This is a genomic window from Lysinibacillus sp. FSL R7-0073, assembly GCF_038009065.1.
GTDB lineage: Bacteria > Bacillota > Bacilli > Bacillales_A > Planococcaceae > Lysinibacillus > Lysinibacillus fusiformis.
On the sequence record NZ_JBBPAS010000002.1, the window covers coordinates 1 to 115,343 of the forward strand.

Annotated in this window: 101 protein-coding genes and 1 tRNA gene (1 of these 102 running past the window's edge); 32 read left to right on the top strand and 70 right to left on the bottom strand. The window is 35.4% G+C overall.

All coding sequences use genetic code 11. The features are described from left to right. The 11 genes from MKY88_RS23975 to MKY88_RS24025 all read right to left on the bottom strand — a co-directional run. A partial coding sequence (locus MKY88_RS23975; RefSeq protein WP_340814860.1) for a hypothetical protein occupies positions 1-768 on the bottom strand: 768 nt, incomplete at its 3' end. Beyond that, entirely contained in the window at positions 765-1,217 is a 453-nt protein-coding gene (locus MKY88_RS23980) for a hypothetical protein (protein ID WP_069483497.1), read from the bottom strand. The genes MKY88_RS23975 and MKY88_RS23980, both read right to left, overlap by 4 nt. Before the next feature lie 65 nt (positions 1,218-1,282). Then, entirely contained in the window at positions 1,283-1,813 is a 531-nt protein-coding gene (locus MKY88_RS23985) for a hypothetical protein (protein WP_193834011.1), read from the bottom strand. Beyond that, on the bottom strand, positions 1,814-2,569 hold the full coding sequence (locus MKY88_RS23990) for a hypothetical protein (RefSeq protein ID WP_340814861.1): 756 nt from the start codon (positions 2,567-2,569) through the stop codon (positions 1,814-1,816). 12 nt (positions 2,570-2,581) lie between these two features. Next, positions 2,582-2,971: a hypothetical protein gene (locus tag MKY88_RS23995; protein ID WP_193834009.1), complete on the bottom strand. Its 390-nt coding sequence runs from the start codon at positions 2,969-2,971 to the stop codon at positions 2,582-2,584. Between the two features lie 644 nt (positions 2,972-3,615). Then, the gene (locus MKY88_RS24000; RefSeq protein WP_340814862.1) at positions 3,616-5,352 is read right to left on the bottom strand and encodes a C40 family peptidase; all 1,737 of its coding nucleotides are present in this window, start codon (positions 5,350-5,352) and stop codon (positions 3,616-3,618) included. 462 nt (positions 5,353-5,814) lie between these two features. Next, positions 5,815-6,603, bottom strand: coding sequence for a hypothetical protein (locus tag MKY88_RS24005; protein ID WP_193834007.1), 789 nt, complete (start codon positions 6,601-6,603; stop codon positions 5,815-5,817). A 271-nt stretch (positions 6,604-6,874) separates the two neighbouring features. Then, complete coding sequence (locus tag MKY88_RS24010; protein ID WP_340814863.1) at positions 6,875-7,303, bottom strand: hypothetical protein; 429 nt, start codon at positions 7,301-7,303, stop codon at positions 6,875-6,877. 7 nt (positions 7,304-7,310) lie between these two features. Then, entirely contained in the window at positions 7,311-7,754 is a 444-nt protein-coding gene (locus MKY88_RS24015) for a hypothetical protein (RefSeq protein WP_069483504.1), read from the bottom strand. A gap of 15 nt (positions 7,755-7,769) precedes the next feature. Continuing rightward, the gene (locus MKY88_RS24020) at positions 7,770-8,117 is read right to left on the bottom strand and encodes a hypothetical protein (protein ID WP_069483505.1); all 348 of its coding nucleotides are present in this window, start codon (positions 8,115-8,117) and stop codon (positions 7,770-7,772) included. Positions 8,118-8,361: 244 nt separating this feature from the next. Next, entirely contained in the window at positions 8,362-8,628 is a 267-nt protein-coding gene (locus tag MKY88_RS24025; RefSeq protein ID WP_328204371.1) for a hypothetical protein, read from the bottom strand. Between the two features lie 2,067 nt (positions 8,629-10,695). Between MKY88_RS24025 and MKY88_RS24030 the strand changes: the two genes are divergently transcribed. After that, positions 10,696-10,908, top strand: coding sequence for a hypothetical protein (locus MKY88_RS24030; protein ID WP_328204370.1), 213 nt, complete (start codon positions 10,696-10,698; stop codon positions 10,906-10,908). 215 nt (positions 10,909-11,123) lie between these two features. Here MKY88_RS24030 and MKY88_RS24035 read toward each other — a convergent pair whose 3' ends face one another. Next, the gene (locus MKY88_RS24035) at positions 11,124-11,690 is read right to left on the bottom strand and encodes a hypothetical protein (protein WP_328204369.1); all 567 of its coding nucleotides are present in this window, start codon (positions 11,688-11,690) and stop codon (positions 11,124-11,126) included. Positions 11,691-11,789: 99 nt separating this feature from the next. Between MKY88_RS24035 and MKY88_RS24040 the strand changes: the two genes are divergently transcribed. The 3 genes from MKY88_RS24040 to MKY88_RS24050 all read left to right on the top strand — a co-directional run bounded on the left by MKY88_RS24040 (position 11,790) and on the right by MKY88_RS24050 (position 12,573). Continuing rightward, a complete protein-coding gene (locus MKY88_RS24040; RefSeq protein ID WP_328204367.1) occupies positions 11,790-12,182 on the top strand; it encodes a hypothetical protein in 393 nt (130 codons plus the stop codon). 110 nt (positions 12,183-12,292) lie between these two features. Beyond that, positions 12,293-12,445 (top strand): DUF5839 family protein, encoded by a 153-nt coding sequence (locus MKY88_RS24045; protein ID WP_328204366.1) that lies wholly within the window; start codon positions 12,293-12,295, stop codon positions 12,443-12,445. Beyond that, positions 12,436-12,573 (top strand): DUF5839 family protein, encoded by a 138-nt coding sequence (locus MKY88_RS24050; RefSeq protein WP_328204364.1) that lies wholly within the window; start codon positions 12,436-12,438, stop codon positions 12,571-12,573. The genes MKY88_RS24045 and MKY88_RS24050 overlap by 10 nt, the downstream gene beginning before the upstream one ends. Before the next feature lie 763 nt (positions 12,574-13,336). Here MKY88_RS24050 and MKY88_RS24055 read toward each other — a convergent pair. Beyond that, positions 13,337-13,531, bottom strand: coding sequence for a helix-turn-helix transcriptional regulator (locus tag MKY88_RS24055; RefSeq protein WP_328204363.1), 195 nt, complete (start codon positions 13,529-13,531; stop codon positions 13,337-13,339). Between the two features lie 2,540 nt (positions 13,532-16,071). Here MKY88_RS24055 and MKY88_RS24060 point away from each other — a divergent pair. The 19 genes from MKY88_RS24060 to MKY88_RS24150 all read left to right on the top strand — a co-directional run bounded on the left by MKY88_RS24060 (position 16,072) and on the right by MKY88_RS24150 (position 33,455). Beyond that, positions 16,072-16,593 carry a hypothetical protein gene (locus MKY88_RS24060; RefSeq protein WP_328204362.1) on the top strand — a complete coding sequence of 174 codons (522 nt, stop codon included), beginning with the start codon at positions 16,072-16,074 and terminating at the stop codon, positions 16,591-16,593. Between the two features lie 1,013 nt (positions 16,594-17,606). Then, positions 17,607-18,410 (top strand): hypothetical protein, encoded by an 804-nt coding sequence (locus MKY88_RS24065; protein WP_193833999.1) that lies wholly within the window; start codon positions 17,607-17,609, stop codon positions 18,408-18,410. 493 nt (positions 18,411-18,903) lie between these two features. After that, positions 18,904-19,110 carry a helix-turn-helix domain-containing protein gene (locus MKY88_RS24070; RefSeq protein WP_051582398.1) on the top strand — a complete coding sequence of 69 codons (207 nt, stop codon included), beginning with the start codon at positions 18,904-18,906 and terminating at the stop codon, positions 19,108-19,110. A 40-nt stretch (positions 19,111-19,150) separates the two neighbouring features. After that, positions 19,151-21,319, top strand: coding sequence for a hypothetical protein (locus tag MKY88_RS24075; RefSeq protein WP_340814864.1), 2,169 nt, complete (start codon positions 19,151-19,153; stop codon positions 21,317-21,319). Positions 21,320-21,513: 194 nt separating this feature from the next. After that, entirely contained in the window at positions 21,514-22,290 is a 777-nt protein-coding gene (locus MKY88_RS24080) for a glucosaminidase domain-containing protein (protein WP_069483513.1), read from the top strand. Then, on the top strand, positions 22,287-22,562 hold the full coding sequence (locus MKY88_RS24085) for a hypothetical protein (protein ID WP_340814865.1): 276 nt from the start codon (positions 22,287-22,289) through the stop codon (positions 22,560-22,562). Before MKY88_RS24080 ends, MKY88_RS24085 begins: the two co-directional genes overlap by 4 nt. A 322-nt stretch (positions 22,563-22,884) precedes the next feature. Further along, positions 22,885-22,958: transfer RNA gene (locus MKY88_RS24090), tRNA-Arg, on the top strand. 287 nt (positions 22,959-23,245) lie between these two features. Continuing rightward, a complete protein-coding gene (locus MKY88_RS24095; protein ID WP_328204354.1) occupies positions 23,246-23,389 on the top strand; it encodes a hypothetical protein in 144 nt (47 codons plus the stop codon). 158 nt (positions 23,390-23,547) lie between these two features. Further along, complete coding sequence (locus MKY88_RS24100) at positions 23,548-23,910, top strand: hypothetical protein (protein WP_340814866.1); 363 nt, start codon at positions 23,548-23,550, stop codon at positions 23,908-23,910. A 59-nt stretch (positions 23,911-23,969) separates the two neighbouring features. After that, complete coding sequence (locus MKY88_RS24105; protein WP_069483516.1) at positions 23,970-24,155, top strand: hypothetical protein; 186 nt, start codon at positions 23,970-23,972, stop codon at positions 24,153-24,155. A gap of 1,602 nt (positions 24,156-25,757) precedes the next feature. Next, positions 25,758-26,360, top strand: a complete 603-nt coding sequence (locus MKY88_RS24110) for a single-stranded DNA-binding protein (RefSeq protein ID WP_069483517.1) — start codon at positions 25,758-25,760, stop codon at positions 26,358-26,360. Between the two features lie 546 nt (positions 26,361-26,906). Beyond that, positions 26,907-27,239 carry a hypothetical protein gene (locus MKY88_RS24115; RefSeq protein WP_328204352.1) on the top strand — a complete coding sequence of 111 codons (333 nt, stop codon included), beginning with the start codon at positions 26,907-26,909 and terminating at the stop codon, positions 27,237-27,239. A 98-nt stretch (positions 27,240-27,337) separates the two neighbouring features. After that, a complete protein-coding gene (locus MKY88_RS24120; protein WP_069483519.1) occupies positions 27,338-27,526 on the top strand; it encodes a hypothetical protein in 189 nt (62 codons plus the stop codon). Between the two features lie 14 nt (positions 27,527-27,540). Continuing rightward, positions 27,541-28,239 carry a hypothetical protein gene (locus tag MKY88_RS24125; RefSeq protein WP_328204350.1) on the top strand — a complete coding sequence of 233 codons (699 nt, stop codon included), beginning with the start codon at positions 27,541-27,543 and terminating at the stop codon, positions 28,237-28,239. Between the two features lie 75 nt (positions 28,240-28,314). Then, positions 28,315-28,524, top strand: a complete 210-nt coding sequence (locus MKY88_RS24130) for a hypothetical protein (RefSeq protein WP_069483521.1) — start codon at positions 28,315-28,317, stop codon at positions 28,522-28,524. Between the two features lie 217 nt (positions 28,525-28,741). Further along, a complete protein-coding gene (locus MKY88_RS24135) occupies positions 28,742-29,089 on the top strand; it encodes a hypothetical protein (protein WP_193834072.1) in 348 nt (115 codons plus the stop codon). Between the two features lie 890 nt (positions 29,090-29,979). After that, positions 29,980-31,074 carry a hypothetical protein gene (locus MKY88_RS24140; RefSeq protein ID WP_069483524.1) on the top strand — a complete coding sequence of 365 codons (1,095 nt, stop codon included), beginning with the start codon at positions 29,980-29,982 and terminating at the stop codon, positions 31,072-31,074. Between the two features lie 280 nt (positions 31,075-31,354). Beyond that, positions 31,355-31,624: a hypothetical protein gene (locus MKY88_RS24145; protein ID WP_139133774.1), complete on the top strand. Its 270-nt coding sequence runs from the start codon at positions 31,355-31,357 to the stop codon at positions 31,622-31,624. Then, on the top strand, positions 31,614-33,455 hold the full coding sequence (locus MKY88_RS24150; protein WP_340814867.1) for a DEAD/DEAH box helicase: 1,842 nt from the start codon (positions 31,614-31,616) through the stop codon (positions 33,453-33,455). Before MKY88_RS24145 ends, MKY88_RS24150 begins: the two co-directional genes overlap by 11 nt. Positions 33,456-33,734: 279 nt before the next feature. Here MKY88_RS24150 and MKY88_RS24155 read toward each other — a convergent pair whose 3' ends face one another. From MKY88_RS24155 to MKY88_RS24165, 3 genes are read right to left on the bottom strand one after another with little or no spacing between them, the layout of a single operon-like run. Then, a complete protein-coding gene (locus MKY88_RS24155) occupies positions 33,735-34,718 on the bottom strand; it encodes a ParB/RepB/Spo0J family partition protein (protein WP_069483527.1) in 984 nt (327 codons plus the stop codon). A gap of 6 nt (positions 34,719-34,724) precedes the next feature. Beyond that, positions 34,725-35,552 (bottom strand): ParA family protein, encoded by an 828-nt coding sequence (locus tag MKY88_RS24160; protein ID WP_069483528.1) that lies wholly within the window; start codon positions 35,550-35,552, stop codon positions 34,725-34,727. Then, on the bottom strand, positions 35,549-35,791 hold the full coding sequence (locus MKY88_RS24165) for a ribbon-helix-helix domain-containing protein (protein ID WP_025115919.1): 243 nt from the start codon (positions 35,789-35,791) through the stop codon (positions 35,549-35,551). Before MKY88_RS24165 ends, MKY88_RS24160 begins: the two co-directional genes overlap by 4 nt. A 732-nt stretch (positions 35,792-36,523) precedes the next feature. On the opposite strand from MKY88_RS24165, the gene MKY88_RS24170 reads away from it, so the two are divergent. From MKY88_RS24170 to MKY88_RS24210, 9 genes are all read left to right on the top strand, one after another. Beyond that, a complete protein-coding gene (locus tag MKY88_RS24170) occupies positions 36,524-39,616 on the top strand; it encodes a peptidoglycan DD-metalloendopeptidase family protein (RefSeq protein WP_328204343.1) in 3,093 nt (1,030 codons plus the stop codon). A gap of 294 nt (positions 39,617-39,910) precedes the next feature. Further along, positions 39,911-41,335 carry a hypothetical protein gene (locus MKY88_RS24175; RefSeq protein ID WP_340814868.1) on the top strand — a complete coding sequence of 475 codons (1,425 nt, stop codon included), beginning with the start codon at positions 39,911-39,913 and terminating at the stop codon, positions 41,333-41,335. Position 41,336: 1 nt separating this feature from the next. Then, positions 41,337-42,518 carry a discoidin domain-containing protein gene (locus MKY88_RS24180; RefSeq protein ID WP_328204465.1) on the top strand — a complete coding sequence of 394 codons (1,182 nt, stop codon included), beginning with the start codon at positions 41,337-41,339 and terminating at the stop codon, positions 42,516-42,518. A 27-nt stretch (positions 42,519-42,545) separates the two neighbouring features. After that, the gene (locus MKY88_RS24185; RefSeq protein ID WP_328204464.1) at positions 42,546-43,265 is read left to right on the top strand and encodes a hypothetical protein; all 720 of its coding nucleotides are present in this window, start codon (positions 42,546-42,548) and stop codon (positions 43,263-43,265) included. A gap of 64 nt (positions 43,266-43,329) precedes the next feature. Then, positions 43,330-44,190 (top strand): LamG-like jellyroll fold domain-containing protein, encoded by an 861-nt coding sequence (locus MKY88_RS24190; protein ID WP_340814869.1) that lies wholly within the window; start codon positions 43,330-43,332, stop codon positions 44,188-44,190. A 329-nt stretch (positions 44,191-44,519) separates the two neighbouring features. After that, positions 44,520-45,305: a hypothetical protein gene (locus tag MKY88_RS24195; RefSeq protein ID WP_193834064.1), complete on the top strand. Its 786-nt coding sequence runs from the start codon at positions 44,520-44,522 to the stop codon at positions 45,303-45,305. A gap of 70 nt (positions 45,306-45,375) precedes the next feature. Next, positions 45,376-46,413 (top strand): hypothetical protein, encoded by a 1,038-nt coding sequence (locus tag MKY88_RS24200; RefSeq protein WP_328204460.1) that lies wholly within the window; start codon positions 45,376-45,378, stop codon positions 46,411-46,413. Positions 46,414-46,487: 74 nt separating this feature from the next. Continuing rightward, the gene (locus MKY88_RS24205; protein WP_328204458.1) at positions 46,488-47,399 is read left to right on the top strand and encodes a hypothetical protein; all 912 of its coding nucleotides are present in this window, start codon (positions 46,488-46,490) and stop codon (positions 47,397-47,399) included. 102 nt (positions 47,400-47,501) lie between these two features. Further along, positions 47,502-47,855, top strand: coding sequence for a helix-turn-helix transcriptional regulator (locus MKY88_RS24210; RefSeq protein ID WP_069483538.1), 354 nt, complete (start codon positions 47,502-47,504; stop codon positions 47,853-47,855). Positions 47,856-48,659: 804 nt separating this feature from the next. On the opposite strand, the gene MKY88_RS24215 is transcribed toward MKY88_RS24210, so the two are convergent. The 54 genes from MKY88_RS24215 to MKY88_RS24480 all read right to left on the bottom strand — a co-directional run. Next, positions 48,660-49,418 (bottom strand): hypothetical protein, encoded by a 759-nt coding sequence (locus MKY88_RS24215; RefSeq protein WP_328204455.1) that lies wholly within the window; start codon positions 49,416-49,418, stop codon positions 48,660-48,662. Continuing rightward, complete coding sequence (locus MKY88_RS24220) at positions 49,418-50,341, bottom strand: LamG-like jellyroll fold domain-containing protein (protein ID WP_340814870.1); 924 nt, start codon at positions 50,339-50,341, stop codon at positions 49,418-49,420. The genes MKY88_RS24215 and MKY88_RS24220 overlap by 1 nt, the downstream gene beginning before the upstream one ends. A 116-nt stretch (positions 50,342-50,457) precedes the next feature. Next, positions 50,458-51,768, bottom strand: a complete 1,311-nt coding sequence (locus MKY88_RS24225; protein ID WP_340814871.1) for a hypothetical protein — start codon at positions 51,766-51,768, stop codon at positions 50,458-50,460. A gap of 328 nt (positions 51,769-52,096) precedes the next feature. Then, positions 52,097-53,131 carry an N-acetylmuramoyl-L-alanine amidase gene (locus MKY88_RS24230; protein WP_340814872.1) on the bottom strand — a complete coding sequence of 345 codons (1,035 nt, stop codon included), beginning with the start codon at positions 53,129-53,131 and terminating at the stop codon, positions 52,097-52,099. Positions 53,132-53,205: 74 nt separating this feature from the next. Further along, positions 53,206-53,808 (bottom strand): hypothetical protein, encoded by a 603-nt coding sequence (locus MKY88_RS24235; RefSeq protein WP_340814873.1) that lies wholly within the window; start codon positions 53,806-53,808, stop codon positions 53,206-53,208. Positions 53,809-53,976: 168 nt separating this feature from the next. Then, positions 53,977-55,092, bottom strand: coding sequence for a hypothetical protein (locus tag MKY88_RS24240; RefSeq protein WP_340814874.1), 1,116 nt, complete (start codon positions 55,090-55,092; stop codon positions 53,977-53,979). A gap of 187 nt (positions 55,093-55,279) precedes the next feature. Then, a complete protein-coding gene (locus tag MKY88_RS24245) occupies positions 55,280-55,753 on the bottom strand; it encodes a hypothetical protein (protein WP_069483545.1) in 474 nt (157 codons plus the stop codon). Beyond that, positions 55,750-56,103 (bottom strand): hypothetical protein, encoded by a 354-nt coding sequence (locus tag MKY88_RS24250; RefSeq protein WP_193834054.1) that lies wholly within the window; start codon positions 56,101-56,103, stop codon positions 55,750-55,752. Before MKY88_RS24250 ends, MKY88_RS24245 begins: the two co-directional genes overlap by 4 nt. 131 nt (positions 56,104-56,234) lie before the next feature. Continuing rightward, positions 56,235-57,056, bottom strand: a complete 822-nt coding sequence (locus MKY88_RS24255; RefSeq protein WP_175423143.1) for a tyrosine-type recombinase/integrase — start codon at positions 57,054-57,056, stop codon at positions 56,235-56,237. 781 nt (positions 57,057-57,837) lie between these two features. Further along, positions 57,838-58,245, bottom strand: coding sequence for a hypothetical protein (locus MKY88_RS24260; RefSeq protein WP_328204444.1), 408 nt, complete (start codon positions 58,243-58,245; stop codon positions 57,838-57,840). Positions 58,246-58,553: 308 nt separating this feature from the next. Beyond that, positions 58,554-60,500: a DNRLRE domain-containing protein gene (locus MKY88_RS24265; RefSeq protein ID WP_328204443.1), complete on the bottom strand. Its 1,947-nt coding sequence runs from the start codon at positions 60,498-60,500 to the stop codon at positions 58,554-58,556. 30 nt (positions 60,501-60,530) lie between these two features. Continuing rightward, positions 60,531-62,096: a hypothetical protein gene (locus MKY88_RS24270; protein WP_340814875.1), complete on the bottom strand. Its 1,566-nt coding sequence runs from the start codon at positions 62,094-62,096 to the stop codon at positions 60,531-60,533. Positions 62,097-62,155: 59 nt separating this feature from the next. After that, the gene (locus tag MKY88_RS24275; RefSeq protein ID WP_069483550.1) at positions 62,156-62,764 is read right to left on the bottom strand and encodes a hypothetical protein; all 609 of its coding nucleotides are present in this window, start codon (positions 62,762-62,764) and stop codon (positions 62,156-62,158) included. Positions 62,765-62,842: 78 nt separating this feature from the next. Further along, positions 62,843-63,565, bottom strand: a complete 723-nt coding sequence (locus MKY88_RS24280; protein ID WP_328204439.1) for a discoidin domain-containing protein — start codon at positions 63,563-63,565, stop codon at positions 62,843-62,845. 20 nt (positions 63,566-63,585) lie between these two features. Beyond that, the gene (locus MKY88_RS24285; RefSeq protein ID WP_340814876.1) at positions 63,586-65,031 is read right to left on the bottom strand and encodes a discoidin domain-containing protein; all 1,446 of its coding nucleotides are present in this window, start codon (positions 65,029-65,031) and stop codon (positions 63,586-63,588) included. Position 65,032: 1 nt separating this feature from the next. Beyond that, positions 65,033-66,220, bottom strand: a complete 1,188-nt coding sequence (locus MKY88_RS24290) for a discoidin domain-containing protein (RefSeq protein WP_340814877.1) — start codon at positions 66,218-66,220, stop codon at positions 65,033-65,035. Beyond that, positions 66,220-66,765, bottom strand: coding sequence for a hypothetical protein (locus MKY88_RS24295; RefSeq protein WP_328204433.1), 546 nt, complete (start codon positions 66,763-66,765; stop codon positions 66,220-66,222). Before MKY88_RS24295 ends, MKY88_RS24290 begins: the two co-directional genes overlap by 1 nt. Positions 66,766-66,800: 35 nt before the next feature. Further along, a complete protein-coding gene (locus tag MKY88_RS24300) occupies positions 66,801-67,880 on the bottom strand; it encodes a hypothetical protein (RefSeq protein ID WP_328204431.1) in 1,080 nt (359 codons plus the stop codon). A gap of 1 nt (position 67,881) precedes the next feature. Then, positions 67,882-68,571, bottom strand: a complete 690-nt coding sequence (locus tag MKY88_RS24305; protein WP_258270047.1) for a hypothetical protein — start codon at positions 68,569-68,571, stop codon at positions 67,882-67,884. 25 nt (positions 68,572-68,596) lie between these two features. Continuing rightward, positions 68,597-69,184: a hypothetical protein gene (locus MKY88_RS24310; RefSeq protein WP_328204429.1), complete on the bottom strand. Its 588-nt coding sequence runs from the start codon at positions 69,182-69,184 to the stop codon at positions 68,597-68,599. A 34-nt stretch (positions 69,185-69,218) separates the two neighbouring features. Continuing rightward, positions 69,219-70,136 (bottom strand): LamG domain-containing protein, encoded by a 918-nt coding sequence (locus tag MKY88_RS24315; protein ID WP_328204427.1) that lies wholly within the window; start codon positions 70,134-70,136, stop codon positions 69,219-69,221. A gap of 99 nt (positions 70,137-70,235) precedes the next feature. Next, positions 70,236-70,817: a hypothetical protein gene (locus MKY88_RS24320; protein ID WP_139133777.1), complete on the bottom strand. Its 582-nt coding sequence runs from the start codon at positions 70,815-70,817 to the stop codon at positions 70,236-70,238. A 173-nt stretch (positions 70,818-70,990) separates the two neighbouring features. Continuing rightward, entirely contained in the window at positions 70,991-71,530 is a 540-nt protein-coding gene (locus tag MKY88_RS24325) for a hypothetical protein (protein ID WP_175423144.1), read from the bottom strand. A 14-nt stretch (positions 71,531-71,544) separates the two neighbouring features. Further along, positions 71,545-72,273 (bottom strand): hypothetical protein, encoded by a 729-nt coding sequence (locus MKY88_RS24330; RefSeq protein ID WP_340814878.1) that lies wholly within the window; start codon positions 72,271-72,273, stop codon positions 71,545-71,547. A gap of 362 nt (positions 72,274-72,635) precedes the next feature. Beyond that, the gene (locus MKY88_RS24335) at positions 72,636-73,547 is read right to left on the bottom strand and encodes a hypothetical protein (protein ID WP_258270051.1); all 912 of its coding nucleotides are present in this window, start codon (positions 73,545-73,547) and stop codon (positions 72,636-72,638) included. 406 nt (positions 73,548-73,953) lie between these two features. Next, positions 73,954-75,009: a hypothetical protein gene (locus MKY88_RS24340; protein ID WP_328204423.1), complete on the bottom strand. Its 1,056-nt coding sequence runs from the start codon at positions 75,007-75,009 to the stop codon at positions 73,954-73,956. A 10-nt stretch (positions 75,010-75,019) separates the two neighbouring features. Next, complete coding sequence (locus MKY88_RS24345) at positions 75,020-75,241, bottom strand: hypothetical protein (RefSeq protein ID WP_340814879.1); 222 nt, start codon at positions 75,239-75,241, stop codon at positions 75,020-75,022. Next, positions 75,228-76,448, bottom strand: a complete 1,221-nt coding sequence (locus tag MKY88_RS24350; protein WP_340814880.1) for a hypothetical protein — start codon at positions 76,446-76,448, stop codon at positions 75,228-75,230. The genes MKY88_RS24345 and MKY88_RS24350 overlap by 14 nt, the downstream gene beginning before the upstream one ends. Continuing rightward, a complete protein-coding gene (locus MKY88_RS24355) occupies positions 76,448-76,915 on the bottom strand; it encodes a hypothetical protein (RefSeq protein WP_193834038.1) in 468 nt (155 codons plus the stop codon). The genes MKY88_RS24350 and MKY88_RS24355 overlap by 1 nt, the downstream gene beginning before the upstream one ends. A gap of 11 nt (positions 76,916-76,926) precedes the next feature. After that, a complete protein-coding gene (locus MKY88_RS24360; RefSeq protein WP_328204419.1) occupies positions 76,927-77,886 on the bottom strand; it encodes a hypothetical protein in 960 nt (319 codons plus the stop codon). Next, a complete protein-coding gene (locus MKY88_RS24365; RefSeq protein ID WP_193834036.1) occupies positions 77,868-78,986 on the bottom strand; it encodes a hypothetical protein in 1,119 nt (372 codons plus the stop codon). The genes MKY88_RS24360 and MKY88_RS24365 overlap by 19 nt, the downstream gene beginning before the upstream one ends. A gap of 17 nt (positions 78,987-79,003) precedes the next feature. After that, positions 79,004-80,032: a hypothetical protein gene (locus MKY88_RS24370; protein WP_340814881.1), complete on the bottom strand. Its 1,029-nt coding sequence runs from the start codon at positions 80,030-80,032 to the stop codon at positions 79,004-79,006. 97 nt (positions 80,033-80,129) lie between these two features. Then, complete coding sequence (locus tag MKY88_RS24375) at positions 80,130-82,064, bottom strand: hypothetical protein (protein ID WP_340814882.1); 1,935 nt, start codon at positions 82,062-82,064, stop codon at positions 80,130-80,132. A gap of 4 nt (positions 82,065-82,068) precedes the next feature. Further along, positions 82,069-84,885 (bottom strand): hypothetical protein, encoded by a 2,817-nt coding sequence (locus MKY88_RS24380; RefSeq protein ID WP_328204415.1) that lies wholly within the window; start codon positions 84,883-84,885, stop codon positions 82,069-82,071. Between the two features lie 86 nt (positions 84,886-84,971). Then, positions 84,972-85,322, bottom strand: a complete 351-nt coding sequence (locus MKY88_RS24385) for a hypothetical protein (RefSeq protein ID WP_025115968.1) — start codon at positions 85,320-85,322, stop codon at positions 84,972-84,974. A gap of 13 nt (positions 85,323-85,335) precedes the next feature. Then, positions 85,336-86,463, bottom strand: coding sequence for a radical SAM protein (locus MKY88_RS24390; protein WP_328204412.1), 1,128 nt, complete (start codon positions 86,461-86,463; stop codon positions 85,336-85,338). A 1-nt stretch (position 86,464) separates the two neighbouring features. After that, positions 86,465-87,355, bottom strand: coding sequence for a radical SAM protein (locus tag MKY88_RS24395; RefSeq protein ID WP_328204410.1), 891 nt, complete (start codon positions 87,353-87,355; stop codon positions 86,465-86,467). A 589-nt stretch (positions 87,356-87,944) separates the two neighbouring features. Then, complete coding sequence (locus MKY88_RS24400) at positions 87,945-90,269, bottom strand: radical SAM protein (RefSeq protein ID WP_328204408.1); 2,325 nt, start codon at positions 90,267-90,269, stop codon at positions 87,945-87,947. A 24-nt stretch (positions 90,270-90,293) separates the two neighbouring features. Continuing rightward, entirely contained in the window at positions 90,294-90,947 is a 654-nt protein-coding gene (locus MKY88_RS24405) for a hypothetical protein (protein WP_025115862.1), read from the bottom strand. A 20-nt stretch (positions 90,948-90,967) separates the two neighbouring features. After that, a complete protein-coding gene (locus tag MKY88_RS24410) occupies positions 90,968-92,314 on the bottom strand; it encodes a hypothetical protein (protein WP_340814883.1) in 1,347 nt (448 codons plus the stop codon). 16 nt (positions 92,315-92,330) lie between these two features. Further along, positions 92,331-92,972: a hypothetical protein gene (locus tag MKY88_RS24415; RefSeq protein WP_069483474.1), complete on the bottom strand. Its 642-nt coding sequence runs from the start codon at positions 92,970-92,972 to the stop codon at positions 92,331-92,333. Between the two features lie 97 nt (positions 92,973-93,069). Beyond that, positions 93,070-93,363 carry a BhlA/UviB family holin-like peptide gene (locus MKY88_RS24420; protein WP_025115865.1) on the bottom strand — a complete coding sequence of 98 codons (294 nt, stop codon included), beginning with the start codon at positions 93,361-93,363 and terminating at the stop codon, positions 93,070-93,072. Positions 93,364-93,400: 37 nt separating this feature from the next. Beyond that, positions 93,401-94,519, bottom strand: a complete 1,119-nt coding sequence (locus tag MKY88_RS24425; RefSeq protein ID WP_340814884.1) for a PAS domain-containing protein — start codon at positions 94,517-94,519, stop codon at positions 93,401-93,403. A gap of 57 nt (positions 94,520-94,576) precedes the next feature. Continuing rightward, positions 94,577-96,118 carry a hypothetical protein gene (locus tag MKY88_RS24430; RefSeq protein ID WP_340814885.1) on the bottom strand — a complete coding sequence of 514 codons (1,542 nt, stop codon included), beginning with the start codon at positions 96,116-96,118 and terminating at the stop codon, positions 94,577-94,579. 92 nt (positions 96,119-96,210) lie between these two features. Then, positions 96,211-96,651 carry a hypothetical protein gene (locus MKY88_RS24435; RefSeq protein WP_340814886.1) on the bottom strand — a complete coding sequence of 147 codons (441 nt, stop codon included), beginning with the start codon at positions 96,649-96,651 and terminating at the stop codon, positions 96,211-96,213. A gap of 16 nt (positions 96,652-96,667) precedes the next feature. Next, entirely contained in the window at positions 96,668-98,593 is a 1,926-nt protein-coding gene (locus MKY88_RS24440; protein ID WP_193834025.1) for a hypothetical protein, read from the bottom strand. 2 nt (positions 98,594-98,595) lie between these two features. Continuing rightward, a complete protein-coding gene (locus MKY88_RS24445; protein WP_340814887.1) occupies positions 98,596-100,353 on the bottom strand; it encodes a hypothetical protein in 1,758 nt (585 codons plus the stop codon). After that, on the bottom strand, positions 100,353-102,158 hold the full coding sequence (locus MKY88_RS24450) for a hypothetical protein (protein ID WP_340814888.1): 1,806 nt from the start codon (positions 102,156-102,158) through the stop codon (positions 100,353-100,355). Before MKY88_RS24450 ends, MKY88_RS24445 begins: the two co-directional genes overlap by 1 nt. Then, positions 102,155-107,056 (bottom strand): hypothetical protein, encoded by a 4,902-nt coding sequence (locus MKY88_RS24455; RefSeq protein ID WP_340814889.1) that lies wholly within the window; start codon positions 107,054-107,056, stop codon positions 102,155-102,157. Before MKY88_RS24455 ends, MKY88_RS24450 begins: the two co-directional genes overlap by 4 nt. Before the next feature lie 21 nt (positions 107,057-107,077). Continuing rightward, positions 107,078-107,869, bottom strand: coding sequence for a hypothetical protein (locus MKY88_RS24460; RefSeq protein ID WP_069483482.1), 792 nt, complete (start codon positions 107,867-107,869; stop codon positions 107,078-107,080). A gap of 13 nt (positions 107,870-107,882) precedes the next feature. Next, positions 107,883-108,389: a hypothetical protein gene (locus MKY88_RS24465; protein ID WP_340814890.1), complete on the bottom strand. Its 507-nt coding sequence runs from the start codon at positions 108,387-108,389 to the stop codon at positions 107,883-107,885. 2 nt (positions 108,390-108,391) lie between these two features. Then, positions 108,392-108,997: a hypothetical protein gene (locus MKY88_RS24470; RefSeq protein ID WP_069483484.1), complete on the bottom strand. Its 606-nt coding sequence runs from the start codon at positions 108,995-108,997 to the stop codon at positions 108,392-108,394. Positions 108,998-109,008: 11 nt separating this feature from the next. Further along, entirely contained in the window at positions 109,009-109,383 is a 375-nt protein-coding gene (locus MKY88_RS24475) for a hypothetical protein (RefSeq protein ID WP_069483485.1), read from the bottom strand. 5 nt (positions 109,384-109,388) lie between these two features. After that, positions 109,389-115,343, bottom strand: the 3' portion of a protein-coding gene (locus MKY88_RS24480; protein ID WP_340814891.1) for a hypothetical protein. The gene runs 2,112 nt beyond the window's last position; the window shows 5,955 of its 8,067 coding nt (coding positions 2,113-8,067); its start codon lies off the right edge, out of view — the gene reads right to left on this strand; it ends in the stop codon at positions 109,389-109,391.

A 115,343-nucleotide genomic window follows, 5' to 3' on the forward strand; every position in this document is an offset into this window, starting at 1 on the left:
AAATATCGGATTAAATTTTTCGAAATTTATTAAGTTTTCTATTGTTGTCTTAGTCTGGAAGTTATTTTTAAAATAGACAATAGGGAACTCTCCAACATCAAAATCATCCATGTCGAATACTACATCTAACTCTTTAATAGATGGATATTCTCCTAAATCTGTTGTTGTGAGAATGCTTGCTAAAACAACATTGCTGTATGGATAATCTTTTAAATTGTTGGCTACATAGATTAAGTTATTACCTTTAGAGCCAGTATTCACTACGCCTGTAATAGGGCCGCATTGATTTTTCATTTCATCTAAATAAACATCAATATCCTCGTATAAGCTTGCATGCTTATCCGTTAGAATAAGAGTCGAATCATTAAAAACAGATGCTCTCTCTAAGTAATCTTGTGCATAATAAACACGCTTATTTCCTCTGTTTAAGTCATAGAAATAATCAGAGATATAGAGATTTACAGGAGTAATGTAAGCAAAATCATACTGCTTTAATATATCTATCAAATCAATATAATCTACTTTTTCTTTCAAATTCAGTAGAAAGACAAACTCTGCCTGAAACTCTTTTGCGGCGTCAAAGGCATCAATCAATTTGCCTCCCTTGTAGTCGCTTCGTGCTTTTTTCGTAGAGTCGTAATACTTAATCGTATTTAAAGCATAATCGCTATCGGCATCACCAATGATGAGAACGGATTTATTCTTATCTGCTATCTTGATAATAGTCTGCGCTTCCGTTTCCAAATAAATATCTAACATGGTTATCACCTCTTTACGACTTCATCAAAATTCTTTAGGAAAATTTGGACATCTGTTCTCTTGTTAATGCATATACACTTTTGATAAACGCATTCTCTCTGTGTCCCTTTCTTCCGCTCAATCCCTTGAACAATGCTAATTTTACCTTTGTCTACAATTAAGTCTCCTTCATTTAAACAATTATTAGATTTGAAGTAATAAATATTACCTAACCCTATATCATTATTTTCTTGGCTTATGAGAGAAGTATGTCCCTCATGTGAAGCCCCCTTGATCTTCATGATCTTTATTTTTTGTCCAGTACCAAGGCATAGTTTATGTCTTGGATCTCCTTGCTTAGTTGTGAAATCTTTACATGTACAGTCGATTTTGGTATCGACTCTGACTACATACATGTCATACTCAAACAACTCGATTATTTTCTTAATCTCTTTGTCTATCCACTGAAGTTTTTTCAATTGAATGCCCCCTCAAGAATCCAGATAAAACAATAGAGTAGTTACCTGATCAAACAGCTTTATGTTCATGTAGTAATTCCACTCAAGACTTTGCTTTCCCACTTGTCCGATTCACCTTTTAAGTAGTCAAGCAAATCTTTCAATGAATCAATACAATCGCTCATCTTGAATTCTAATTCTCCCATTTTACCGCTTCGACCAGCTTCAGATGCTTTTTCGATAAATAGCTTCAATATAGCATCATGAGTTGCTCTGAATTTTACAAATTGGTGTACATTAAATGGAACGTTTGCTTCATCAAAATTTTTCCCGCTAATATATTCTGTATATCGAGAAGCTTCTTTGATGTAATAAAGAATGCGCTCATCTTCGAGATCAATACTATCGATTAAAGAATTTACTGACTCTAAGGAACAATAGGATGGAGACATTTTTGTATAGACTTCAGTACAGACTTCTTCTAATCGTTTTTCTTTTAGCCTTGCCTTTACATCTGTGAAAGTAATGTCATAGATACTATTATCTTTGACTGGCTCTGAAGGGATGATTTCGATTGTATTGCCGTAAATTTTTACAGAGAATTCAACCTTACTCAATTAAATCAACCTCCTCTTCACAACAATTGAAGGCATTATATCTGTGTCGATTTCTTCATCAAACTGGAATACAAATGAGGGAGGAGTTTCTCCATTTACAGGAGCTGATATTATTCTTAACTGCTCTTCATAAGACGATGTTTTATCTTCCGCTTGCCTTACTAGAAATGAAATGACTTTACTCCATCGACCATACTTTCCATTCTTTTGCGCTCGAACCCTTAAGTAGTACTGGCCTTCATCAATATCTGTTATTCGGATCTCCTGCTTCTCAACTACTTCAGTTTCTCGAACAACATTGTAAAATGTATTCTCCTTTGCTATCTGTAGTAAATATGAAGAAACTAGATTTTCCTTTTTTCCATCAACACTTACCTCTTCCCACAGAAAATGCAGCTCATTTAGAACCTCATGGTTTGAAGGAGATAGCACATTTACTGTCGAGAGTACTTCGCTTTTAAAAACAATTTCTTTTAAAAGAGATTCTGATAGTACATCTTCTACTATTGAACGAATCCCCGATTGAATTCTTAAAAGATACTGCTTTCCTGCTTCTGGCCATTCTTGCAAATACATTGTGATTACTTTTTTACTAACTTTAATGTCCGCCAAGATAATCCTAGAAGTCTCTTTATCACAAAGGACAAGTGAGTCTAATGAAGCGCTGTCTGGATCTATGTCAAGTGTGAATTCTACTTTAATAGTACGCTCAACGAAGTTCGTGAAAATACCAACTATTCCAAACTCTCTGTACATTAAGACACCTACTTATTGTTTAATTGTTTTACGTTTTCGTCTAGTAATTTTAGTTTCATTTGCTGCGTCTATCTTCTTTGGTTCTACAGTCCTTCCTTCTTCTACATTTGCATTAGCAAGAGCTTCGTCAATCGTAACTACTTTTTCTTCCACTACAGTTTTCGCTGCCTTAGTTACTTCCTGCACATGGATATTTTTAACGACCTTATTTTGCTCCAATTCTAAAGAACCAGTAACTAGACGCAAAATGCCTGAGCGAATAGCACGTTTAAGATTGGCAGTATTCATACCTGCTAATACGGAAGCTTCTGGTTTAGAAATAGTTAAATGAATACGTGTTAGCTCATCAAAATAACCTACGCGGCCTTTTGATAAACCGACTTTTCCAATTACTTGTGTCATACTACATTAACCTCCGCTTTCTTGAATATTTTAAATGGGAAGTTTCATTTTCAAATAAAATTTACAGCCCCTCAATATTACTTTGTAATAGGTGTAACAGACGCGCTATAGTTTCTTTTGAGTTAACCCCTCTGTGAATGCTTAAGACGTTTTTCTTGAGAGTCCCAATGTTGGCCCATCAGATAGAACTGATTTAACAAATCATACAGATGTTCCTAGTAAAATTCTTATCTTATATAATCTGTTAATGGTTTTGCTATCTATTATTGTTAGGTCTGATAAGAGTGTAAGGTACTTCCAGCTTTTACCAGACTTTTAATCCTCTCTCAAAAACGTATAAAACGGCAAATTGACTATTTTGGACTCCATCATTGTCAACATTCCATGAGTTCACAGAGATTGGTACATAAGCATGTAAGTATCTCTTCTATTTTTAGTTTTTAAGATCGCTAATATTTCAGAAATAAAAATGCTTCAAGATACCACTATGATAACTTTCCCTCTAACCATTCATTACGCACCTTTGTCCACTTTTTATACAGCCTGATAAACTTTCTATCTCTTTTTGGAGGTGGATCTGCTTTTTTGCTGATCTGAATAATAGTTTTTATATTTTCACCAAGATTTGTATCTAATTATATTCCCTATAATCTGAATGCCCCTAAAAATCTTGGTTCCATGTAATTTGTTTTGTGCCAACCACTAGTGAAATTGAACTTTCTTAATCCATTTGCTCCATTTGTGCACTCAATCACTTCTTTGTCACCTAAGTAAATGAGTGTATGGCTGACATTGTACCTTCTTCCGTTAAGCGTGATGGCATGACCTTGATACGTATCCCCTTTTATAGGTTTAAAGTAAATTAGATCACCAGGCTGCAGTTCATTTATGTTGAATACCCATTGTCTGTTCTTGTTTTTGTTTACCTGGTCAGATGTATTACTACCGACATCTATACCAGTAGCTTCCAATACAACGCCTTTAACAAAAGCAGAACAATCAGAATGAGTCGTGTTACTATTAAAAATTTTATGGGATCGCAATTTCATGCTGTACTTAATTGGATTACCTGAATTAGGTCCACGTTTATTCCATGCTTGGAGGGCCATCTTTACAATTTTCTCAGGAATTCTTCCTGATACCAGCTCTACTTCGGATCCAGAGACTGAACTATTTACTGCAGTTCCATTGCTATTTACAACACCTGACTTATCTCCATAGCTTCCAGAATAAGAAGAGTCTCGGCCTGCGCTATTGAGCTCCTCGAGGAGTAATTTTTGTTTTTCCTCTTCTTTTTTCTGGGTTTCCTCAGTCTGCTTTTTAAGTTCTGCTTCAACTTGCTGTTGCTTTTCTTGCTCTTTTTTGTATCCTTTTTGCGTATCAATTCCATTCTTATTTAGCAAGGCCTTACCTCTTGCTTCAGATAGGAATGTCTTTAATATTTCATCTGTCAAAATGGTGGATCCCGTTAGGTATTTGTAATAGTTATACATGCACTGCTCATACTTCTTGTCGTACTCTAGCCTCATCTTTCTAAGCTCATCATTCTCCTGCGTCTCGATATAATCCTTAGCTTCAAGGTATTCCATGTCATAATATCGTTGTCTTTGCTCATAGGACACTTTATTAGATATTAAATGAACAACTGTCTGATCAATGTTGAAAATCTTATTTAATAATCTTGTTTTTTGTTCTCGATCAATCTGGTACTTCAAAATACGATCAGCTGCAGCTTTTAAATCTTTAGAAACTTCTACTGAAGGCGTATCAAATCGGACATATAAATCTAGATAAGAATTGAAATGACCGGACTTTGCAATATACAAAAGTTCTCTCATATATTGTTGGATCATAAGTTTAAGTTTTTGAACAAAATTCCCATACATATCATTCTTGTCTTTTAAAAAACTTTCACGAATAAATGTAATCAAGGAGCCTACTTTTGTTGTTTTAACCTTGATACCATTGTCGTCTGGGAATAGAAGAATAGTGTCGATATCATTATCTCCTATTTTTACCACTGTATCTCCGTTATAAGAAGGTCCTGGAACGGTATCAGTTTCCATTTCAGATTCTATTTCCATATCTGATGGTCCTCCATCCTTAATTATAGGAGGTGGATTCAACAAATCATTTTGGATTTTATTTAATGCATCACGATATGTCTGTGGTAGATTACCAGGAAGAATATTAATGATTTTTTTGATCTTATCAATTTCCTTAGCAATTCTTATAGCCTCATCTTTTATGTCATCCAGGGAATCCGGATTTTCAGGTTCTATATTATCTTCTCTTTCTCGATCTAGGATATCTTTGAACTCTTTTTCGGACAAATAATCAAAATCGGGCACTATCCTTGGTTTATAAAATAATTCGCTCATTGCCTTCTCCCTCCCCTAAAAAAACTCCTTCAGAAATAATGAAGGAGTACAGTATTATTATCAGACATTTCTTGTTGTTAAACTCCTTCTCGTCACTAAGTACAGAATATACATAAGAGTATGCTTGTCGATCTAATACCACTCTTTATCCCCTCTTCGTTAACTGAACCTGCATTATAAGTTTATGAAAGAGAAATGTAACTTCTATTTTGCACTTTAATAAATGTAAAAGTGCTTTTTCACCTTTATACATTTAATTACTTTGAATTTCTGGTTAATCACATTGCACCCTAAAATACGATAAAGTTCTATATAAATTCCCTACTGAGAAAAAGAGGTCTAATACTTTCTTTAAAATGGCATACTAGGAAACAATAAACTAGCTTCCGATTCAACATAAATGAAGTCCTTACTTCCTTTAATAAGCTATGAAAACTATTTGTGCTTTTGGATCCAGATTTACTAATAATACGGCTGTGCTTGGTTATATAATTCTGCGTTGGTTTGCTGACCTTTTGAATTAGACATCGAGCTAACTAGCCCAGCAGTAAGTAGAGCTCCACCTGCAATTTGAGGTACCTTATTTCCCCATAAATGATCCATCATAGTTGGATTCAACCCAGCATTATTGGAACTCTGCGTGAAAATATTGTCTCTAAATCCATTTTTATTGTTCACAAAGTTATGGTAATTATCTCCTGTGAGTCCAACTTTCTCATACTCTTCTAAAGCTCTTTTCCTTATATCTTGATTTGTAAGACTCGTTGTGTTTTGCCTGAAGAAATCATTTATTCGCTCATTCTCATTAAAAGCATGTTTTGCGCCATTAGACGCACTGTCAAAATTGAATATGCCTGAATTGGTACCATTTTTTGCTGCATTGATTTCTGAGTATATAGCTTGCCTTTCTCTTTCTAACTGCCTTTGGTAGGTGCTGCTCCCAGGATCAGCATTTACTCTTCCTTTAGCTTTTTTCTCAATAAAATAATCATTCATTATTTTTCTTTTATCAAAAGCAGATGCATTTGTGAAAGCTTCATCTTTCATATGTCGGCCATATGCTACGTGAAAATCTTTATCTGAAATATTCAATGCTTGTGAGTAGTGTGGTGTCAGTACTTTTCCTTTTACTTCTTCCATTCCGGTAAAGAATTTAGCTCTTCGTTGCTGATGATGCTGTTGTTTTAGTCTTTCTTCGGTTGTTTGTTTTTTTCTTCCTCTTTTAGAACCTTTTGATTTTCCTTTTGCCATTATTTTTCTCTCCTAATCAATGCAAGCATCATTGCCAATCATCACATTTTCTAATATCAAGATTGGCTATTTGCAAATAAAACTGCTTGTCACATAGTATTTGTATCCCCCGTGTAACTATAAAATTATTAGCAACAAACTGACCTAATTCCGAGCTACTATAATTCATAAAATTTCAACTCATAAAGAGACCCCAGCACTCTCCTTTTCGCTTGCTGTTTGACCGTCTTAGATGCTATAGACCTAGAATTTACAGGAAAAACAATCTTATCTACCTATGCAAGAACATAGCCTCATTACCCATCATAGCTTTCTTAGTATTAAACATATTTTGCTGGATTTGACTTAATCCAGCCTGCCGCATAGTATAGGTTTGTTTTGTATCTACATGCGTAGCAAAAGCAAAGGGACTTTCCGTTCCAAATCTACTATATTCCCTTGCTTTTTGATTTGAATACAAGAATGCTTGTTTCGCTAAGTTTGCACCTTGCCAAGCAAGGTGAGCGGGCTGACCAATTAAATTGGGGAGGAACTCAGCCGTGAGACCTTGTGCTGATGCGCCAACAACTCCTGCTCCATTATCTCTAGCTTCGTTATAAGCAGAAGCTACTCCATAGGTATGGCCAGCAATGGTCACCATTCCACCAACATTTTTTTTTGCAAATTTTCCAGTCGCCTTAAGGGCTGTTAAAAGTGTCATGTATTGATCATCCTTTCCTATTTTGATGCATAGCGAAAACTAAATCTCCAGTTGCTCCAGCATTATCTAAATAACTAGGAGTTGCTCTTGTTACTCCAGTTGATACACCAGCTCTTTCATCCTGGATGTCTTTAGCCATCACACCAAGACCAATAATACTTCCTGCAACAAGACCAGTTTTACTCAAACTGAACCTTCCTGGCTTCGTAACGAGCTCTCCCTTTCTTTTATTAAAATACATTTTTTCAGGTGTGTATTTTATAAATCCACCGTATAAATCAAGAGCGACATTACCGTAGCGTTGAATTGGACCGTGTGGCCCGACAGCAGATTTTGAAATTTTACCAATGGAATTACCTAACATCTTTGTCCCAGACCATAACCCATCTCTGGTTGCAGCAATGATAGGGGAACCACCGTTAATTGCATTCCATGCTCTTCCTAATCCCATTTGTATCACCTCTTTTTATATATTTGGAATACCGCCTTCATTACCTTGACCATTAGCGCCACGACGTGTTGCTACATGATACGCAGTGCCAAGAGAAATGAACGATCCTGCAATAGCTGCCTCATTCCATCCTATTGTTCGCCCGTTAATATCAAATTTTCTATGCGCATTCTCCAATTCTTTCAGGTAACCTTTACTGTTTTTTCCTCTCGCATTTGCAAGTGCTGCTGGAATATGTCCGAATATTGTTTCTGGCACAATCGGCATTCCGTTAGTCTCATCAATAATTTTGTTAATTGCACCATTAGACTTAATGGCTAATCCCCAATCGCCCAATATCGTCTTAATATAGCTATTTGTCATAACAGTTCCCTCCGATGTTTTTCAAAATTTCTCTTACCATATTTAGCTTGTATTGAATCGATCGTGGACTTTTCTTTTTATGCAGTTTAATGTTTTTCAAACAATTGTAACTGGATCGTTAGAATAGTCCCCAATCTAATGAATTTTCTTCTCTTTTTTACTTCACTGCTAATTTCTAATAATCACTTTTCCATTGTATTTTTAAGAAAAGGGGACCAACGACGTTTAGATTTATTTGTCCACCTTAACACTCAAGTCTCTCTAATTCTCTTGCAAAAAATTTATAACAAATCTCATTTGACTCGGATGAAAACTTCTCTTCGACAACAAAAACTTCATGTAGTGCGAAATATTTAGTTTCTATTGACTCAATTTCTTCAATATATATATCCGTTTTGTATACTCCTTCTGTTACAATGAACTGTTTTCCATTCTGATCTGTATCGATCCTATTGGTAACTACAACTTTTCCCTCTGTTGTAACGAACCCATTTACGATAACTGTGCTCACTTCAGACGCCCTCCCTTTAAAAACCCTATTACTATAAAAAATACCTATATTCTTCAATCTGACAAAATACGGGTGGGAATTTAATTCCCTTTGATAACTAATATTTCGGAATATTCAGAAATATTAACGTATAACTATTTGTTCTTTCTAATTTTGAATCATCTGTAAATAAACTATCTGGTTTTAATGACAGTATAAGAGGGGACTACTTATTTTTGTTAAAGTTAAAACAATGAATCTAGATTTTAATTAAAGTTACTTACAATATTAAAGCTTACTTGTTGTTGTATTAAACGTAGTTCAAATATTTACGACTCATTTATACAACTCCAAAATTAACATCTGCTAAATCGTTTAGTATCCTCCAGTAAAATTTATTTGTAATAAAGAAACATAGAACAAATAATTCGGTATTTGTCTGAAAACGTTTGTCTAAGATATAAAGAATGTAGCTTTCAATTGCAATGAAAAAAAAAAGCTGATAAACCAGCGGGCATTAGTAAGTAGCTTTTTTCAAAACTTCATGTGTAAAAACTAGTTCATAAATATAAATTGAGCAGAACCTTCACTTTAAAATATTAGCTATGCAGGGGAGATTGTAATAACGATATGTTTCACAAGAGGAGTAACAACTCTAGAAGTGGTAGAAGCATTAAATATGAACCGATCTCTAATTTATTGTAATGATATTAAGAGGTTACTTATCAATAACGTATTAATGCTCAAATGAGTGGATGTGATAAATAGCATCTTATTGGATTATTGCTAAATTTCACCATACAGCATGTCTAACTAGTATGTTATAAAAATGTACCAGAAAGTTTCCTAGTTTTTTTAAAAATAGAATTCAACCTAAATAATTTAACAAAATTTCAAACGATTATCCTTATAAATTTTTTAGTGATGCCTATAAAATTCATAATGAAAGAGTTATCTGAAATGGCAGCAATAGGGGAGAGCTTTTATAACTCGTTAGAATAAAATTGAAATTTAAAAATCTAAAGAATTACCAATTTTATTAGGAATCAATTTGGTATAAAAAAATTCTTAGTGACAGGAGGATACAAGGTAAGCACCATATTAAGTAATTGTTTATTCTATGAACAACATAGCTATTACAATTGAAATAGCATCCAGATTTATTTAGATAAGTTAATAAATCTAATCGATCAATATAGAATTGAAATATATAAGGGATATTCTTTCTTAGAGAGAAGTTAAGTGATATTGAAAAATGAATAGTTATAAGACTTCTAACAGCCTTATACTTTTTGAAGTATTAGATCATACTGAAGTATTATTTTTATTTTGAAATCATTGCAAATCTTAAGCACTCGATTGCCTGAAAATTACTGACTAAGAAAGAGGTGATCAAAGAAGTTTATAATGTTGATTATTGCTCATATTTATGAAATTGTTTGATTATAATATTGCTATTTATATCTACAAAAAAGAGGAGCATAGCTATTAATATGAAACATTATTGTTCAAGAAAAGGAATCACTTGATTGTTTCGTTTTGTTTAAAAGATTAGAGTTACGTATTTCAAAAAGGCGAAAAATTACTTTTTTTGAAAGAGAATTAGAAAATCTTATTATTTTCTAATTTATATAAGTCTAAACTTATTAATTTCGATTATTTCAGAACCACATGCAATTTTCATGAAGTTTCAAGGATCAAAATGCTTCAGGGTATTAATTGAAGAGGGGTAATGAATTTTTTTAATGGGAGTAGGGGGCTTTCACAGGTACCGTTGTTGCAAATATTAATTATGCAAATCAGTCTTCCTGCTTAAATTTTAAATATGGATAGAGGTAAAAAAATGTATTAAGAAAAAATATTTCATTAATTAATACTTAAGTCGAGTACCCAAAATTAAAGTATAAATACAAGGTTTACTCAGGTCAAAGAAATTCTCAATAAAAAACTTTAAAAATTAAGGACTAGAAATAAAATGAGTAATTCAAATTAGAAATATCGGCTTTTTGGTAGGATTCAAAAAATACACATTTTCATCTAAATGATCTTTTTAGTATCGGAATAAAATATAAAAAAATAAGTTCTATATTGGTGTATAATGCCATTATTCGCAACAAAATCAACGATTTAACGGTTTCGAATGCATCTACAGGGTCAGAAAAAGAGAAAACTAGAAAAGTAGAAGTAGTTCCAGCGTGGTTTGCGACGCGTCATGAGCCAGAAGAAGAAGTAACCGAAGAAAAGAAAGCCTATTTTGCACAAGAACGTGAGAGAATCTTGGCCAAGTTACGTGATCTTTAATCAAATGAGGAATGATGAAAAATCATACCTCTAGTTTGCTATGCTTATTTTTAAATCTTTATGCAAAGCACTTAATTATAAGTATAGCAAGCATAAAAAGCGTTCCTTCACTTTCTAAAAATAAATATCAAGCAGCTATATTTGTTATCATTTGTTCGATATTAAAAACAAAAAAGGCTAGCTTAAGCTAGCCAAGAGTTACTCCATTATATTTACTAATAAGTAACAGCAACATTAGTCATATATACTGTACCTGAAAAGAAGTTTTCAAATTTAAAACTATAATCGTATCCTCTTGCATAATGACTTAATCCATAATGGAATCCGCCCACCAAACCTTCAGGGACATCTAATCTGAATACTTCTGTTCCATGATCCTTATTATAGATAAAAAATGAAAAAGCTTTTGATCCTGCTGGAGTTATTGTGATATTAGTAGGATTATAAAATCCAAGTCCACCATTGAGCCAGATATTACTTTTGAAGCTGAATGCCTTAGAGTTATAAGTACTTGCAAATGGAATTATTAAATTCAAATCTTTTTTAGCAGTAGAATCATAAGGGATAAATGTGAACATTTGTTGTAATTCTTCGGTTGTATAAGAAATTTGCTCACCATTTGCATCAAATATTTTTATCTTAGAGAAAAATTTATCACTTGTGTCAATAATGTCTGCAGAAGTATCACTTGTGTCAAGAGTATTTGCAGAAGCCTCTTGTGATGTAAAATAAGTCAGTCCAATTAGGGTAATAAAAATTGCTAAAATATGTTTTATTTTCAAAAAATCTTTCTCCTTTTCTATTTATTACCATAATGATATACTAAAAAACAAGGGAAATAAATATATAATTTGTATTTTTTGGAATTAAGGAGGTAAATCGTGAAAAGATATAAAATCTTAGGTGCTATATTTCTTTTTGTAATCTTGATTTTAAGCGCTTGTCTAGATAATAGTAAAAAATATAATTTTTATGGAGAAAGTGACAATTGGAGTGTTAAGTACAAAACTGAAGTTACTAAAGAAAGAGAATTTGGAGAATATATATTTAAATATATTGGAAAAGAACCTGCACCTGAAGTATTTGTATATAAAATAGAGAGTACAGCGTTGAATATTGGTATTGCTGAAGACACTTTTAACCAAAAAGACAATGTACACATAGGTAATGTCGAATGTACTGGCTGTAAAGTTTACACAACTGAAAATGATAAAATCAAAGCAACATTAGAGTGGGACGGGAAAACGGAAACTATTAAATTGGATAGTAAATAATAGTAGAAAAAATATCTTGAAGGGTATATATAAAAGTTTTTACGTCTCTCACGAAGTTTTTTAAATTTTTAAAATGAATTTCGAGACTTTAATCAAAAGAGGAATTATGTATGACTAAAAATGTTAATACACTTTCAGGATTTCATATCAAAAGTAAAAAAGATAGTGACATATTGAAACTATATCCTAAACCCTATACTTGGCATATTCCTAAACATTTACGTGATGTCAATATCTTCAACCAGGTGATATTGTGGCTGTAGGGAAAACATTGGCGCCATTTTTGGTCACAAAAGTTTTTCGAGAAGAGTTTGAAGAGATAGGTAAGCGATACGAAAGAGTTATTCGGCTTTTAGAGAAAGCAACGAGGAAAGAGGATATGAGTGTATAGCTGCAATTTTAGATCAATCAGTACTAATAAGAAATAGCCACATTTGTCATATGAAATATACACGATTTTATGCAAAACGAAAAACAAAACAAACAAGTAAAAATACTGTTATACCAACGTTTACGCTGTTTGTATAAAAAGATGTATAAACAATGTTCATAAGAAAAGCCATAAAACGTTGATTTAACAATGTTCATGGCTTTATGATGTGTTTCCAAACTTACATTTGGGAACATTATTGGCTTTATGAATGTATATGCTATAAATTCTTATTTGAAGGTAAGCTAAGGGAATGAAACGATGAGGGAGCGCTTATTATCTATTATCTTTTTGAAAAAGAAACAAAGTAGATTACGAAATTATGTAGAGATTGTTTTGATATGTTTATTGCTTGGGGTTTTGACATTTATCTTTGATTGGCCAAAACATATATACATTGTGCTAGGTTTTTGTTTCTTGATTAATTTAGTAGCCGTGGAATTTCTGAGAAAAGACACCTGATAAAGGTGTCTATTTTTATTTTGCTTTGTAAAATTAGGATCTTTCTTATCTTGAATCTTAAAGAAAAAAGTGATGAGTAATATAAGGCGGAAGAAAAAAATTAAAAGGGAGTGAAAGAGCATAAGGGAAATCTGCTATCACTTGGGGTGATAGACTAGGCAGAGCCTAGTGTTTACGGTGCCCCCATAAAAAAGTGCATTTCTACATGTTTTCTATACAAACATTTATTCGTTTCTATATGTTTTCTACATAGAGTATCCAGTCATTTTAGTTCTTTCAACGGTCTCCTAATAGTTGCTTCAGAAACACCTAGTAATCGAGCAATTTCTCGATTACTTTTCCCAGCATCTTTTAAATGCAGCAATTTTAATTCATTGATGGTTAACTTAGGGCGACCATTTGGATTTCCACCTTGCCATTTCTCATCATTTTTATTTTTAAAAAATCTTTTCAGCAATACTCTCCCTCCGGCAATTGCGTCTAAAAAAATGGATGCAGAAACAAAAAAAGATCGTTTTGTTTTTGCTACTATTATGGCTGCTATTTGGTCTTTGAAGTTTGTACCAAGAAATGTTATTGGTATTACTTTTGTTGTGATTTTATACTTGTTGTTTCTTTTTTTAACGATTTGGGTAGTCTATAAATCATTTAGAAAAAATAGCTTTAATGCTATTTAGTAATATGTAACGTTATAAAGTTTACCTGATGCTGTATAGGTTTCCTTCTTTTCAACGAGCAATCAATATGTTAAAACCAACCGGTTAGCTTTACTTAATTGTAAGAAGGATAATGAAATAAAAAAATTTATACTAAGATCGCACAAGAATAATAGCTATGAGTATTCTTGAAATGGGAAATTAATTCCCTTTAATGACAGAATTTTCTGTTAATTAAGGGAATTAATTTCCCACTAGAATCATAAATATAAAATCGCGAAACGTCTAAAATACAGACGGTTATAGCGAGTCAGAAAAAATTTATGTAAAAAGCTGATTGAAACGAAATTACAATAAATCTTTATCCAATTTTAAGAGTAATGAAAACAAGATAAATCGTAACTTACGCCGAAATCATTAAATTTATTGAATATCTGACTAGTTAAGAGAAAAACAGATTAACAGCCTCACTTCTTACATATCTATAGCCAATGAAAAATTCTTATACTTGATTTTAAACTATGACTACATTATTTATATAGTATGGTACAAATAATGTACTTATACGCTCCTTTTGCATTATGAAATTTATTTGACCAAAAAGCCATTCTCAGATATATTGCTGCTTTAGTATATACCACTCTAATTACTCTTCTAATACCATTATCTCCAAAATATAAAATTATTAAACAAGAGAATAATGTTTTTTTATACTTATAGGAAGGGGAGGTAAGCTCGTTTTAAAATCATAAATTAATAGGAGGATTTTAATAGCACATAAAATGAAGACTAAATTTTATTAAGATTTTACAAAAAAGGAGATTACTTCTGAAACCAACTCTTGAGGCAGCAAATATGATTAAATAAGGTAGTATCTATTCGTAAAATTATCAACGTTCAATGCATTAAATAGTATTCTTGTTAATTTAAAAATATTGCAGTGGAAGTATAAATTTTCGATTGAATTGTAAAAATTTAATAAGAGAAATTTTAATTCTCTAATGCTTGCAAAATTATTTTTGTTACAACAAGTAAGCTTTAGTCTTATATTTAAAACTTATGATTTTTTAGGCATTGAATATGTTCTAGACACATAAAACAAATGAATCTCTTTGATTTATAAGGTTGAATTTACTATTATAGATAGTTTGAAAATTCCTCAGGTTCTTTAAACGATAAGGTTTTTAGTAAGAATTAATAAGAGTGACATTATGCTCAGCTCCTATGATATGGCAAATGAAAAAATAAAATTACATTCCACCCTGGACGTAAAATGAATGTCTTCTTTATTATTAGTTAGTTTTTAATCTTTTTAAGGAATTCTGGATTCTGTATTAGAAATATAGAATAATGATTGTAATTTAGTTTGAACAATATTTATGAAGTAATGTTTTGGCTATTCTTGTTATAAACTAATTGTTTCAAAAACAGCATTTTAAAAATTGTCTACTCCCAATTTAAGCCCTTCTTCTTAAGAACAAAATTTAGTAAACCAGAATACATATGCAAAATTCTAAACTTATAATTTGTCTGTTAACGTTGATAAACGAGATTTTTTAAAGATTCTATACAGGGTTACTTAAAGTGATATTGGTGTAGATCTTCGCAGTTCTCCCCTACTCTAAAAAACAACACCCTATGCACCACCCACTTATCTATATTAAGTTTACAACTAAATGATGATGCTTTTAACTAAGGTCTTGTTATTGGTGAAATACTTCATTAATGACGGATCAAAAAATACTAGTTCTTAAAAGTATCTATATCCTATAAAACTAGTACTGTTTTTCCAAATAATTTATCCATTTTTTTTTAGCATCCAACCTTAAAAAATGATTGTCATTTATACATACAAATACAACTCTAATTTCTTTGTTTTGTGAGAAGTTATCTATTTACTATTATAGTAACCATTTTGAATGATTTTATACATCTAGAAGTGAAAAATTTTTTGTAAATATTTAAATGGATAAAACAAACACAAATCTCTATACCTTTATATACGAAAAACATATATCTTCTTTTTTACTTAGGTTCATTGATAAAAGAATAACTGTATCTTACTTAAATTGACTTTGTCTTCCGAAAAATAGAAGACAGGGTTTCAAATAATATCTGATCTAGGTTATACTAGGAATTGTATTTTATGCAGGTGGTAATTTATGAAGTTTCAAGGATGTATAGTGCTTTAATATATAAATATTGATTTGTTTATGTGCTACTAATGAGTGCCTATTCTATACTTTTGGAGGTATTTCTTATGTCAACAAAGAAAAATATTTTTTAACAATGCAACTAATAAATACCTAGAAATTATAAAATATATACGGGAGGCACATTTATGAAAAAAGTATTATTAGGTCACGTTGGTGTAGATTCAGGTCAGTTAATTATTATGGATCCCTGTTATATTAATAGTCAGTGGAAAGGCTATAATGACAATATAATCGGAGTTAAGCTATGGGGCGAAGCTCACCATGAAATTTATAATCTTCTTTTATTAAAGTATCCGAAGTTGCATTTTACTTACCAAAATCATATTATTAAAGCTGCAGTAAAGAATGAAAATTTAGCTAATGAAATACTTAGTTATGCATATATGCAATCCCTTTCGCTTGGTAAAAAAATCGTCTTTGATAAAGAAACTGATTCAACTTATGAAAAGATTTGTAATGTTACTAGTGATAACAAAAAACAAGGTGGCCCTATTGCATATAGTAAAGGTCATGAAGGATTTGCAGTTGCATTCCGCAGTGGTGTTGGTGATGGTTTATATCCAGTCTTCGCTACTATGGAAGAAATACCTGGTTGGGGAGAAAGTATAACAAAGGTTGAGGTTCAATTTGTCAATAAAGCTAAATAAGTAAAAGAGAATATAAATCAATCCCCTATCTTATAGGAGTTCCTTATTGGTAATTATAAAAAAGATACTACTATCTCCTTCTGATAGAAACTATAATAACTCCCATATTTGAGTTAATAAATAATCTTTACATACTATCTCTAATTTTTATACCCCTTGTATGTTGAAACAAGGATACTACTCGTCATATTATTGATCATTTTTAAAGGCTTTTTAAATTAAAATATAAAATATTCTTTATAAAGATAGTTAAACAAACTTTTGAATTACAGTAGCAACGATTGCTCTTAATTTCAATAGTCAGGATGTTAATATTTTTACAATGAACTTAATCATAGAACTATGGCCTGGAAATTCTTTTTTAAAAGGTAGTTTTAATTTAAACTTATATAGGGAGATACTAAAATCTTATTAGAAGATAGATAAACCCTTTTGTAACATTTTTTATGGACACTTTCATTAGATACGAAAGCTTCGATTCTACTTCACATATATTAGGAAGTTTTTCATATTAAAAATATATATCCAATAGTGGGAATTAAATTCCCTTTATTATCTAACTATTCAGATAATTGATGTTATGGAACTTACTCAAATTATTTGAGCAAGATTCTACACTTCTTATAGTCTCCATAAAAAGTTATACATGTCGAATTTAGTCGATCTTTAGATTTTACTTTGTTTAATTTTAGTATACATTTAAATATCAAATTAGTTCATTGGTTCATAATTAAATCCGTTTTTACCTGCGAAAACACTACGTCTAGGCTGGATTGACGTCTCTTATCTTTTACTCTAGCATTAAGACAAGGTGTAGAACACCGTCATGTCTTATTAATGTTACTATGATAGCGGTACATAGAATATTCAATTTTCCGTTCGCTTTATTGGCTTTAGAGGGGGGAGGAATTCATCTGAATATCTGTTTAACTAACACATACTCATTCAAGCAATGATTAATAATGTAAGGTTGTCTAAGTAAGTGGATAGCCCTTTAATGGAGGAGAAAAGCAATGAAAATATACAACTCGTTTAAAATCACAGCTTCTATGGGAGAACTGCATGAACTATTAAATGAATTCCAGGAGTTAGTAAACGACGCGGCTGTAGAAATAACACATGAACGTTATTCGGATCTATTAGCTGCTCATGAATACAGTACTATCGCAAGAAAACTTAGCATAGAGCATTCTAGTCCTCTTCAAAATTATCTTAAGGGTGGTTTTAGTATATTAACAGGCCTTTATTATAAAATTTGGGATGCCGAACAAAAAAATAAGAAAACAGGTCTTTCTTTACCTCAATTTGATTTTACTTGTGACGTCGTTATCTATCCTTACCAAAATCAATTTCTTTTAAAGTTTTTTTCCTCACAAAGACGTTATTTAGATATTCTCCGTACTAATTCTAGGTTCCAAGAATACGACTATTGGGATGATACTAGTAAACCTCCTCATATATCACAGGAAGAATGGGAACATCGTTCGATCGTTTGGAATGAAGTAAATCAAAACATAACATGGGCCCAATCTGGCTATACAAGAGAGCTTTATACTGGTTTAAAACCACTAATGCCGAATAAGTTAAAAGAAATTGTTAATCAACGCTATTCTGTAAATCAGCGTGTCGAAATGTTCTCTAAAAACATCCTTGAGCATCGATTAGCTGAAGACACTAATTGGCAAGACAAAAAGCCATTTGAATTAATTCAGTATATCAAATCGCCTAATGCCCAAATCGCACTAGATCAAATTAAAGTAGAGATTAAAAAACATCTTGTAGAGAAATACACGATAGAAATGTTATCTGACAATTAAATTTAAGAGAATCTATTTAATCAGATTTGCTATTAAAGATTTTACATTAATCTAAATTTAAGTGACGCGCTTAAAAATGTTTTGTGTTGAAATGATTTCAATAGCTCTTTAAAATTACCAGAATGACGTTAAAAAGCTCTTACTACTTAGGATGAATAAAACTATTAAAAAGCTTATAGAACTCTTCTGGGAGCTTCTAAAGCCTATTCTACGACATTCTGAGTGTAAATCTAAATCTTAAAACATAACAATATACTCTTTTTTTATTCTGAAGCTTCAGAATATCACTTAAGTACCCTTAAAATATGGCTTTTTAAAAACTTCTCTACTTGTGGATAAATGACGAATCTAAGCTACGAAATCTTAAGGCAATTTATAATTTTTGTGGATAACATATTTAAGAAATCATCTTAAAGCCAAAGCCAGTAACCTTAAATGACTCCTTCTACAGAGTAATAAAGTTTCTGTGGGGGGCGTCTATGGAGGTGACGAGGTGGTACATATTAATTTAGAAAAGCTCAAGAATTTGCGTGAAGATGCAAAATTCAGCATAAGTTTCGTTTCAAATGAACTTGGCTATAAAACTCCAACTGGCTATTGGCTAGTTGAGCACGGAGAAAGAAAAGTATCTGTGGATATTTTATTTCGTTTGGCAAAGCTGTATAATGTAGCTATGGACGAGCTATTAATTGTCGAATAGTTGTCCACATTATAGGGCGAGGGAGGGGACATACCTAGACATGTCTAACACAACTGAATATAGCATCATGGTGGATCCGCAAAGCTTTTCTACTAAAGAACAGGCATTAAAATGTGCTGGTCTTGTAAAAGTTCGAATTATGAACCATCCTGTTACAGCTACACTTCCCGAAATAATGACATATATTATGCGAGGGCAAACAGTAATTTTGGGTGAACTTGGCTTAAGTGATAAACATCTAAAAGCCATTGCCAAGGGAGAAAAAATACGTCCTACTGCATCGAAAGGAACCTGGAAGTCCCAACAAATCTTTGCTATTGATATCGACAATGAATACAAAGTGAGGAACAAGGAAACAGGTAAGTTCGACAAGGTAAAATATGAAGGTGAACTCTATCTAGAAATACAAGATATTCTCGATATCTGTAGTTCCAGAGAAATTTATCCATCAGTAATCTATGAAACTCTATCCTCAGAAAAGAATCATAGAAAATACCGAGTCTTCTTTGTAGTAGATAATCTCGTAACCAATGAAAGTCTCCGAGAACGACTTACTATGTCTCTAGTGGAATCCTTTTTCTATAAAGGCTATAAACTATCAGATACAAGCTGTACAGATGCTGCAAGACTATTTTTTGGCGGTAAGCAAATAGTTTACGAGAATTACGATGTTGTTAATTCTATTAAACACTTATTAGATGTTCCAATCACGTACAAAGCAGCAGTAAGATCGAAAGGTCCAGCTGCAGAAAGAAAAGACCAAATTAGAAATGCTGCTAAGAAGTCTACTAATCAAATGGTTAAATTAATAGCTAATCATGATTGGGATGAAATCAAAAACATAGTAGCAGAACGAATCCAAACTGCCTTTAGCCCTACTGCCACAAGGCATGAAGGTAACTTGACCAAACTAGAAACATTTATATCCTTAGTACATAGATTAACTAATAATATATATATAACTAAGGATATAATGTTCCCATTTTGGTTGGATGAGCTAAAGCCAATGGTGATAAGGGGTCGCAGAGATTTTTATCATTCTGCTTCTGTTTTTCCGATGGAGATTCTATTTGGATGCGAAGCTTATGAAAGTATATCTTGTATTTTGCCAGATCATGAGGATAAAAATCCCTCTGCTAGATTTGAGTATACTTCTGAAGGTAAATCGAAATATAAATGTTATGCTTGCTGTGAAGATTATTCTTTAGACATATTTGATTTATTTGAAGCTTTATCTGGGTTATCCAGTACTTCGGTACGTCATCATATTGCATATATATTCAATCTTACTTTAGAGACTGAATGGCAAAAAGAAAAACGTCGAGAGCTTGATGATTTTGCAGAAATGTATAGATATGCAGATAAAAGAATTGCGGCATTTGCTCCTAGGCTTTATAAACGACTTAGAACTTCTCGGTTATTGTTATTACTTGAAATGATGATGCTAGATGCTAAAATATATCTACCAGATATTTCTATAACGAGTCAAGAAGAAGCAATTTACATTGCGGAAGTAAGGAATATTTCTAAATGGATGCAAGATAGAGCAGTTGCGGGAAGTAGTGTGAAGACTATTCACAAAAAAATGCACTTAGCAGCAACGCTTGGTCTTATTGAGTATTTACCAGAAAATTCTGATGTTCTGTTTGTGCATGAGGCTCGAGCACGAAAGAGGGATAAAATTCGATTTAAAGGATTACTCCATCAGTACAGAACAAATATTATTAGAATTCCAATTCTTACGAAAAGGGTCTTTTTGGATGCGGAAAAGAGATTGAAAGATTTGGAGGATAAAAATTTTTCATTTTCACATGCAGATAAACGTGAGACATATGTGTGGGGGACTTCTGAAGAGGAAGCATCAACTCATTATGTACAGGACACAAAAGAGAACAAAAAATCCACAGAAACGATGAAGGCTTTTGAGAGATTCAAAGCAGCAGCTGAAGATTTGTTAGAGAGGCAAGGGTATTTTACTCAGAAGGATTTACTCTCGCATAAACGAATCAGACAGTTGAAAAAGAAAAAGGAACTCCTAGCGATCGTAACGCCGGAGCTCCTCAAAACCTCAGAAATTGAATACACATATTATAGGTCTCATTATAAAGACTTATACAAGATAAAGCAAGGAAAATTACAAGAGTTAAAACCTGGGAGAACTAAGATATACCGTCGATTAGAGATCGGAGATAAAGACAAGAGCAAGTAACATTTTGCTCTTGTTTTTCTATTAACATTATGGCGAAATTCGTGTGTATCTAGGGAATAAAGTATATATTTTATGTAATATATATAAGCACCCACCATGTGTAAAGAAGCATATAAAAAAGCGTACAAAGCCAAGTAAACCCAAGCATTCGCCTTATCTTTAAGACAATGCGTAAGATGAAAGGATGAGGAAACTTGAAAAAAGCATTATTTGCAGCTGGAGTTGGATTATCACTAACAGTGTTACCTGCATCAGCTAATCCAAGGGTTTTAGAGGATTATGAAAATAAGCTTGCATTGATAGCTGAACTGGAAGCAAAAACGGAGCAATTAATTACTGTATCTGAAAGACAATTAGAATTAGCAGAGCATGCATATTTTGAAGCCTTCACATCAAAATTTAGACTACAAGAAAATCATGTAACATTTTCTTCCCGTCTTGTCTTAAATAGAGGTAAGCTTTTATATTCTAGTAAAGCAGTCGGATACCCAAGTAATAACGCTTATTCTTTAAATCTCTTGACACCCTCAGCAGTCACAACTTACGAGTTAAATCAGTTTTTAAAGGGGACAAATATGGCTGGATTAGGAGCTACATTTGTAAATGCGGAACTAGAGACTGGGGTAAATGCAATCTTCTTAACATCGCTAGCTATTCATGAATCCGGTTGGGGGAATTCAGCTATAGCTAGAAATAAAAGCAACTTATTTGGCTATGGAGCTTATGATAAATCCCCTTATGAGTCAGCCGTTCATTTTAGCTCAATTGAAGATGGGGTTGTCTTTGTAGCAAATAAATTAAAAGCCAATTATCTTTTGACTTCTGGACAGTACTATGCTGGTCCAACGCTTGCTGGTGTAAATAAGCGATATTCTAGTGATTCAAAATGGGGATTTAAGATAGCTACAACTATGAATCAGATTGACGCTTTTATCTTGGCTAATCAAAATACAGGATATGAGGTGAAATGATGAAAATCATAAAAATAACGATTTATGTTTTGTTACTTAGTACAATCCTAATTTTATTTTACAAGATCAATGAATACCAAGATATTATTTTTGTTAAACAAGAACGAATTGAAACGCTTAATAAAAATCTAGATGAAGCAAAGCTTTCTGATAAAGAGAAAGAAAAATACATTGGAGAACTTCATGAGTCAGTTAATTTATTGCAATTTAGACTCACCACATTAGAGGATAAATTAAAAGAGCTTAGTGTATTTCAAGATAAGCTCAAATAAAATAAGGAGGTAAATTGCCTCCTTATTTTATTTGAGCGCTAATTCAAAACAAATAGTACTGCATTAAATTATGCTAGTAATCGTCAACTTTCCGACTGTTTAGGCAGGGCAGAAATTTATGGAAATTTAAAAGCTTGCAATATGTAAACTAATGCCATTATAATAAAGACAACAAACGTGTCTTTATTATTTTATCTAGACAAAGGTCATATAGGATATCCTTATCAGCTGAGGGGGGTTTATATTATACAAACAATAGCTTTAGTAGTAGTTAATGATGCTATTAAATGCCTTGTGACTTTTAGTAAGTGTTTGTTTCCATGCCCCTATAGCTCAGTAGGATAGAGCAACGACCTTCTAAGTCGTGAGTCGGGAGTTCAAGTCTCTCTGGGGGCGTAGCGTTAAACTGTAAGATGATAAAGATCTATTAATTTTATAAATATAAAAGTCTTGAGTAAAGTTATCTAGAGTTGAAAAACGTATTATCAAGGAAATTGATTGTTTAGTTAATAAAATTAAAGATGCTTAGTAAGAAAGGTTTATGTAGTTTTTTGGCCAATTGACATGCCATAACGGTTTCACAATACCACATCATGTGAGGAGAAAAAATATACAAATAAAAGAAGTCGAGACGGAGCCTTAAATTCTTCTCGACTTTTATTTGTTTTTAGAGGTGTATAATCATGCAGCTAGATAGAGAATTCTTACTAAAAATTGCAACTAAAATCGCTATGACATCTGAAAAATGTAAAGATCCAGATACAAAAAATAGGCTTCAACAAATTGTTCATTCTATTTTGAAGGAAGCTGACACTAAGTTAAGCTGAAATGGAAAAAGCTTGTCTTGGGTATTGATATTAATATCATTTATTATTAATATAATCTTATATCCGTGGTAAAAGAATTTTAGTTATTGACTTAATCATAAGTACATATAAGATAAAGCTAAAAGACAGTAGATTCATTAAGATAGGAGAGAGATAACATGATAAATACTTATCATACAATTGTGACTGTTATTGGAACAGCAGAAGATATTCAACAATTTAAAGTGAAACATTTAGATGACCATAATAATATTAAATTGGAAGTTGCTGCACCACTTGAAGGCAAGGATCCTATAGAAGTTTGGGGAGCCCCAACCTGTACAACAGAACACTATGAAGATGAAGACGGTACCTGTGTAAATGTATGTATTGGATCTCGTGGGTTAATTGATCATTGGTTTAAGAAATTTTCTACTGATAATCCCCAGTTCGAAACTCATCTAAACTATACGTGTCTTTTATTAAATGAGAAGGGCACATTGATTTATAAAGATGGTGAAATGGTCTTAGAGATAGCGTAAGTCAGTTATGATAAAGAAATTATTTAAGATTATAGTATAGGGCTGGGGGAATGAGGAACTTGCAAGTATATTTAAAAGAAGTTGAACACTATTTTTTTAGTATGGGAGCCCTTTCAGTAGCTTATATTTCAGTTCCTTCTGTTATTGATACAATACAAAGTATTAATTGTATTGATATTATTGACGATGAGTTTATTCGAGAATTGGGGGAAGGGAAAATACTCTTACAGAAAAAGATGCAATAATTGTTCAACTATAAATCTACATTATGATAATACTTGCAATATGACCATTATCATAATCAGTATTGATTCAACTAGTCTTCTATTGTTAGAATAGAGACAAGATTATACAGGAGGGTCTTGTCTTATTTATGGAGAAATAAATGACGATATAATAAATATATATCTACAAAATGTGATTAGGAACATCAACCAAGTATCCGCTGCTGTTAAGAAGATTCTTGTAAAGCTTATGTAGTAGGGTTTGGTACATTAAAAGCTCAATCTATATATTCTTGTCTTAATAGCAAGCACAAAAAATGCGAATGTCATCTCTTAACAAAGGCTGTCACCAGCAGCAACCTTTTAGAAGTAGAAGAATTGGTGTGGCATAGTTTATTATACAAAGCTCATATGTTATTAGTTTCTGCTATAGGTTAGCTGGGCAGTAACTATAGAAAGAATATGCAATTCCATTGCCTTTCTTAGATTGTGGGTAAGAAGATAACAATAGAGAAAAGATAGAGATTTCTGATACCATTCAATAAAGACAAGAGGCTTTAATAGTATCTTAAGTGGTAATTCAATGACATTAATCCTGCTGGATGATTTGAAGTATAGTAATGTGCAAACTTTATTAAAAGTATTATCTATGATTCATGTCTCTGTCTACTAATATAGCTTGAAGTGACAAGATAATTGATTGAACATTAGTAGACGGGTAGACAACAATGTAGAAGAACAAGAATTACTTTTTTACATATTTAATAGGGACTTTAGATATTATAAAGTAAAAGAACATCTAGTCTCCGTACCTACTTAATTCCAGGTCTATTAATCTATACCTAGTTTGATACAATGGATGCTAATGGCAATCCAATAAATTCAAAGGACCACGTTTGCTTCTCTGTGATCTTAAATTTTTTGTGGAGCGATTGATAAAATACAATAATTTCAATGGGGTTAGCCCAAGATAGAATGTATTTTAATGAAAAGGTTGTAGTTATTTTTGCCTTTGACCTTAGGCCAAACGTTTCGAAGCTTAATAGAAAATCAACTATATGACTTATTGGAGCAAGACACGATTCAACTGAGGAAAAATATTCATAATATTTATGGCTAACCTCAAACCCCGCGTCGTTAGAAAAAGAAAAGATATGACATGAGGCAAAACAATGAAGTTTACTGGATTGCCTGGTAAGCTGGCACTTTGTCAAAGTAAACGAAGGAGAACTATATCTGAGAAAGGTGATTTAGCAAGGATTGTTAAGTAGTGCATGAGCGACTAGTACAAGACACAAGCTATATTGCCTATATTCGATAAAACTCTAAATGTGGAGAAAGCTAGACAGCCTTAAATTTGGTAAATCCTGAAGGTATTGAGTTGTGCATCTCGTATTCATTTGGTATTAAAAATGGTTGATATCATAAACTTTTCACCTTAGCTACATCCAGATCGACGATGACCTCATATCATTACCCTGTACATAACCTTCTTCTATTGCTAATTAAATAATAATAGAAGTGGTTACTTGTATATACCTTTATTCAAAGTAACAAAGGTATAGTATTGTTTATCTCTGTTTAAGAGATGAACTTGAAACATATTAGAGAGAGGTTATAAATATGAAAAATAAAACATTACTATCAGGAAAAGTACTAGAAATTAGAGAGTCACATAGTTTACAGGACAATAACTTTTATGAGTTTCTTGTAGAAGTGCCACGTAAAAGCGGTGCCTTTGACACTATACCCTTTGTCGTGTCTCACAAGTTACTACATAATAATCCTATAAAGATCGGTGATTATGTAAGTTCTATTGGAGAAATACGAACAATTAATAGAGAAATTGATGGTAAAAGTCGCTTAATCGTGTTTAATTATCTACAAGAAATCGAGGAGATCTCTAAAGAAAAATTAGCTAAAATCGGTGACAAAAATGTTATTGACTTGCAAGGGTTTGTAGTGAAAAAACCAGTTTATCGTGAAACTGGCCAGGGACGTCGGATTGCTGATCTATTAGTGGCTCATAATCGTTCCTTCGGAAAAGAATCGTATATTCCTACAATTGCTTGGGGTATTGACGCTACTTTAGCAAAAAATTTAAAAGTAGGGGAATGTGTTTCGATTCATGGACGATTTCAATCTCGTAATTATCGCTCAAAAACAGGTGATATTAAGACGGTCTACGAACTTTCAGTTAATTCTATGTCTATTGTTGAAGAATAAGTAAGGATAGAAAGGTTCTACTAGTAACTTGTTTTACTATCTTGTTATACAGAACTGAGCGGATTAGAGAAAATAATTATATGAATGCACAACGGGAGGCGTGGCATAATACTATACTTGAGGAACCTTGAAATTTTGAATTTTTTGACGGTTATCCAGTAGATATAATGAAATGTATGAAATCACGTTTGTTTAGGATGCACTAAAGATGATGTGGGAAGTTACGAATGCATGATAGACTTCAGTAGGCTTTCTTAATGCAACTAAAAGCTTTAGTAAACGTGTTTCCTTTGACATATTCGCTGTTTAGTTAGAGCGTTGCCAACTAGTTATAGTATTTCAATAATAAAAATGTCCAGACAGGGTCGTTTCAGTTTACATTGCAATAAATGATGATTCATTTATCACTACGTTACCCATTATTATAGTTACTTTCGGGCTAATTCTTTTCATCGGGGTAGTTTGCATGAAACTGATTAACCTGTCTGATACAGATAATGTGGAAGATTCAAACAAATAAAGAATTATCCAGGAAAGGTGATAGCCTTGTATTCAAATGATTTAACACAAATCCGTGCTGGATTAATTAATTATCTTGGCGCTTGCGTGGTTGCTTCCCCATTTGAAGGGAGAGCGGCCCGTCATGGCGTTGTATCAATTATGATGGAAGAATCTTTAAAGATGTCTCAGGGAAAAGAAGGAGACGCATTTGATCTTTATATTTTAAAGCCGATGCTACGTGCTACTTCCTTAGTAATGAAGCAACGTAAGGCAGAGTTAGAAAAAATACCTCGTAATCCAGAGGTCATTGCTAAAATGGCTGAATATGAACAGCTTGCGAAACAATTGGACGTTTTTATAAAACTTATCCAAACATAATGACGAAATTCATCATTTTTTAGCTTAAAACAGAAATACCTAAATTGAGTAAGGGTCTAAGCTATAATTCTAACTATAAAATAAGGAGATGTTGATAAATGGACGTTTCAGTCATTACGACTTCAGAATTTAATGTAAACCTTTCTATTTCACAGGGAGAATTGAACCAGTTTTTAGATGAACTGGAATCAGTCTTCTCTCACTATGTAAAAGAAGACATTGCTAGTATTACGAAAATCATTGAATTTAAGAATCTATTAACATTATCTATCAACAACATGAAGTAATTGGGGGTAAGAAAATGCCAATATATCAGGAATATTTAATGTCTGACCAAATAATGTGTATAAAAAAACTAGAGAAAATCCTATCTATTATTACTTCAGGATATCAATCTGGTAATACTGACCTTCGTCATGTTCATCCAACACCAGCTGAAATGAAGCGTAGTGATATGAGTTGGCATGATGCGAATTTAACAAAATTGACGATTAGCCATCATATACGTAACAAAGAGTTGTTTGATTTCAAACTACAAATAATCGAAGAGACAGGATGGCTTAAAAACCTACATGTTTATAGGAAGCGTGACATACTAGTTGCTGAATGGACTGACACAAGTAAGTTACGTATTTTTTATGATTGGCTTAATAAGGCACAAAACTTTACCTTAGAGTATGTACTAAATTACATGAACTCTCCGTTCTTTCTCACTATGTACATCTTAGAACAAGGCTTAAACTTGGTTGCTGACCATATTTGTATCTACACGGGATTCAGTAATAGTCGAGAGTCAGATCATTTAAATGAATGGATACATGCATGCCTAGGATATGAGACATACATTCTAAAACATGAAAAATTACAAGACGTTATCTTAATAAACGCTGAATACAAAGAAAACCTTTTAAAAGCGATGAAACAAATTATTCACTCTCTTCCTAATACATATCAAGTTTACTATAAATACCATAATACTAATTCCATTAGTATTGGATGAAGATATAGTCTAAGAAGAGATATTCAGTGGCATACAATTAAATATTTATCCTCTTTTAATGTAAGTAGGTGGAATATGAAAAAGATAATTAAAGATTTATTAAAGGATGAAAATAAAATTTTGGGGCTTACTTCTCATTCATTTATGGTTTTATCATTGATAATCCTCTTTTATTCATTCACGAAAAAGGAATTCTTTGAAGTGCTAAATAGTTCAGGTTTCATTTTTGTTTTACAATTGATCATATTTGTTACTGTGCAAGTAAGCATTACAAAAAGTAATTAAAACTTTTCCGTTGGGAAGTAATTTCCCATACTTTACTAAAAATTCTGAATAACTTTATTTAGTTCATTATAAAAATATATAAGATAGATAAAGTTTCTGGAAATTTTAGGAAAATACATTACATGTAAACGAAATGCTGAAAGCCCTTAATTGCATAAATGTAGCTATACAAGTAAATTATGGTAAATATACTAATGTGTTATAAGGAGGAAGTTCTATGACTATCCAATTTACGCCAGAAGAATTGTTAGATATAAAAGAAAATCAGTACTGGGGAGAAGAAAATTTAGAACGTTTTAAGGTGTTCCTTGAAATGTATTCTGAAGATATACCTAATGGTTGGCTGCTAGATGATTTGGCTTCCGCTATTGCAATATTTGACTCAGCTGATCAAGCATTCTGGTATATGCATGAGGGTAAAGATTATAGTGAAATTGCAGAAATGTTGGTATCATATGATCTTTCCCAAATATCTAAAGCACATAAAACACTTGCTGAGTATATAGTAAGCAAGCATAAGCAATACTTTGATATAAGAAGCGGTTACGTATTCTTTGCTGGCTAATAATAATAATATGTTAGCAGAGGAATGCAAAAATTATTTGTTTTTAATTTACCAAAAGACAAGAGAATCTTCTTCATATCATATGGCCAATTAAATCTTCACCTTGTCTCAATACTTGGAGATTTTAGAGGCTTATTTTTCTAATTAAAAAGAACCTAAGACACTATGTCTTAGGTTCTTTTTTTGCATAATTATTAGCATTAACAAGTATTCTAGCGTGTCGTTAATGTGCCTAAAGAAGAAAGTCCTGAAAAGTATTTTCAAACATTGTGATAGTTGCAAATGAATAAAAAAGTGCTAAAATGAGTTTAATTGGAGTATGAAAAGGGATAGTATTAAAGGAAAAGCAATAGAAGGCCTAGACAACTTCAATAAATAATGGCGCTATTTCAGCAAAAATCCGAGAAGGGTATTTCGTTTTAAGGGCTAATCGAAGATATAACCAGGTTAAGTTAATTGATTATGAAGGTTATCTTTCAGTAGAACAGGACGTTGAAGATTGTCTACAGAATTTACGGGATTTAAGAGAGTCGCAGAACGAAATGAGACATTCTATGACTTCAGCATGTCTTTGAATTTTGTAGAAAAAAATCAAGGGAAGCTTCTTATGGTACATGCTTCGAATGGTTTAGAATCCCTTGTCGTGATTATAATAGGTGCCAAAGAAGGAACTACGCCACATCACAGGGCGACTACTTCAAAGTAGGTAGACGAGGAGAGGCGACTATTCTACGTAGCCATTTCACGAGCAGAATAATATTGTTTATTACACGACCGAAAAATGTTTCTATATAATATGACAAACAATGAGAACAACTGCCTCGCGATTTATAGACGAGATAGACGAAGTCTACCTAATGCGATTATGGACATTAGGGAGGATTAAAAGTATGGCAATTAAAAAGGACCTCACGGATGAATTAAGTATTTTGGTTGACTATATTTTAGAGAACACGAAGGAGGGCAGCTGGGTTACTTTAACGTATCGTGATATTGCAAAACTTGTTGGTACAACACCAGGATCTTCCGTAACAAAGCGATTAATGGAAAATTTAAAGGTTCATGAAAACATACTTTTCAAACTGAATTTAGATCCATCGAAAAGTAAAAAACCATTACAATTTAGATTTGTAGATAAAGAGACAAAGTTTAAGGCAATTGATAATAAGAGGTATAGTAATTTAACCGAAGAAGAGGTTGAATTTATTAAACAAAAATTAGGATATAGAGATCATTCTGAGCTTTACAATATTCTGTCATATTTGAATTACTTAAAAACTATGTACGGAACTGAGCCATTTGATCTACCTTCGGCAGAAGAAATGTCTGACACTCTTTTACTTCTTGAAAATGACATAGAAGATATAACCAATTTTTTGCTAAATAACAAACTACTTATTGACGGTGGTAACAAATTTAGGATATTCTTAAAAGAGACTGAAACGAGAACTATTGTAGATTCTAAAGGGAATAATAGTACAGTAGACGAACAGCCAAAGGATTTATCCGTGACAATTAACTTGCAGCAATTGAACGACAAGTCGCCATCGGAAGCCATTTCAATTCTTTTAGGAAGATTAGAACAAGACCAATCTACTATGAGACTTTACATTGAGCAAAAGGTCCTGAACCAAATGGATGAGATTGAAAAGCTGAAAGAGCAACTAGATCAAGGTCATACTATGCTTCAAAAAGTACTGGTAGAGAGTCAAGAACTTCAAGACAAGAACCATGAATTAATATTATTAAATGGGAAACTAGAAGCTAATCTCGATCGATCAGTGCGATTTAAAGACGACTTAATTCATGCCACGCAAGAATTTTTGCAAATTTTCAATTGGCAGGTGCAACAAATAGCGTTGAAAGATAGCAATATGAGTGCCGAAGCGAAAAATTCTAAAGCTTATCGTGCAAATTTATTTCAACAATATATTGATGTTGGACAAGAGTTCTACCAAAGCATTATTGATTTCACGAAGAGTTAACAAGATTGTCTTCTCTTTTCAGTAACTTCGATAGGGGAGGGGCTATCATTTGTCTAGTATTCTTCGACAGCCAAATTTTATATCAACAACTCAGGATCAAAGGTTTACGATGTTTTATGACAACATTATAGAATTAAAAGGATTATTTTATCGTAAGGTAGGGTCTGTACATATTAACCAAATGGACTACAAAAGATATTGCTTTATGATGTTCGTGAGGGATTTGATACAGTCCCTAGACCGATCAAGTCAAATTATCTTTTATCATATGATGAAAAAAATGGACATACGCGCAACAGTTACAGTAACTTCATTGAATGAAGCAAAAATTGACCAAAGTTTGCGTTGTATAAACAATGCTGCACACGAACTACTTGAAACGTTTAATTATGAAGATATCCAAGAATGTTTCTGGAGATCTAAATCTCTCGTTGATGATCTTATCTATTCTTATGATAAATCTGATGCTGAAATCGTGGCCTATTATGGTGAGGAAGTTGCAGTAATTAAAATACTACGACTAATGAGTAAGTTTATATTTGAAAAATAAAATAGAGGTGAAACCGGCTTTGAGCTTAATCAACATTGAAAAAGTCGACGACCGATACAAGGTGACGTTTGCTGGTAAGCGTCACCAATTCAATGAGTATATTAATAAAGTGATGATGGTCGAAGAGAAAGACTACGATATTGAAAATAAAGCCTGGTTTTTTGATGAAGATGGTATTAAAGTTATCAAGAGTTTATTCAAGGTACCAGAAAAACCAACGGCAATTCCTGTCTCTATAAAAAAAGAAGTGTCCGGCTACGAGAGCATGGGCAAAAACTTGAAACTTCAACCTTATGAATATCAAAAAGAGGCGATTAAATATATAGTAGACACACATGAAACTCTCTTAATTCTTCCTTGTGGCGCAGGAAAAAGCTGTACAGGTATTGGCGCTTACTTAGAATTAAAAGAAAGAGGTAAAGTGAGTGGCCCTGGGATGATTATTGTGAAAGCATCTTTAAAATACCAGTGGCACAAAGAGGTAGAGAAATTCTCTGACTTAAAATCAAAAGTAGTCTTGTCTTCAAAAGAAGTAGCTGCGCCTATTTTAACAAAGATAAAGAGACGTGAGAATGCTCTAAAAAAACTACTGAAGAATAACCCGAAAGATTCGAAAGTTACAGAAATTCAAAAAGAGATCATCAATCTAAAAAAAGAATCTATAAAAGTGTTTAAAGATCAATTTAAAGATGCAGATTTGTTTGTTCTTAATTATGAGACATTAAGAGAAAAAGATGTCAGTCAGGAGCTTCGACAAGCAAATGTTGAGTACATTTTTGCTGATGAGGTTCAATACATTAAATCCAAAGATTCTAAACGTTCTAAGGCTGTCAGTGAATTTTCAGATGTGCCATATAAAGTAGGGGCTACAGCCACACCGGTAGGAAAAAACCCTGAAGACTTATATGGGATTTTTCGATTTGTTTCTCCAGAAACATTTCCTAAATGGGGTAACTTCTCTGCGCTTTATATTAAATATGCTGGTTATGGAAAAGTTGTAGGTTTTAAAAATTTAGATAAGTTACGTGAAAAAATTGCTCCTAGTCTTTTTATAAAATCAAAAGAAGAGGTCGCAAATTTTCTACCAAAACTCGTTGTAATGCAACGATACTGTGAGTTTGAACCTGCTCAACGTAAGATGTACATCAATATTACACAAAAGATAGATGAGCTTAAAGAGCAGGAGAAAGCCATTCGAGCCAATTTTAAGACTGAAGGAGATGCCCTTAATAATCCGGAATTGGCAAAAGTCGAGGCCTTAATATTGGCACATCAGACGTTTGCACAACAATTGGCTAATTCTGAGGAACTATTTACCCTTAGTGAATCAGAGATGGCTTCTCAATTTATTACAGGTGCAAAGTCAAACAAGATGCAAATCCTTGTAGAATTGGTCGAGGAAATTATTTCGTCGGGAGAAAAAGTCGCAATCTATTCTCGTTTCAAGAAGATGCAGGATATTATTATTAAAAGATTTGCGAAAGAGTTCCCTGACGTAAAAATAGCACAAATTCATGGTGAGTTTACCAGTGAAGAACGTTATGAAGAAGCCTATACAAAATTCCGTGACGATGACAATTTCAAGGTTCTATTGGCTTCCAATGCGGGAGCTGAAGGCATCAATTTATCACATTGTAAGTACTTAATTGAAATAGAGCCTGCTGAGAGTTACGCGATTCAGACTCAAAGACATGGTCGCCTTGAACGTTCTGATTCTATTCATGATACTGTTTTCGTTTACCAACTTATCTGTAACGATAGTTGGGATGAAGTTGCTTTAAAAATTGTTTCAAAGAAAGAAGCATTTGATATCAAACTAATAAGGGAGTAGGATTTGACCCTACTCCATTTTTATTGAATATGAATATATCTAAAATCACCTATGACGATTAGCCATTGTCTGAGACTCAATTTGTTGGTACAATTCGAAATAAGCAGTGTCCTACAGCTTTTGCTTTAAAGTTTATGTAATAATACCTAAAACAAAAAGCCATTGGATTAAAAAGCTCTAGCAGTTCTGGATTAAAACCACTAGAGCCTTTCGATAATTATTTTGCCTTTGAGGGATGGTCAAAATATCATATCGATATGAGTATAAAAATGGGCTACATTAATCTGTAGTCTTTTTTCTTTTTCGCTTCAATTTTACTTTGAAATCTTCTATCCCTTCGTTTTCTAAAATACTACTGAAGACTTTCGTTAAACGGTATCCTTCACCATCTGGTACAGTAATTGTAATTGTATCTGGCTCAGGTTTGATATAATTCTCTTCCAACGCTTTTCTAATATCTTCGACTGAAAGGCCTGGCTTTAACATAGCCACAAATTCCTTTGTAATTTTTTCTTTATGATTTATTAGAAGTTGCTGCACTTCTTCGTTACGCACGGCTACATTTAGTAGGTGCGTTTTAGTGATTGGTGTAGTGTTAATGAGGTCCAAAACTTCTCTTGGGAGGCTACACAATGCACGGATATTATCTACGTCTTTTCCATCTTTTCGGCCAATCATTTCACCTATAACATCTCTTAATCGTGCATACTTACCAGATTCTACGAAGATCTTTTGAGCTTCTTCTTCGAATGCTTCGATGTGTAAGCCCGTTTCTAAAATCCTTTCAGCTTCTGTTAAGTTGCCTCGTGAAATATTTGAGTCTGTGATAATTCCTATCGCTTCAGCTTTTGTAAGGGAATCATGAGGTCGAACAAATGCAAAGATTTCGCCGTATTCTTCAAAACCTTCTTCTTTATAAAGATATTCAAATACACGTTTACGGCTATGGCCCATTAGGATATAAAAGCCGTTACCCTTCTCTCTTTCCCAAACAATAATTGGAGAAAGTAGACCTACATTTAGAATAGATTTGCGCATGCGTTCAAAGAGATCCTTATCTTCTTTGATGTCACGATAGACGTTCCAGCCATTTGGAGCATCGTGAAGGTCACTTAGACGGATTTTTTGTACGCGAATACCAGTATCTTCTTCTACAATATCTTTTAATTGTATCTCTGTTTTTTCGGCAGCCTTTTGAGCCGCTTTTCTCATATCTGATACAAAGTTATCACCAGCTGGTTTTTGCCATTTAGTTCTAGCCATTTAACATCATACCCCCATTTTTTCAGGACATACTTCCTTCAATTCAAGTAGTAGTTCATCAATTAACATACTAACATCTATTGCGGCTTTAGATTTAGGCGCAAATAGATTAATAGGGACGCGATAGTCTTGTGCTTGCTTCACGTTTGTGTCTCTTCGTATTTGAATGTCAAAAATTTTGCAAAGATCTTTCATCCCTTCAGCTACTGAAGCAATAGTTGTTCTAGAGATAGACTCTCTGGCATCGACGTTTACAAATACAACTCCAGCTTTTAAGTTTGGATTGTGTTCCATGTTTTCTTCTAAGAACGCATAAGTAGGCGGTATACACTCTTTTGTGTTTGGTTCTGGATTAACTGGAACGATAACAAAGTCAGATGCTTGATAACAATTGTAGGAAAGAACATCCAAATCAAGGCCACAATCTATGATTATAAAATCATAAGCGTTCTGCAAGCCTTGAAGTGCACTTTTTACAAACTCTAATCTGCCTAAATTTGTGCTGTCCAATTCCTTGCTTATTGAAGGTTGATCTGATACTGCAGGCACCATATCAATGTTTTCGAACTCAGTAGGAATAATGTAATCAAACGGATTAAAATCCTTCTTTTTTGAATTGATGATAAAGTTGTATACGTTTTTCCTTTTTTTCTCGGGATCATCCTCTTCAAATTTTAATCGATAGTTAACTGTTAAATTCTTTTGTTTGTCCGTATCCAGTAGCAGAACTTTAAAACCTCTTGCGGCCAGCTCTCCACCGAGGAAAGAGGTTGTAGTGGTTTTTCCTGCTCCACCTTTTTGGATGTGGACGGAGATGATTTTCGCTTTTTTCATCGTCTTTTCTCCTCCAGTATCTTAGAATGCTTTTTGTAGTGAGTAATTTCATCCTTAATGCTTCTAGTATAGGCTGTTGCTAATTCATTTTCGTATTTGGCAAATAAGTCATTAAGGGCCTCGTCTAACAATCGAGATTGAGGAATGCGTGTAATGTCCGATAACTCTTTGAAAACCTCATAATTTGTTAAACTAATTGAAGCAGAAATTCTCTTTCTATTTTTTAATTCGCCTCCCAATCGATTTCCACCTCCTTATTTTGTCCATAGTTTACCACATAATTTATTTATAATAAAGTAAGTTTCTTTAAGCTTATATAAGCTTAAATAAATTGATGTAAGCAAATTTGTAGAAATAAGGTAATAAACTTTTTTATTTGTTCAATGAAATGGTTAGACTCATTATCACAATTCTAGGTAACCTTTTTATAAAAAGTATCTGCAAATACCAAGATTCTGTTTAAAATGATTACTTTTACGTTTTTATAAAAACCGTGGTAACATAATGACACTTCTGACATTGTCTTGTATAATTAAAGACAGGATAGTTACAGGGTGAAAAGAGATCTCATGAAGTACTACTTTGTAATTAACCCCATTAGTTTGAAACTTTACAGCTAAAACACTCATGATAAATGAACATTAAAGTCACATCTAAGATAAGTATCATTTCCTTTCATTCCGATAGGCACTGATGTCGCTGTACAAAGGACTTCTCTGAATGAAGGTATATATCAAGGAGCGTGATTCGATAATGTTGCATTCAAAGAGTGTACAGTACTTTACGAATTTTTTTAAGAGTAGAGTAAATAACAAAATGAGTAAGAGGAAAAGAAAAAAAGAATTTGATAACACAAAATTACATCAAGCTTTTCGTGATTACTATCATGTCATGCAGCCAGAATACGAACAACGAGTTTCTAAGCTGCCCCTTTCTGGAAGTAAGGTAATTACATATCAGGAGGGATTCTGATGGCAGATATTATTATTTCAGCAGGACACGGGACACATGTAGCGGGAACATCCGGAAATGGAATGACTGAGGTAGGGGAGGCCCGTAACGTTTCTAAACGTGTTGTAGAAATTCTTAAAGAGAATAGCTTAGCAGCCGAATTCTATTATGATGACGTCAGTACAACGCAAAATGCTAACTTAACGCATCTTGTAAATTACCACAATAAGCAAACACGTAAATTGGATGTGAGTGTCCATTTTAATAGCTCTGGTACGTCCACATCTAGTGGAATTGGATCAGAGGCGTTTTATAAAAGTGGAGATTCTACTACGCATAAAATGGCGGCGGCAGTATCAGCTGCTATGGCCCTTGCTGGTGGATTTAAGGACCGCGGTCCAAAGTCAAAGTCGCTAGCATTTACTAATGGCTGTAAAGCGAACTCGTTATTATTAGAAATTTGCTTTATGAATAGCTCTACTGACATGACTTTGTACAAGCAGAACTTTGAGAAAATCTGCCAGGCTATTGCTTTCACGCTAGTTAAATGTGTTGGCAAAAAGGCTGACCTTGATAACTGGAAAGGCGATATTTCTCAGCAAGTGGCAGACATAAAGTTGTCTGTTAATCAGGCTGATATTGAGGGACAGACTCCAGCAGAAGCGGGAGACTCTATCGGCAGTTCGGTTGACGGATTACAAGATGCTTTTGCAAATTCTTCTGTCTCAACAGCTCCTAACTCAGAAGGTGGCTTCAGAGTAACGACAAGTGGCGGCCTTGTTGTTATTGATAAGCAGCCCTTAGAAGAGACACCAGGAGAACCGGTTTATCCTGACTTAGTGGCTCCTCAAAAGACTCCAAAGGAATACGTACAGCCATTGTCTCCTTTATGGAAAAACGAAGAGGAAAAGAAGGAAACTGAACAGAAGTATGATATGGCTAACGAAGTTAATTTCGAGTCATTCATTAAAAAAGGGATCGACATTGCGAAAATCTTTTTTGATTATGAAGATTACAAGAAGCGGTCACTTGTTTATGATAATAAAGAACACAGGTACAAAAAGAAGGTCCCAAACTTCGGAAAGCCAGCTAATAACAATGATCCGCTCCCAGTAGATGAAAAGATTGAAGAACTTGAGCAGCATCTTCCGTTTATGAAGATTCATCGATTATCATTCTATCAACCACATCAACATACAGTGCAGCTGGCCAAGATCGTTATGGATTTGTCAGATAAAGTTGAGAAGCGGATGGTTCAGGTAGAGAACAACCTTGCAACGCTTTACCGAAATACATTCCGATTAGGTTCGCGCATTAATATCAACTGTGTGTATTATGGCGGACAAAGTGAATTCCATAAATACAAATCAATTCGTTGCCTCCATCATGATCGCATAAACGATGGTCAGGTTATGACGTTGGATCAATGTCTAAGCTGTACAAGATATGAACCAATACTTGGTAAGGTTTATGAGATCGAGAATGAACTGGGGCGCTCTCTGCAGTTAATTAATGATGATAATCAAATGGCTTATCAGCAAATGCAAGACTCCATCGACCAGACAAAGATTGAGGAGAAGCCAGACAAGATAGAAAAGATGTTCCTGGATCTTGAGCAGATCAAGAAGAACAAGCGTGAAGACGGGGATAAAGACTTCAAGGAAGTATGGCCAGAGGGCTTTAAAATGAATTGGGATTTAGTTCCTATCGAGAAGCAAACACCACATGTTCGTTATGACGACGGACGTGAATCAGAACGCTTAGCTAGTAACTACAAAAATATCGAGCATCACAACGATCCTACTGGCGCAGGCTTTGAAGGGATCGGTATCTTCTATGGGCCAACTGGCTCTACATTCTACAGTAAGTTAGGATACGGAGGAGGGTTCTCACCTTCGGGTAGTGGCGGCTACACGGGAGGAACAGAGACAACTTCTATCCAATCGACAGAAGAAGTACGAAAGCAAATTGAGATGAATGATGCTGTCTTTGATAGCTTAGCAACAAACAATGCAATGACGCAGTACGTGAACAACGGTAAAGCATACGCTAAAAACGTAGACTCTGCACTCAAAGCTTTAAAAGATGCAGACTCTAACTTTGAACAGTATATTAAGGATGCTGCTACTAAATACGGACTAGATCCTCTGCTTGTGCTATCAGTCATTATAGTAGAATCGACAGGGAGATATAATAATGGTGAACCTGACGGATTTGTAGGACTAATGCAGATGCATATAAACAATTTGCCAAGTAATTATTTAAGCATGTCTATTTCGGATAAAATAAAGACAAACATAGAAAAAGGCTGTGCGCATCTTGTAAGCAAACGCAAAGCTGTTTGGGAATCAAGCAATATTGTAAACTTAAGCATTGCCTATAATTCCGGCGAGGCTTTAATAATTGGTAATAGTTCTAAAGGATATGGCCCTGTCTATACTCCAGGACTAGATAAAAATCAGCACAGCACATGGACGTATGATCAAATTTGGACGAACTTTTACCGAAACTTAAAAGGACAATGGCCTGGAGATACAAGTAGGCATAAGGAAAAGCTAGAGTATTACCCTAAAATACACTACATCTATAAGGCTTTAATGTCTAAAGACATTGCGGAGAGTTTATCTACAGCTCCAGCTGCTAAAGAGATTGGATTCGCAATGACATTCCCTTATTCAAGCGATTACTATGATAATAAGGTTACATTCACAAGTGACTATGGTAATCGTAGTATTAACGGCGGAACAGAGTTCCACAATGGTATCGACCTACAAGGCGGTAGCGGTTCGCCAATTGTTGCAGCAGCCAAAGGCAAGGTAACAAAGGTATCTCCAGGATATAATGGCGGAATGGGGAATGTGGTTGAAATTACACATGAGGGCGGAGTCAGAACAATCTACATGCACTTACAAGATAAAAGCATGCAAGTCTCTGTTGGAGATTCAGTGAATCCTGGCACAGTGATTGCCAAAGAAGGCAACACAGGAAGGGTCTATGGTAAAACAGGCTTCCACTTACACTTTGAAATAAGGGATGCACAAAACAAAACGATTGATCCAAAAGTCGCATTCCCATATCTAAAAGGTCAGTTGCATAAAAAGATAAAAGTTTGATTTGATGGTTATATAAGGAATGATAAGTCGTAATAAAAACTATGAGAACCTGGTTCTCTAAAAGACCCCTCCCCCTCACCCTATAATAAGACCAACCATTTTGGTTGGTCTTTTACTATTTATTCTTGTTTCTTTTCCTTAAGTTCTATTTATCCTATTGTAAAATTAAGATGGCTTCGTTAATTTTCTCACAACCTTTAAGTTTGTTTCGAGTGCAATCAATCCTTTGATGTGCTTAAGATCTAAAGTTATTAGTAATAAGAGAAAGACTAATTATATCGAGGTGTTGTTTTTATGACTGTTAATCGTCAAGACATAATCGAACACTTAGCTGAAAAATATTCGATCTGTTGGTATAAGTTTGACGAAGGAGCCGGATCCATTATTAGAGACTGCAAAAACAGCTATGTTGGTACAATATCTGGTGCAACGTGGGTTGTGAATGAAGGATTGTATTTTGATGGAGTAAATGATTCAGTATTGCTTAATACACGTTTGACGCCTATTGGAGCTATGAGTATTTATATGAGACTTAAAGCTTTTAAGCCTTCATCGTGGGGAGAAATAATAGGTGGTACTCAGGCAACATCATCAACTAATGGAATTCAGTTTTGTTTATCATCTACAGGATTATTTGTTGATTTTTATCATAACGCTTGGAATGCTTGCTTTCCAAGGGTTACTGTTCCATATACGACTTTTAACATATGTGATGGGAATTTTCATGATGTGCTTTTTACCTGGGACGGAAAAGTAGGGAATAATAATGTAAAGCTATACATTGATGATTATTCAAAACCAAAGGCAGTATCTAATGGGAAGCTTGCTAGGCAATGGACGGGAATGAATGCCAGGTTAGGACAATGGAATTCAGGTGGCAATGCAAACCCATTTAAAGGAAATATAGCAAATTTAATTGTCTTTGATATGGATATATCAAACATGATTAATGACAAAAACTTTATTTATCAGAATAAAAGTTTTGTTCTTCATGAAAATAAGCACAAGAAATTTCTTCCAAATCCCAATTATCTAGTAGAGAGAAATCTTGTTCCTACAATGACTAGCAACACTGAACCTGAAGGGTTAGCTTTCTCAAAATCAGTTTACTCTAATACACAAGCTTATTTTGTTTTTGTAGATGATGCTAGAGAAGGACATTCAGCAAAATCAGGAACTTATGCAGAGAATGAATATATCGGATATCAATTTAGCATACCTAGAAAGATTACGAAGGTAACAATAAGAACAAGAAATAATTCATATGCTTCCTCAGATTCCCCAATGATTTTTCGTGTACAAGCAAGCGACGATATGACCAACTGGACAACCCTTGCAGAGTTTGCAAGTATCAATAACTGGGGAATATTTGAGACAAAGACATTCTCTTTTAAAAACGATCAAAGGTACCTCGCTTATCGAATCTACAATGTTCGAACTGTTAATAGAAATTACTTTGTACTTACAAAGCTAGAGTTTATTGGGATGGATGAAGAGATTTCCTCTCCAGTATGGGAAGAATTTACTGATGACTTAGGCTTAATAAGTACACAGGGCGAAGATAACCTATCGAAAGCGCTAAGTAACACACTCTTAGATTTTAACTTGTCGGTCGCTTCAAAAATCAGTAACGTTCACTATTATGATTATTATGATATTAACTTAAAGACATATAAAGATATAAGAACTGCTAGATTTGACACCAAGGAAGTGAAGTAAAATGGCAACTATTGGACAGCAATTAATCACCGCAGAAAATGGATATAAAAGATACTTATTTACTGATTCTAATTTTAACTATAGTAATGGATGGTTAAATAATTCTGGTTCCGACATGATTTCTTATACAGAAGGCTCAACAGTCCGTTTTAACTGTTATGGGACTTCTTTGACTGTCTTAGTGTATTCATGGTCAAACAGAGGAAACATGAGCATCTCCATTGATGGACAGGAGCCTTTAGCTTATAAAGGATACCATTCTGCTAATGCTAATAATTACGTAGGATTCGTTGTCACTGGACTGACCGACAGATGGCATACGGTAATTATTACGGTATTGTCATCTTTAGGAACCTTAAGAGCTGTTGATGTGCAAAGTAATGGCCTTGGAATATCTACTTATGACGAATCTGTTGTAAAAAAAGACAGGACTCTTATTTTGCACAATGATAAATATAAAAAATGGAATCCTGAAGTTAAAGGTGGCTACTTTAGTGTAGTCCCAGCAATGACTTCAGCAACAACACCTACAGGTATAGTTGAGCAAAGCAGCATATGGGGAAGCGGATATGAAGGCTTTAGGGCTTTCGATAAAAAACTCAATGTCCATGCTAATGGCGCTTGGCACACAGGACAAACAAATGGTGCAGTGCCACAATGGATTTCTTATGACATTGGGAAGCTTAAAAGAGTTGTTCGAGTTGCCATTACAGCCAGATTAGATAGTTATGTCACGACACAAGGAGTGAAGAATTTTATTGTTCAAGCATATGAAAATGGTGCATATGTAGACTTAGCAGAGTTCAATACAACTCCATGGGCGGCTGGCGAAACAAGAACTTTTGACTTTAATAACAGCAAGCATTACCAAAAGTACAGATTGTATATTAAATCGACCTATGGGACATCAGCTTTTGCGATTACAGAAATTGATTTCCTAGAGTCGGTAATAGAATCGTCGGCTCACTGGAGCGCTTATGATACAGAAACCATATCAACTTTCCACGACTTCTTAGAGTGGGGGATGGAAGACAGAAGTATATTTGAAAGAAAATCCTCAGAGCTTCCTCCTATTCCATTGATTAATATTACTCAAAATATCACCAGTCATGAGCAGGAATCTGCTTACTCACAATCCTTAAATTTGTCTAAATATACAAGCATTCAATCTCTAAAAATCTAGGCTGTGGCTTTTAAAAGGAGTTTTAGTATGATAAATCTAGGAGCAAGCATTCAGTCTAACAATAGTAATATGACAACATTGCTTCGTCGGACATGGAGCAAAATTGATGACGGGAATGGACCAGATGGAGTTTATAGAAGTCACATAGTAAGCTTTGGTTCTCCAAGTGTTGTCGCTATATTTCCTATCAACAACACCGAAAAAATGCAAGTTCAAAAAATTGAGGTTGCATTTGGTGTCTCAAGCTGGAATGGCAATACTTCACCGTCTAATTTTGCTATTCAATACACCGACGATCGCACAGCTTCTTACAATGATCCGAGAACTGATAGTCGATGGGAAACGGTAAAATCCTATACAAGTTGGAGTCACAAGAGCGGGATTGTGAACATAAACGTAGATTTTTCTTGCTGGAAAATACGAATTTACACTTCGAGTGCTTATCAAGGAACTTATTATCAATCAACAGTATTTAGAATTTATGGAAAGATCATAGCTACTGAAAAGTTTCTTGTACAGAGTGGGGAAAATCTTATGACTTTTAAAGATGATACATGGTCAATTACTGACTCTACTTCTCCTACACGTGCCTCGTTTGATCTTCATGGTCTAGGTTCACTTTCTGTTTTTGACAGAGCGACAAGAATAAAAGAGGATACAATGACTCTCACAAATATCACTTTTGATTCAGGCAATACTTTTAGGAAAATAGTGTTACTTAATGAGTATTTAGATATAGATAATTGAAATTATTGATTCAAAAAACCATCCATTTACGAAAGTAGAGCAAAAAAATAAGGAGGTATTCTATTTGATAAGCTATCCTATACAAAACGGTACACTTAGTTTCCCTAAGACTAGTGTTCTCACTGTTGATTTTTGGATCAAAGTATTGAAATCAAGTAGTAGCTCTGTAAAATTGTTCACAGGACGATCCACGAACGAGGAAGCAACTATTGAACTGTCAGCCAATAATACAATTGGTGTAAGAACAGGTGGTAATTGTTATGGTGGCCCTGGAAGAGTTCAATACTCCAACTTTTCGCTTACTAAGGGAGAGACATATCATGTTGCAGTTGTTTTTGGGTCCTCTACAATAATTTATGTAAATGGAGAACTTGTGTCTTCATTAGGAGCTACAACAAGTTGCGGCAAGGTCTTTGGCTCAATAGGGAACTTTTTTGACATAGTTACTATCGAGCTACCAAAATTCTGGAACAGGCAACTACCTCAATCTGAGATAAAAGAAATATTTAAAGCAAGATCCGCTCCAGCAGAAGATTCTATAGGTTTGATATTTTGGAGCTCCTTTGATCCTAGACGGTTAATTGTCAATGAAGTTAAAATGTCTCCTTTAGTTTCCTCTGGAATTTCGTATTATCATAAAAGTTTACTCATTCGAGAAAAAACGTTTGTACATTACAATGGAACATACAAATTCATAACAAAAATAGATGATTCAATTTTTGTTGTGGATGCTTCAGGACCATCAATGCCTTCCACTGATTTTATTATTGAGAACGGCTTTGAAATCGCTTCAATTTTAGATCGAAAAGCGCAGGTTGTGTCTGGTAATCCCAAGTCATTACTTATTGATGACAATATCTTTCGTGGAACATTAATCTTGAATAAATACTCAAACATTAAGAATCTGGAAATAGCGACTAAATAATATTGGTAAACTAACACGGTTTTCTACACCGTGTTTTTTTATAGTCCATTTGGCGAGCACAGCGAAACTTAGGTGTGCTTAATTTTTATTTTTTAAGTAATAAAGTACTAAAAGGAAGTGAAGTTAAAATAGCGGCAGTTGGACCACGATTATCGTTGTAAGGAATTAATTCAAAAGAATCTCGGAAATGCCCCCGATTCCGTTAACTGATATAACTCCTATTTTCGATTCTATGCAAGATCGGCTTCCTCACAATCTTTGAATCTGTCCAAATATAAAAGCATTCCATCTGAAACAACTTAACACACAATTAAAATGGGAGTGAAACGATGGCAATTAAACTAATAGAATCTTCATCAATCTCTGGATTAACAAGAACTGTCGTGGTAAACAATGGACTAAAAGATGATTTTATTGTAGTAGGGATTTATATAAATGGAGCGGGAAGTAAGGATCCATCTTTGCCGTCGGGGTATATAAAAATAGGCAGTAGAGCTGGAAATGGCGTTTATTTATATTATAGACGACTAACAGCAAGTGGAAGCTTTTCGATTACAAGCGCTTTCCCAGCAAACAATACATTGTTCACACTGAGATATTGGCTCTTTAGAGGAGCGCAAGATGTAAATCTAGCAATTGACTATCCATTAAAATTAGGAACAACTACAACCTACACTAGGTCATTTAATGATTTTAGCGATGTTGCACTAGTTACAGGAGATGGAACCATAGGATTTAAATACAGCATATATAAAAATGTAACTTTTGTAAGTGAAACTCTTAGGCCATGGGCTGTTGATGCAGTACCTATTATTATTTTGTCTACTACTTTAACCGGTCAGAGGGTTCTTTTTCAAGAGGGAGAAGTGATAAAGACTTATAACGATTCCTCTTGGCAAGTAGCTGGGACTGCTCCTGTCTCAAAATATATGTTTGATAGTTACGGAATTACCATGTTTAATTTGCAATCATACAATCGAGTGGGTGAGACTCTTAGGGAGCAAATGACCGATTCAGATTTTGCTATTTGTTCTGGAAGACTATTTAGTAAAACAATAGATTTTACCAGATATGTTGACATCAAAAATTTAGAAGTTGACGGTATTTTGAAGTAAGCCATTCCTCGATGTTATCAATAGCACTAAATATAATCCGTGTAACCATAAATAAAGGAGGTTAAATCTATTGCCAAATTACGTCTTACCAAATCCAAAAGATTTTAATAAAGTCTGGTATGTAAGTCCTGATGGAGACGACTCTACTGGGGATGGAAGCAAGATGGCGCCTTATAATTCCCATATTAAAGCTATTCAAATGGCTGCTAGTGGGGATGGAATATTTATTCAAGCTGGTGTTTATGAAGCACCTCATCTCGTACTCGATACGTATTATCGAAGTGTTTGTTTTTACGACTATAATAAGAAATTGGCGATATGGGGTGAAAATGAAAACACTGTAATTAATTTTGATGGCACAAAAGGCATTCGTCGGGATGCCAACTTGTTTGAAATACCTAATGCAGGGACAGTCATATCTAATATGAAGATTAATTTTATTCCAGGAAAATCAGTCAGTTATTCTAATGCTATATTTCGCTGGTGTAACGGAAACTTCCGTAATTTGTTTATTGAGAACAAAGGAACAATAAAATGGTCTACTTGCTATTACAATGACCAACTGGTTGCCGGCCCAAAAGCAACCAACTGCATCTTTAAATGCAATGGAAGGTATACATCAAACTACTCAGGAAAAGGAGTATGGCTTAATTGCGTGTTTGATTATTCTCATGGTGGTGGAACATTTACAAATTCACTTCAGCGAACCATCACGGAAAATGATTCCGTCTTGAAGTCATTGCCAGTTAATCTGATTGATACAGGTAGTCCCACTATACTTGATCCTGACAACACTAGGTCGAACATTGGGGTTTGCGGTGGCCCTTATGGATGGGGATTTATTGCGCTAATGTATAAGTCTTTTATTTACTTAAACGGGGAGTATCTTAAACTCACTAACTGTAAATGGGAGTCAGTTTCAGATGAGCCACCCAACGAAATTCTATTTAAATCTGATGGTATGGATGGTCATCATTTATTGAATCGATTATCCACAGTTAGTGATGTCGTAATGATCGACAGAGTATCTTCTGTGAGCGATAAACTGTTCAATACAAAGATTAACTTAAAAAAATATTATCACTTGACTGATTTAGGTCTAATGTAAAAAGAAGTTCGAGGTTAATTGTTCCTCGAGCTTCTTAATAATACGGATTATATTCTGGAAATAGAGGTGTAGGAATGGTTACGACACTGACAAGCTATATGGATAGGAACATATTGAATTATGAATATGGAGCAAGAGTCACCTGGGCGGATTATCCTTATGGTGCTTCACACTATACAACGTTCACTGCTGAAGGTGACATTAAAGGTTCATATAAACCATCAAATTTAGATCCAACTAGCGGAGATTCATGGTGGACTCCTAACAACCACTGGCACGTACAGGGATCAGTTGAGAATGATGATGACAAAGATGTCGCACATACTCACACTGGCACAATAAAAGCTGGCTCCTCATCTACGACAATCAGCACTTACTATACAGTAAATGGATTTGCCCGTTTTATTATTAATCCACGGGCGTATCAAAAGGAAGCTATCATCTTTCTTGTAAACGAACTATATATTGCTTCTGCTAGTTCTGATGGAGACGTTGGAGATTATGAAATATACGCAACAGAAAGCACGGATATGAGTGTTCAATATAAGCCAAATGACCCAAGCTGGAAACTCGTTGCCGTAGGAAGAGTAACAGCTGATAAAGTTTTGCAACAAACTGTATTGGAGAGGTCTTTTAAGTTTACTTTTATTAAAGTTCATGCAAAGGTCAGAAGCAAGGGTTACATGGAAATGGCAGCAATAAAAGCATATGGAGAAATAGATGATGACAAAGTCTTTTTTCTTAATAAGGATACTTATAAGACATTTTTAGATTCGAAGTGGGTTGACATAGGTAACGACTTAACGAAAGAGAAGATTGAAACATACGGTAAATCAATATTAGTGGAGTTGAAAAGAAGGCCTGTTGTTATAGCCTTAAAGATGGAAAATAAAAAAACAGATGAACAAGGAAAGGTATTTTTTCGATCTATTAACCTGATAAAGTATCAGCAAGTCCAAGGTATTATTTTTAAGTCATCAACTTGAACACGGTTCTAAATAATCCTTTATTAATAAGAATAGCCCTCGCTCCATACTATCTGGTAAAATGAAGAATATACACGGACAAGCTTTTAAGGAGGTTTTGTTATGGGGCGAACAACTTTCATTCTACGTCAGAGGGCTTATCTGAAACTTTATATGTTGCAGAAGGCAGAGCACGGTAATTTGTATGGGCTTCAAATCCTAGGTGATCTCATCGATTATTTCGATGATCTTGGGTACAAACCGACAAAATCCGAAGTTTACAAGTCTTTACATGAACTACTTAAAGAAGGGCTTATTAAACGTAAATGGATAGACAAAGAGGGTACAGAGATGCAAGAAGTTGCAGTTTATCAGATTAGCGATATGGAAAAAGTAAAAGCATATAAGGCACTAGTAAAAAACGACTTGGATCGATCTGTAGCCTTACTCAATAGAGCTTTGAAAGACAATTTCTGAAGGTTATGGAATTTCGCTAGAGATAGACTAGCTATTGGAAATTAGAGGCAATCTACATCCTGTAGAAATTAAGGATAACAGTAATGTTAATAGTGTCTATTAAGTTGATGAAAAATCTTCTATAAACTGATATAATTATTAGCATAGTTGCATACAGCGGGGTGAGCGGCCAAGCCTTCCAACCGGAAAGGGAAGGAGGTGAGGCCAATGATTACAATAGAAGTAGCAAACGTTATTCTAGGGTTCGGCATGTTTGTCTTAACACTAGTTATGGTTGTAATCATGATCGTTCAATTAAAAAAGTAATCACCCCGTAAGCTGTCCCGGCTAATTGGGTGATTACTTTTATCATTCATAAAGCTGGCCGCTTTATCAAGCGAGCGACTATCGAAGATGTGGGTGGTGCTAACACCTGCATCTTTGTTATTTTAACCTTATTTTATTACAAATAATCATAATAATCAAGAACAATGGCTAGTGCTGGATGGACTATATGCAACAATAGCTTTAATAATGGGTGCTAAAAAACATTTCAAAAGAACAATCTAAAGATCTCTAGAACAAAGATGTATAAGTATTGATTTATTTTTTAGTTTACATAACATATATTATAGGTAGTTAGATATTGGATTAAATTATATCTCACTATTACATGTATACTTTTAATAGTGAGACGAATTGTGCTTTTCTTATTTTTAATACTACTTATTGATTTATCATGATTTAAAGTGGATTTGTCTTATGGCTTAATTGTATTGCTATTTTCTTCTGGTTCTGAAGCCTTGATATGTCTTTTTCTCTTTCTTATTTGATTCTTACGGACATTACACTATGAAATTTGTTTAGGTCAATGAGCGTATTATACGTACTTGTAATTTCATCTTGGATCATCGAACTGTTAATTTCCACCAATTTCCTATCTACTTTATTTAATCCTGAAAAACCAGATGAATCAATTAGATCTTTTGTTATTTCTGATGTATCTAATGTGATCCATTCTGTATTGAATGTATTTATTTTTTCTTGGTTTACAATAAGAAACTTCATTTCAGGCTCTATTTCAATTTGATAAAGCTTTACGGCTTTATTATTGATTGTGAAATTTATTTGCTGAATGAAGCTGAGTTTTGTATTTTGTCTTCCAGATACATTTGTGGAATCATATTGTTCTGACAAAAAGACTTTAATATTATGAGGAATTCGCCCTTCAGGAGATCCTACCCACATATTAATAAGAGTAACATCTATAAAACCGCCTAAGTCTAGAACAAACCTTGCCCAATTACCTCTGTTCGGTGACCCATTCCATAAAAACAATGTAGTACTGTATGCACCTGACCAGTTATCGGTATAAGATATCTCACTGTCATTCAGATTTGTTTTGCCCCATAAAGATGCATTGTTCCAGTAGCTGGGTAATCCGCCAGTATGAGAATCATAAACATCGATTGGTCTATAATTTATCTTTTTATTATTTGCGTCAAATAACTCAATTTCTGATATGGTGGCACCATTTGAACTATAAAAGTCATACACTTCTATTAATGCATATCGAGCCCTCATTATTTCACCTCAATTTTAATGGCTAAGACATTATTGATTTCACTAAAATTTAAGGTACTTAAAAACTTTTTGTCTTCGGCCTTTTTTACAGTAATCTTCTGCGCTATTGGCTTACGATTAAATACACCCATACTGTGAATACCATAGTCATCAAACATGTCTTTAGAGATAGGAGAAGCATCAATCGTTCCCCATCTAAAGTGCCCTTTTAGCGGTACGCCTTCTGTTTTCCAGCTAGCTCCTATTAAGATTAAGTCTTGAGCTTTTAGCGTTTTATCTGATACCTTACTTCCTATTCCTTCTGAAAAGCTCCAGCAACTAACAAGGCCTTCTTCTAATCCGGTTAAACTTACAGGCATCATTTGTTTAATTTCTTCTTCTGTTAATACTTTGTTCCACACTCTTGTCTCGCTAATACCTCCAAGAAAGGCCTGTGTGGCTTGGAAACTTCCTCCTACACTATCTTGTTCTTGTCCTAAAATAACAGCTCCGCCGGAAGGAATTATAAAGCCCTTAGAAATATTTTTTGTCTCATATCTTTTTATGCCATTAATAAATACTTGAAGCAGTCCATCGGAGCTTCTCCATGTTAAAGCTAGGTGTGAAAAAACTCCTGAAGGAAGGCTTAAGCCCGTTGTTGCTGTCGAATTGTTAACATGAGGGGTAATATTCTTATTTACATTGTAGAGTAAAACTGAATTGTCTGATGATGAATGAGCATAAGAAAAGCTTGACATGGTTTTTGAAGAGACATCAGGTTTTAGCCACTGTTCAATAGTAATCTCTTTGGTTGGGGCTGTGTATCCTGTTTTTATTGCGTAGGATGAAACTGTCCCATTAACAGTAATATAGTTATCCTCCTCGCTTGTTGGCATGTACGACTTAATTCCTTCCAAGTCTTTAAAGAGAGATTTATTCGCCATTTACTTTACCTCAATCCTTTATTTTTCTATCATAGAAAACCTATATTCAGGGACATATTTTTAATTGACAGGAAATAATCCCCTTTTCAATGCAATTTTCCGAATAGGAAGGAGCTTCAGGAATAGCTATCTACCCTCATATTTAAGATTTTTTTTAATTCGCATAGCTCCAATGCAGCAAAGAGAATAGCAGGCGCTTTATCTGTCATTGCAATGCTTTTAGCTGCAGCTGTTCTATTTAACTCCTCGGATAGAACTCCGTTTGTCTCAAAATCAATCTGATCTATTTTTTCTGAGACAGTTATCCATTTACCTTTGTACGTCTTGTATTTACCTTCATGCAAAACAACATTCTCTGAACGAAGTATATTTTGTACGGTGATAGATCCTGCTCCGCCATCTCCACCTATTGCTGCCCAATCAAATTTGATATTAACTGAAGTAGTCCCACCATATGCTATTATCTCACCATTGCTCTCATAATTTTTTTTGTAGAAGAGGTTGATAGAGCCTCCCCCAGAGTTTCCTCCCCCAGAGAATCGAGTATGGTTTGAAGAATATCTTGAGTTCACAATAGTATCAGAACCATTTGATTCTATTTTCCCATTATTTAATATATTTTTTGCGTACACAATAAGCAATCCGCCAGTGCCTATTTGCGCATACAAGTTATTAACGTTTCCAATGTAGGATGTACTTGTAGTAGACCATCCAGATTTGCCTGGCTCATTACCGACACCGCCGGTCCCATAAGCTCCTGTTCCAGATCCTTTTGCAGTTCCATTACCGCCAGATCCTCCCGTGTCGCTACCTGAACCTCCATTATAACTACCTGCGCCAGATGTATTGTAAACACCTCCGCCGCCAGAACCACCAGAGTAAGAAGTTCCAGATCCTCCTCGACCACTTGATCTTGAATTTGTGCCCCAATTACTACCTGAACCTCCTCCACCAGTTCCTCGTCTTATACCTACTTTACCGGCATTGCCGTGTGAGTTTCCTCCCCCTGATGTAGCAACTCCTCCAGAACCCCCGACTGCAGGAATGTATTCAAAAGTCCCATCTCTGTTTTTGAATAGATAGATATCCTGCCCTTCTGAGATAGCACCTCTGGCAGTCATGGATATTTTCCCATGATTGATTAAGTCATAGCGGACTGCTATGGTCATACCTTTCTTTCTAACTTGTGGAGTTATTATGACTCCAGTGTTAATTGTCAAACTCCCTTTATAGTTTAAGATCAACATTTTTGAGTCAGATACATTACTACCTAAGATCGGGCTTTCATTGTAAATAATATCCTCTTCGAAGTTAAACATCTCAATGTCAATATCCACGCCGTTAACATTCAACGTGTGATCACCATTTGGAATGTTTACTTTATTAATGTAATCATAAAGGGTTGTTTGTCCTGCAAAATAAGCCAAGTTATTTCACCTCGATCTTTATTTTTTTATTGTTAATTTCATTCTCATACTTTTCTTTCCATCTAGGATCACTCTTTGATTAAATAACACTTGATTTCCACCATTAGAATTTATGCTATTCCATCCTTTTGACCTGGCGGTTCCGCTCTAACTTTTCTATTCGAATCGACAGGATTTAGAGAAGCCTCATCAAATATAAACCGTGATTCGCAGTGCTTCAGCATTTCTCTTGTTGCTACTGATTTACTATAGTCCATACGTATTCTTCCCCTCCTAATAAAAAATCCTGCAAGCTAAATGCCTACAGGAACTTGATGGAATTTTTTACTTACGCCCTAATAAATTTTACGTATTTCTCACCTGCTGAGCACCAATGATTCCCACCTAAGTTGTACATACCATTTTCTTTTTTAAACACTTTCAATTCCGTGTTCTTGCTTACTGTCTTGAGGATTGGTGCATGGAAGTCTGGAGCATTTCTTACATTAAGGGAATCAACCAAAATTTTAATAACACCAATATGACTAATAGATTTAAATGTAACAAAAGCTTCTCCAGCTGAACACCATTGACTTTGTCCAATTCGGTAAAGTCCGTTCTTCTTCTCGAAAACTTTATAAGCTTGTCCTTTCCTAATTGTTTTTACAATAGGAGCGTTGAATCTAGCTTCTGTCCGGACATTTAACGAGGCGACTTTTACAGTAGCTATTCCAATCACCTCAGAAGATGGAGCTGTTTGAGGGCTAGATTGCGCTATGCTGTCACTTTTACCCGTACATTCGTTGTACTCAGCAATGATGTCTTTAATGCATTGCTCTGTTGTCTTATTAATCCATTTCAGTCCATTAGACGGATCTGTCTTACGTCCTGGATCCAGCTTCTCGTGTCCTGAGAAACACTTAAGTGGATCTAGACCGAAGTAGAAAGCAAGATAGGCACAATACCAGATGTATTTCTGATATGCTTTGATAGATCGTGCCTTATCCTCTGGATAATAGCAAAGTTCTACACCGATGGCTGCGTCATTCGCATCAAAACCATAAATCTGATTATCTACTGTCTTATTGTAAAGAACGTGCCATGCTTTTTCAGGAGTACCTGTGATAACTGGGATACACTCTAGAATCTCTTTGTCATCAATAAAAGTATGAGCACTCGCAGATTCGTTCGGAGAATTTTTATAGTAATTAATATTACCTCGGGCTGTCGTTCCGTTACGGTGTTCTGTTGTTTTATTGTAGCCATCATTACCAACATCATGAAGCACAATAAAGTGAATCTTGTTAACTTTTATACCTGAACGTCTACTTGTTCCTTTAGGTAAATAATCAGTACCAATTGAATATTTCATCTTAAAAGCCACAATAAAACACCCTTTCTTAATAAGTCTTCCAGTTACTTATTACTACTCAAGTGTTTTCATTTTGTGTGCTATATTTAATAAACAACCGTGATTAATAAATCTTTCTGTACCAGATTTACACTTGAATCAGCTTGTAAAGTAATTTGCCATTTACCTGTAGCTGAAATGTAAGATTCTTCTATTCTAACCCCTTTTGCAAGTATGAAAGGACCTTGACTTTCTCTTGTAGCCATTACTAATACTTCTTTATTTTGAGGGTCTATTAAAGTAACTGCTTGAATAGGTGCTACTTGACCACTTATTTCTGGTGTAAACTGAAATCCACATTCGTTATGATCCATAATGCTTATATGATCTTGATTAAAAGTTTGAACAGTAGCTGCCGTTTTAATTTGTCCAATTTTATTAGCCAATGTTGGAAATGTATCTGATGGACTAGCAGATACGTGTTTTGCATCTACCGCATTGGCGATCGCTGTTTTTCCATCATCGGCTAATTGAAAAGATTTGTTAACCGCTTCTACAAGATTTTCTACATCTGGAATTTCAATTAGGGTTGTATCGCCTATTTTACTGTCAATCTCATTATTTTTCCTGTGTACTTCGTTAATAGCAGGAATAATACCTGTTTTATCTTCGGTTTCCAGAGATTCTAAAATTTCTTCTCTTGTATTCATAATAAGACACCCTTCCTTAATAATTCTTCATTTTACTTATTACCATTAGGATGCTTATATTTAGTGTGTTAATAAAAAGGTTTGGTTCCTGTGCGCCTTTTATTATAGTTTCTTGAAACTATTCCTTGATCTTCTCAGTAATTTTTGATTGCAATATTAATTATATATTTACTTTAAAGCGAACGTTACTATGCCTGTATAAGAAAATGGGCCATTTGCCATCACAACACGGCCATCGGCTGATAGTTTGGCAAGAACAGAGATATCGGAGTTCTTGTCACCCCAAATATAGACTGTGTAACCAGGTCTATATTCTTCTGGTAACAACGGTAACGCATCATCTCCCATATCATGAGTCATTGTATACTTTTCAAAGCACATATCAACCCTATGGCCCCCTACTTTTCTATATTTTAAAGACCCCGTAACACCTTCTGCCAGTGAAGCTTCTTTCCACGGCTCTACTACTTCGCTGTTATCCAACCATGTTGAGCCATTCCAGCTAATGATCTTTGAGATAGTGGTATCAAAAAATTGTTGTCCTATTATTGGATTGGCAGGTCGTATTGAGCCACTATTTATTGTGGATATTGGTAGATCATTTATATAGACCATATCATCTGTATATAAACCTACAGAAGTAGGCGTATATACTTTAATATAACCATTATCAAAGATCTCAATTGATGCATCATTATTAGCATTTGAAACCATAAACCTGTCAGAAACTTTTCCTACTTGATACTCAAGTGCTCCGTTACCATCAAGAAAACTTATAATTTTCCTGCCATCTTTTTTTATTTTTAAATCATTTTGTAGTTCCACATAGTTTGTAGCAATTTTAAAAACTTCTTTTATAAAGTTCCCATCATTAAATTCAAATACGAAATCCCTTAGTGCTCCTGCACCCCTAGATTGAATTCGTACGCCCATTTTTCTTGAATCCTCATATCCATTATTAAAAAAATCTACAAACTCCGCCCCTCCAGAATCCCCATCAATTTCTCGCATTAAAGTTAAAGTTGCCTCTGTATCGTTTGAAGAGTAACCATTATTACTATTAATAGGTGATGCTACTTCAAGCACAGTATAAGGAACACCATCAGTTTCATCTCTCTTTATGCGATAAACAATGGTGTCTTCTCCTTCGATCTGATAACTTTTCGTTTCATAGTGTTTATCAACCATTGCTACGTTTTTTCTGAATATTTCATTTATAGCTGGGATAATACCAGATTTATCATTGGTTTCTAATGCAGATAAGACTTCTTCTTTTGTATTCATAAATATTATCTCCTTCGACAGTAAGCCTTAGTTTTAAATACTTATTACTGAGAAGAAGAAGCCTAATTATATTTTTTAAAAAATATATAGAAAAGAACATTTGTTTGTGTTAATATAAGAACATAGGTTCGTGTAATGACCAATAAATATCCCACTTTCATTATTTGAAAGTGGGATGTGTGGGGTTTTATTTACTAAAAAATTTTATTAGTGAGCGTTTAGCGAAATTTTCCGTTTCTTCACTAATCTCTGTTATAACTGCGTCCGCAGCATCAATTACATCTTTTAAATTATTATAATCTTTTGTTTCTAAGTCGAAAAAGAATAATAAACTCATCAGTTGATGTGGGTCTACATCTTTGTATACCGATGTACAAAGTTTATGTCTTTCTACAGCTTTTGCAAATGAGTCAAACCAAAGTTTCGCTGAAATAAATTCGTGGTTCCAGTATTTAGGCGAAACGTCTTCATTAACGCAAATCTCCAATTTATCTTTTTTTAATACTATGGAATACTTATAACCATTAATGATTATACAAGAGCCTTCGTTATCATCACATGGATGATATTCTATTTTAGGGTCCATTTCTTCTACTTTAATTTTATGAGAATCTTTTCTAGCAATATAAATTTCATTATCCATTAGTAATTCGTTTATCATTCATTGACCTCCTCACCTTTAACTTTATCAAGAGTTTTTCGGTATAGGCCACGAAGAACCTCCATTTTAGTGTCATATCTAAATTTCTTTTCTATTAGTGATAGCGGCTTTTCTGCAAATATATCTTTAGAATTTTTTTCTATAATAGATACTAAATTATTATTTATATTCTTAGTCATTTCTAAGTTGATAACATTGTTCTCCATTATGGAGTCATAATAAATAACGCCGTTAATCACCGGGTTTTTAACAGAAATACTAGAAGAATAATCTTCTAAGTTATGACTCTTAATTGGGATTACTTTCTTTACCTCGAAATTGTCTAGAATTTCTAGTGCAGTAAGGTTCATAGACAAATCCCCCTTTCATACACCTTGCTTAAAGTTTTCTTTATAGGAAAGACATTTGTAAATTACACCATATTTTTCTCTGGCATTCCAATTTCTTTACCTATACTATAGCTCATTCTAATCCCCCATCCTTAACTATAAACGTTCTCTACAGCTATTTGTAAGTCGTCTTTAGATGGCTTACTATATCTAGCAAGAATATCTGTAGATGAGTGACCAGAAAGGAATTGAACAAGTATTAAATCATGCTTACGTACTAGATCAGTAATAAATGTATGACGTAGTTGATGCGGATGGATTCCATATTTTTTTAAAACATGCTGAACACCTCTTACGCCTAATCTACCCTTGGATCCTAAGAATAATGCGGGATTAGAATCTGTTCTCGTTTCTAGATACTCAGCAATAGCGTCTCTGGTTTCCTTGTTTAGTGGCAACGTTCTCTCTTTGTTACCTTTTCCTTGTCTGATTCTCACCTCTCCTTCATTTTTTACAATTATTAGATCTTCTCGATTTATAGAAACTAGTTCGCTTACACGAACTCCTGTATTTAATAATGTTATTACTATTGCGAAGTTTCGTAAGATGTCTTTCTCTGCTTTCTCGATTAAGCTGACTCTCTCTAGCTTTCGGAGAGCTTTCGGAGCTTGGTTCTTATAGTCTGGCATTTTAACAACTCTTATGTTCTCTACTACATTTTCTTCTCCAGTAAATACAGCAAAAGAACGAAGTGCTCTATATATTTTATTTACAGTAGACGCTGCAAGTCCTCTTGACGTGCAGGAGTCTAAGTAAGCCTGGACACTTTCCTGCTCATAAGGAATATTGTTGTCTTCAAGATAACTCAAAAAACATCGGACATTGTACTCGTATGTCTTAGCCGTTGTCTTAGATCGGTATTTAAGTAAATGCTCTTTAAATTCTACCCTCAAGCTATCTAACTTCGCATCCAAGTGACCACCCCCTTCTCCTTTTTTAGTATAATCCAAGTATTTTCTTTTGTCATATTAATTTTGCTATCTTAAATCGATAGGAACTTTATAAAACTTTTATAAACCCTATGATATCAAAGGTTTAAGCAATAAAAAAATGTCGTAGAATTAGTATTCCACGACATTAGATTCTAAGCGTTTTATTTTTGTAAATTCGATGTTCTGTTCTACTTAATTAAATTGGTATGCTATTTTGTTTGAATTTTTACTTCAAGTTATTAAGGTGGTTTGTTAAAATCTTGAATTGACTGAATATTTTTAATGATCCAACACAATTCGATCTACAACTTAAAATTTTCCCATAAGCACGGGAAGGAGCTTTTTGAATACATGATGATAGATGCTGTCTTCTTTTAAATCTCCTTCCATGATTCTATTTTCCTGTGTAGGTCGAAAAAAGATGTTTTCTACAAATCAGTTGTCTTTAAATCATTATTTAAGGTGCATTAACAAAATCTAATGCTGTATTGTTTACAGTAATATGTTTTTAAAAGACACCGATTTGAAGAGAAGACATGATAACATCTTTTGTGATACTATGGATTGTCATCCAGTACGCTCCTTCATGACTTCCTTGCAGCTTGAAGTCATTCGGTGCTCTACAAGGACATTTTGTTAATCGAATAAATACTTTCTGAGAGAAATTGATGTGAGATCAATATATCCTCCGTCGTTAAGTGGCACATAGGGATTTCATTAGTTCTTCTACCGTCAAAAATAGAGAAAAATTTTTAAATACCTTTTAAAAGTTTCCGCCATCAATTATTTTAATATCAACAGAGGAAAATTTTTCATCAGTATATGATTTTGCTTCTTCCAGAATGCTGTTAGCCTTGTCTCTTAAAGCATATACAGCATCGATCATATTTCCTCCTAATTCATTTAGCTTAGCTTGAACCTCTGGATCGCCAGCGTCACCAACAACATGGTTTACGTAATTCATTGCTTCAATAACGGAGTTCTTAGCTGTGTCGGCCTGAGACTTAATTTCATTAATCCCAGATATGATTCTCGAATTCTTTGTATTTAGTTGCTGGTTAACTGATATGGGAGTACGTCTTACCAATAAAGGGTTTGTCGTAAGAGATTCCCATAATATATCGGCTTGCTCGCCTTGTAATTCCTTCGGATCTGTATAATGAACTGCCATAATAATCTCTCCTCCATTGTTTGTTCTATAATTGAATTACCTAAAAAAAGATATAACCTACACATGACAATCTGCTGTTATGACTTTGTCGCTACTTTTTTTATATTTGAATACTTTTTCAGGTTCAATGACTTACTGAAAATCCTGTCTTGAATAGTGTATTCCATACTCATTGGTTAATTCTGATACAGCGGGCGTAGTGATAGACTGCAATAAGTTGCTTATGACAATTTTTTTGACAGTCATATTTACACCTTCCTTATTTATATAAATAACAGGCGGACGACAGAATCATCCACCTGTTATTATTACAAGATAAACGCATATCCTTTTGAAACTTTACCCATCGTGATTTCACAATTAATGTCGTTTGCAAATAGAATACGAGGTTTAATTTCTGTTAAGATATCGGCATCTTCGTAGAAAGGAACATAAATTTCAGCCTGGGCTATCTGCCTCGAAATAGTGACCTCAGCAGGTTTTAAGCTTGAACCAACTACATCAATTACTGTAAGGACCTCAGAAATATTGCTTACGTAGATATTAGCAAGCACCTCGGATTCTCGCTTAATTCTAGGAGTAATCTCTAAAGTAATGTCTTCATCTTTCCAAATGTTCACCGTGATTTCAGTGAAGATTTTGTCCTTGGATGCGAGGACAATACATTCAGTATCGCTATTATCTATTGCACGAACAATTAATTCCGCAAAGGTCTCGCTATCATCGCGTCTAGCTGCCATGATTTCGGATAAAATGATTTCCCGTGTAGAAGTGATCTCGCTTAGGATATCTGATTTGATGTTCGGTTCGATCTCCACAAAAATATCGCTTAATTTAGCAATTCTTGGCGTGATCTCGGCTTCAATGTAGCGAACATGAATATCGTTTGCTGTAATCTCCGTATAGATACTGTCTTGGCCTTCTAAAGATACGGAAATTTCGCTCAATACTTTGTTTCTTGATGCATAGATTTCAGAATCAATTTCTAATTTATCCTGGAGTCTGGCTGTGACTTCTGCTAATGTAAATTTCCTAGATACAGTAATAGATGCATCTATACTTCGACTAAATTGCTCGCTTCGCGCCGTTACAACCGCAAATACTTCGGATTGCTCACTTCGGATTGCTGTTATTTCTGCTTCGACAACCGCCTTATTTACTGTGATATCTGTAAAGATATTATTGTCCAAAGGAACATCTGGTTGGTGAACATAAATTTCTGTTAGAATTCTTTCAAAGCTAAATGTGGAAGCAACTTCAATCTCTGCACGAACGTCCTTGGTTTCTCTATTGTAGATAAAGATCTCAGAGCGGATTTGACTTCTTCCTGTACTTGGAACTACACTATCGTAATAGCTTACGACTAATCTTGGTGAATATTTTTCACTAGAGTTATTAGTTCTAAAGTACAGAGAATCTTTTTCCATTGTAGACATGACAAGACCATTGTTTTCTGCTTGTTTAAATAGCCACGCAGATGCTATATCTGTTACATCGAAGATAATAACTTTTCGAGCTTTATCGTTTACATAATTATGAGAAATTAAATCTAATTTAGGTGGTTTGTTTTGATAAGTGATACCTGTCTCATACCATGCTCTGGCAGCCGTATGAAGATTAATTTTGTAACCATCAACAACTTCCCCAAGATATGTGAGCTCTAATTTTACATTCGTGATTACATAGCGATTGTCCATTTTCTTTGTTTCGAATCTAATAAAAGATTCAAACTCATCATTATTTCCAATTACCATAGTAGAGGATTTACCATAGTTGATTGTTTGGAATCCTGTTTCTTTCTTAGTGAAAGCATCCTGTATTGGGAAGTAACTATCCGTAAGAATAGGAGGCTTCTTCGTTTCATAGATTGCCTGCATATTTGTATGCGGACGTACTTCGATTTCAGCTGGTACTTGAACAAATCCCATTGGCTGAATTTCAACAAAAATGTCTGAGTTTCCACGATAGACTGCATTAATCTCTGAGTAAATATCTTTACTTCTTATTGCCCTTGCGTGGATTTCACTGTCAATCGACCTTGTTCTGATTGCTCTAGACTGAATGTCTACTAAAATATCTTTCCTGCCTGTCCCGTATAAAAAGAACTTGGCTTGCATTGTGTTTTCTATTACTTCTGGTACAGTGATCTCAGCATACACAGCAGAGTTTTCGGAATGCTGTGCTATAATTTCTGTATGAACGGTAGCACCCGTGTGAGCCTGGATCTCTGTAAAAACATCTATTGTATTAGACATTTTCTACACTCCCATCACATTGTATTGTGATCATGCTTTATTCGCTTTAGCAACGATTTTGAATTGACCATTTGTTTCAGGTGTCATTGCTAAGTCTGTTTTTAATCGGATAAAGAATGACAGTTGATTTTGATCATCTAATGTTTCTTCAAAGAGCAATTCCTCTGTTGGTACGAATGGAGCAGATGTTTTACTCAGTTCATATTGCATGCCAGGGAGCATTTGACTTTGGTTTACTGATATTTGAACATCTTTTACTGCATAGCCATATTGATTGCGGAGAATAATCTCATGCTCAATTGTAGTCTGGCCCGCATAGATAACACCAAAGTCTAAATACTTTAATACTTGACCAATTTCATCAGAGTAAAACTCGCCCTCTAAATCTTTAAACATTAACCCGTTATAAGTACCTACAAAGCTTTTTGCCCAGTAGTCAACTGTGCCGAATGAATCTCTGAACTCGACTTTGATTGTGTTCCAATCATTGATTTTAATGTCAGAGCTCCTTAATTCCAACTGGATATTCATTGGGGCTGGAGCAAGCTCAGTGTATTTTCCGTCTTGAGGGAAATATGGTTCATCATTTAAGACAACACGATATTGAACTCGAGATAAGTCCGCATCATTGAGCACGCCGAAAACAGTAGATCCTACAAATTCTAAGTCAATTACAGCTGTAGTGTTTAGGATATAAAGATTTGCTTCATTTAGACTAGATGAGTGTTTTGCGATTAAGTCTTCATAAGCTATAGAATTTACTGAAGTAATGATTGTATCTTGAACATTATCTTCTAAGTACAGTCCTACACTAATTTTATCGAATGGCCATAAAGTTAATTGTTTTTCTGTCATGGCTGCTACTTCTGCATGCTTCATTCCATAAGTTTTCGCATCTGCAGCAGAAGTAATATTTACCTTTATAAAAGTTGCTCCGTCCCAGCGATACCAATCTGTTTGGTTTGGTGTAAATAAGATTCGAAGTTCATCACGATACGCAATAGATGTGTTTGCGATCAACACTTTGCCTAGCTCACCGAAAACGCCTACACTATTTAATAGATAGATGAATTGAGGTTTAGGAACCGCAGTGATTTCTAAGACACGCTTGGCTGTCTCTGGTGACTCGTCAGTCCATGTAACAATTTCGAAGTCTCCTTCTAGCTCATCTAGAGGGGACCAATTAGCAGTCACAATAAGATTTGCTTCTGTCACTGTTTCATCGTCTGTGTAGTAAAGAACTTCTACTGAGTCTCCGAATTCGTCATAAATCGTAAATGGATCAGTTACTGTAGATACGATTACATCTTCCGTGCTGTCTGTATCGACTAAGACTGTAGGAGTTTCAGAGATATAATCATACACACTAAACCCTTCTAGAATGTCTTCAGATGTTTCTAAGTATTGGGTACCATCATAAGTAACGTAAATATGTTTTGTAAACGGCACGTCTAGCTGCACTTCATTTCCTTGAGGCAGGCCATACTTTTGAATCATAGCCGCATCTACTGTAGCAGGCAAATGAGTCAAGACACCTTCTGAAACAGAAAAGTGATTTCCTGTCTTATCGTTTCTAAAAATTAAAAAGCTAGTCATTGTTACACTCCTTATCTTGATATTCTTATTTGCCTTATATGAAAGATTCTTTTTGAAACTTAAATTTCTTTTGAAGATATGTTTAGATTATCAATACGTACCCATTCATCACGCTTAACTTTAATCCGGTGTAAACTGCCTTCACCTGTCCATGTATGATCAATAGTCATGTCTCGTTGATGATTTCTTTTTAGCTTAAGGCTCCCTTGTGTTTCAATGTATTCGTTTTCAGAGAATAAATCTACGCCAGTTGGCACAGTAATGTTTCCGACATTTAATGTGTTCACTATTTTACCAGCTTTAAAGACAATCTTAACTTGAATGAAGAGGCGTTTTTCAGATTGGATTGTACCGTCCTCAAGGACCTCTATCCATGGATCGAATGCTCTTCCGTTGTTGCTTGTACGAGAATAAGCCTTAATAGATGAAGTTCCTGCTGAAGTGTGGGATGTTAGCAGCTTACCGAACTCTTTAAAGTTATCTCCAATATTGATAATCTCAGAAACCCATTCGCCTTCTGTGACGTAATGCGGTTCACCAGATTCCGTTACTCCAACAATTTTTAGACGAACCTTCCCATCCTCTGTTAATTCTGTATTATTAAAAGTACCATTCGTACCAATGGAAAGCCCTATGTCTTTTTCTTCAATAATTCCTCCAACTGCCATTACCATTCACTCCTTGTAACGTTTTTGCTTTCATTAATCGTTATTACTCATCGAGCAAGCGGATAACCTGTGCCTGCTTTAAATCATCTCAATATAAAGTGGCTTCCTGTCTAGTTTAGATATCCGAAAACCTTTGTCGTTGTTAGAAATTTCATCCTGTGTGACATAGGTTTTTATATTGATTGATTGATCCAGGTTAGACAATAAACCTTTCCCGTAATCAATAAAATTTTGTAATGATCCTGTTGGTAATTCACTCATCACAACGCCCTTTAAGAATTTAATTTCTCCTATTGAGACATATGTCCCACCGTTATTTTCTAGAATTTCGAACTTATAAAACCTGTATTTTACAGGTTTTGATAAAACGAATTTTCTTTCTTCAGTGTAGGCAGACCAAATTTCGTTTTTATATTCGCTAATCAGAAAATAATTAATGCCGTCATTAGAGCCTAAAAAATTAAATTTTTTTGGCATACAGTTGATACCACTGGCTGCAGTACTGTTCTGCCTAGGCGTTAAACTGAATCCTCTAATAGTAGTAGTCCTTCCAAAGTCCAGTTGGATGTGTCCTACCTTCACTCCATTGGCCGTTATCCAGCAGTTATTTAAACTACCGACATTCGCTATTGAACCATCAAAGGCTCTCCAGGCGGGATAGTCTGCACTGTATTGACTACTAGCACTTACAGCCAATGGAGCAGGCTCATTGCTGCTTGTCATTTTAGTTTCATGCCAAGCGTCAATTGATTCAATTGAGTATTTCTTATTGTTTGCTTGCAGCAAAATATATCCAGTCATTGCTTAACACTCCTATTCTTTTATTCTTTATTACCGAACTCTATTGCTAATGGTTTCTTATCTAGTGTAACTACCCAAAGACCTTCTTCATTTTTTGAGAATTTGTCCTGTAAAGCAAAGCTTATAATTGGAAAAATAGTATCTAACCTTAAATTGGAGCCTCCGTATTTTTTAAAATTTGCTTGGTTTGCAGAAGGCAAGTTAATTAATTTATCTTTACGTTCATAAAACTGAGCTTCTCTAATCCCTGACCAGGATGCCCCATTGTTAGAAATAATAAATATCTTATAATACCGGTACTTAGTGGAATTGTGGAAGTTGATTATCCTATCCGTTTCTGTATTCCATTCTTCATTTACAGTCGCCAAATCTTTAAAGACAAGATTGTCTTTAGAGCCTTGTATCTTAAACTCTTTTGGGTTATAGCCCACCCTACTCGTAATCATTGATTTCAAAACGACTTTATTGAATCTTTTAGGAACATTAAAGTCTAACATAAGCCAACAGTTTTTACTGTCCGCGCTAGTAGTGCACCAATAGTTATCTGTAATGTGATCACCATTAAAAGCTTTGTATGCTTCATATCCTGAACTGTGGAAGCTGCTTGCACTAGCCACTAGTGGGGCAGGTGCGATATTGGAAGTCATTTTAGTCTGATACCAATTCTCGGATGACTCGATTGTATATATCTTATTGTTATTATGCTGGAGCAAGATCTTATCAAAGGTCCATCCATATTTACCTGAATAAATCCCAACATTCAAAGCAACTTCATCAAAATTTGTAATGTGATACTTAGAATCGAAACTCCCTTTGTCAAAAGTGTTTGTCTTAGTTCCCTCTGTGTGAAATGTGAAATTTGTAATACAATTCTCTAGTGTAATTCCGGGACCTCCTGTATAGCTTCCTACAAAGTTTGCCTTAACATCAAACACGCAATTAGTAAATTTTGTTGTAGTCGTCCCATCATTGGAGTAGCTAAAGCTAGGAGAAGGGCTATCAACTTTAAACAAGCAATTAATAAGTTCCCCTCTTGTAACAGGACCTCCTGCTCCACAAATGGAGGTCGAATAATTTATTGCTCGGTTGCCAACTCTGAAGTCAAAAGTTATTTGATAGGCTTTAGTGCCTGCGTTTCTGAACATAATGCAGTGTGTGTCTCTACCGCTATGCTTACTTCCATCACAAACAAAAATGGTTTGTCCTTTTACGCCAATAAAGGAAATTGCTTTGCTATCATCCCATAACCCTCCTGAATCATAGGTTCCTGCAAGCCTAGTAACGTCATGAGTACCTTTATTAGCGTAAATGGCATCGCCCGATGTAGCACATCTTGAAACAGCATAATTGACCGTTAAAAAGGGGGAGTCGTCCGACCCGTTATTTTGATCAGAACCATTGATAGAATCTACATAGTAGATATTATTAAAGGTTAGTTGTTGACTATTAATCATGATAGTCGGCATGTCACATCACCTCGTTCTTAATACTTCTAATATCTATCAGTCTTTTTAGGTTAAGACTATAACTAAATACCTTACCTTCTTCACCTTCATTAATTATTCCGTTTTTTTCAATCATTGGATTAGGTTTTGCTGTTAGTTTTTGTTCAAATAGAATTGATAAATTATCCATCCCCTGCTTTAAGAACTCAGCCGAAGTAGGAAGAGTAGGGGAAATGATTGACCAATGAGCAGGGGTGTCTTCAGTAGCTGCCTCATACATTTCAAAGGAACTCACCAATGCATAATAACCATAGTAGCTTGCTCCGAACAATATCTTATAAAAAAAATACTTATTGTTATTATCAAATGTGTAAGTTAATTTATCACTGCTATTAGGGTGGTTATTAACAGATAAAAGCTTGTCATAACTTACACCATCATAACTACCCAATAACGAAAATTCTTTTATCCCAAATGCCCCACTTGTGATTACGGTAGCACATTGCAGCGTTATTTTATTGATGATTCTAGGTGAATCAAATTCATATTGAAGCCAGGTCGGATTACTTGCATTAGATCCATTGTCGTACCAGTAGGTTCCATTATTCCTGTCGAATGCTTGCCATGCAGGGTTGTAAGCCCCTCTAGCAGTTACGTTACCTGTTGGAGCAGTATTGCTTGTCATATGGGGTATAGCATTAATAGTCGGATCTTTACCTGGTACTGCTGGATTAAATTTCTTATATTCGCTATCATGAATGATCAGAGATTTAGTACTATTAACAGATTCTAAAAACCATTCAGAATCCAGTCTCAGTCCATTTCCATATTCCATTCGATATTGACCTCTTGGGAGATTTGAAATGGTTTTCTCCCACTTAGTATGTGGAATATCTGATACCGTTTGTGGATAATTAGATGTTACATCGTCGTATTGGCCTGTTTGTTCGTTATACTTTTTTATTATCAAAGAAGCTGTATAATTACTCCAAGTTGTTGTACCTGTTCGCCATATATTAAATCTAGTAGAGACTTCAAACTCTACATAATGTGAGGAGTCAGACCAATACATAACATGAGTAGTGTTCCATTGATTGATAGTAACTCCATTAAACAATCCACTTGCTTGAGCGCCTTGCGATCCTGATCCTCTAATATATTTAAACTGAGCCTCTTTCATCTTTTGATCAGGTTTGGCGCTTCCTGCCATTATTTCATCACCGCCTGTACTTTTAAATCATCAATATATAAGCATTTGTTTAGGTCAATAATTTGGCTAAATAATTCATAGTCGATACCATCTGACACAGCGTTCTCCTGTTGATTCATTTTTAGCAAATGCTCTTTAAGTGAAGCATTTAAGTCTCTTAAAGTCCACGCCAACTCAATAAATTGCGTATCGGTAGGTAATGTAGGGGTTGTCTCCCAGCTTCCTGTACCTTTATTCCATAGCTTAAAGGCTTTTTTATGGTAAATAATAGAACTATTAAATTCACTGGATTTATACCACTCTGTTGTATCTTCGTCTATTCGGAACTCGATGCCAGTAGAAGCCATCTTAGGCTTAAGCACCTCGTTATTTGGATTTACCCATTCAACATAACTAGCAGGCATATCTGTATCAGCGATCCATTGAAGATTGGCAATAGATTTTTTTATGTCTGTTGATACGTCATTCACCGGATTTAAAGTGTCGGCATAATGAGTTGATTCATCCACATCAAATACCCATTCCATCTTCGCTACCTTTGTCAATGTGTATTCACCTCCATTGATGTTAGAAAAGAGGGCTAAGACAAGATATAGGCAAGTCGACCACCGCAGTTTGAGAGAGCTGAAGTGGAACTTATTTGCATGTTTGTTTGGAAGATTCCTGTGTGTCCTTGGGTTGTTGTGGCACCTCCGAAAGCAAGACATCTGTACCCATATGCATAGAAATGGTAATCTCCAAGATAGCTAGATTCAGCCGCTCCCACTACTACAGGTAAGAAATTAAAGTCATAATATCCCTCTACTCTCTTGAAGTTTTTAATATAGCCACTACTGTTGGTTAGCATGATACCCGTATAATTATAGTTCCCGCTTGTTTTATCATCTTCAAATATCCGCTTACTTATATACGTACCATAGTTATAGAAATTTATTCCATCCACATAAGAGTAGTAGTTGCCCCACAGATTTTCTAAGCCGCGATAGGTCATATGGGCGGAACTTGTTTCTTTGTCTCCATATGACCGATTGCCATTTTTCAGGCTTTTACCTGTCGCAAGAAAGTCATATGCTGTGAGCGACATTCCTTTTCCTAGCACTTTTTGACTGTTGAATGAGGCGTATTCAGTAATAAATAGCATTTGAATGGCACTGAGTAACAGGTAGTCTATTTGTCGAAAATCTAAGCCATTGAGCTGAGCAGCAGCGCGGAAGCTGGCTCGTGTTCTGCCTATTGTAATCGTCTTATTTGGTAAGCTCCTCAATCTTCCATTATCATCTACCCACCCTTCAAATGCAGCAACATATTGGTAATTTTCAATTACGCCATCTATACGTTCAAAAACGGGATGCAGCTTAAAACCTTCTCTTTGTATTTCACTTACTTCGCAACGGTACACATCTTTAAACATTCCTAATGTGCCATTTTCTACTTTGTAGTAGAACTTAGGAATCTGCACCATGCAATTCCATCCATTCGATTCATAGGCTCCCCAGTCAACTGCCGTGCCGTCATCCCAAAGGTCCGTATCGTCAGGAGAGTGAATGCCTACAACTGCTCCTGATAATGATAAGGCGATTCTTCGTAATTTAGAGTGAATGGTATTTTTGAAATAGGATTCGTCATGCGTGACATAGTCGACTTTCATAAGCTCTGCCAATTTACTTCGCCTCAACTTTCATACTACGAATATCTAAATGCTTCTGTAAATTTACTGTTTTTTTATATACTTTGCCATTAGTCAACAAGATGCTTGCTTCATTCGCCATAGCCGCAGGTTCTAGCTGCGTAGTTACTTTGTCTAGTAAAGATAAGTCGGTCATTCCAATACTTTTGATTTCTCCTATATTGATTTGGCCGAGGTTTAGTAATTTGTTATTTTGGTAAACAAAATAGTTATCTTTATTCTGAATTAGGGAGTACTCTAGTGTCGCTCCATATACAGTCAATAATTTGACTATTGAATTATTAGGAGCATAACCTTTTCCACCATTACCATAAGCACTCAACTGAATATGTTTGTAGCTGTTGTTTATACTAAATGTTGTAACAGCATTTTCATTCATATTTGTTTTTATAACTTGACTCCATGGTTCATTCCCGTTATTTCTTCCATACAAAGTTACTACATAGGATTTATTATCCCCTGATCCTACAGCTACTTTGATTTTAGTAACGAAGATAGGGTCGTTAAAGTTGTAATAGATTCTTGCGTCTCTATTATTAAATCCGACGGATGTGCTGGTGCTATCATCAATTAAAATTAATTTTTGATTATCTGATATGGCCGGAGATGTAACAATCTGTTCAGTTCTTAATATTGACGAGAGTATTATTTCTTTTTTATTCAAGAAAATCTTCCTGTTCTTTATCTGGTCAGTACTTAACTGTCCAGTTGATCTGACCTGCTTTTCCTGCTTTTAAAGGGGCTCTGTATCGCTCAACCTCTTTCCCTTTAACTTTAAATACAAGATCTCCATTAAGATCCTTGTTAGCAGAAAGCTTGACTTCAATAAATACGCTAGTAAAGGCTGGAAGTGCAACAACAGATTGATAGAACAGCTTTATGTCACCATTTTCAATTCGTGTCTTATATCCAAAATGAATGGATTCAATATTTGAGCGCTGAGGCCCTTGGACATTGTTGTAGTCAGCATATGCTCTCTTGTAAGTAATCGGATCTTTTTGATGGGAGCCTACTCGATATTGTCTTCCATCTACCTCGTAGAAAATCTCCACTCTCTTACCTTTCAAGTTAAATGATCCGTCTGAGTCTTCATAGAAATACTTGCTACCGCAGCCAAACAGTCCAAATCTCGCAATGCTATCTTTATTAATCTCATAGAAATCGTTTTTAATTCTTGTCTGTTCGTCATACTCAGATAGATGTGTTCCATCCCAATAGTCAACATTCCAGTTGTAAGGTATGTTAATGGCTTTAAAGTCCAGACTCTTTTCAAACATTTAATGTTCCTCCCCTTTTTCTGTATTAGGTCTCTTATTTATGTGAGACCTTTACACCCGTAATATAATTCGTGTTTTTCAAGTCAATAGACTGTCTGAAGAATCTTCCAGGCTCATTCACGAATAAATGATCGACGTTGACCATTGGATAGGCGCTTAAATCTTTTTCCATTCTCTCCGTAAAGTTCAAATTGGATGCCCTTAGAACCTCAAACATTGCTGGTGTTACAGGTTCTCCTCCTACAGAGATCCACTCTTCGTTTATATAGGCTTTTATGATTGATCCTACTTTAAATAGATGTTTGTTAGAGATCACATAGCCACTATATATTTCATAGACTTGATCATCTGTTAAGGTTTGTTCCCATAGAATAATCTCATCAACTAAAAAGTCTACTACTCCAAACGCAGTTGATGCGTTCTCATAGGATGTGGAGAATGTTGTTCCGATGTTATGCCCTGCAGTCAAAGTAAGCTTGAGTACTCCATTGATAAAGAGCTTATAGCTTGTACCTTCTTTTGTAAAAGCGAGATGAGCCCAATCATTTACGACTGGGACATTCGTCTTTGAATTTGTATGACCAGTTGTGCCGTAATGATTTAATGAATAGTAGCCATCTGTTGAGATTCCTAATGCCATCCCATTAGCACTCATGCTTGTTAATCCGCCAACATAGTTTTGATATACAGCTGTGCCTCTTGTTGTCGGATTAATTTTGTACCATCCCATAATTGTAATATTGGCGTTTGACACAACAGCATTTCTTTTTTGAATGCGATCTGTTGTACTTTTTATGCTTCTTGCTTTTCCCCATTGTCCATCTACAATAGCTGGCGATCCAGTTGTGTATCCATCTGCCTTATTGGCAGTACTATCTATAATGATAGTTCCTGATTCTTCGTCTAACTTCCAATAAAAGCTTGCTGTGTCTATATATTTTGAAGTAGGCATCTGTTCACCTCCATATAAAGGTTCACTAATAAAGAAATTGTGTATAGCGATAACCACTATACACAATCTTTTAGGAAAGTTATTGAGTTGCCATAATGATTATACGTAACGGTAACTTACACGTTTTAGTAATTCATTTTTACCTGCTGAGGCTGTAATTGGCACCTCTGCGAATACAGAGATCTTAACGAAGTTACCAGCGGCATCGTCTGCATCGCTGCCGTTAGCTGCTACGTTATTTTTAAGACCAAGAATCTCTTGAGTTCCAGGAGTCTTAATTTTTTCAACCGCTGTAAACTCAACGTTACCATCCATGATAACTGCTCCCTCTTCAGTTAACCATGTTGGTTCCGTTGTTGAGGTAGTTCCTGCCTTTGTTACAATGTAAATGAATCCATTGTCTGTAGCAGGAGCGATAGCAGTATTTAAACTCACAACAGTTTGAGCAGCCCAAGCAACTGCTGTTTTAGCATCAGCGTGATAAGTAGAACCTAATGTACCCAATGCATGAACACCAGATTCGTTTTCGACTCCGCCTTTACCAACTGGAATAAAGTCATTTTCGTTTAAGCTGTCGCATCGAGTTTGGAACCAGTTATCTCGAACTGCTTCAACGACAGACCCAGGAGTATCTCCAGTACCGCCTTGACGGTCACGAGTCGTAAATACAACTTCCTCCATTTTAGAGCAGTCTTCTTTCCCACCGCGGTTGTTCCAGATGTAGAATGTTTTAACCGGAGAAGCACTATCTGCGTCTACTACGCCATAGTTAACTACGCCTGTTACTTCTTTTGATGTTTCGTTAGTGCCTTCGTACCAAGAAACAATAGGTGCATTTGCCATAATCTAATCTCCTACTTTCTTATAGTTTTAATGTTGACTGTTAAATTTCGAGCCTCGACCGAGCTCGCAATCACATTAATTCGCAGCATAGTCTCAGCTAATAGGTCTCTCACACTTAGTTCGTGTCCACCGTTGTTTCCGAATGAACCTGAATTTATTTGAATAGGATCCACTGTCAACGGGCTCCAATTGGTATAATCAATTGAGTACTCCAATTGGAACTGCAGATCCGCCCCTGGCTGAGTCGCAACATATGCTTTGACGTCTAGAACTTCTACATCATAAGGAAGAACGATATGTGGATCTTGTACGCCTTCGGCGACATCTCCAGACACAACAAAGACAACAATTTTGTGGTTATTGTCTTCTGTTAATAAGCGTTTATTGCCTTCATTTGTACCAATAAACACTTCTCGTGTGTCTTTAGTAAAAGCAATCTCTGACTCCAGAAGCTCAGGCAGTGATGCTTTTAGTCCACGTTTGTGAAGAATTGTTTGTGCCAACGTTATCAACTCCTTATATAGTTCTATAAGTTTAATTACTGGACTCAACAGAGTATTACATATTAGTCTTTATTTTTCTTTGGATAACCTGACTTATTTTTACTTTCCTTTTTGCTCTCACTCTTTGCGATTGCAGAAGAATTGCAGTGTTTTCTTTTAGCTTTAGTAACCTCTGTTAATCTTAGCTCTCCTGTATCTGGCCCATTAGACTTATTAGAAGTATGCTTTAGCTTTTCTTTATTCTGCTTCTCCATCTTCTCTTTTGCATCGGTTTTACCTACATTTAGAAATGCTGATTCAACAAGTGGAGAGAAGATATATTCTGAACCTAAGTCGATAACAGCGATATTTAGCCCTGAAAAATTGAAATCTAACTCAATGGCCCATTCATATAGAATTTGGGCAAAATCCAATAGCTCAGTGAATTGATCAATAGGATCTTCTGAATTCGGCTTGCAGTAGATGGCCAAACGGGTCTTTCCTTCTATCGTTTTTTTGCGTAATTTAAAGCCTACTGGCAGTACAGGAATGGATTTAACTTCATTTGTGAACTCTATATAACATTCAGTACTATGTTCTAAATGATGCCCTGCACAAGAACTGTAAGTATGATAACCTTTAGAATTTAATATCGTGATCGTAGGAATAATGCTGTCATCGATAGTGTATATCTTGCCATCGCAAGTACGTTTAGGGCAATCTTGATATAACCCAACCTCATTAATTTTATAAGGAACGATGATATCATCGTTCCTGTATTCCTCCATACAATACATACATAGTTTTCCCATTTATTTCTTCACCTCAGCTATTATTAAAAGCAACAATCCAGAGTCTAATGATTGTTCAAATGAAAATAAAATCTAAATGACAATGATGCTATTTCCTACATAAAGGATCATAATCACCTTTCATCCTCAAAATAAAAAACACACTAAATCTGCTGAACTTCCCATGAGTCCATTCATCTTAGTGTGTTTTTAATTTAAAATATCAATTTGTCTTATAAAATCCGAGCGTAGATAACACCTCAAAATCCAAATGGTGTGGTGCGTCGAATAGAGTGTGCACGTTTCTTTTGGAACCAAGTTCAATAAAAATATATAACATTGAAGAATTCAAGTGTCTTGCAATTGATTCTAAAAGTTGATACCTATTTATTGGCTACAAGAATTGTTGCCTTCTTCCCAGACTTACGATTTCGTTTAATTTCACTTACTTCTAAGCCTAGCTCTTTCGCTATCTTCATTGTTGCGCATCTGCGTTTTTGATTGACCGTATTAATATGAATGCCAAACTCTTCAGATATCTGTCTGTCATTCCAATCTTCTAAGTAATACTTAACAACAATTTTTCGCTCTTGAATACTGAGCCCTTTAAAATTGTCACTGCAAGTTTCCCCTTGAATCCAATTTAAATCTGGGATTCCTAAATTGGATTCATAAAAGTGATCCTCATAGTTTTCTTCAAACGAAGGCTCTTCAATAAACTTCATATAGTCTTCGAATTGTGTATGACGATAAGGTATATTAATTGGATTTTTTAAGAATTTTTTGATATGGCGATATACTTCATATCGGAAACAATTATATAAATAGCCACAGAAACTACGTCCCATTTGCTGATAACGTCTCGCTACTGTCATAAAGATAACTTGTAAATCAATTAAAATTTCCTCTTCATCAAGAAAACCATAAGTTTCCTTGATAAAGTTGAATCGATCGTAGATTTCTTTTTTTACCTCTGACTTTTGTTTGTGTTTCTTTAATTCTGCTTTTAATTTGTTGTCATCTAAAAATGAATAAACAAACTGTTTCATCTCTTGATCTTTGAAATTAATTTGCCCCGTTTTTAATAGAATAATATATTTCTTGAATAACGGATTGAACTTTATAATTAATTCATTAATCGCTTCTTGTGCCCTCAAGGTTGCTTCGTACGAAGCATTTTTTTCAAATTGTGATTGATATAACATAACAAGCTCTTCAATAAATGACCATTCTTTAAGTCTAGCTTGATATGCTTCCTTTTCTGCTTCGAGTTGATTGGCAGATTCTTGACTCAATCCTTATTCTTTCCTCACTTTTACCTTTACACTTCAACCACGACTTTGTCTTCAAATTCTTATTGTACGCACTAAATCACTAAACTCACTTACGTTTTAAAACAAAGTCATTTACGATATCGCCTTTGACATCACAGATTGTTATGTTGTTATTTTTTTCTATTATGTGGAAGTAATCGTACTACCTTGACTTTCGTCATAAGGCTTCTTGAAATACATTTATCAGTTTTACCTAATAATGATTACTTTGCTTATATCATTTATAAGTGAAATAGTCTCTTATTTCTATAATGGATTTGAAAGAATCTCAACCATTAGATTATTCATAACAATACTTTACTAGAACAAACTTTGTCTTAAATCTTATCTTAATGATAAGTTAGAAGCTTTTGAATGTCAATTAATTCTAGAGTCTTGTCTTAACCTGATTAAATTCAATATTAAACAACGAAGTAGTGATAGGAATATGAGCATATACAGTTTTTACATTTCGAGAAATTGGATAAATAATATCGTCCTCTGACAGTTCTATTTCATTTTTAAGTATTCCATTATCATAATCAAAGTAGATAGTTATGTCTTTTTTAATCATAGTTGAATCTTCAATTCCCGCTACAGAGCGAATTGTAACACCTGTCCCAATAAATTCAATGTTTTCTTTCTTTGTGACTGGCGCAATGATGTAAGAATCATTTTTAAACTCTGCATTTAAGAATTGCAATGACTGAATACCAAACGGATATTTATCGATGTTGTTTTTAAATCTCAACTTGAACGTAAAGGCAATGGAAAACAATTCGTACTTTTTATCCAGAATGATTCTACTGCGGCCAATACGCTGTAAATCATTCGCATTCAATACAACCAAATCAGGAGAGTACATTTCTTTAATCTGAATTGTTTCGATATCGAAGGAACCTGCTAAATATGGATTCACTTCAATTACATTAACATGAGTGTCGCCTAGTAAATTAGAACGGTCAATTTCAATATACATATTGACTGTATCTTCATTGAGCTCTTCAAAGTAAATACCTTTACCCGTGCAATGATCATGCATCAAAATATGCTTTGCTTCAGTAGAAATTACATCATTAATGTATACTGACACGTTTCCTCTAAATAAAGGACCTGAAGATGTAATGACGTTGAACAGGTTCCGTGGTGTACGAAGAAATTTTGGATGAATTGTCGTACCATATTTCTCATATTCTCCATCCATACCGCTAATTCCACTAAAAATGATCTTACTTCTCTCAGCATTGTATTGGCTACTCATTATAAGGTCTGCAATCTCATAAGACAGCTCATTCGTATATTGCTGCTCATTACGAATTACAACCATTTTTTTTACAATGTCACTTTGAATAAGATCAATACGATCTTTGATAGTATTGATTGCTTTGTCTGCCTGTAACATTTTTTCATTCAGCTCATTGGAGCCGATAACCGGTATAGCCATGATACCCCTCCTAAATTATCATTTCAATAATGCCAAGCAGTCGCTCTACATGATTTTCCTTTCTGATTGCATCTAACTCATCATCTATTACTTTACAATTGGCTATAAAGCCCTTTTCATCTTTATCAATTGTCTCTCGTATATTCTCTACTTCGTTACAATACTGCAGAATAGAAATAATGAACTTATCATATTCAAATGGTCCTCTATATGGAAAATTATAATAGATCATTCATAATCACATCCGATTCAATCAATTCTTTTATTGCAATACTATCGATCCTTGGATATTCTTCTGTATCTGAAAAAACTCGTAAGAACGCATGATACATCTTGGGCTCAGTCGAGGTGAATTCTTCAATCAAAAAGTCATTTGATAAGCTACCGCCAACATGAATCAATTTGTCGTCTTGTACATAACACATCTTTTGCTCGGCATATATCTCACCATCTGTTTTAACGGAGAACCCAAAGTCAGCCTCATCTTTCATGCGGATCTTTTGAACTTTATTTAAGTCGCGAATTTCTATGCCATCAAAATTTTTATTGGCAACAACCTTAGAAAATTCGAACTTAGCATACGTGCCGCCCTTAATATAGAAAGATACTTCCCAGCTTCCTGTGACAAAAAATGAGTAATTATCATTTTGAGAAACGTGCTGCCTTTCTTTATCCTGAGTAGTTAAAATCTTATTGCGACCAGAATAAGTAATATATGAATGTTTCGAATTAACCTCCATCTTTTCTGGTGTCAATTCAAACGTATTCTTGAGTAGGACTTCCTTGTTGATGTTTACTTCGTAAGAATTAACCATTGAACTCCCATTTGTTGTGAACGTATCATGCTGATAATTGTAAGGCTGGATGTAGGTAACTTCATTGCCTATACTTAGGCCAATCATAATATTTTTATTAGATAAATTGTGGCCGCTCGCCAGGAACGCAACCTTAGAGCCAGGTTTAATTTGAACTTCCCCAAGATCAGTGAACATGTAATGGTCATTTGTGAACCATGGGAATGGACCATCTGCATAAAAAATCGTTCTTCCAATGAAAGAGGAATTCGTTTCGATATCAACTCGTGCCTTATATTCCCTAGTCTTTCTTTCAACCTCTCTTAAATGACATTCAGCAAAGGATTTAATGTCCACAAATTCTTCTATAGCCAAATCATAAAGAAGTTCATACAAAAATTGAAGATCCTGATGAATCTCACTCATTTCTTTTGTAAAGAGCTGGGCGTCAAATTTCTTCTCTGGCTTTCTTGTTGTATGCGTAAAAATAGCCAAATAGCGATCAATGTTTTTGAGCCGCTCGTTGATATTCTCGTTTGTGATTGGCTGGCCATATTTAGCCATCTCTTTAATAGCTATGTCTTTGTAGTAAGCTGTCTTTAACAAGACGTCTTTATAATTGATGATTGATTGATTTTCCATCATTATACGCCCTTTCCTGAAACAACTTTAAGATTAGAAAGATATGGTGTCTCGTTTGGGTCCGGTGTAATGATAGTGATCGTCAGATAAGCTTCTTTAATAGGTTCTTCTAAAATGATAGCATGCGATTCACCATCTTTAAATTTTGAATACTTGATAATCTTAACACCTGGTTTATTGCTGTTCAGTGGAACGATGTCGTAAGACTTTCCGTTGATTAGTAAGCTGTATTTAATCCACTCCTCGTTTGTGAAGTGGTTCGGTATATACTCATTGGCAAATATCGCAATGCGATCTGTGGGAGCCGAAATTAAATTCTTTGTCTTTGCCCTTTTTGACAAGTAATTTGTTTTCTCTGCTGCAATATTGCTTATCTTAATGACATGGCGTCTCCCGCTTGAGATGCTTCTTATCGTGCTGACAGCCTTTTTTGTTTTAACTTCACCGTAAATATTATCTCTAAAATTCAAACTCGCCACCTCTATTCTAAATGTTCATGTAAAAACGCTATCTTTTCGCCAGTATAGCCATCTGAAGAAAGGGATATCTTAATATACGTGGACAAAGGGAAAGCAATAATACCGGACTCATAAATGTATTTTGATTTCAAGTATATGTTCTCTCTCTTATTAAGCTTCAGAGCCTCATCCATTATAGTGAGGTACTCATCGTTATCCACAGACACTTGTACTTCCCTTATTACAAGTTCATTGTCTGGGGACAAAATTTTAATAGATGTAATTGGTTCATTTGCTTCAAGAGTGATTGTACAGTAAGCTTCCGTTCCGTCAAAATTTAGGTCGGTAAATACATACGGTTCATTCTGGTCAGCGTTGATCTTTTGATATTCATAGATTGTCGTGATATTGTCATCTGTTACAGCTGCGCGATTTCCCGTGAAGTTTTTATCTGCAATAAATTCATCATTAGTGAAAACATAATGATTTCCTTCTATTCCGTTTCCGACGATGTCAATGATCTTGCAGTCAACAGTGGTGAAGCCATTTGGCCAGGCTGTAATCACATTATCATTATTTATAACGTCTTTTTCTATAAAGTCATCATTAGTCAATGTTCTTACTTGGAAAAATCCGTTGTCTTCATTGCAGATCATATTCATATCCATTATTTTCTCTCGTGCTGCAATTGCTTCTCTTTTGGAAGTATCTATTTTTAGAATAGACTCCTCCAGTAAACTTTTATAGCTCTCCGCTAAGACGACAAACTCGCCTTCTAAGATAAATAAATCATTGAGAATATCTGAAAGATCATCATTCACACCTTCTAAATCTGGCTCAGCTTCAGGGTGATAGAATTGGTTCTGAAAGATAGGAGAATAAACATCGCTGTTAAAAATCCGATCTGCTCGTTCTTGTTTTCCATTAAGTACTAACTCCTCGATGCGATACTTTTTTTGATTGCTTAAGTGTTCTCCTGCCATAAAGTACCCTCCCCTCCAAAGATTTTTACATCAATGTTTTTAATAAATGGTGCATCCGATGTATCGTCATAAGTTCTTAGGATTACTTTAATTTTCACTTCATCGTTTGTGGGCTTATACCTGTTCTGATTTTCCACGCTATAAGTGATAGAGTAAGTTGCGTCACGATTATTTTTTACTTCATTAAGCTTAGATGACACAACCTCTCCGTCTTTTCTAATCACATAGATATCTTCTTTCACTTCAAACAATGTACTAATATTGGGAAACAATTTTTCGTTCTTCATTTCTTTTCGATTGTTCGGAAGTATAGGTACCTCTTTTTCGCCATCAATGATGTAATATTCAATGGATGCTTTCTCTGGAATATAATCATCTACATCAAGTTCGATCCATTCCGCTGATGTCACATCGATATCCTTTAGAATCCGAATACTGTTCTTTTCCTGAACAACTGATTTGACTTCTAATTTATCTAGTCCAAAAAAGTAAACAAATTTATGAGCACTCTGCAAGTCAGAGTTGAATGTTGGTTTTGGTACTGTGAACGATTCATATACAGGCGAGCTTGGTCCCGGATAATAGTAAAGATGGCTCGGTTCTGGATAATAATGATTGTCTGTACTCGATGACGACGATGATGGTGGCGGTGATTGATAATACCAAACAGTGGTAGTTTCGTTTTTTATGTTACGTTCAATTTCGTCCTTACCAGGAATCAATCCACCCTGATTTCCTCTTCCACCATTTACAATACGTTCTCCATTAGCTGTGTAGGTTACACCATTATATACATATCCCTCATAGGTAACTGTTGAGCCATCGTAGGTGTTGATTCCTGTGACGGTATTCTTATATGCCGCTCCATTATTAATAGCTTGTTGAAGAACATTTTGATCAATAGACGTACCCGTGCTTGTGTTAACATGTTCTTTTGAATGATCGGCTGCAGTATAGTATCTCGTTGTTCCATTTGACTGTTGGATGACTTTAACACCACTTGAACTGGTTGTTACACTACTACTAATATTGCTACTACTGCTCTTACTCTTAATTGCATTTGCTGCAGCTTTTAGTGCATTAGATATAGAGTTTGCCATTTTATTCACCTCGTTTTTTAGGATCTATCGTAAGCTCCAGGATTATTAATCGCCCATGCACTGTAGGCACTTTCATAAGCAGATTGCATCTGCGCATTTCTGTGGTCAACTGCACTCCTCTCAGCTTCCCACGCAGAAACGCTATTCAAGTATGTCTGATAGTCTTCTTTGTATTGTCTCAATCCCGATTCTTTCTCCAAATCGAATGAGTTGCTTAAGCCCATTTCTTTTGCATACTCTTTCTGTGCAACCTTATGCCAGAAGTCGCTACTCATTCTTGTCGCGTCGTATTCATAAGTTACTTGCCTGTAGCTTGTGTCTACTATTGTTACTTCAACAGAAGAAACTAGCTGCCTTTTAAAACCAGTAGCGGCTTGCTTAGTTACCTGAATTTTCTTATTGGTTTTATCAATCAGTTCCACTACTTTGATATCTGAGTTTACGTTTTGGATGTCAATTTGGGTGACATAACTTTCTTTTTCAAACTCAAGCTTATAGGTTTCCGCTACGCCATGAGGGGCAGGACCATCAAGTAGGTAGAAATTTCTTACTGGCTCACCCTCTAAAATGTTTTTATTATTAGATTGCGTAAGAGCTATCTCACGATCAACCTTAACTTCTTTAATTGGAACAAACTCTTCTTCTTTACCTAGCAACGTAATAGCACCATTAGAAACCGAAGTTGGTGCGATTTCGATGCCGTCACGATCTATTTTTTTAGCAGTCAGATCTTCAGTGAATAGCAGGGTACGCTTCTTGTAGCCATCTCTTTTAATAGAATCTCTCGTGGTTTCTGCTTCTTTTAAAAGCTCGTACAACTCTTCTTTTTGACCAACCACTTGTGTTTTAAGAAACGTACGAGTGTATTCGGAGATATTCTGAAGGATTCTTGTTTTTTCATAAAGCTTGTTAAGCATGCGTTCAATGTATTCAAAGTTCTCATTGAATGACTCTGATCGCATTATGCCTTTTTGCGCTACGATTTTGTCTTCAAAGGTAGGCTCCATCTCTTTAGCTTTCTCTATATAGTCATTAAATAATTCCATAACTCATTCTCCTCCTTCATAGTTATATTACTTACCAGACCACAAGTAATAACGATTTTAATCTGCAAATTGAAAAAGCCCTTCTAGAAGGAAGGGCTTAAAATTCTTTTTCTAATGTGAACGTCAGATCTTGAATTGCTCCATGTAGCTCTTCTGCGTAAATGTCATTTGCCGATAGAACAGTATGACCAGTATCCCAGACAATTTGAAGCTCAAAGTCATTGTATTCCTCTAACTCCGTTCCATTTAAATCAGCTTCAAATACTAATCGATCAGAAATGTTGCGGTTTCGCTTCTTACGGTCAGTCATTACTGCTGTTAGCTCAAGCTCATGGTAAGACTCTGCCTCGATCACGTCTTCAAATGTAAGTGGTGCTTTAGTAACTTTGCGTGAGCGTAAGTAAATTTTATACCCCATGCGATAGATTGGCTCTCCGCCTTTTAAGAACATGCCGCCTGTCACCTGAACGTCGTCACGGGATTGGGTCATATATCGGCCAATGTTATTACCAATAATAACCAAATCTTTATCTCTCGCTCCAATGCCAGCGACATTTTCCATCTTGTACCGATTCATTTCGGTTGCAAGTCGATCCTCTAAGATAAGAATTCTGTCTTCATCGATACCCCCAGCAGTCTCAGATTTAAACATTCCTTCTCTGTTAATCCGCAGTGTTAGTCTTGCTCTAGCGGCTTTAATTGGTTCGTCAACCCTTAGTTTCTTCGTATAAACACCAGATGTATAAGGAACAATTTTGTCTGTCTCAATTGCACGGACCACGTAGTTATAGAATAAGTCTGCTTTATTCATGTTCTCATCAGTAATCAGCGCAGGAGCTGTAGCAGGACGTATATGCATGTATTTATAAACTGTGTTGTTCTTTTGAAGATCAAAGAACTCTCCGTTAACCTTATTCGTTAAGAATGTAACCTCATAATAGTTGTCTTCATTAACAACACCTTTACTCATGATAACGACACAAAGACGTTTCTTCTCAACGATAGGATAAGTATCATCGTCTAGTTTAAAGTCAAAAGTCATAATTTGAGATACACCCTGCCCACTAACGGTAGCTGGTTTAGATTCCGCTAGACAAATATTTGGGAAATCAGCATGATCTACACCTTTAAATAAATCAATGTCTTTTTCATAAATTAAGTACGCCGTTAAAGGATCCGGTGAGCCCATCTGTAAAGCTTTTATTTTTAGTTCACAGAAGTAACCAGAATCTTTTTCATCAAACATCATGTCGTTGATTTTGAATGTGTAACCGATCCCCTCTTTGTTTGATACTAATTGTTTACGAAGAATATACGTATCATCGTCCAAAGTAGAGTGCCTTGGCTCACTCATTTTCACATGGCTTTCTTTTATAAACGCGTAAGATCCACGGTGATAACGACCAAGAGATTTAAAGATCTTTGCTGTACCTGGAGCGGGTTTTTCAACAGCACCAGGTCGGAAGTGAATTGTTAAATCATCATGTGACATGCTCTCAACACGAGCTACATGAGGCTCTCGAGCAGGATTTTCGTAGGTGAAGACAATATAGTCATTAACAGAGAATTTTTTGAACGTGTCTTCGTCTACAATAACTTTTCGATTTGTATCAGCAACATCAATAATTTTACCAATTGGCGCTTCCTCGTAAATAACATCAGTTGTGTCAAACGTTTCATGGAAGCCCGCATAGTCATTGTAATTTGTAATTAGCTTTTTGCGGCCAAGTTCAGCTTTTAATTGATATAATTCATCACGAATATGCATAACTTCTTCTCTAGAAACACTAAACTTGCTTTCAATAGAGCTTCCTTCAGTAACCGTAAGATACTGAGATGCTGGGATGCCACCTAGATTCAAAGCATTCTTGATTGTTTCACGATCCCCAGTACTAATGGCTAGAAGCTCTGGATGTGAAACATTTAAGCTTTCTAAGTCAATGAAGTCATGTTTAAGCAATAAGTAATTGCGAATGTCTTCGGTTGGTAGCAGACTTAGAGATACCTTCGTGAAAACTTCTGAACTGCTCATTTGATCATCTCCATTCTAATGTAACAACATTCTTGATTTTTGGTATATATGGTCGACCATACTTAAGTTCCCACTTGGCCATCTTCTTAGGATCTGTTTCTAAGAATTTATAAAGTGGGTCATAGTTAATCAAACGAGAGTAACTATCATTGAGTAACGTAATAACACCTTTTGCTCTATCTTTTCGGTAATCAACATTGTGCTTATATCCAGTAAACAATCCATTGATGTAAATTAAAATCTCATCGTTTGCCTCAAGAATATTTGGCGGAATGTTGTGTTCCATCACATTGATTTCTTGATTGTCTGGTTTGTAGTTAGTGTACGTCTTTTCTTGCTTGTCGTATTTCTGTCTTACTTCTATTAAGATGAGATCTTCTTTAATAAATGGTAGCTCAACTGTCTCAGACGGATCGTTACCCTTTATCTCTGTTCGAGTAGGGAAATTCGATTCGTGGCCAATCAGCTTTGTCAGGTTATCTTTGAATTTGATAGTATAATTATCAAGAATAAAGTAACTTTCATGCGGCATTCGAATCCCATTTACGTAGATCGTTACCCATCCAGGGTATAAAGGAATTGGGCACCTATAGACATTAGGGATATTCATAACATGCTCTTTCGTCAGTAAAATTCTATCGCAAGCTCTCGTTGCGCCTTTTTCTGGACGTTCTAGTACATACGTAATCAATCCCTCATATGGAACTGGTAAGTAGAAACCATCACCTAAATCGGATTCTTTGTATCCAGGTATTGTTGGATGTTCACGATTGGAATGTAGCCTTACACCATTCAGATAGACCTGAAGTGTATTAGTGCCAGGGACAAAGAATTCTTCTACAGGAATGAATGTACCTTCCTCCTCAGTCCATTGCTTACTCTTAATCACAAGCGGATTCTCGATGGTGTGTGCAAAATTATATGCATAACAATCGAACTCATCTTCATCTGTGTGAGGAATATTAATAATAACCGCTGTAATGGCGTTCTCATAGCTGAAGCAAATACCATCTAACTGTGACGCAATCATCTGGCTGCATTCAACCCATTCCTTAGTGAAGTTATTCCACTCTTTATATATTCTTGACGTAACACCATCTACTGTGCTGACAAACTGTTTAATTTCTCCATACACTGCTATGTCATAAAAGTCCTCTTCGGGCTCAAGAGATACAATAGCTGTATCATTACACAGAAGATAACCATTCATAAACAATAAAGATTCATCAAATTTTCCAGTACCAATAGCTCGGCCAGTCGACTCTTCAAATAAAAGCATATGGTCTTTATCATGAAGCAGGACAAATTCCTGCCCTACAGCTAAGCCGTTAACAGTGATTCTATTATTAGCGTAGTCCCTAATAATTTCTTCTTTTTTAACAAGAAGGCCATCTACGAACAGGATAATGCCATGCGTATCTGGAATTGCATAAGGGAAGTCTTGGATATGAATAAATGCATGACCATTCTCATCTTCTTGATTTACAATTCCGGCTTCATGGAGTAGTTTCTCATCATCGTACTCTAACTCAATGATTGAATATGTCATTCCTTTACGAGCATTCTTAACTAAAACAACTTCATTATCAATTGAGATACCGCCATGAGCTTTATGATGAGCCATACCATTGACGATTACTAAAGGATTCGTAAAGTCTTTACGCATACGTATAATTCCTTCACCAGAGAAGCTACGCTTTTGGATAACCCCGTATTCGTTCTTAAATGTCTTCATAATAGAAACTTCAATGTCGTTTTCCAATTGCTCACGATCGATATTAATGGTTTTTGATTCAGCATTGTGATAGAACAAGTCATTCTCCAAGTCATAGCCTTCCAGAAAGACGTTGACTGGTCCGGAGAAGTCTCCTACATAAAAATCTTTCTCATCTTCCCTAGAGTTTGATTTTCGAAGTATACCATACGTCTTAATCCATGAAAATTCGTAAGTAATGGCCAAGATGTAATCAAATTTCTCTATTGCGTTGAACGTAAGCATAATGCCTTCAGGGCGGACATAATAATCTCCTCTTGTCTCGTTATTATTTACGACTGGACGAAGTAAATGACCGAAAGGAGAGTTCCTTTTATAGCCATAGAACTCTGTGCGCTCTGTTTGAATGTCAATGCTACTCAAATCCTTATGGATACGAATAAATCGTTTACGAATCTCTGTTAATCGCCCTGGGTTAACGTGCACCCAAGAAGGGGTAGATTCCTCCGTAATGCTAGATGGATACTGAAGAGCAACTTGGTTCATTGCCTCGTAATCAACTTTATGAATATGATCAATATAGAAACGCCCTGTCTTTAAACTTGGTGTTAAATATTGAGATTTGGCTACTAGACTAATGTCGTTACCCTCGTCATCTTTATCAACGACTTTATTTGATTGCTCTTGCATAGGGCTAAGCAACAAAAAATCCTCAAAGCTTGAATAATACACTTCTGATTCAGAAGGATCGAAAGCTTTTACAGATTGCCAAGTTTGACCTGTGAAGTACCAAAGCATTCCTTGATTAATCCATAGTTGACCTTTAACTGGATTTGCTGGAGTAATCTCGTCTAATAACTCTCCAGTAATGCGGAACTTATCATTAAAGATGGTGTCCCATTGATTTCTTTCCTTATTAAAAGTCTTTAATTCGTTTTTAGCTTGGTCTAGCCATAGGGAGCCTTGAGTTTCCGATTCTGGCCCATCTTTGCCATCCAAAGCGTCTAAAAGCAAAGGTCTGATTGATTCGAATAATCGAAACAGTTCTTCATTCATCAGCTGCTCTGATTGTCGACCAACATTAAAACTTCGATTCTTTACGCTCATCTTCTCACCTCTTTTGTTCTACATATCTATTACTGCTTTTTAAAAACATATAAATAAAAAGGGACGTATTTAAACGTCCCATTTTTTTACCCTTTTGTTAAGATGACGTCTAACTGTTTAGAGTAAAAGTCTTTAAATACACCTTTTAGAATAGTGAAGCCAGTAATTACTTCATGTAGCTCCCATTCGCTAAACTTCTCTAAGCCGTCTTCTCCTAACGCATGATCGCGTTTGTATACTGTCATTTCTTGTGTATTAGCTGGATCGCCGAATAGAGTCATCAATTCATCCACGCCAAGCTTCCCACCGTTTGATATCGGTTTGAGGTGCATGTTCAAAGAATGAACTGGTGCATGGTTAAACGAGCTCTCAATGTTTTCACGAACCTCTGCAGCAATTAATTCCGATCCATTTTTCAAAACAAGTTTCAATAGCATATTAGTTCTCCTCTCATATATTAAGATTAAGCATTTTTCTCAAGTTCGCCATATTACTTGGAGCTGGTCCAGCCTTACGAGCTGGCTTAGCCGGCTCTTGATAGCTTTCAATATTATTAATACTTTGGATGTTCTCATATATCACATAAAAAGCTGGTTCGTTATTAAGTCTTTTCGTAATATAGAATAGCTCCCTCGGCCAATAAGACATGATCTCATACATAGATGTATCGTCACCTAAAGCTAAGATGTTGCTAATTGCTTCTGGGAAATCATTACTACCGAAGTAAGACAGAATCTCTGTTAAGAATTGCTTTCCTGTAATACCTTTACGGATGGCACGAGTAATGGGCTTACGGGGACTAATCTCAGCACCATTAATCAAATCAAGTTCAAGATTATAGTTTTCACTGTTACGCACGAAATCTTTTGATGCTTCAACAAATAAGTCACCAAGGTTTTGATCACTTGCAACTGTATGGAAGTCAGCTGCCATCGTTGCAAAGTCTAAGTCAAGATCCATACATTTCTGCAAGTCATCCAAATAAATTTGGACATCTTCTGTATTGTATTTGTGAAGGTAGCAGATCAAATCAGCGGACTGATAAATGCCTTTTGTCTTTGTGTACTCCACAATCTCTTTGAATCGCTCATACGAAACGTAGGAGCGCTTATGATGCTTAACAGAGTCTTTATTGAAGGACTGGACTCCCCAACAGAACAGTGTGAAACCATATTCATGCATAACGTCAATCTGTTCTTTTGTAATGTAAGCTGGATTCAAGTCAATCCCTTTTATAGGAATATCTTTGAATCCTGGGATGCGATCAAAGATTTCACGCATCAGTTCAGCACTCATTAGGTTAGGAGTACCTCCACCAAAATAAACAGAATCTAGTTTGCGAGATTTGATTACCTCAGCAAATTCATCTATTAAATTTGGTAGGAAATTGTAGTAGTAATTATTGAATTGCTTTACATCATCTTCATTACGGAAGTTGATTAGCTTTCCTTTATAGACACAATAACTGCAAGCAACACGACAAAACGGGCTGCTTATATAAAGATGAAAGTCATCATCGTCTTTCCATTGTTTGTTTAACCATAGATTCTTAATTTCTTCAAGGGAGGCTCTTCTCATGCTAAACCTCCTTCAGATTATGTTGATGGTTTATATAAACCTGCTCACGAAGCTGGTAGATTACTTCTCGACGAGGAGAATCAGTTTGAACAACTGTGTAATCATCTGATGTTACGTGAGTTAAATCATGCTCTGAACGGCTATATGTCTCTGCTAGGACTTTTCCTGTTTCAGGATCTTTAATATATTTCTTTCCAGCCGCTTCTTTTCTAAAGTTATCAAACATGTCAATGACAAGGTCTGGGTATTCACCTTTTTTCACTAGGTTTGATACCTTATGCATTTCTTGAATAAGTCGGTCTGCATACTCTTGTGTGATATCACCAGTAGACTCGATGATTCCGATTGTGATGTCTCTAAATCCAACGTCGTAGATATACTGGATACTTTTTGCTACAAGGTAAACATTCCATGGATGAGTTACCATATGAGCAAAAATACGACGTGGTCCAAATGCTTCAAGCAAGAACTTACTAGTTTTAACAACATCCTCTAATGTCGCCTTCTCCGTTGTCTTATAAATACGAAGCATGTTTGCAACACGACCACCATCAATGCTGATCGTAACGAATACTTTAGGGTTATCTTTTAACCATTGATAAATATCATCATTAAAAATTGTACCGTTTGTTGTGATCATGTAATGATCTACTTCAAAGTCTTCCTGCGCGTCCATGTAGGCTACAGTATCTTTAATATGAGAGAAACCAATTAGTGGCTCTCCTCCTAAGAATTCGATACTACATTTTTTCTCTACACTGTTAGCGACAATTCCGTCTAAGACACCTTTGATTTCGTCCCATGTATAAGTACTTGTCTTATCCTGTTCGTAGCAATAAGTACAATTCATATTGCAAATTTTTGTTGTGTGAATGACGTATCGTTCTAACATTGTATCTCCCCTTAACTAAATTCTCGTACAGCGTTACAGCTGCATCGTGTGTTACAACTACAAATAAATTGTGAAGTACGTGCCTCACAGCTACAGCCAACATATACGCTGTTACATGTACAAGAGCTGTCATACTTACCACCTGAACGAGACACGCAGTCGCAAGTATAAGATGTCCGCGCGTTACAGTTACAAACAATTCCATCGTTAACAGATACGCAGGTACATCCAGCTGACATCCTGGCATCACACGTACAGTTCGACATGCTATCTAATGCTCTATTGTAATCTCCAATTGACATAGCATTTGGGGACTTTTTAATAGAACCTTGGAATTCTGTATAGTTTGGGATTATCTTTCCTATAGAAGACACGCCGGAGTTTGCTGTTGGAGGAACCTCTTTATTGTGGTCCTGACCGACAGTTGAGGCATACTCTCCTCCGATAGCAGACTTAGGATTCGCACGAACATTATACATACTGTCAAGCATGCCTTTAAGATCTCTAAGGGTGTTAGAAGTTGTATTAGCACCAATAGGTAAGCCACGCTTCTGGACTACCATACGCTCTCTTGTTTGTTTAATGCTGCTCATTCATCTCTCACCTCTTCTAATGAACTTTCGATTGTGTCCATTCTGCTTTCGATGCTAACTAGCTTTTCTAGGATAGCTGTTAAAGCTAGTGAGACAACTTCTTGGAATTCATCTTGAGGTGCCGCTTCGTCTTCATAGTCTTCATAAAACTCTTCTTGCAACTGAGGTTGCTCTGGTCTGTATTGAGCAAGGAAATCATAATCAAGTACTTCGTAATATCCGACGGGAAGATCTCCTTCGTACTTTTGAATATCCACTTCGACAGTCTTATCTAAGATGTTTTCATACTTCTTATGGATTTTCTTTTTCTTGTCAATTCGTACTTCAATCAATAGGTGATCTTCTACTGGCTCTCCAGTTATAAAGCGATACGGACCATTTTGATATTGAGCAAGAGCATTTTCATCAACCTCTTGTTCTTGACCGAATGTATTCTCTTCTGCTTCTTTCATGTACCGTTTCCAGCGCTCTTCCATTGTTTCATTTGCTGGAGGCTCTTCGTCTTCAGCCATGACTTTTGCAATATCAGAAGATACAGCGCCATAGATTTCCTTCACTTCTACGATATCTTCTTTTACTTCTTTTACTGATTCTGTGATAGCTTTACCTACTTCTTCAGCCGCAACCTTTCTTGGACGGCCACGCTTTTTCTTAGGACTCTCTTTCACATCAGGTTCAGGAATGATATCAGCACCTTCAGGAATTTCATCGATATCAATTTTTTCAATCACTTGATCTTCCACAATGCTTCCCTTGTCTTCCTTGTTGTCTTTCAAGATATCACGGATCTCTTGAACTTCGCCAGGAGCTACATCGATACGTTGACCGAATGTATCTTCCATTACCTTATTTGAATCTTCAAAGCTGTAAGGTTGATATGAGCTACGTGAATCACATAAGCAATCTGGGTTGTTTGGATTATTGCCAGGCATTGCATTAGCACGGCTTGCTACGATATCGCATCCACCGATTGCATTGCTGCTTGCTGATTCTCTTGCATTACATAAGCAAGTAGCGTCAGCTAAGATAAGGTCAAGATCATCCTTATGTTCTTGTTCTTTGCTTCCACAACCACACTCGTAAGCGCCGTCTCCACAGCAATCTTCTGTATTGTTTGTGCCAGCATAAGTATCCATATCAACAGCAAACTCACCGCTATTTCTATAGCCAGCCGCTTCAGAAGAAACACCCATTAAGCCTAATCCCTCAACTTCCTTACGAAGCATGTCTTGATATTTCTTGTCTGTGCTTGATAGGTAGCAGTAGTAACCACGTACTTGAGAGAAAATATTTCCGTTCTCAATCCAGTTTACAGCTAAACAGCGGAAACAGTGAACATTTTCACAAGTAGAGGGACAAGATAAGTTTTCTTGAGTATAGTCAACATACATTGTACGAGCTGGCTCATCTAATCCTGTGTACACGTTACCAATTAATGTTTCCTTGTCTGGGTCATGGAAATAAATTTGGTGACATGGATATATCTCGCCATTACAAGTTACTGTTACGAAGTTTTTACCCGCGCCACAAGGAGCACTTGGGCGGATTTGTCTATCCATACAACGGTCCATTGGAGCATACTCATAAACAGGTGATACATCGCCTGTCTCTTTTATTGTCTTTAATATATCTTCAAAGATAAGCTTGTTTTGCTCGTCATATGCAACAACGTCATCTAAGCGCCATTTTTCTTCTATAACTGGTAAGAACCAGATATTTTTAAAGCCCCAATTGTATTTAAAGAAATGGAAACTTTCATATAATGAACCTACAGTCTCTCTGTTAACACAACCATGAATAGATAATCTACGAGGATCATCTGCAAAGATTTCTTTGAAAATAGGAATATTCTTTTCTACTAAATGGAATGAGCCGCCGCCTGTCTTAGTGATACGGTATCTGTTTTGAACTTCTTCTTTACCGTCAACAGAAAGCTGAACAGTTAAGTTAGCAGGATCTCTCCACTTAATAAGCATATTCTTAATTCTATCATTCATTACCGTACAGTTAGTAATGATATTTGATGTAAATGTTACGTTATGTTTTTGACTGAGTTCAACACCGTAACTAAAAATTTCTTCCACAACATCTGGATTTAATAGTGGTTCTCCACCGAAAATCATTGCGTCAAAACGACCTACACCTGATTCAACTGCATTAAGACAAAGAAAATCTAATGTCTTTCTTGCTGTCTCAATAGTCATTACTTTTGTGTTGTGTACCTCAAAGCAGTAAGTACATGCTAAGTTACAGTTTTCTGTAACTAAGATACTTGCTGAAGTTGGTAATACCTTCGGTCTATTAGCGAATATTTGCGCCACTTATTTTCCCCCTCATGCCTGTCTTTAAGTTGTGTATACAATCGAAAAACGGAATTGGCCCGTATAGCTTCCTGTGTTCCCAACGTAGATATTTTTATTATCAGCCCTAACCCATGTCTCTCCTAAGAAGCCATTTGGGTTTGATGTTGGCAACGCGCTAATGCCAATAGGAGATATTCCTAATCCATGCGCAACTATTGCTTCGTTTCCGTTTCCTACAAAGGAGCCGTATCCAAAGCTTACTTTGCCGGCACCCACATCACGGAATTCACCATCAATAAAAATTCTCGTGTTGTCATCACTTGGATTGTACCATATAAAACCATTGTACAGATCTCCGCCTTTTTTGTCCACAACAGGCTGTGAGGTAGAAACAGTTGCGTGATCGATTTTATGGTTCCAATAATCAATCTGCTCGTCTGTCACAAAACGATTCAGGGGGTTCTGTTCAATTACTTCTGGCTGGATAATAATATCAGGTGCCTTGCTTGGATCTTTTAATTCTTCTTTAGTATAATACCGTTCATCATGATGGTGAGTATCGACATTGCCAACTAACTCTAGATTTTCACGAGCTTTAGCGACATCCGTTAAGTCAGCAAGATTGAGTCTGCGATCCAGTCTTTCGTACGAAACGTTCAGCCACTCTTCTCCGTTCCACCATTTTAAAATTGCCATATTCTCTCACCTCTTTAGTCTTATAATGATGCAGCAATATCAGGATGAAGAGCTGCGATTATTGATTTCAGCGTTTCAACAGATTCTTGTAAACTTGAAACTTCTGTCTCGAGGGAAACGACCTGATCCTCAAGTGTTTTAATTTTACCTTCAGCTTTCGTTACCCTTGATCGCAATGCAGTTGATCCGCTCTGTTCTGAAGAAATAGTTTTTTCTAGTACATCGATGTCGCTTTCAGCTGTAGACATTCTTCCTTGTAGCGCAGTTATATTGTTTTCAGCCGTATTCATCTTCCCTTCAAGAATAGGGACTCGGCCAACTACTGAACCAGTACCACCTGTAATAGAAGCTTTCCCATAAAGCTCTTTCAGTTGTTGATACAGTACGTTTAATGCCCAGAAAACAGTATAGTGTCCTTCATTGCCAGGATAATAATCCATTGTGATTTCCCATTGGAAGTCAAAGATTAATTGGTCCTGTTGGCCATACGCATTATTGATATCTGTAATAATTTCATTTTTAGCTCCAGATAGATATTCAACTACGAAAGATTCAATATCGTTTGCTGCATTCAAGGCAATGGATAATTGGCTAGCTAAGTCGCTATCCATATCAGTTAACGTAATCGGATTAGCTATTTTTCGGTAAAGTATTAGCTCAGACTTATCTGCTTTATTTAGCATACCTGAAGCAGCTATCACAGCAGAATCAAGAGCATTCTGTAAGGCTGCGTCTACATCTGTCATAGTAATTGGATCAGCTATTTTTCGAACTAAGTTAAGCTGAGATTTATCAACTTTCTTTGTGTCTAAATCGCCAATCATTGTCTGAACTACTTCTAGCGAGACCCCTCCTCCACTACCACCACCGCCAGATAAGATCTTATCGTAGAGCGTTTTGCTTAAATCGATTTCACTGATCTTCTCTGATTTTGGACGATACTTTACTAATTCAGCTGTGTCGGCCTTGCTAGTAGCAAGATCGGATACGGCTTTATTTACACTCGTGATTTGATGTGATACTTTATCCTTATAGTCAGGACTAATATTGGCTTCATGGATAGTCTCATCTTTTCTGAAGTAGTTAACCATCTCTGTCTTGTCCATTTTTCCTGTCTCTAATGTTACGATACGACCCCTAAGTGCCGTGTCGTCATAAGCAATCACATTGCCTTCTGGATCAGTAACTGTTCCGCCTCCACCCGACTGAATCTTCAAGCGAAGCTCTGGCGTCAAATCGTCTTCTGTAATCTCTACTGATGTTTTTCTAAAATCATAATTAGCTTTTGTTTCATCAAGCTTGCCATTGATTTTATTCAACAGCTCTTTGCTTAATACAGATTCACCTAAGTCGTAAACTTTTGCCATGGCTTATTCTCCTTTCTTATTGGATAACTTCTGATAAATCCATCCAAAGGTCTCCATATTCTTTAGCAATTGGTTCTGTTTCGGAGATGAATAGACGGGGGTATAATGAACCTGCATCGAAGTTTTGAATAAATTTAACAGTAACTTCCGAGCCAGTTTTAACAGGAACCATAGCAAAGCGCTCTTCGTCAATTTCTCTTATTCCTCCACTAACGACAGAACGATGCATAACATCATCCACAATAATTTCAAGCTTGTTTCTGTTTAAAACATACGTTCCTTCTTCTAGGTCAAAGACCATCCATCCGTCAGCAGGATCAATGTAGCCTGTGCGCTCCTCACCCTTAGTGTTTGTATAGCTAAACGTACCGTCCTGGTTGTCTGCATTTGTAATAGTAAACACTTCGTATTTTAAGATTGCGTCTTTCGCGATCTCTAAGGCTCCACTTCCACCAATCATTACTGGGACCCAAGTAGACTCACCGAAAAGCTTAACTGACATTGCTCCAGTTACAGGATCTACGTGAAGGGTTCCATCAGGGATTAAACCCCAGTTCAACTTGTCATTGTTAGTCTCTGTAATAATAAGTGTACGCCCCTGTTCAGTGATTTTCTCACTGACTTTACGTACGCCTCTATTCGTACCTAAGCTTTCCATCGAACATACCTCCAGTGTTATTTGTCCTTCTTAATAAGTATTACTTTTTGAATCATTTATCTACATATAGAAAAAGGCTTAAGTATCGCACTTAAGCCTATTCTTTTATTCTATTTTTAATTGTTGTCTCTAAAGACGAGACCATATATTTCAACTCTTTGACGTCTTGACTTATGACAGATGCATTTGTATCAACACGTTTAGTTGTTTCTTCAATACCTGAGATCGCATCATTTATGTTTTCTACATCTTCAGCGAGTAGCGTATAAAGTTCTCTCTGACTTTTTTCACGTTCCTTATGCTCACTAATAATGTACCAAAAAGCAAACACAAATAAGGCTGGAAAAAGGCCATTCTCTAGAGCAAGAGTTAATAAAGTACTGATATCCATAATTTCAGTTCACGCTCTCTTTCTAAGCAGGGTTAAATTAATATTTATTTTTCTCTAAAATCTTGTGCATATCACTTACAGCCCCTACTACTTTTTCCTGCGCCCCTTGTATTTCAGTCATATCAATCGCGTTAATAACGATGTTACGAATCTTGTCATCTTTACCTACGGAATAGTCTATTGCCATCTGCATATGAACAAATATTTCTTTGAAATTAACTCGAACATTCACTACAGATTTTTTTCGATAAAATAATAAACTATTGATTGTTTTCGCTACAATCTTTTTATCCTTTTCATGTATAAAATCCATAAAGTCTTCTCCAATTACATGGCTAAAATCGAACGAGCTAAACATGTAATCGATTTTCCCTTCAGGACTTAATAATATCGTGCTCTTATGATTATCTGTACCATGTTCTTTTTCTAAAAGTCCTGAAACCTTATGCATGTTGATTCCTACTACTTGGTATTCTTTTATTAAACCTCTATCGTCAAAAGCAGCAGAGATAGTCCATGCAATCCATTTAGGGTTTTCCTCATTCAAGATACGAGGCGTGTCGTAAATCAAATTGGAAGAGGTAGTTGAAGGATTTAATAGAGCAATACTTCTCTTTAGTTCTTCCGAATTTAGTCCAGATCTTTCAACAAAGTCAAAAATATCTTTTCCTAACATGTCCTTGTAATGATAGTTAAAAGTATTTGCGAATGTATTATTGGCAAAAGTAATTGTCCCACATGGCTTAAATCGATAGGTGAAGATTGATTCATCATTAACCAAGGACATATAGAGTTTATTTTTGGTTGCAAGCTTCAGAGTCTGTTTATTTAACTCATGAAGAACCGTATTAACATCCTCGATAATTTCACCTAACTCGTCTTTCTTAGTAAAATTATAAATGTTACGTTTACATACGAATCCATTGCCCTTGATCTCTTTTATTTCTTCATTAAAATGACTAATACGAAAAAGTACAAAATACTCCATGATTCCAATAGTGAGAATCAAATAGACCAGACCAATGAAGATTACGTATGGATCAACTCCTAAGATCTTTGGGAGATGACCAATTGCTTCATTGACACTCCTAAAGCTAACTGTACCCGCTACAATCATTAAGATAAATGTAGCATAAATCTTTTTTCTTAGCTTCAATGGTCACGCCTCCTATAAGATAAAGCAATGGGTGAGTATTAATCTCACCCATTACTATTATGCATATTTCACTAAGCGGAAGTTCCAAGAAACCATTGAAGCTACCTCAAGGACAACTTCCTCACCTGTATAAGATTCCCATACTCCATGACTAGTTGGAGCTGTCCCTTCAGTTCCTACAAATGGAACTAATGTAGGCTCAGTTGGGGATGCGTCACTTCCTAGAGAATATAAGAATACATTCTGAACTTCACCGACTAAATCTTTCATTAAATCAATTGCATTGCCTGAGGAACTCCATTTGGAATCATCAGCTAGCTCATAAGTTGCTACGCCAACAGGAAGTTTAAAATCAAATGTCCATAAAATTTCTCTTTTTTCTGGTGGTTCTGGTTCGCCAGTCCCAGGATTTTCATGGGATTTCTCCAATATTGCTACTTTCTGTTCAAGTGTAGAAAGACGATCTTGCAAATTTGGAACAACTCCGTTTAGTAAAGATTGAACAAGATCTGTTAAGCTGCTTATTTCCCCTCTTAATGTTGAAGAGCTATCTTTTAATGAGTTGATCTGAATGATCGCTTCATTAATTGCTGCCACGATTGTCGCCTTGTCTTGAGTAGCTAATGAAGACAGTGACCCTATGATAGCATTAATTTGATCAATAGCAGCATTCAATTCAGTCATCGTACTTTGCAAAATAGTTACATCATGGTCGATAACTTTTATTTGTCCATCAACTGCTGTACCCTTCACTTCTAAATTGTTAATGGAATTCAGCAAGTTAGAAATGGATGTAGAATTGCTATCAGACACAGAAAATACTTCGTTAATTGCAGATACCAGATCTGATTTATTTGTAGTAGATAGTGTAGTCAAGGTACCGATTATAGCAATAATTTCTGATAGGTCAACCTCTCCTGATCCACCGCCTATTGCTGAAATCAGGGTCTTTAATTCATTAATTGCTCCAACGATGGACGTTTTTTCAGCAGTTGTTAAAGAATCCAAAGATCCAACTTTAGCCTGTAACTCTGAAACAGTTGTTAAATCAATATTGGTTAAACTGCTTTTGATGTCGTTAATGTCGGTTTCCATGCCATTAATATTGTTAAGAATACTATCAACATCTATAACTGCTAAGGCATTGAACACTTCATTAATGGCTGCAACAATTGTTGTTTTATCAGTAGTCTCTAATGCTTCTAAGTCTCCAATCCGTTTGTCATTTGGGCTAATAATAATTTCTCCACCAGCTCCACCACCTATTGTCTGGTACTCAATTCCATTCCAATAGAACATTATTGAACTTTGTTTATCTACATAAATCTTTGTATCAATTCCGATTGAAGGAAACTTATCAAATGATTCAAATAATAGAACACTATTGAACGGGATAAGATCTAGTCCATTACCATTTCCTCTGAAGAACTCATGTGTATCTGTAGTAAAGATTAAAGCATCACGATTAGCCGATTTTGGTAATTTTTCTTTTGCAGCATATTTAACAACAGCGTCGAACACATGAGAAACAGTTGAATTAATGCCCGGCTTAAGGATGTAATTTGGCTTATTGTCGTCCGTAAACTTGATTACCGTCATTATTTTCACTCCTTTTTTTATTCTAAAAGCTTTATTACTTCAATATAAAGACAAACACACAGGCTACTATCAAAGCTTGTGTGTGTAATTAATTAAGATAAAGGATGCAGTTCGAAATACATTTTCTTTAAATCATTTTCCTTTAAATCTTTATCTCTAATGTCAATTTCTAACCGAATATCTATGAAATTGTTTTTGTTTTCGTAGGAGTTCTCATCCCCATCATTTGATCGGCCAATGATAGTCTCCCCAATCACAACAACAGCACTATTATCTTTAACCGTTACTGGAAGCTCAAGTGATTGATTTACAATCACCTTACATAAACGAAGAAGTGCGTTATCTTCAAATGAGTCAAACCTAAAAGATAAAACGGGACTAATGATATCTTCCGCATCTTTTACACCCCATCTATTGTTCCATGCCTGCATATTAATAACAATTTTCTCATCTTTTCTAAAAGTACCTGCATGATGCTCTTTTTTTTCTGAATAAACATCATTTTCTTTAATAAACCATGAAATCTTACTCATGCCCCTCACCTATTCGTTAAATACCGAATTTAACGCCTTTCACTAAGATTGTTGCAGTTGTGTCCACGACAGATTCATGGAGTATTAGAACAATGTCATTTCCACTTTCCTGTAATGTATAATCTAAGTCTTTAATTAGAATATTGGTATTACCCATATTAAGCTTAAACACGAAGAATAAATCCGTCAGTTTTAAGTCGTCTAAATTAATAATGGCTTCACATGGGTATGCATTCTCAAACGATTCTCTCATTGTGTTAGAGACAATGGCTGAATCAATCTTGTCTTTATTAATCACGTCTTTTTTTGTAACAAACTCGCTCATTTTAGATAATTCTTTTTGAACTACTTCTCCCGCTGACTCAAGGTGAAACAAGCGATCATCCACCTCATTCATGGATAATTCTAGATAATTAGTAAATTCATTTACTTGATCAATTATATCTTTAATTGAACCATATGAATTCTCTATTACTTTTGAAATATGATCATAACTGTAAACGTTCTTTGTGACTCTGCTAACTACCTCGGTTCCTTCTTCAAGCTCATAAACAAATTTGAAATGGGTAGCAAGACCTGACAATAACATATCGCCATTTACATCTGCTTCAATATAGTCCAGATCTCTGTAAACTTTTTGCCCTTTATAAAAAACTTCAAGTTGATATTCTCCAGCATCGTAAGGAACTGCAGATTCATACAACAGGTCTGTTGAAGAGCCTACATAAGCTATATTTTCTTTTGCAAACGTAGCTGATCGCTGATACGATTTGTTTGCATTAGCTTCGTCTGTATTATGGGTAACTCGAACCTCTACATAAGCAGGCTTGTCTAGTGGATCTTTTAACTTAAAGCCTATTCCATTATTTATGTCTTCCGTGTCTTTAATGATCTCATCATATTGATCGCTCATTAACGAAGCATTATCAATAATAATTTCAATCTGATTAAGTCCAGGAATGTAATGATATTTTAGATCACCTTCCGCATCAAATTTGAATGTTTGTAAATCAGAAGGGAAATCACTACTATCCGGCGTAAAAATCTTAATTTCTTTTTGAACACCTGTACTTGGACCATTCACTTTTACCCAACCTAGTACTCCATCTTGATAAATATACGAATATATATTGCCATTGATGTAATCAATATAAACGTCATATATTTTTGGCATATCTGGAATTACAAAAAATATTCTTCTATACTCCGTCCCATTTAAGAATAAGTTATTGTCGCTATCTACATAAATTGGACGCTCTTCTCGCTCATTATAGTGAACTTTAATTTCTATCTCTGTGTTAATAGAAATCTCCAATGTTCCAATAATAATGTACTCCTTGTAATCAATGAGATCAGCATGGGACATAGATGGAGACATGGTTCCAGTTACTACAACAGCTCCACTATTTTTATTGATAATGACCGTATCCATTCTATTTCTTGCATAAAGATATTTAGCGTTAATCTCGCGACCGGCCCACATTCCAGCATCAAATGTGACCACCTCATTTTCAATCTTTACAGCCTTGATATTAGTTCCTGCTGCAGTACTTGTGAATGTTAATTCTTTTGTAGGATACAGAAAATCGTACTGTCCAGTTGTGAAGTAGCCACTAAAGTGGGTCGAGTAAGGACGACTTGGAAGGGAGGCTTGTCCTAATGCATTTACCTTTAGTCCCTTCGCTTCTCTCTCAACTGGTTCAAACCGTTTTACTCTATATTCACCACCAGGAAACAATACTTCTTCGCCTGTCGTATCGATATATCTCCCTGGGGTGATCTGTATCTTACTATTATCAACGACGACGATATCCATTCCTTCAATGATTCCCCTGCCGCCCACAGACAGTGCTTCTGATCTTAAACGTTGCTCTAGGAATTCGAAGTTATCTTGAATATTTTCACCACGAATGCTGTTCTTAAAATTAATCGGTTTCAGCATAATTAAGCCTCCTGTTCTTTATAAACTAAGATATAATGCTCACCCGAAACAATATGCCTTTCAACTGCATTTCGAATGTAGGATTCAAATTCTTGCAGCCTCTTCGGTAACTCTATGACCATTGTTCCACCTCTTCGATAAGGTCTACCCTTTACATGACCAACATCAAATAAGTTGTAATTGCCCTCTGATTTTTCTGGGAGTCCACCACCAGGGACTCGAACATCATGAGATTTAATAGAGGATTTTTTCCTTAGTTCAAAAACTAATATTACGTAACCATCGCTCTCGTTTAGATGGTCAAGACGTTTAATCGTAAAAATATTCTCTTTGAGCACAATGCAGTAAGTTGCAAATGTATCCGGAATTCTCAAGACCGTTTTTTCAGTAATATTTGTCTCTAAAGATGTGCTTTTGAATTCATCAATATGAATATAGTCACCTTTAGAAGTAGCCTTAATAGAAAATTTTAGCGGGGTCTCTAATCTATTCACAGCGTTTTCTGTGTAAAGGATAACAGTCCGTCTAGTAGTATAGTAAGAACGTTGTCCTGTTGATTTTTCGGGGTCCTTTTCACCACCAATTTTCTCAAAGAAAATTTCATTGCTTGTACCGATTCCCTTTAAAGAAACCTTATCGTCTTGAACAATTTTAATATTCACTATAGTTACTGTATCACCATCATGAAGACGTGAACCCAGCAACTCGTCAATTAGGTATTGTTCATGATTTCTCCCGAAAATCGATTCTCTTCTAGGAATGTAATCAACTGGATTGTCAGTAATCCAACCTGAAATCCATTTTGTGCGAGAGTAGCCTTGCGTGTAAACGTAGTTTAGGATTTCATATATGAGTTTGTAGTTTTTTTCAGCGTTCAACACAGCGCTTTTGTGAGAAACAAATAGGAATCCCTTGTCTTTCTTATGAAGAATTGCTACTGGTACATCATACAAATAAACGTTTTCTATATATTCAAAGTCAGGAAAGGCCTTTTGGATTTCGTTCTCGTTGATACACGAGTCGAGCTTGATATCTTTAAAGCGATTTTCCCCATAAATTGTATTACCGATCAAAGTAAAATCATTACTAAATTCATAATAACTTTCTGCAACACCTAGAGCATTTGAATCGCCAATACACAACCATATATTCGTGTGATCATCAAGAATCTCATTGAAGTCGATAATTTCTTCTGAGTCCCAATAAGTCTTTGTGTTGTTAGACTCAATAAAGACAAGGTCACACTCTTCAATAGACAAGTTCGTTAAAGATTCAATCTTAATGTCCCCACTATTCACCTTAAAATTAGATGTGATTAAGTTTTTACGATAGGCATCGCCGAAGATCTTAATTAGACTCTCAGCATAAACTCTATCTTTTTCGATAACACCTACTTTAATGTCAACTGGACGATTGGATTCATAGAAGAAATGCTTCTTAACAGAGACTCTAAAATCGAATAGTTCAGGGGAAAACTCAACTGCCTCTGCAGGGAAGAATGCATATCCGCTCTCTGTTCGCATCATATCAGGAGCTACTGAGACTAAATTTTTGTTTTTATCAAAAAGATACGGATCTGGCCTGTCAAAACCTTCATACGGATAAACACTCTCCAATCGCTCAACAGCAGATTTATGATTCACGTTTATGACTTTGTATTCCTTTTGAATATTGTTTGCATCAATGTATGCCAGTTGAATATCACCGAGGGAGAGCTCATTCTCCCCTATGATTTTATGCTGTGCTGGATAAATAATCATTAGATTCCCTCCCTCAAGATGATGTATTGACTTGTGTTTGGGTTGATATTCGTACTATGATATTGGCTGGAAGTTCCTAAGAATTCGCCTTCATTGTAGTCATATATCAAATACGCCTTCTCGTCAGATATGCTGACATCCACTTCATACATATTGATTTCCTTATTGAAGTTTACACAGTAGCTACTATCTTTAAGATAATCAACGATAAACAACGTATAGTCCTCTAATATGTTTTCATCAATATTGATAATATGATTATCTTTGTCGATCTCGTAAAAGTTTGGGTGAATTAAGGTGTTCTTCTGAGCGAAGCTATCCACATCATTAATTCCTTTATCAATCTTGTAAATGTTCTCCCAATTTATCTTCCCTTTGATTCCATAGACTATAATGCTACCAATATCTTTTCTGAAAATATTTTTTAAAACAAAATCTTCACCAGGATAGAAATATTCTCTCTCCCAGTTCGTAAATACATATTGAGGGACTCCGTTTACTCTTGTCTCCCTGAAACTGCTAGATAAATCTAGGGGTATTTCTTCTTCATTAACGCAAAGCACAGGGCTCTTGATAGAGGAAGGTATAAATGTTTTATAAGTCTCTTGAAGAATAATGTTTACATCTTGATCTTCAAGATTCACAACACTCAATTCAGATACAGTTGCATCCAAATTTCTAAAGACACGAATTCTTTCCTCGTCTTTGTCTGCTTCAATATTTATAATGCTTACAGCTGAGCCATTCTGTGTGATTTTGACTGTCATTGCAAAAACGTCAAATTCATAATTCAGCTCTGAACCAATTAACACACTACCTGCGCTCAACGAATATTTTTTTATACTTGTCTCAAATAAGGCGTGTTTTGCATATACCCCTTCCGTTTCAGGGATACCATGTATGGTTGCCTTCCAAGTTACCTTTTTCACGCGGTCCAAAAGTATGTCAAAGTAGCTGCCAGTTGAATTCTTATTGATTTCACCTGTAGAGACATAAGCACTCTTTTTATCCTCTTTAATTGCAATGTTTTTGATAATGCAACCTCTGCTCTTAAACTTAAGCGTCACGTAATCATCTTTCTCTAAAATGAAAGAAAGACTTTTACTCAATAGGTTTTTTTTCTGATCATCGAACCTTTCATCGCTAGACAAGAATACAACTGGTTCAACGTATCCATCCTCTACCATATAATCAAGGAAATACTGCCCGGCCATCAGGAAGATATCATGTTGTTCGACTTCACAATCTTTCTTACAGTTTTCTATTTTAATTTGATCTTTGGTAAACTCAATTCGCCCACCGTTTGTATTTTCGATATTTGTAATCCAGACATCTGGAGAATTGTTGTTAGCAGAAATGTACTTCAACCTGTTCCCCGCATTAGAGTACACATATAAATTGTAACGAGAAAAGTTAGAGGGTGCTACGAATCTGCCAAGCAGCTCATTTTCATGAAATACTTCAAACACATTTCCTTTTTTGACAAACCTTAAAATACTACCTTCTTTTATTGGAGAATAGTTGCAAGATTGAAATACAAGACGCTCTTCTTTATCGTATTGCTTTCGGTAAACAGAGAAATTGTTATTTCCTAGCTTAATTAAATATAAATCTTCACCTTGTCTATTCCCTGTGTTATTTGTTTTCTCAAACATGAATCCGAAACCCGCAGAGAAATAATCAATCTCTGCAGTAATTTCTACGTCACCATTGATTACGTAATTTAGCTTTACGATGTCCTTTTCGTAAAAATAAATTCCCTGATCATACTGAATTCTCGATTGATAATCGAACACAGGTCTCATCGAATCACCTCTAATTCATATCCGTTAATTTTGATAGCTGCTGATTCTTTCTCAAGATTAATCTTGAATTGAAAAAGCTCATAGTCATCGAATACAAGATAATTCATCACATTGCCTTCTGAATCGAGCTGAAGCCTTTTCCAATCAGTTGTCACGCTTTCAATGTTGTTCTGTTTTATTCCTCTTACATAAACAGAAACACCTTCAGTCATGTCTTCTACAAGAACTCGTTTGAACTGGAAATTATTACTGAAACCCACATCGTAAATCTTAGTGATCATGTCTCCATACGGATAGGTTCTAACACGGATATTGCTTAAGCCTTCTTTGTATTCTCCAAACAGAGAGATGTTTTCAATAACCTTATGAGGTGGAATTTCTACAACGACTTTCACAAAACGCTTTATCTTTGGACCGTCGATTTTAATAACGTTGTCTTTTCGAGCTATACCAACTGTGCTGAATCCTTCTTTTTCGTTAGAAGAAGTAAGAACTGTAATAGAGAAGTCCTTCATCACATCTAAACACATTTCATTTATCTTTACGTACAGATTACCTAAATTAGACAGCTTGTCGATTTCAAAGACCTTTGTATAGTAGAGCCCTGTTTTATTGGTCGTCTTAATATAAGAATCCTTAACAACTGTAACGTTTGAATGGAAGCCTTTATCCCAACCTTCATTGATTTCTCCAAGCTTCGTTAGTCCCCACTCCAAGTCAGTTGAAGTGATAATGTAACCTTCTTCATCAATTTCTGTTCTGTTGAATGTATTATAGTTTTTATCAAAAAGGAGCCTTTGCTTGTACTTTTCTTCAATTTCTTCTGGTATATCGAAGAATATCTTGTTTAGCGTTTTCTTATGAATTTTCTTCAAGTCGTTACTTACGTTCCCGATCATAATGTCATCAATTATTCCTTCTCCTTTTACAATAAGGAAATATCGATCATTTGGATTCACTTCTTTAAAACGATACACTCTGAAACCATCTTCTTTTGACATCTCTATAATTTCATCACAATAAATATTTTTATTGAATGTACGACCATTCTGCTTAGCAATAAAGCACTCTAGCTTATCATCCGCATAAAGGGAAATCATAGCACTACTAAACAGTGCTTGTGTAATTTCCATTGTTGCATAGCTTTCATCGGTATATCCTTTGATGTAAAGACCTTTTCCATTAAAACCGCTCTCTGTAAAATAGATATCTGAATTAAACAGTCGCCAGATATTATAAGAGTCACATGCTGTAATTGCATTAAGTGTGCTTTCTCCAGCCTCTTTGTCTTGAATTCTGTATTTAAATACCTTCCGTAAATCTTTGGAAAGCATATTGGAGCTCGTTACATGGTTGACTGAAGCTTGACTAAGAATCAAGTCCCCGTTGATTTTTTCTACCTCATGAAAATCTATATTAGCCATACCGCCAACTTCTTTTTTGACTGAGGACACAAAGTAATACCATTCTTTGTTTCCTGAATAGAAGTATCCTGGTTTAACCAAGACATCATCATCAATGATTTTTTGAGTTAATATAATAACTCCTTTGTCTAATGAAGCATTAATTTTAGGGTTTGAACTACTGATTGATAAGTAATTAGCTTCACTGATAATTAATTTTTCTTCTTTAGATAATGATGTATTTTCGTAAATACCTTGATAAGTAATTGTACCCTCTAAGGCGAGAGTATCGACTGTGTATCCAACAATCTTATATAACACATCAGTATTTATTACCTTAATGAATTTTGGATCATTGTATTCGTATTGAACACTAAACACCATGCCTGATAAGGTTAGATCTTTCCAGTAAATAATACCTTCATCATGAAGAATATCGTAGAAATCTTTGCTGATCGTTTTTCCGTTAATATCTTTAATAGAAACAATTGATGCAATGTTTGAATAGTAAAGCTTGTTAAAGCCGTCATTCTTCACATAGTAGCTTTCTAGTCCCGACATCTTTTTCTCGTGAACCACTTCATAATCTTTATCTGGTTTTACAATAAACTCCGCAATTTCACATTCTTTATCTTCAATTTTAATAATGGGCGGTAGCTCCATATAGTTCGTTAAAACAAAGTTCCTGCTGATTGATAGCTCGCTTGTTGAAAATTGGCTTGCCAGTATTTTTTTATCAGCGATAATTTTTACTTTCTTGAAACCAACTGAATAGACATTATCCGTTCCTTCAAACATAATATCTATTCCTTCATTTTCAATACCTTTATCCAGACGTAAAATCACCATTCTATTGTTATCTAGCTGGGGATAGAAATTATTGATTAGTGAAATATTACGAATTTCTTTGGAAACCATTCTTTCCATCTCATACATCACATACTCATTAATATTCTTAGGCATAAAGTAAATGGATTCGAAGCTCTCACAGCTTGTACCAATGATCTCCTTATTGTTTGTTTCATCAGTGACAAATACGCAGGATAGATCATTTGGCAAATTTTTAACCATAATAAGGTTGCTTCTGCTGTCTAAGCTACTTCTCAAGATTCTTACGCTCTGCTCTTTATCTGCACTTTTCACAATAAACTTTTTAAAGAACTTACTCAGATAAATGCTTTCTTGATTTTTGGCCAGAATACTGCTGACAGACTTACGCTCATTAAGCTTCAGCATGTTGCCTTTAATCCATAGCCCTGTAATGCTTTCTCCTGGTGCAAGTCGAATATATTTTCCCTCTGTATTTTTGAAAGTCATCGTTACAACCGTTGGACGGCTGTCTTCAATCGCTTCTATAGTAGAAGAGTCAATCTCCATATAGACTTCTTCTGATGTTTCGTTTGAGTAAATCGTATCAGTCTTGTAATCGTAAATGACCTCGCCTGTTGTAAGGTTTGTGATTTCAGCAATACAATTACTTTTGATTTTGACAGAGGCATTTTGCCCTGCCGTGAAGACACTTGTCTCGTATTTAACCTGAGCAAGTGTAGAACCAATATAAACATACTTAATAATTGGAGAAAATCCAGTATATGTTTTAGGTTTTATCGTTAAATATCGAGAGGAACCGTTCGACCTTGGAATAGCAATTCCTTGTGATGTTACAATTAAAGATCCACTGCTTAACCCCACCTCGATGTCGTATCTAGAATATTTAATAGCCTTAATTGTCGCTCTTCCAGAGTTATGGATTTTTTTGAATGTAATCTTTACTTCAGTTGGTTTATCAAATCTATATGACTCTTGTTTTGTCCCATTTGAGATACTAACCGTTTTCTTACCGTCAATAATCTTTTCGATTGTCATGTTGCCTTCCTCGATAAGATACGTCAACTCGGAAAAGATGCCTTCTATAACAAAAGTGCCGTCATTTTCAGTGCCTTCCCAAGCATTATTGACTTCTTTGAACCCAGATGCTGTAACATATTCAAGATCTGTTGTGATATCTGTTAACTCACAACTTACTTCGTATTTTACATATTTGTTTTCAATTTCTGAGACGTCGATTGAAAGCTCACCAGGAATAGCGGCATCAGCTAATGTGATGCCACCAAGTACGTTTTTCATATTCTTGCTTTCGTAAAAATGATTACTCAAATCACCGTAAAAAGCACTTCTGTCTGACTCAATATAAGAGCCGTTTTTAGTAAAACCATCCTTTTCAACAGCATAATTAAAAGACTCATTTTTATCTTTGTAGTTGATAAACTCTATTCCCATACGACTGTACGCGTTTTTTGGGTAAAGTGTAATTTTATACTCATCCCCATCCGTCAGGACTCCACCTTCAACGACTGTATATTTCTTGTCGTATCTATCAATGACCACATCGTCTAATTTAAGATTGAATTCACCAGTCTGCTTAGAATAAGACTCGATATATACATTCTGTGTGAGTTCCTTTGCATCTTCCGCTATTACCTTATATTCAACACTGATTGGGGATAATTCGTCTTTATATTTCGTTAGATTCAAAGGAATATCAACTGAAGTGCGATTGTCTTTAATGTAACTTTGAACCTTTACACTCGACTTCTTATAAACATCAATCTCTACATCCGTAGCTTCTGCATTTTGCAGTTCACTTAGAAGCGTTGTTGCAAGATCAGCTTTTTGTCCAGTACCGTTTTGTTTAATATGGATGGATTCATCCCATTTATTATCACCATAAATAAGGTCCTTGAAAGAATGATCCCATAAGCTTTGGTCCCAAACCTTAGCACGGTAAACATCTTTATCAACAGCAATGATTTCATCGCTGACGGACCCTCCTGTGCCAGAAGCTTTATGAATGTTTTTGTTATTGAGAATGGAAATGTCGATATCGAACGGTGTGATTTCAGCTAGGTTTGATATATCATTGACGATAGCGTTTTTTATCCCTTGCCTTGTACTGTTCGGAATGTTCTTATAGACAGCGAATACACGTCTAAGTAAGTCAGCATTACGCTCTCCTTTGAACCTTTCAATTCCAGAAAACAAAGCAAACTCGTCAATAGTGTTCCACACTTCATAAACATGTAACGGCGACTCATACTTCATGTCTTTCAAGACATATTTGATCTTTCCTACATCCAAGTTATAGCTAATGAAGATTTTACCGTCTTCAAAGAAAGCATAGTTTGACGAATTGTCAATGAACTCTGCGTAGTCTGTTGTAAGCTTAAGATTGGGCTCTGTTATCGACAGTGTCTCTACGTCCACTTTACCAATATTCACATATCTTAAATAATCAAGTATAGAAGCTTCAATGCCTATATAATTATAGGCGAAGAAGCTTTTTCTCAATTCCTCTATTGCTACTTCTACATCTAACGATTCGTCTGTGAATGATCGGAGATACAAGGCTCCTGTAGACTTTCTTTTTCGTTTACGAATATCCATCCATTTTGGAAAATTTCGTAATGCCAATTCAAATGCTTGTTCTGCTTTCAAAGAGTGCCCCTCCCTTCCCTCTTATTCATTCCATACGATTTCTTCAAGCAGATATTTATCTTCTAAATTTTGTAAAATCTCGATTTCATCTTGCTCTTTGCCGTCAATAAATACCTGTAGCAAATTGAAGTAATCTACATAGTCCTCGTTTACACCAATTTTGTTGATTAGGCCTAGTAACATGTATTTATCAGGTGGAATGTTATTTACATACTCTTTTATCTGCTTTTCAAGTGAACGCTTAATACTCCCAGGGTCACCATTATCTGCTATCTCCAGAGCTATGTTTAGTATAACGGGCTTAGGCCCAGGTATTGTGTACTCTACATATAAAGAAGGAGAAGACACTCTTTCCATTACGTCAATACATTCACTAATCGCATTTTCAATCACTTCAGGATTGTCGTAAGTTTTTGGGATGATGTACACTGTCCCCGTGCCGCTACCATGAGTCTTAGGAATGTATTCAACATAGGATGCGTATGTTCTGTTTAGTAGAGCTGTATTAATAGCTTTTTCGTTGCTTGATTCAGCACTGTATTTCCAATTCATTAATCTATATAAATATTGAACATCACTTTCTTCTACTTCTCTAGGAGTAGATAAAAGATAACCCAGGTCATCCAAACTTTGATCAGTTAATTTTGTATACAAATGAGGCATCTTACTATTTTCGATTTCTTTATATAGTTCGTTCATTACATCGGAAACAGCAAGTGAATAAAGATCCATCACTGAGTTTTCTGTAATTTTATGTTCTGAATAATACAAGAAGCGGCTTTTGATTCTTGCATGTATGTCATTAATATTCATTCTCTCTCACCACCTAGATATAGAATTTAAAAATCTGTACTTTATTTTCGTAGATGTAAATTGACACATTATGAAAATAAAGGTTTCCTGCTCCATTTTGAGGGACTGCCTTTACTTTAGGATTTTCTAGTATACTTTGAACAACATTCATAACAGTTTCTTTTATATTATTTAAATTAGATATAGAATGAATGTCTTTATGCTTATAAAGCTTTAATAAAGATCCCAGACCCGGTTTATTTACAAGCTCCCCGAGCTCAGTGATTAAAGCAATTCTGATAAGCTGTATTTTCTCTTCTACATCCCTTATTACTTTTGCATTCTTTGATAAATCACTGTCTTTCATAACATCAAATGATAACTTCAAACCTTTATTTGCTATCGGGACTTTTCCATTTAATACATGAAAACTAATGTCAAGCCCTGGTACTTCTGATATTCGGTATGTTAGCTCTAACTGTCTGCTTCTTGTTTTCTTCTCTAAAACCAAATCCCCCGAGTTGCTTACCTTAAAATCCATATCTATTCCCCGCCTTCTGCGAATTCATTGAATTTATTTGCAGCTTTTTCAATATCGACCATGTCATTGAATTCTTTCTCGATGTCAGTATTAATAGATAGGCTCTTTGGTACATCAGCTACATTTAATTCTGGAGAGAACATAGCAAATCGAGCTGGCCTGCGAATCATCACGTACTTCCCTAAGTCAGGCTCCCAAGATTTTGTTAGAACTGTTGTTTCTAATGACAATCCAGTGACCAGTTTTTGCTCATTGTTTTGGACCATTTTTAAATCCGTATATTCATAAAGCATGTTATTGAGTTTATGGTTATTTATAATAATCTCGTCGGCTGTAATTTTTTTAGTATTTGTTACAGTAATACTCTGAGTGGAGACATCTGTTGAAGCTCCGCCTTTACTTAACTTACTTTGAGCAAGCTTGCTAGCAACAGTGTTAATGTCACCATTATCTCTCAAAATGAATGATGCTTTGGTTTTCGCGTGCACGATACCTTTTTCCTTGCCTCGAGTTAAGTTCTTTACCCTTTCCTTAATTCGTTGCAAAAGTGGCTTAAACTTATCCCCGTACTCTTGTTTTACTAAAACTTGATTATCCCTTTTTGACATATACTCACCTCTTAAAAGATATATCCCCCAGATGTTTCTCCGCTCATATTGTCACTGTATATATCACTTTCAATTGTATTTTTACTTGTATTACTAGCAGCAGAGCTAAACTTTGGTTCACCAATGATTACCGGCTCCCCAGCTGTAATATTGATGATGACGTAATTATCTTTTTCTGGAAACCAATCAATGAGTCCACCACTGTTGATTTGTACTGGGACATTACGCTTTGTCGTCATCCTACCTTTCTTGTCTCTGTATCGGATTTTGCATGTACTGTTTGGTTCATTTATATCAAGTACCAAAGCAATTTCTTGAAATGCCATCTCTCCACTTTCTACAGTAGGAAAGACAACATTATTTCTAATAGAGTCTTTAATGTTCATATTGATCACCCTAAATCAGGAGGAAGTATCGTAATCTGATATTTATTTCCGCTCACATGATTGTAGATAAATATCTCTTTATTAATGGACCTTCCCTCTGAGTATTCTTTTACTCCATATTCGTACATTTTCTCGATTGCCTTAATAAGAAACGTTTTTTCCCCTAAACCACCTGCTTCAAGTGTAAAGCTAAATCCTGTATTAGCCATGGATTTCTTTTTAGGATCTCCTCCTACAATTAATGCAGAAGAAACAATGACGTAGCTCTCATTAATTACTTCCTTTTCTGGTACGAATGTAGGCATCATTTTCTTTGCTTCTGCTAAAATTGTCTTCATGATAGATAGAGCTTCGTCTTTTAAGAATGGAAGATCATATGACAATTTGCCGCCTTCGGTTTTCTTATAAGCCTTAATCTCTGTTTGATTTCCAGAAATCGAGAATACCTTTTTGTCATACTCTGTATTTCCAGCACTCTCATCCCAAATTAATTTTAAGAATCCCTTCTCGATCATGTTCTCAATCTCGACGTCGTTTTTGATATACGTGTTTTCTGCGGTGATTCTTGATTGAGTTTCAGGCATTCTTGAATCAGACAAACCATAAGCTTCAAACGCTTTTGAGAATTTCTTTCCTTTATTTTCGTCATTAAGCTGAATTCGGGGGGATATTAAAAGTTTCTCATATCCAGAAATCCGATTGGATTCTCTTGCAGCTATTCCTTTTAGCTTGTCAGCTAGATTCGTTTCAAATTGAACATCTTCATCACTAGATCCATCAATAGCTCTTGTTGCGTATTTTCTAGCAGCACTCTGTATGTCTTCATTAACAAAAATGTTAATGACAAAATTCATGCCCTTACCTAGATCATTTGTTTCTGTGTCTAAGTAAGTGAATGCTTTTTCAAGTGTTCCAAGCTTGTTATAATCAGGTGCTCCATAGACAAGACCAACTGATCCTTTTAAACCTGCAGTTAATACCTTACCATTATGCTGAAGAGGGAATATTGTTAGTACCTGAGCATTCTTGATGAATTCTTGAATCATGATGCTTGACATTGTCCCTACCATAAATGAGACACCAGCCTCTACTACTATCCATGCAGCGGCTACAGCAAAACCCGCAGGGCCGCCGGCTGCTGTTCCTGTCCCTAATTTAGCTAATGCTGCGGCTGTTTTGTTTGCATGCTTCGCAGCGAATTTTGCCGCCTTAGCTCCTCTTATTGTATGGCTACTTACGGCTCCTTCTATTTTACTCGCTAGTTTCCCGGAGTTTTCTACCATCCTTTTTGCGCCCCATGTGGCCATTGCTGTTAATGGTTTATAGCCACCTCTTTTATTCGCATAGACAGATTTAGCAAGAAGGCCTCCATGAGCCAGCATGCTTGCAGAGGTAATATAAGACACGATATTTCGAGTCCCTTTTTCATACTGATCATCAACTACAGAAATACAGTCTGGAGTCACACTAGATGTTAATCCCGTATCTATTGTTAATGAATGAGTTACAGCTTCCACTAAGACTTGACCAGACATATGTTCATAAATATCCATGATATATAAACGGTCATGAGGCTTTAACGGAGGTGATCCCATAAGAATAATTTCACCAGTATACATGTCTCTCATAGAATTCTTCAATGCATTGGCAGTCATTCGCTTAGCAATTGGGTAGCCATTTTGAATAACGCCATAAGCTTTGTCTTCATTCTCACCTTTGAAATAATCAAAGATCCGATCTATCCATTGAATAGCTTTTCCTATTCCAAATGACATCGGAATTCCTTTATCATAAAACTGAGTATCGTAAATCATGGATTTTTGATTTTCAGGATAGATATCCCAGTCTACAAACATTCGTGGAGTTTGGTTAATACGGGTCCCTAAAAGGCCAGTATTTCCAGCCGCTTTAAAGGTACCAATCGCATTTGTCTTAATTCGTGACGAATCAGCTTTAATGTTATTTGTAATGATGTCTGCATAAGACGTTACAATATGATACTGCTGGAAAGGCTTTCGCTTTTCATAAACGTTGCCAGACTCTGTTGTGACATAGTCAAAGGCATAGTAATATCTAGGATGTCCATGGAATACTGTTGATCTCATTCCAAATGGAGCGATAGCTCCAATAAAATCCGGTGTTGCTGAGGCACAAATGTGAAGTACATCCCAGAAACTTTTACCCATAAGCTCAATCGAAATTTTAGGTGCTTCTTTCGTGTTAAAATCTGATTCAACACCATCCTCCAGTGCACCCCACATCGGCTTTCCAATTGCTTCAAAAATATTCTGAACGGCTTCGCCGTTTTTGAAGACCTCTGTGTAATTTATATCTCCAAAGTTCACATAACCATAACGCTGAGGATCCTGTACCATTCCTTCAGTAATTTGACGGAGCGTCTTTCTCCAAAAGCTTCCCTTAATAGTTAATAGGGATGTTAATATTTCCTTAGGTGTTGAAGCATTATTGAAAAGATCTAAGACACCGCTAAACAATTTGTCTGCATTTTCTACTTCATCTGCATCTAGATCCTCTAAGATTGGCTGAGCAAGCTCAATGCCATCGCCCTGACAAACGATCTCCATCACGTCACCAGCATTGACCTCTGTGATTTTACCGTTAAATACGACTGGTAATGTTGCTGCGTTTGCTCCATATCCCATTCGGACATGAATACGAGTTCCTGGAGTTAGTTTTACTTTGTTAAGAGGTTGTTGGCTTAAGCGCTTCTCCTGCTCAGTTCTGTAAATCTCACCTGGTCTAAAGATTGAATTAAAAGCATCTAATGGACTGTATTCATACTCAATAACCTTATCTTCATCGTCCTGTGTGAATGTATGAAATAAGTTAGACATAACAATACGGCAAGTGTCTGCAGGAATCTTTCTAGACTTGTGCACTTGAATTTCAGAAATAGCATTTATATTGTAGAAGTTATCGTTTAACTTGTAATAGCCAATCTCGCGACCCTCATCGACTAAGACAATATAGAACGAGGGAAATGCCCTTGCCATTCGTCCTCTCATGTCGTGTGTACACATGTCGTAAAACGCATGTCTTGTATAAATATCTGGATCATCAGCAAATTCTATATATTTACGATCCAATTCAATGCGTCTATACTTTTGAATCGCATCATCATATCTGCTTGTGAAATCTTCAATGCCATCAATCGCTTTTGCTGGAACAAGTGCAAATAAGAAGCGTCTTAAATCCATGTGCTCAGACTTAGGGTTTTCAAACTGAACACTTGTTGAAGTTAGCGTTACCTTTAACTGATTCAATTGGTGGAAATCTCTATCATAAACAAGTTTGTATAAATCCAATTCGCAGACTGCTAAAGCAACCATTAAGAAGGCTTTTCCCCCGTCCATTGGCCGATCAATGTCTTTTAGGAAATCAATATACTGATTAATTTGTTCAGCTATTTGTTTAGATTCTTCCTTCTCTAACTCTTTACCTGAGCTAGCTTTTGCATCTGATTTAGCGGAGCTCAATTCCTTCTCGAAGTCCTTACTTAAAACATCAAAGTTAAGGTTAGGGAACAATTTATCTTCAATCATTTTTCGAAGCCATACAAGACAAATACGTAAAAATGCCTCAATAGCGAAATCTACATCTGACACGGTAGCTTTCTTATATTCTTCAATTTCCTGTAACGAGGCTTTTTTCAAGTAGTAGGGGTCAAGCAAGAACATGTAAGTATTTACATTGGTAGAATCTTTTTTCTCTGTGCGTATTTCAGTCTTGTCCCCCAAAATATTCCTTATTTCTTGTTCCGAGTACATTTTAGTTCTGAAAGGACCAAACTCTACAGCATTCACTACATCGTTTGGATCTTTTATTTCTTCAATACCATTGCCGTCTTGACTAGTGGCGATTTTAAACCCTATAAAGTCAACATCTGGCGCATAATCCTTTTCATCTAACCCTTTACGGTATTCTTTATTACCTGACCTAGCACAGGCAGCTGCATAAGCAAGATCGCCAAAGGTAGAACGGAACTTATAATTATCAACAATACCCAAGCTTTGGAATATTTCATGGTATTTGAGCAAGGCAGCTACTGTTTTATCTTTAATACGCCATCTAGATTCAGCCTTACTTTTAATCCATGAATGTGTATTCATTGGCTTTGAAAGCACTCCGTCGATTAATCCTAAAGCATTACGAACGCCTTCGAGCTTGTCATACAACCATGCTGTTTCCTTGAGAGTACTTCCTTTCTCAATTCCTCTTTCGTGATCTCTAAGCATCTTAGCATATGGTTCTTCCATCAGCATAACGCGTATGTCTTCACCAATTTCCCAAACATCATCTGAAGATGCTGTGTTCATCATATTGAGAACGGGAATATTGTTGTCGATATACTTCGTCATTTTCTTTGTGCTGGACATACCGACCATTGATTCCGCTTTAGAGCAGGCTTCCTCAGTATCCTTAATAGATTGACTTTTATCAGTTTCTTTGACACCGACACCTTTAGCTGACTCTGTTACAACATAATCCCCTCCGGTATTACCGTATTTAACATCATAAGTATCTAAGTCGGTGCCAATTACGGCCTCTCGGAAGATTTCACTCTGTAGAACATGGCCATAATTGAAATAGAAATCTGGATCAGGATAAATTCTTGTTGAATCGAATTTATGCCTCAAGAAATCAAAACCGCTCTTATTAAGCTCATCAATAGTTGGAAGTTCCAAGTCTGGATAAAGCTCTGCTTCCCCAAAACGGTTCTGCAGCTCTCCAAACGTTTTTAATTTGATATCCATTGTTCCGTTACCTGTTGTAATACCACCATTAGAAAGCTCGTTTACTTTTCGCATACCTTCTCTATGTCGCATTGTTCGATCGACTGAAACAAGCCTCATATTAATTTGATAGAGACCTGGCTGCCCAGGAACGGTTCCTATTTCAACACTTTCAATTACTGCTTCAACTACACCTAATAAACGAGTGATCTCGCTCTCGAATCGTATTGGTGCAGAGGGGATAACTAGTCTGTAGTTTGTTAAAAGATAAGAAGCTACTTTAGGTAGTCCATTTAGAATGCCAACCGAGAATTCATCAGTTGTTTCAATGCCTAACTCGATAATCGTATCTTGACCGCCTAAATATTGTGAAGCATAGCCCTCTGTTCCATTTAGTCCAACCTGTGTTAAGTTGTTGCCGTAAACACAAGCTAAATTTTTGATACGCACTTCCCCAAGCATTACCTCGTCGTACTGCAATGTCTCTAACATATTATTGTCGATATCTGCATTGAGCTCATCAACTTCTTCTACCATTGTTGCATTCCCTTTTCCGTCAATCATATCTTGTAGCATAGAAATAACACCAATGTATTTAGCATTTTCACCTTTGCTTAAAGAAAGTGCCCCATTTGCCTTGTAGAACTTATAAGTAGCCGTCCCTGAACTACCCATAAAATTATCAAAATCTACAGACTTATCTTCTTTAAAGGGGATTTCATATTCAACAACAATGTTCCCACTCTTAATATATTTATTTAGCGATATAGTCGCACTCATGTGGATTTCAGCTGCATCAATAATAGATGTAAGGGCAGATTCATTTAAGTATTCTGAATTGATTTTATATACTATACCGAATTTCATTTTATTGTCGCTAAAATCAGTATACGTCTTTGATTGAGTCAACAAAGGCTTTTGAACATTAGCCTCATACATGGCAATTGATGTTTCAGAAACCAGCTTATTTACATATGAAGCAATTTTACTAGGAGACATAACTTCTACTGATGAGCCTTTACCCCGTGTTTCATGAATAGACATCCCTGCACTATTAAATAAACCATTGTATTCTTTATTATTTTTCATGCCATCAATTATGGAATATGCAAAATACTGGCCCTTCCCCTTATTAGGAAGAGACATGATTTCATCAATTGCTGTCTTAATCCTTGTGTTTCCTTCTAAATCCATGTAAGCATTGTA

Bases quoted from the DNA above. Each gene is read 5' to 3' on its own strand.
- MKY88_RS24440 (WP_193834025.1), bottom strand. From the start codon at position 98,593: ATGCTGAAACCGATTAATTTTAAGAACAGCATTCGTGGTGAAAATATT.
- MKY88_RS24135 (WP_193834072.1), top strand. From the start codon at position 28,742: ATGACTATCCAATTTACGCCAGAAGAATTGTTAGATATAAAAGAAAAT.
- MKY88_RS24385 (WP_025115968.1), bottom strand. From the start codon at position 85,322: ATGCTATTGAAACTTGTTTTGAAAAATGGATCGGAATTAATTGCTGCA.
- MKY88_RS24060 (WP_328204362.1), top strand. From the start codon at position 16,072: ATGAAAAAAGTATTATTAGGTCACGTTGGTGTAGATTCAGGTCAGTTA.
- MKY88_RS24310 (WP_328204429.1), bottom strand. From the start codon at position 69,184: ATGTTTGAAAAGAGTCTGGACTTTAAAGCCATTAACATACCTTACAAC.
- MKY88_RS24380 (WP_328204415.1), bottom strand. From the start codon at position 84,885: ATGAGCGTAAAGAATCGAAGTTTTAATGTTGGTCGACAATCAGAGCAG.
- MKY88_RS24175 (WP_340814868.1), top strand. From the start codon at position 39,911: ATGACTGTTAATCGTCAAGACATAATCGAACACTTAGCTGAAAAATAT.
- MKY88_RS24285 (WP_340814876.1), bottom strand. From the start codon at position 65,031: ATGCCGACTATCATGATTAATAGTCAACAACTAACCTTTAATAATATC.
- MKY88_RS24130 (WP_069483521.1), top strand. From the start codon at position 28,315: ATGAAAAAGATAATTAAAGATTTATTAAAGGATGAAAATAAAATTTTG.
- MKY88_RS24180 (WP_328204465.1), top strand. From the start codon at position 41,337: ATGGCAACTATTGGACAGCAATTAATCACCGCAGAAAATGGATATAAA.
- MKY88_RS24265 (WP_328204443.1), bottom strand. From the start codon at position 60,500: ATGTCTAATACAATAGATGTTTTTACAGAGATCCAGGCTCACACGGGT.
- MKY88_RS24315 (WP_328204427.1), bottom strand. From the start codon at position 70,136: ATGCCTACTTCAAAATATATAGACACAGCAAGCTTTTATTGGAAGTTA.
- MKY88_RS24410 (WP_340814883.1), bottom strand. From the start codon at position 92,314: ATGGCAAAAGTTTACGACTTAGGTGAATCTGTATTAAGCAAAGAGCTG.
- MKY88_RS24270 (WP_340814875.1), bottom strand. From the start codon at position 62,096: ATGACTAGCTTTTTAATTTTTAGAAACGATAAGACAGGAAATCACTTT.
- MKY88_RS23990 (WP_340814861.1), bottom strand. From the start codon at position 2,569: ATGTACAGAGAGTTTGGAATAGTTGGTATTTTCACGAACTTCGTTGAG.
- MKY88_RS24465 (WP_340814890.1), bottom strand. From the start codon at position 108,389: ATGGATTTTAAGGTAAGCAACTCGGGGGATTTGGTTTTAGAGAAGAAA.
- MKY88_RS24210 (WP_069483538.1), top strand. From the start codon at position 47,502: ATGGGGCGAACAACTTTCATTCTACGTCAGAGGGCTTATCTGAAACTT.
- MKY88_RS24280 (WP_328204439.1), bottom strand. From the start codon at position 63,565: ATGACTGGATATATTTTGCTGCAAGCAAACAATAAGAAATACTCAATT.
- MKY88_RS24445 (WP_340814887.1), bottom strand. From the start codon at position 100,353: ATGATTATTTATCCAGCACAGCATAAAATCATAGGGGAGAATGAGCTC.
- MKY88_RS24475 (WP_069483485.1), bottom strand. From the start codon at position 109,383: ATGAACATTAAAGACTCTATTAGAAATAATGTTGTCTTTCCTACTGTA.
- MKY88_RS23995 (WP_193834009.1), bottom strand. From the start codon at position 2,971: ATGACACAAGTAATTGGAAAAGTCGGTTTATCAAAAGGCCGCGTAGGT.
- MKY88_RS24330 (WP_340814878.1), bottom strand. From the start codon at position 72,273: ATGGGAAAACTATGTATGTATTGTATGGAGGAATACAGGAACGATGAT.
- MKY88_RS24095 (WP_328204354.1), top strand. From the start codon at position 23,246: ATGCAGCTAGATAGAGAATTCTTACTAAAAATTGCAACTAAAATCGCT.
- MKY88_RS24140 (WP_069483524.1), top strand. From the start codon at position 29,980: ATGGCAATTAAAAAGGACCTCACGGATGAATTAAGTATTTTGGTTGAC.
- MKY88_RS24205 (WP_328204458.1), top strand. From the start codon at position 46,488: ATGGTTACGACACTGACAAGCTATATGGATAGGAACATATTGAATTAT.
- MKY88_RS24435 (WP_340814886.1), bottom strand. From the start codon at position 96,651: ATGAGTAAGATTTCATGGTTTATTAAAGAAAATGATGTTTATTCAGAA.
- MKY88_RS24405 (WP_025115862.1), bottom strand. From the start codon at position 90,947: ATGGCAATTTTAAAATGGTGGAACGGAGAAGAGTGGCTGAACGTTTCG.
- MKY88_RS24360 (WP_328204419.1), bottom strand. From the start codon at position 77,886: ATGGCAGGAGAACACTTAAGCAATCAAAAAAAGTATCGCATCGAGGAG.
- MKY88_RS24020 (WP_069483505.1), bottom strand. From the start codon at position 8,117: ATGACAAATAGCTATATTAAGACGATATTGGGCGATTGGGGATTAGCC.
- MKY88_RS24185 (WP_328204464.1), top strand. From the start codon at position 42,546: ATGATAAATCTAGGAGCAAGCATTCAGTCTAACAATAGTAATATGACA.
- MKY88_RS24240 (WP_340814874.1), bottom strand. From the start codon at position 55,092: ATGAATACAAAAGAAGAAGTCTTATCTGCATTAGAAACCAATGATAAA.
- MKY88_RS24420 (WP_025115865.1), bottom strand. From the start codon at position 93,363: ATGGATATCAGTACTTTATTAACTCTTGCTCTAGAGAATGGCCTTTTT.
- MKY88_RS24340 (WP_328204423.1), bottom strand. From the start codon at position 75,009: ATGGCTATACCGGTTATCGGCTCCAATGAGCTGAATGAAAAAATGTTA.
- MKY88_RS24290 (WP_340814877.1), bottom strand. From the start codon at position 66,220: ATGGCAGGAAGCGCCAAACCTGATCAAAAGATGAAAGAGGCTCAGTTT.
- MKY88_RS24235 (WP_340814873.1), bottom strand. From the start codon at position 53,808: ATGAATACAAGAGAAGAAATTTTAGAATCTCTGGAAACCGAAGATAAA.
- MKY88_RS24245 (WP_069483545.1), bottom strand. From the start codon at position 55,753: ATGATAAACGAATTACTAATGGATAATGAAATTTATATTGCTAGAAAA.
- MKY88_RS24110 (WP_069483517.1), top strand. From the start codon at position 25,758: ATGAAAAATAAAACATTACTATCAGGAAAAGTACTAGAAATTAGAGAG.
- MKY88_RS24015 (WP_069483504.1), bottom strand. From the start codon at position 7,754: ATGGGATTAGGAAGAGCATGGAATGCAATTAACGGTGGTTCCCCTATC.
- MKY88_RS24460 (WP_069483482.1), bottom strand. From the start codon at position 107,869: ATGAATATTAATGACATACATGCAAGAATCAAAAGCCGCTTCTTGTAT.
- MKY88_RS24415 (WP_069483474.1), bottom strand. From the start codon at position 92,972: ATGGAAAGCTTAGGTACGAATAGAGGCGTACGTAAAGTCAGTGAGAAA.
- MKY88_RS24395 (WP_328204410.1), bottom strand. From the start codon at position 87,355: ATGTTAGAACGATACGTCATTCACACAACAAAAATTTGCAATATGAAT.
- MKY88_RS24370 (WP_340814881.1), bottom strand. From the start codon at position 80,032: ATGGAATTATTTAATGACTATATAGAGAAAGCTAAAGAGATGGAGCCT.
- MKY88_RS24155 (WP_069483527.1), bottom strand. From the start codon at position 34,718: ATGGCTAGAACTAAATGGCAAAAACCAGCTGGTGATAACTTTGTATCA.
- MKY88_RS24100 (WP_340814866.1), top strand. From the start codon at position 23,548: ATGATAAATACTTATCATACAATTGTGACTGTTATTGGAACAGCAGAA.
- MKY88_RS24470 (WP_069483484.1), bottom strand. From the start codon at position 108,997: ATGTCAAAAAGGGATAATCAAGTTTTAGTAAAACAAGAGTACGGGGAT.
- MKY88_RS24260 (WP_328204444.1), bottom strand. From the start codon at position 58,245: ATGGCAGTTCATTATACAGATCCGAAGGAATTACAAGGCGAGCAAGCC.
- MKY88_RS24390 (WP_328204412.1), bottom strand. From the start codon at position 86,463: ATGAGAAGAGCCTCCCTTGAAGAAATTAAGAATCTATGGTTAAACAAA.
- MKY88_RS24085 (WP_340814865.1), top strand. From the start codon at position 22,287: ATGATGAAAATCATAAAAATAACGATTTATGTTTTGTTACTTAGTACA.
- MKY88_RS24365 (WP_193834036.1), bottom strand. From the start codon at position 78,986: ATGGCAAACTCTATATCTAATGCACTAAAAGCTGCAGCAAATGCAATT.
- MKY88_RS24375 (WP_340814882.1), bottom strand. From the start codon at position 82,064: ATGAGCAGTTCAGAAGTTTTCACGAAGGTATCTCTAAGTCTGCTACCA.
- MKY88_RS24000 (WP_340814862.1), bottom strand. From the start codon at position 5,352: ATGAGCGAATTATTTTATAAACCAAGGATAGTGCCCGATTTTGATTAT.
- MKY88_RS24160 (WP_069483528.1), bottom strand. From the start codon at position 35,552: ATGAAAAAAGCGAAAATCATCTCCGTCCACATCCAAAAAGGTGGAGCA.
- MKY88_RS24045 (WP_328204366.1), top strand. From the start codon at position 12,293: ATGACTAAAAATGTTAATACACTTTCAGGATTTCATATCAAAAGTAAA.
- MKY88_RS24320 (WP_139133777.1), bottom strand. From the start codon at position 70,817: ATGGAGGAAGTTGTATTTACGACTCGTGACCGTCAAGGCGGTACTGGA.
- MKY88_RS24010 (WP_340814863.1), bottom strand. From the start codon at position 7,303: ATGACACTTTTAACAGCCCTTAAGGCGACTGGAAAATTTGCAAAAAAA.
- MKY88_RS24075 (WP_340814864.1), top strand. From the start codon at position 19,151: ATGTCTAACACAACTGAATATAGCATCATGGTGGATCCGCAAAGCTTT.
- MKY88_RS24220 (WP_340814870.1), bottom strand. From the start codon at position 50,341: ATGGCGAATAAATCTCTCTTTAAAGACTTGGAAGGAATTAAGTCGTAC.
- MKY88_RS24350 (WP_340814880.1), bottom strand. From the start codon at position 76,448: ATGATGGAAAATCAATCAATCATCAATTATAAAGACGTCTTGTTAAAG.
- MKY88_RS24195 (WP_193834064.1), top strand. From the start codon at position 44,520: ATGGCAATTAAACTAATAGAATCTTCATCAATCTCTGGATTAACAAGA.
- MKY88_RS24005 (WP_193834007.1), bottom strand. From the start codon at position 6,603: ATGGCAAAAGGAAAATCAAAAGGTTCTAAAAGAGGAAGAAAAAAACAA.
- MKY88_RS24450 (WP_340814888.1), bottom strand. From the start codon at position 102,158: ATGAGACCTGTGTTCGATTATCAATCGAGAATTCAGTATGATCAGGGA.
- MKY88_RS24120 (WP_069483519.1), top strand. From the start codon at position 27,338: ATGGACGTTTCAGTCATTACGACTTCAGAATTTAATGTAAACCTTTCT.
- MKY88_RS24215 (WP_328204455.1), bottom strand. From the start codon at position 49,418: ATGAGGGCTCGATATGCATTAATAGAAGTGTATGACTTTTATAGTTCA.
- MKY88_RS24125 (WP_328204350.1), top strand. From the start codon at position 27,541: ATGCCAATATATCAGGAATATTTAATGTCTGACCAAATAATGTGTATA.
- MKY88_RS24345 (WP_340814879.1), bottom strand. From the start codon at position 75,241: ATGATCTATTATAATTTTCCATATAGAGGACCATTTGAATATGATAAG.
- MKY88_RS24170 (WP_328204343.1), top strand. From the start codon at position 36,524: ATGGCAGATATTATTATTTCAGCAGGACACGGGACACATGTAGCGGGA.
- MKY88_RS24065 (WP_193833999.1), top strand. From the start codon at position 17,607: ATGAAAATATACAACTCGTTTAAAATCACAGCTTCTATGGGAGAACTG.
- MKY88_RS24430 (WP_340814885.1), bottom strand. From the start codon at position 96,118: ATGACGGTAATCAAGTTTACGGACGACAATAAGCCAAATTACATCCTT.
- MKY88_RS24250 (WP_193834054.1), bottom strand. From the start codon at position 56,103: ATGAACCTTACTGCACTAGAAATTCTAGACAATTTCGAGGTAAAGAAA.
- MKY88_RS24275 (WP_069483550.1), bottom strand. From the start codon at position 62,764: ATGGCAGTTGGAGGAATTATTGAAGAAAAAGACATAGGGCTTTCCATT.
- MKY88_RS24145 (WP_139133774.1), top strand. From the start codon at position 31,355: ATGGACATACGCGCAACAGTTACAGTAACTTCATTGAATGAAGCAAAA.